This is a genomic window from Burkholderia sp. F1, assembly GCF_050813845.1.
Taxonomy (GTDB): Bacteria; Pseudomonadota; Gammaproteobacteria; order Burkholderiales; family Burkholderiaceae; genus Burkholderia; species Burkholderia ubonensis.
In genome coordinates, this window is record NZ_CP172422.1 from 511,054 (window position 1) to 622,372 (window position 111,319).

Here is a 111,319-nt window from a genome sequence, read left to right on the forward strand (position 1 = left end):
TGCAGAACTGCGCATAGCCGAGACCGCCCTTCGACGCATACAACGCGTCGGGCACGCCGCCCGCCGCGTCGCCGCGCGTCGGCGCTTCGGCGGTCTGCCGGTCGACCGTCAGGTTCGGCAGCGATTGCAGATAGACGCCCACGGCGGTGAGGTCCGCGTCGCTGATGTACTGCGTACTGTGGTGAACGACATCCGTCATGCCGCCGCTGGCGATCGCATAGCGATTCCTGCCGGTCTTGAGGAACGTGACGAAATCCTCGACGGGCCACAGCGCGCGCAGATTGACGGCCCGCCACGACTCGACCGTCGCGCCGGAGAGATAGAGCGGCCCGTTGCCGCCCGACTCGGACATGGCCTTTTCCTGGAACGCGAGGCCGCGCGGCGTATGACAGGCGCCGCAATGCCCCGGGCCCTGGGTCAGGTAGGCGCCGCGATTCCACGTCGCGTCCCTGGCCGGGTTGGGCCGATAGGGCGTGTCGTCGACGAACAGCGCACTCCACAGCGCCAGCCCCCAGCGCTGGTTGAACGGCCATTTGATGCCGAGCGGCCTGTTCTCCTGCCTGACCGGCGCGACGCCCTGTTTCAGGTATGCGAAGAGGGCGCGCATGTCGTCGTCGCTGAACTTCGCGAAGGACGGGTAGGGCATCGCCGGATACAGGTGATGGCCGTCGGCCGCGACGCCCTTGCGCATCGCCCGGTCGAATTGCTCGAACGTATAGCGGCCGATGCCGGTCGCGTCGTCGGGCGTGATGTTGGTCGAATGGACGGCGCCGAACGGCGTGGGCATCGACAGGCCGCCCGCGAGCGGCTGGCCGTTCGGCGCGGTATGGCACGCGACGCAGTCGGCGATGCGCGCGACATACGCGCCCTTGTTCAGCAGCTCGGCATCGCCGGCCTGCTGGGCGGCCGACGCCGTGGCCGGGATGAGGTGCAACAGCGGGTGCAACAGCGCGGCGATTGAGGCGGCCGCTTTCAGGAAGGTCCGGATCCGACTGCTTGTCGATGATTTCATTGCGTGTGGGAAGTTATTGTTTTGCGCGACGATTCATCGTATCCCGGTCGGCCAGGGCATTTTCCTGACGGGAATCAAGAAGCGGCCGATCGGTCATGGAATGCCTGTTCAATCGGCCTCGCGTCGGCGGCGGTGCGAAAGAATGTCGCAGCGCCGGCCGTCGCGCGGGCACTAGAGTCGATGTCGTACCCGCAGAGGCGACGTCGAATCATGGCCAAGAAATTTCCGCTGCATCCCGTTCACCCGGAAAGAATTTGCTGGGGCTGCGACAACTACTGCCCGACCCAGTCGATGCGTTGCGGCAACGGCTCCAGCCGTACCCAGCATCCCGCCGAGCTGCTCGGCGACGACTGGTATCAGTACGGCGACTGGGGCATCGAATGTCCGGACGCGCCCGCCGAGACCGGTTGACGCAGAACCTCGTTTCTTGATCGGCATCAGGGTATGGAAACGGCGGACGGAACATCATTAAAAAGATGCACAAGAAAAGCATCTTGAAGCGGGCGAGATGCCTGGCCGAGCGGAACGGGTGTTCCGCCGCCGCCTGCGCCGACCCGCGCCCCACGATCAACAAGGAGAAAACCGTGTTTTGCTACCAATGCGAACAGACTGACCGGACCGGTGCGCGGCCCGGCTGTGCGTCGGCGAAGGGGAACTGCGGCAAGGACGCGACGACGGCCGACCTGCAGGACCTGCTGGTCCATGCGGTGAAGGGCATCGCGCAGTACGGCGCGCTGGCGCGCGGCATGGGCGAGCCCGACCGCGAGGCCGACCGGTTCGTGCTGTACGCGATGTTCACGACGCTGACCAACGTGAACTTTCATGCGGCGCGCTTCGTTACGCTGCTGCGCGAGGCCGCGCAGATCCGCGATCGGGTGAAGGGCGTGTGCGAGGCGGTTGCGCGGGACACGGGCACAGCCTTGCCGACGCTGTCGGGGCCGGCAACGTGGCAGCCGGCGGCGGAGCTGGCCGGCATGCTGGAGCAGGCAGCGAACGTCGGCATCGAAGCGGGCGCCGACAAGGTCGGCCCGGACGTCATCGGCCTGCGTGCGCTGGTGGTCTACGGCCTGAAGGGCGTGTGCGCGTATGCGCATCATGCGCGGGTGCTCGGCTACGAGAGCGACGAGGTTTACGCGGGCGTGGAGGCGGCGCTCGATTTCCTCGCGCATGATCCGGCCGACGTCGGCGCGCTGCTGGCGAAGGCGCTCGAACTGGGCCAGCTGAACCTGAAGGTGATGGAGCTGCTCGACAGCGCGAACACCGGCCGCTTCGGCGCGCAGCAACCCACCTCGGTGCGCGTGACGCCGGTGGCGGGCAAGGCGATCCTGGTGTCCGGCCATGATCTCGGCGACCTGCATGCGCTGCTCGAGCAGACCGCGGGAACCGGCATCCAGGTCTACACGCACGGCGAAATGCTGCCGGCCCATGCGTACCCGACGCTCAAGGCGTTCCCGCATCTGGCCGGCAACTATGGCGGCGCGTGGCAGGACCAGCAGAGCGACTTCGCGCATTTCCCCGGCCCGATCCTGATGACGTCCAACTGCATCATCGAGCCGTTGCCGCAGTACCGGCAGCGCATTTTCACGACGGGGCCGGTGGGCTGGCCGGGCGTGCGCCATCTCGAGCACCACGATTTCTCGACGCTGATCCAGGCGGCGCGGGCGTTGCCGGGCTTCCCGGCGACGCCGCCGGAAGAGACCATCACGGTCGGCTTCGGCCGTCACGCGGTGCTCGGCGTCGCGGACAAGGTGATCGACGCGGTCAAGGCCGGCCAGATTCGCCACTTCTTCCTGATCGGCGGCTGCGACGGCGCTGCGCCGGGCCGCAACTACTACACGGAATTCGCCGAGCAGGCGCCCGACGATACGGTCGTGATGACGCTCGGCTGCAACAAGTACCGCTTCAACCGGCATGCATTCGGCGACATCGGCGGCATTCCGCGCCTGCTCGACATCGGGCAGTGCAACGACAGCTACTCGGCGATCCGCATCGCGACCGCGCTTGCCGATGCGTTCGAGTGCGGCGTGAACGACTTGCCGCTGTCGCTGGTGATCTCGTGGTTCGAGCAGAAGGCGGCGGCCGTGCTGCTGACGCTGCTCGCGCTCGGCCTGCGCAACATCCGGCTCGGGCCGACGTTGCCGGCGTTCCTCACGCCGGGCGTGCTCGACGTGCTGGTGGAGCAGTTCGGCATCCAGCCGATCGGGGAGGCCGGCGCCGATCTCGCCGCGTCGCTGTCGCGCAAGGCCGCTTGACGCGCGTCGTGAAGGAATCCTTCCGATGACCTATCAGATCGAGATCACGACGCGCGACGGCCAGCCGTTCGGCTTCGCCTGCGAGGACGGGCAGGATCTGCTCACGGCGGCCGCGGAGGCCGGCATCACGCTGCCGTCGCAATGCCGGCGCGGCAGTTGCGGCGCGTGTCATGCCACGGTCGCCGACGGCGACTACGACTTGCGAGAGCACAGCCTCGACGCGCTGCCGGCCGGCCAGCCGCGCGCGATCCTGCTGTGCCGGACGACGCCGCGCAGCGACTTGCGCGTCGTCGCGCCGTACGACCACGCGAAGGTGCTGCTGCAGCCGGTGCCGGTGCGCATCGCGCGGATCGCGGCGCTCGACACGATCGCGGACCAGACGATGCGCGTCGAGCTGCAGGTCGAGCCCGACGACGCGAACGGCTCGGCCGTGGAGTTCGAGGCTGGCCAGTTCGCGGAGCTGGAGGTGCCGGGCAGCGGCGTGCGCCGGCCGTATTCGCTCGCCAACACGAGCAACTGGGAAGGCCGCCTCGAGTTCCTGATCCGCCTGCGGCCGGACGGATGGTTCTCGACCTACCTGCGCGATCGCGCGCAGCCAGGCGATCCGCTGACCGTGCGCGCGCCGATGGGCGGCTTCGGCCTGTTCGCGGAGAGCCTGCGGCCACGCTGGTTCGTCGCGGGCGGCACGGGGCTCGCGCCGATCCTGTCGATGCTGCGCCGGATGGCCGAGTACCAGGAGATGATCGACGCAAGGCTGTTCTTCGGCGTGAACCGGCAAAGCGAACTGTTCATGCTCGACGCGCTGCAGCAGTTGCAGGCTGACCTGCCGCAGTTGAAGGTGGATCTCTGCGTGTGGCATCCGCGCGATGACTGGGCGGGGTTTCGCGGGACGCCGGTGGATGCGTTGAGCGCAGCGCTGGCGGGTGCCGGGGTGCGGCCGGACATCTACGTCTGCGGGCCGCCGGCGCTCGTGCGGGGCGTTCAGGCTGCTGCTGTTGCGGCTGGTGTGCCCGACGCGCAGTTCGCGAGCGAGCGCTTCACGGCGTGAAGCCCGTGTGTGGTAACGGGGGCGTGTGCTGTGTTCGCCCCCCGTTTGACGTATTGGCGGTGCGACAGGAAACCACAGGTACGCTGCTGTTTGTAGATTTACGATGTACTCATGTTCAAGCGGGAGGCAATGCCTGGCCAGGTTGGCGATTCCGAGTGAAGCAGGTCTGTGTTGAAAATCATTATCACGTTCTTGAGGACTCCAAATGTTAAACGTCACCTCCGTTTTGATCAGTCTGGCTCCGATGTGGGCAATTTTGCTTGTCGCGTCCTCGTCGGCCGCGTACCTGGTGTTTTGGCGCAAGGTAATCAAATAAAGGCCGCCGGACATGCTGACTGCACGCTGCGGTTGCAGCGCCCGTTCCGTGTCTCGTTCCCCGAAAACGCTTGATGAACCAATAAGAAACCCTCGCAACCGTTCGGCATGCGAGGGTTTTATCGCGCAGTGCGAATGCTGAATCAGCGCCGCTCGTCCTCGAGATAACTGCGGATCACGTCGGCAAACGACGTATCCCCATTCAACCCGAGCGCTTCCGCACTCCACGTATTCCACCGCCCCGCCCAGTTACCGACGACCTTCTCGACTTGCTGCAGCAGTTGCAGGCCGACCTGCCGCAGTTGAAGGTGGATCTCTGCGTGTGGCATCCGCGCGATGACCGGTCGGGGCTTCGCGGGACGCCGGTGGATGCGTTGAGCGCGGCGCTGGCGCGGGGCGTGCGGCGCCACAGGTCCGAAAGTGCCGATTCGTCCGATCAACATCATCGCGGCTCCATGGCTACGGAGCCGGCGTCCGGAAATGGGGAAATAAAAGTTCCCGCTGCGCCGGGGCGACGCACATAATGCATCACGGTTGCCCGCCAGTGAACGCCGAAGAATTGGGAGAGCCATGATGCGCTTGAGTCGAATTCTCGGACGTATCGCCCTGATCGGCGTGCTGCTGATCGTCGCGACTCACGGCGTGCGAGCGGCAGACGGCGCAACGCTGGCCCAGGCGAGGGCGCGGGGCGTGCTGCGCTGCGGCGTCAGCGAAGGCATCGCGGGGTTTTCGTCGCGCAACGCGTCCGGCGCCTGGACGGGCATCGACGTCGATTTTTGCCGGGCCGTCGCGGCCGCCGTACTGGACGGTCCGGACAAGGTCGAATACGTTCCGCTTCGCGCATCGGAACGCTTCCCTGCGCTGCGCGAGGGCGCGATCGATCTGCTTGCCCGCAACACGACCTGGACCTTGCTCCGCGAGGGTACGCTCGGCGTACAGTTCGCGGGCATTCTGTTCCATGACGGCCAGACGTTCATGGTGAAGGCGCAGGGCGCGCCGCGGACGCTCGCCGACCTCAAGGACGCAACCGTGTGCGTCAAGAAGGATACGACGAGCCAGGACCATCTTCTTGCGTATTCCACGGCGCACGGCCTGAACCTGCGGCCGGTCGTGGTTGCCTCGACCTCCGCAGCAAGCGCCGCATTGTTCTCAGGACGCTGCCGCGCGTGGACGAGCGACGCGTCGCAACTCGCCGCGGCGCGTTTGATCGCCCCTGGCGGCCCGTCGTCCTGGATCGTCATGCCGGAGCGCATTTCCCAGGAGCCACTGGGCCCGGTCGTCCGCGACGATGACCCGAAATGGCTCGTTCTCGTACGCTGGGTCCTGATCGCGCTCGTGCGTGCCGAACAGCTCGGGCTCACGCGGGAAAACGTCGCGTTCCGGTCGCACGAGGCCGCGGTGCGGGCGTCGCTGGTCAGCGACGACGATGTCGACCGTAGCCTCGACGTAGCACCCGGCTGGATGCTGCGCGCCGTGCAGGCGGCCGGCAGCTACGGCGACATGTTCGATCGCAATCTCGGGGCGCGCAGCCCGCTTGGGCTCGAACGCGGGGCGAACCGTCTCTGGACGCAGGGCGGACTGATGTACGCGCCACCCCTACGCTAGGGAGACCCGGCACATGAGCGAATCCCAGATCGTCATCGTGCTCGCCGTCTTTTCGGCAGTCATCCTCGTCATCGCGTTCGATCTCGTCGACATGGCGGTTGCCGCGCTGGTCGGCACCTGTTTGCTGGTCGCGCTCGGCATTCTGACCGCCCAGGACATCGCCGACGCGTTTCGCGGTTCGAGCGGGCCGATGAGCCTGTTGTTCGGGGGAATGGTCGTGGCGCGCATTCTCGGCACCACCGGCGTATTCGATCTGGTCGGCGACTACTATCTGCGTGCGACCGGGGGCAGCGGCCGGCGGTTCCTGCTCCTTCTGATCCTGATCGTGGCGCCGCTGTGCGCGGCGCTGCCGAACGCGACGACGGTCGTTCTGCTCGCACCCGTCATCATTCGTGCCGCACGGGCGCTCGACGTGGACATTGCGCAACCGATGATCCTGACCGCGATCGTCAGCAATTCCGCCGGCTTGCTGACGATCGTCGGTGATCCGGCGACCTATCTCGTCGGCAGTTCAGTCGGCATGACTTTCGAGTTCTATCTGCGCCATGTGAGCGTTGGCGGTCTCGTGGCGATTGCGATCATCGTGCCGCTGTTGCCGCGGCTGATGCCGGGCGTGTGGAATCTGCGACGTGCGTTGCCGCCGGCCGGGACGTCGGCGCGCATCGAGCGGCCGGTCTATGCGAGCCTGACGGTCGCGGTGCTGGCGGCGATGGTGGGCCTCTTCATATTCGGCGAGGATCTGCCCGCGCCGATCGTGCCGCCCGCCGCCGCGCTCATCGCGAGCGCGCTCGCCTTGCTCGTCGGCTATGCGGCGCGCGTCGAGCCGACCGACAGCGTGTTGCGCGACGTGGACTGGAAGACGCTCGTGTTTCTGGCCAGCATCTTCTGCCTCGTTCAGGCGATCGTGAAGACGGGCATGCTCCAGCTCATGGCGTTGCGGCTCCATGACCTGTTGGGCGCCCAGCTCACGCTCGTCGCGTTGATCGTGATCGCGGCGATCGGCATCCTGTCGAGCCTGCTCGCCAACGTTCCCGTGGCCGCGGCGTCGATCGTGATGATCAAGGGCTATCTGGTGGCGGCCGAGGTCGTGCCCGAGACGGCGCTGTCGGCGCATTTCGCGCATTGGCCGAGCGTCGCGATTCCGGTATTCGTCGCGATGATGTTCGGCGCGACGCTCGGCGGCAACGCGACACTGATCGGCGCGTCGGCCAATATCGTGTCGGCGGGCATTTGCGCGCGCCAGGGCGCGCCGGTCACGTTCATGCGATTCCTGCGGATCGGACTGCCGGTGACGCTGTGCCAGCTCGCCGCGTCGGCGCTGTACGTGATCGTGCTTTCGCGATTGATGCGATGAACGGCGTTCCGGCATATCAATGACTTCGATCAAGCCTATCGAAAATATTCGCGTCAGGACGGCGAAGAATGCCGTCGGAACTGGAATCGAATCAGTCGGTATACCTAGAATTTCTTGCGGGTACGCGAGTAATCGCGGCTCACGTCGCTGATTGTCAGACGGCGGGTCGCGCAACGCAGCACCACGCATGAAGCGCGCGAACGCGGTGGAGCATCGCGGCTATCGCGGTCCGTTCCGCGGGCGGACTGCCGGAGCGACTGCGCGCCGCCACGGAGAAAAGCAGTCATGTCTCTCCCTACGCTAGGTACCGAGGTTGTGCTGGCGGCGGCCATGGCGTCGTTCGTGTGGTGGTTACATAACCTGCGCACGCCGCGGCAATCGCCGGTCGGCACGGGCAGCGGCCCGGCAGGCCGGCATTCGCCTCCTCACGCGCGCGAGCGCGGTGCGCCGTTCAGCGTGACGGCGCCGCAATGTGCAGCACCACGGCGGGAATCCCGCGGCGAAGGAATCCTGGCGCATGCGGGCTTGCACATTCCGCCGGCGCTGCGTCGCGCGTCGGACGCGGCAGCCCGCATCCCGTGGTTCGGCAAGCGCTTGAAATCCGATCCGGATCATCGCGAAACGGCAACGCCGATGCGCGATGCGCTCGAACGCGTACCGGTGGCAATCGTCGGTTTCAACGAGCGTGATGAAATCGTTTTTGCGAATGAAAAGGCGAGGGCGCTGTTCGGTTACCACGGCGACGCGTTGACCGGCGCGTCCGGCCGGATGCTGTTTCCCGACTGTCACGCGAGCGTCGAGCGCAACGCGCCGCCACCGGTGCAATCGATGCAATCGGTGGTGGCGAGACGCAGCGACGGAGCGGAATTCCCGGCGGAAGTGACGACGAGCGAGTGCTGCGTCGACGGCGCGCCGATCCGGCTCGCGGTCATCGTCGATCGCAGCGACCGGGTCGAGTTGCAGCGGAACCGGCAGGAGCTCGCGCATCTGACTCGCATCTCCGCGCTCGGCGAGCTGGCGGGTTCGCTCGCGCACGAATTGAACCAGCCGCTGACCGCGATCCTGAGCAACGCGCAGGCCGCGCAGCACTTCCTGGACGCGGATCCGATCAACCTGGCCGAGGTGCGGGAGACCCTGAAGGACATCGTGGCCGACAATTGCCGCGCGGGTGAAATCATCCGAAAAATGCGCGCGCTCGTCCGCAAGGGCGACGTGGATCTGCAGCCGCTCGACGTCGGAGGCGTCGTTCGGGACGTCGTGCTGCTCGTGCATAGCGACGCGATCCTGCGCCGCATCCGGACGACGCTCGACATCGAGGACGCGTTGCCTTCCGTGCGTGGCGACCGGGTGCAGCTGCAGCAGGTCGTGCTCAATCTCCTGCTCAACGGATTCGATGCAGTGCATGACGGGCCTGCCGCGGATCGTGTCGTCACCGTGCGGGTATGGGCCGAGCCCGAAGGCGCGGTGCGCATCTGCGTGTGCGATCGCGGGCGCGGATTGACGGTCGACCAGTTCGACAGGATCTTCAAGCCGTTCTTCACGTCGAAGCCGCACGGGCTGGGATTGGGCCTGTCGATCAGCCGGACGATCGTCGCCGCGCACGGCGGCCGTCTCTGGGCGGAAAACAACGCGGACCGCGGCGCCTCGTTTCACGTCGCGTTGCCGGCAGGGGGCGCCGCGGAACCGAACCGCGCGTGTCGGCAGCCTTGAACGATCCCGCCTCGATCGTCTTCATCGTGGACGACGACCCCTCGGTACGGCGCGCGTTGTCGCGGCTCGTCCGCTCGGCAGGCTACCGGGCCGAGGCGTTCGATTCGGGGCGCGCGTTTCTCGCCGCGGCCGACCTGACGAATTGCCCTGCATGCCTGCTGCTGGATCTCCAGTTGCCGGACGTGAACGGACTCGAATTGCAGCACGAACTCGATGCGGCGCTGCCGATCATTTTCATTACCGGGCACGGCGACATCGGCACGACCGTGGATGCGATGAAGGCTGGCGCGGCCGACTTCCTGCCGAAGCCGGTTTGCGACACGGTTCTGCTTGACGCAATCCGGCGCGCGCTCGAGCGTTCGATGCAGATGGGCCAATGCCGCCGGGAACTCGCGGGCCTCCAGGCGCGCGTCGACCGCCTGACGCCGCGAGAGCGGGAAGTCATGGCGCTCGTCGTGACGGGCCGCCTGAACAAGCAGGTCGCCGACGATCTCGGCATCGCCGAAAAAACCATCAAGATTCACCGCGCGCGCGTGATGGAAAAAATGGAGGCGGCGTCGCTGGCGGACCTCGTGCGTCTCGCCGACAAGCTCGGCATCGGCGCTTCGACATCCGTGCGCCCGGTTCGCTGAGCGCCCGCGCGGCGCATCGGCCGTCACGACGGTGGACCAAAGTCTTATACCGGTTTCGCCCCTCGCCTGATAGCCTCAATCTGCGGGATCGCTGTGATACGGACAACGGCCGAATCCGGAATTCTCACAATGGGTAACGTCAAGCCATTCGTTGCGGTTGTCGACGACGATGAATCGGTGGGCCGGGCGATCAAGCGTCTGTTGCGATCCGTCGGAATCGGCGCGGACACGTTTACGAGCGGCGACGATTTTCTGGACACGCTTGCGTCGATGCCCTCGTACCGCCCGGCTTGCGTGATTCTCGACATACAGATGCCCGGGCTCAACGGACTCGAGGTGCAGCGGCGCCTCGGCGGCACGGGCGTGCCCGTCATCGTGATCACCGCCTACGACGACGTCGCCGTGCGCGAACAGGCACTCGCGGCCGGGGCGATCGCCTATGTGCGCAAGCCGTTCAACGATGCGCTGCTGATCAAGACCGTGTGCGCCGCGCTGGGCATCGCGTCGCCGCCGTGACAGCGTATCCGCGCGCCGGCGCCGCCGGTGTCCGCCGTTGTCCGCCGTTGTCATATGGGACCAAAGTCCCATTGTTCTTGATGCAGGCGGCAACCACACTTGAAACCGACGACGTGCGGCCGATGCCATGGGGAAGGGCGCGGGCTTGCACGATCGCGGGAATTCAACCGGAGTACGCATCATGATCGAATGCATTCGCAAGCTGGCTGTGATCTCGCTGCTGGCCGTGACGGCTGCCTGCTCGACCGGTCAATCGCCGTCCGCATCCGCTACCGGAGGGGCGGATCCCGTTCTCGACCAGGATGCGCAGGCAGCGCTGGCGAATCTGTACGCTGCCACGCCGCAGGCGAAGGACGTCGCGGCGAAGGCCAAGGGCATTCTCGTGTTTCCGAGCGTGGTGAGGGCCGGATTCATCGCCGGCGCTTCGCATGGCACGGGTGAATTGATCGAGGGTGGCAAGGTCACCGGATACTACGCGACGACCTCGGTGACTTACGGTCTTCAGGCGGGTGTCCAGACATACGGCTACGTGATGATGTTCATGTCGGACAAGGCGCTCGACAACCTCAAGACGAGTCCCGGTTTCGAAGTCGGCATGGCGCCGACCGTCGTGATCGGCGATGCGGGCGCCGCCAGGAACCTGACGACGGCCACGCTGCAGTCCGATATCTACGCGTTCATCTTCGATCAGAAGGGCTTGATGGCCGGGATCGGCTTGAGAGGATCGAAGATTACCCGGCTCAATCGATGAAGCAGGCGTCCGTCGCCTGCCGCATGCAGGCGAATGGCGGCCGGGATTGCGATCGAAAGACCGGGTGGAAGCGAGGCCACATATGGAATTCGCGTTGCAGCGATCGAAGCCTGCGCGGCCAGGCAAGCGCGGAGCAGCGCGCAAGCGGCGGTCCGCACCGTTCGCGATGGGTCTCGCCGCATTGACGATTGCCGGCTTCGCGTGCGCGCAGCAGCCGATCTTCTATCCCGCGAAGGGGCAGAGCGCGCAAAAGCAGCAGACCGACACGGCGGAATGCCAGGTGTGGGCAAAACAGACCACGGGCGTCGATCCGGTTGCCCTCGCGCAGCGCGCCGCGTCTCCGTCCGCTCCGCCGCCGCCACAGGGTGGCGTGCTGCGAGGCGCTGCGGGCGGCGCAGCCATGGGGGCCGCGATTGGCGCGATTGCCGGCGATGCCGGCAAGGGCGCGGCGATCGGCGCCATCACCGGCACTGCCGGCGGCGGCATGCGCCGGCTGCGCCGGGAGGAGGCCGCTGCCCGGCAGGAGCAGGCCATGCAGAGCAGCACCGCGAGCCAGCTGTCGACGTTTACGCGCGCCGTGACCGCATGCATGAACGGGCGGGGCTACACGAGCCAATAGTATCGGAGCGAGCGGTGAATTCAGCCATGAACAACCTCGTACGTACCGCATTGGCGGCGACCTTCCTGCTGGATTGTGCAGGCGCATGCGCAGGCGATTTCGATGGAAGCAAGCCGCTGCTGTGCGCGACTGTCGAGGCGCACGCATGCGATCCGGGCCTTCCTTGCGCACGCGCGCTGCCCGCGGACCTCGGTGCGCCGAGGTTCCTGTCCATCGACTTCATCAAGAAGACGATTGCCGGACCCGCGCGGAGCTCGCCGATTCAATTCATGGAGAAAGGCCAGAACCAGATCGCGATGCAGGGCACCGAGCTCGGCTTCGCGTGGACACTCGTGCTCGACACGCGCGACGGGACGATGACGGCGACCCTTGTCAATCGCGAAGACGCCGTGGTGGTGTTCGGAGACTGCACGGCGATGTAGCGTCGGGAATCATCCCATGAAGCGCGTAACCCTCATTTGCTCGATGCCGCTGATCGCGGCCCTCGCGGTCTGCGCGGGATGCAGGAAGCCGGCGGCGATCCCGAAGCTCGGCGCGCCTGAAGTGACGGTCGTGACGGTCGCGCCACGCGATACGCCGGTGGACTTTGAATTCACCGCGCAGACGCAGAGTTCGCACGAGGTCGAGATTCGTGCACGGGTGGACGGATTCCTGGACAAGCGCACCTATGTCGAAGGGCAGATGGTGAAGGTCGGCCAGACCCTGTTCCTGATGGACCACAAGCCGTTCGACGCCGCGCTGCAGACTGCGAAGGGCCAGCTCGCGCAGCAGCAGGCGAGGCTCAACGTCGCGCGGGAAAATCTCGCGCGGGTCAGGCCGCTCGCCGCGCAGAACGCGCTGAGCAAGAAGGACCTGGACGACGCGGTCGGCAACGTGCAGCAGGCCGAAGCCGCGGTGATCGCCGCGCAGGGGCAGGTGCAGACGGCGCAGCTCAACCTCGGCTATACGACGATCAAGTCGCCGATCACCGGCCTGTCGAGTTTCGCCCGGCAGCAGGACGGCAGCTATGTCACGGCCACCGCCGCGGGGCTGCTCACGTACGTGTACCAGCTCGATCCGATGTGGGTGAATTTCAGCATCTCCGAAAACGAGATGCTCAAGCGCCGCGACGAAATTACGAGGGGGAAACTGCGCTTTCCGCCGAACGACGAATTCGTCGTGACACTCGTGCTTGCCGACGGCACCGAGTTTCCGCAACGCGGGCGGATCAACTTCGCGAACCCGGCATTCAGCACCGACACCGGAACCTTTCTGGTGCGCGCCGTGTTCGACAACCCGAAGGGCACGTTGCGGCCCGGGCAGTTCGTGCGCGCGCGCGTGTCCGGCGCGCTGCGGCCCGACGCGGTGCTGGTGCCGCAGCGCGCCGTGCTGCAGGGGGCCAGGAGCCATTACGTATGGGTCGTCGACAAGGAATCGAAGGCGCATCAGCGCGTCGTCGAAGTCGGGGAGTGGCACGGCGACGACTGGTTCATCACCGACGGGCTGAAGGCCGGCGAGCGCGTGGTGGTCGACGGCGCGATACGTGTCGCACCGGATGCGCCGCTGAAGATCGTCCCGGCCGCGCCGCCGTCGGCCGCGAGCGGAGCCGGCGTCGCCGCGGCCCAATGACGGGGCGGTGTCATGAACATCTCCCACTTCTGCATCGACCGGCCGATCTTCGCCTCCGTCATCTCGATCGTCATCACGCTGGGCGGCGCACTGACGATGCTTGCACTGCCGGTGGCCCAGTACCCGGACGTCACGCCGCCGCAGATCACGATTGCGGCGTCCTATCCGGGCGCGAGCGCGGACGTCGTCGCCAACAACGTGGCCGCGCCGATCGAGCAGCAGGTCAACGGCGCGGACAACATGATCTACATGGAATCGTCCAGCTCGTCGACCGGCAACCTGACGATCAACGCGTTCTTCGAGATCGGCACCAACCCGGAACTCGCGCAGGTGGACGTGCAGAACCGCGTGAACCTGGCGCTGCCGCAACTGCCGCAATCGGTTCAGGCGCAGGGCGTGCAGATCCAGAAGAAGTCGTCCGCGTTCATGATGGTCATCGCGATCTATTCGCCGCAGGAGCGCTACGACGCGACCTACATCGCCAATTACGCGAACATCTACGTGCTCGATGCGATCAAGCGCATCGGCGGGGCCAATCAGTCCGCCATCTTCGGCACGCCCGACTATGCGATGCGCGTCTGGCTGAAGCCGGACCGCATGGCGCAACTGGGCATTACCGCGGCCGACGTCCAGCGCGCGGTCGCCAACCAGAACCAGCAGTTCGCGGTCGGGCGGCTCGGCCAGGCGCCGACCGGCGGCGCGGTCGAGCAATCGTTCGCGGTGACGACCCCGGGCCGCCTCGCCGAGCCGGCCGACTTCGACAACATCATCGTCCGGGCCGCGAGCCAGGGCACCGCGATCGTCCGCCTCAAGGACATCGGGCGCGCCGAGCTGGGGCAGAAGGACTATTCGATCCGCAGCCGCTTCCAGGGCAAGCCGGCCACGATCATCGCCGTGTATCAGCAGCCGGGCGCCAACGCGCTCGACGTGTCCAAACAGGTGCGCGCGACGCTCGCGGACATGAAGAAATCGTTTCCCGAGGGGCTCGATTACCGGATCGCGATGGATACGACGGATTTCACGCGCGCGTCGATCAACGACGTCGTGCATACCTTCTTCGAAGCGCTCGTCCTGGTCGTGATCGTCGTGTTCGTGTTCCTGCAAAGCCTGCGCGCCACCATCATCCCGGTGCTGGCCGTGCCGGTGTCGATTCTCGGCACGGCGATGGGCATGGCGCTGCTCGGCTTCTCGATCAACATGCTGACGCTGTTCGGCATGGTGCTCGCGATCGGCATCGTGGTCGACGACGCGATCGTCGTGATCGAGAACGTCGAGCGCAACATGACGGTGCACAAGCTCGACCCGAAGGCGGCCGCGAAGCGCGCGATGGACGAGGTGGCCGGACCGGTGGTGGCGATCGTGCTGGTGCTGTGCGCGGTGTTCGTGCCGGTCGCGTTTCTCGGCGGCATCACGGGGCAGCTCTACAAGCAGTTCGCGATCACGATCGCGATTTCGGTGGTGATCTCGGGTGTCGTCGCGCTGACGTTGTCGCCGGCGCTGGCCGCGCTGCTGCTCACGAGCGCGCACCACGAGAAGAAGGGCTTCTTCCGGTGGTTCGAAAACGTGTTCGCGCGGCTGACGGCCGGCTACACGCGCGCGGTCAGGTTCGTCATCAAGCGCTTCGTGCTCGCGCTCGTGCTGTTCGGCGGCATGATCGCGCTGACGGTCGTGATGTTCCGGGCGATCCCGGGCGCGTTTCTGCCGCCGGAGGATCAAGGCTACCTGCTCGGCGCGATCATCATGCCGGACGCGGCGAGCCTCGACCGCACGAGCGACGTGTCGCAGCGGGTCGCCGACTATTTCATGAAGCAGCCGGCGGCGGACAGCGTGACGACGGTCGACGGCTTCAGCCTGCTCGACAGCCAGAACAAGAACAACGCCGGCACGTTCTTCGTCGGCCTGAAGGGTTTCGACGAGCGCTACAAGTTCGCGAACATCAGGACGCAGAATGCCCGCGCCGTGCTGGTCGATGCCTATGTGAACCTGTCCGCGATCAGGGAGGGGATCGTCGTTCCCGTCAATCCACCGTCGATTCCGGGGCTCGGCACGACCGGCGGCACCGAGGTGTGGGTGCAGAGCAAGGGCGACGCGTCGATCGCGCAACTGGCCGGTGTCGTGCAGGAATTCGTGAACAAGGCAAAAGCGCGGCCGGAGCTGTCGGGCGTGACATCGACCTTCAACGCATCGTCGCAGCAGCTTCTGGTCGATGTGGATCGCGACAAGTCCGAGACGCTCGGCGTGCCGATCCAGGACGTGTACAGCGCGATGCAGACGATGTTCGGCTCGCTCTACGTGTCGCAATTCAACCGGGCGAGCCGGCTCTGGCAGGTCATCCTGCAGGCGGAGCCGTCCTACCGCCTCAAGCCGCAGGACCTGGACCAGATCTACGTGCGCAGCACGAACGGCAGCATGGTGCCGCTCAAGTCCGTGGTGACCTCGAGGTACGTGACGGGCCCCGACCTGATCACGCGGTTCAACAATTTCCCCGCGGTCAAGATCACGGCCAATGCGGCGCCCGGCTACAGCTCGGGCCAGGTCATCGCGGCACTGGACGAGGTGGCCGCGCAGATGCCGCCCGGTTACGACGTCGCGTGGAGCGGCGAGGCCTACGAGGCGCGCAAGTCGGGCGGCACGTCCGGCGTGGTGTTCATCTTCGGCCTCGTGATGGTGTTCCTGATTCTCGCCGCACAGTACGAGAAGTGGTCGCTGCCGTTCGGCGTGCTGATGGCGGTGCCGTTCGCGATGTTCGGCGCGCTGGTCGCGATCCTGCTGCGCGGGCTCAATAACGACGTTTACTTCCAGATCGGGCTGACCATGCTGGTGGCGCTGGCCGCGAAGAACGCGATCCTGATCTTCGAGTTCGCGGTGATCAACCGCGAAGCGGGCGCGTCGCCGTACGACGCGGCGCTCACGGCGTCGGAAGAGCGCTTGCGGCCGATCATCATGACCTCGCTGGCATTCATTCTCGGCGTCGTGCCGCTGGCGATCGCGCTCGGTGCGTCGGCGAACAGCCGTCACTCGATCGGCACGGGCGTCATCGGCGGGATGCTCGGGGCCACGGCGATCGCCGTGTTCTTCATCCCGATGTTCTATTACCTGCTCGAGGCACTGTCGTCGCGCTCGCGCGGCCAGGCCCTGCCGCCTTCGTCGGAGGCCGGGCCCGGGTCGCCGCACACCGCGCCGTCCGCGCCTCTCGAGGACGACTGACATGGGCCGCGCCGCGTTCTGGCGCCTCTGCGCGCCGGTCCTGCTGATGGGCTTGGGCGGCTGCCTGCTCGGCCCGGACTACGTGCGGCCGAAAGTCGACGTGCCGGCGTCGTTCCGGTTCGCGCCCGGCGAGGCCGCGGACGTCGTCAACAGCGCGTGGTGGGAGCAGTTCGAGGACCCGACATTGAATGCGTTGATCGCGACCGCGCTGGCGGAAAACCGCGACGTCAAGGTCGCGTCGGCGCGCGTCGACGAATTCCTCGGTCAGTTCGTCAGCACGCGCTCGGCGTTGTTTCCGCAGGTCGCCGCGGGGCTCGACGCGGAGCGCCAGCGGTCGTCGCGCAGCGGCGCGATTCCGCTGCCGGCGACGGTGCCGTCGGTCTCGAACCAGTTTCAGGCGACCTTGTCCGCAACGTGGGACCTCGATCTGTTCGGCAAGGTCAGGCGTGAAACCGAAGCCGCGCGCGCCAACCTGCGCGCGAGCGAGGAAGCGCGCCGCGCGACGATCCTGACGCTGGTGGCGTCGGTCGCATCGTCCTACATCACGCTGCGCAGCCTCGACCGCCAGCTGGAGATCGCGAAAGCGACGACCGCGAGCCGCGCCGATTCCGTCAGGGTGTTCACCGCGCGCTTCAACGGCGGCGAAGTGTCGCAGATGGAGCTGGCGCAAAGCCAGTCCGAATACGAGGCGACGCTCGCGACGATTTCGCAGCTCGACACGCAGATCGCCCAGCAGGAGCACGCGCTGTCCGTGCTGCTCGGCCGCAATCCCGGCCCGATCATGCGCGGCCGCCCGCTCGCCGAGCTCGAGACGCCGGCGGTGCCTGCCGGGCTGCCGTCGGACCTGCTCGAACGCCGGCCCGACCTGCGACAGGCGGAACAGAATCTGATCGCGCAGAACGCGCTGATCGGCGCGGCCCGCGCGCTGTACTTCCCGTCGATTTCGCTGACCGGGCTGTTCGGCTCGGTCAGCGCGCAATTCTCGAATCTCTTTACCGGGCCCGCGCGCGCGTGGTCGTTTGCCGGATCGGCGACGCTGCCGATCTTCACGGGCGGCAACATCACCGGGCAGGTCCATCAGGCCGACGCGCGTCGGCAGGAAGCGCTTTACGCGTACCAGAAGGCGATCGAGGTCGCGTTCCAGCAGGTCGAGGACGCGCTGGTCGGATTGCAGAAGTCGCGCGAGCAGCTTGCCACGCAGGCCCGGCAGATCGACGCGTTGCGCACGTACGAGCGGCTTGCCCGGCTGCGCTACGAGGGCGGCTATACGAGCTATATCGAAGTGCTCGACGCCGAGCGCACGCTGTTCAATGCGGAGTTGTCGTATACGCAGACACGCGGCGCGACGCTCACGTCGCTCGTCAATCTCTACATGGCCATGGGCGGGGGCTGGGTCGTCACGGCCGAGCGGATGACCGTGCCGCATGCCGCCGGCGATCGGCCCGTGGCCGACGAGGGGGCGCAGTGAACCGCGCCGGCCTGCTTGTCTGCCACGAATGCGACCTGCTCCAGCGCGACGTGCCGGTGGCGCCCGGCTGCGCGCTGCGCTGCCGGCGCTGCCACGCCGAGCTTTACCGCAACCGCCTGGACAGCCTGGAGCGCGCGCTGGCGTTTGCCGCGGCCTCGGGCGTGCTGTTCGTCATTTCCAACCTGTATCCGATCGTCGGCCTGTCGGTCGGCGGGACGCTGGTGGAGACGACGCTCGCCGGCGCCGTGCGGGTGCTGTATGCGGACGGCATATGGCCGCTGGCCGGACTCGTGTTCGCGACCACGATCCTGATGCCGTTCACGCAGATCGCCGGCATGCTCTGGCTGCTGGTGCCGCTGCGGATGAACCGCGTGCCGGCGGGCGCGGCGCTCGTGTTTCGCATCTGCCATCTCGCGGCGCCGTGGGGGATGACGGAAGTGCTGATCCTCGGCCTGCTGGTGGCGCTGGTCAAGCTGGCTCATATCGCGAGCGTCGTGACGGGCGTCGCGCTCTATTCGTTCGGCGCGCTGATGCTGGTGCTCGCCGCCGCCGGCGCTGCGTTCGATGCGCATGAACTGTGGTCGCGGATCGACGCGGCGCGGGGCGGCGGGGGGCGCGGCAGCAGCGTGTCCGTGCCGCGCGGCGCCGTGACCGCCGCCGACTGCGGCCTCGCGCTGTGCCACGACTGCGGGCAGCTCGCGCGCGCGCCGGCGGATGCGCACGACCTGGCCTGTCCGCGCTGCGGCGCGGCGCTGCACGTGCGCAAGCCCGCGAGCGTGTCGCGCACGTGGGCGCTCCTGATCGCCGCGATGGTCCTTTACATCCCCGCGAACGTGTTGCCGGTGATGTACACGAGTTCGCTGTTCGGTGCGCAGAAGGACACCATCCTGAGCGGCGTCGTCTATCTGTGGGTCTCGGGATCGTGGCCGCTCGCGGTCGTGGTGTTCATCGCCAGCATCGCGGTGCCGCTGCTCAAGATCCTCGCGCTCGCGTATCTCGCGTTGACGGTCCAGCTGCATTCACGATGGCTGCCGGAACAGCGCGCCCGCATCTATCGAATGGTCGAATTCGTCGGGCGCTGGTCGATGCTCGACATCTACGTGATCACGATGCTCGTTGCCCTCGTGCAGTTCCAGGCGCTGGCGACGATCAAGGCCGGTCCTGCGGCGATCGCGTTCGGGGCGGTGGTCGTGCTGACGATGTTCGCGGCGACGACATTCGACCCCCGCCTGATCTGGGACACTGGGGAGCAGCATCATGGGTGGCCCCGAGCAGAAGCCTGACACGCCGGACCTTCCGGAAGCCGTCGCCACGACGCGCTCGCGCTGGCGCATGCAGCTCGTCTGGCTCGTGCCGATCGTCGCGGTGCTGATCGGCGGATGGCTGGCGGTGAAGGCCGTCATCGAGCAAGGCCCGACGATCACGATCACCTTCAGGACCGGAGAAGGTCTCGAAGCCGGGAAGACGAAGATCAAGTTCAAGGACGTCGATATCGGGGTCGTCAGGTCGGTGGTGCTGTCCCCCGATCACAAGCGCGTGATGGCGACTGCCGACATCTCCAAGGACGCGACGCCGCTGCTGGTCGACGACACGCGCTTCTGGGTCGTGCGCCCGCGCATTGCCGGCGGCACCGTATCGGGCCTCGGCACGCTGTTGTCCGGCTCGTTCATCGGCGCCGACGTCGGCGATGCGAAGGGCGCGCGCCGCGCGTTCACCGGCCTCGAAGCGCCGCCGGTCTTCACGAGCGACGAGCCGGGTCGCGAGTTCGTGCTGAAGAGCGCGGACATGGGATCGGTCGACGTCGGCGCGCCCGTCTATTTTCGGCGGCTCCAGGTCGGACAGATCGTCACTTACGCGCTCGATCCGGACGGCAAGGGCGTGACGCTGCGGGTGTTCGTCAATGCGCCGTATGACCGGTTCGTGAATGCGGATTCGCGCTTCTGGCACGCGAGCGGCATCGACGTCGCGCTCAGCCCCGACGGCTTGCGGGTCGAAACGCAATCGCTGGTGTCGATCATGATCGGCGGCATCGCGTTCGAGACGCCCGTCGATTCGCTCGATCAGCCGGTTGCGGCGGCTGGTGCGCCGTTCACACTGTTCCACGACCGCGCGGAGGCGATGAGGCGGCACGACCGGATCGTCGAGAAGTACCTGGTGAACTTCACCGAATCGGTGCGCGGCCTGGCGGTCGGGGCGCCGGTCGATTTCCGCGGCGTGACGGTCGGCGAGGTGACGGGCATCTATACGCGCTTCGATCGCGAAACCCGCAAGTTCAGCATTCCGGTCGAATTCAATCTTTATCCGGAGCGATTCACGTCGCGCTACCGGACGGGCGTAAAAGGCGGCCGCCTTTCCCAGCATCCCGAACAACTGGCGAACGTGCTCGTGGAGCACGGGCTGCGCGCGCAGCTGAGGACCGGCAACCTGTTGACCGGGCAACTCTATGTCGCGCTCGATTTCTTTCCGGATGCGGCGAAGGCGACGATCGACTGGGCCGCCAACCCGCCTGAAATACCGGCGATTGCGGGGTCGCTGCAATCGCTGCAGGATTCGGTGACACGCCTGATGGCGAAACTCAACGGCGTTCCGCTCGACAAGATCGGCAGCAACGCGCAACAGACGCTGGCGAGCGCCAACCTGCTGCTCAAGCAGCTCGACACCGTGGTGCCGCAGGCGCGCGATACGCTGGCGTCGGCGCACTCCGCGCTCGATTCGGCGAACAGTGCGCTGCAGCCGGGCTCGGAGCTGCAGCAGAACACCGGCGACGCGATGCGCGAGATTGCCCGCACGGCCGCGGCGTTCCGGACGCTGGCCGATTACCTCGAGCGGCATCCGGAAGCGCTGGTGCGGGGCAAGTCGGAGGGCCGGCCGTGAAACACATCCATTTGCCCGTCGCCGTCGCGCTGCTCGCGGGACTGCTCGGCGGCTGCGGCAGCTCGCCGATAGCCCGCTTCTACACGCTGAGTCCCGACGCGACGCTCACCGGCGACGGCGCCGCCGCGCCGGTTCATGTCGTGGTCAATCCCGTGACCGTGCCGGAACTCGTCGACCGTCCGCAGATCGTCACGCGGGTCGCCGGCAGTCAGGTGTCGCTCGACGAGTTCGCGCGCTGGGCCGAACCGTTGAAGACCGACATTGCCCGCGTCATTGCAGCCGATGTCGGCCGGTTGCTGGGTTCGGCGCGCGTGAACGTGTTCGATACGGGAACGGATGCGGCGCCGGCCTGGCGCGTCCGTGTGGACGTGATGCGCTTCGAGTCGACGCCGGGCGATTCGGTCACGATCGAAGCACTGTGGGCGGTGCGGCCGCCGGGAAAGGCCGCGGCGCTCACGGGCCGTTCCGTCGCACGCGAGCCCGTGCAGGGGCCGGGCTACGACGCGCTCGTCGCCGCGCACGATCGCGCGCTCGGCTCGGTGAGCCGCGATATCGCGGCGGCTATCCGAACGAGCTTGCCTTAGCTGGGCGATTCGACGCGATTAACGCGCTTGCGCTCCCCGCGAATGCGCGATGAACCAATGAAGCGCTTCGCAGAATTCCGAGGACGTCGCTTGCCGACGGCGGATTCAACCGGTCGATGCAACACACCAGACGCTGCATAAGCAGTGGAGGTGTTGCAAATGAAACAGCGACGCGCTCGACTTTCCGATACACGACTACCTCAGGCGTGTGCCCTGTCGTTGGCCCATCGCGACCTCATCGATTACGCGCACCAAAGCGCGCAATGGAATCCGTTGGTCCCCTTGCGCGATGAATCGGGCGGACGCGTCTGTGACGAGAGTTCAACCACCTCATCGGTCATGCGCACGCGTTGCTCCACAAAAGCGGACAAGCAGCGGTTTTGCGGATATCGCAGCATGCACGATCATGTATGCATCATCTCCACCCGCTTCCGGTACGCCAGCGGAGTTTCCCCCATAAGCCGGGTGAATGCGGTAATGAAGGCGGATGCGGAGGCATAGCCAAGGCGTTCGGCGACTTCCTGTACAGGCAGCTTCAGCGAGACCAGGTACTCTTCCGCGAGAGCGGTGATCGTCTCGTTGCGAATGGTGCCAAAGGAGGTCCCCTCTGCGGCGAGTTGGCGACGTAGGGTGCGGCTTGTGGTGCAGAGCAAGGTAGCGACGGCTTCCATGTCGGCGCCGATGTCACGGGCAAGCTGCGCGCGCACTTTGGACGCCACGCCAACATGTGAGCGGTTGCGCATCAGAAGCTGCACGCACTGCTCCTCGCTCAGGCGCCGCACCAGCTCGTTGGCCTGCGGTAGTGGCAACTGCAGCTTGGCACGGTCCAGCACGGCAATGGTGCGCGGGGCGCCGAATCGAGGCGTGACGCCGTAGGCCTCGCGGTAGGGGGCGTCGTCTCGTGGCGGCGGGAAAGCGAACTCGATGCGCCGCAGCGCGTGCAGATCGGCGACCAGTTCACGCTGCACCGTCGCCACTGCGGCCGTGTCGCGCTCGGCGACGAAGCGTCGCAAATCCTCAGGCACCGCCGAGGTATCGACCTCGATGACAGTGTCGATCGGCGTGTCAGTGACCTCGAAGCGCGAAAAGGCGAAAGTGAGGTTGAAGTAGCGCAACGCAACGTCCAGGGCGCCACGTGCGTTGGCGCTGCTGACGATGGCGAAGCCCAGGATTCCGAAGGCGGTGTAGTGATAGCGGCGCCCCGCGTCAATGCCAAGGGCATTGACGCCAGGCAGGCGCTCGACCAGATTGCGGATCACCGCGAGCTCCTGCTCGGCGACAACAACACCGGCGGGGTCGCAGAGGTCGCGCTCGCGCACCCCTGTACCGGCCAGGCACTGCCGCGTCGACAGGCCGTGCGCGGCACCCGTCTCGATCAGCAGCCGCAGGCCGATTACGCTGCGCGGAAAGTCCCAATTCGCCATCGCACGATTTGTCCGAAATTATGGATTTTTTGTCCGCCTCGACTATATATCAGGTGCGCGCCCGACCGCTATCTTTCGCTAGAACAGCGATTTGATATCCAGAATCAACAGGAGGAGACGTGAGCATCGATGCCGATGACGTCGCGGCGCTGCTTTCGGAGGTGGAGGTATTCGCACGGCAGCGGATCGCGCGCGAAGCCGAACGCCCGGAAACACCGATCGACGACATGACTTTGAACATGCTGACGGCAGAGGCTGCCGCACTTGGCATGATTCCCGGCCAAACCGACGACGCCGGCTTTGCACTTTGGGAGCAAGTCGACGAGGCCCCTGCAATGCGCTTTAACCTCGGGCTGTTGCGGATTCTCGGCCAAGCCAATGCTGGCGTGGCCTTCGCTTGGCATCGCCGCGCGCTGGCCCGGGCACTCGGCGCACGCATCGGTGTTTTCGCCGATGCGGGTGCGTCCATCGTTGCGCTTTCGCCAACCGGGCACTACGGCCTCGGCCTGGGCAGTTGCGGCCGCTGGCTCTCCCGCGCCGAGACGGATGCCGATGCAGAGGCCATGCGCGACTGGCTGAATCACGACGAGCATGCCAGCACGGTGATCGCCCCGCCGCAGTGGGACACGCTAGTCTGGCCGGTGTGGCGCGATGGACAGGTGGCCTGGCAGGTGCTTCCGCGATTCGAGGTCGAGGCCCATCGCTGCCGCGCTCAGCACGGCTTCGACGAACTCGCCGCCTATGCTTGCCATGTCGCTCACGAGCAGGCGCAGTCCGAGGCTATCGCACCGGAGCATTCGCGCGAACTTTACGCTTGGGTGCTGAAGGTAGACATGATGGGCTTGCTCGCCATCGGCACGGGCGCTGCGATGCGCTCGCGCCAGCTCGCCGTCGATTACGCGCACATGCGCCGCCAGGGTGGAAAACTGATTGGCGAGCATGCCGCGGTGCAGGCGATGCTCGCCGACATCGACGCCGCAGTGCGACAGGGAGCGTGCGTGTTGGCGCGCTTCGAACGATCGGTGGATGCCATCGATCTGACCGAGGTCGCCGCACTGCGCATGGCCACGCAGCCGTTGTTTTGCCGCGGCGCCAATCAGGCGGTACAGGTGTTCGGCGGCATAGGCTACATGCGCGATGCCGGGCCCGAGAAACTGGTCCGCGATCAAAACATGCTGAAGCTTCAGTGCGGCGGGATCCGCGAAATTCCGCTGTTGCTGGCGGCGCTGAATGGAGGGTTGGCATGAAGCTCGTCAACGCTCATCTGGATGGTCATCTGACGTTCGACCATCCGCTGTCCCCGCAACGCAAGTATCGGGATTTGCCATTACTTGGGCGCCTGCTCTCGGATAGCCCGTTGCGCGACCTGTGGGATACCGATTCCACTCGCCTGCCGCGCGGGCTGGCCAGACTGCGCGGCATGGCGCGCGACTTCGCTGAAACGAACCTGCAGCCCATTTCCGCCGAAATCGATCTCGCGCCGCACCTGCCGCCCGGCGAATGCCATCCCGCGATACACGATCTGCTGGTGAAGGCTGGTCAGCAGGGCTGGATGAGTTATTTCCTGCCGCGGCCGCTGGGCAGCCTGCCGCTGGCGGCGGCAATGCATCCGCCCATCTGGAGCGCCAGCCTGGTGATCGAGGAGTTCGCTCGTGTGTGTGGCGGCTTGATGCTGCTCTTGTCCTCGCACCATCTCGGCTGTATGCCGCTGATCCTCTCCGGCCGCCCCGGGACCATCCTGCGCCACCTTGCGCCGGTCTATCGCAGCAATCTGCGGGGCGATCCGCATCTGGTGGCATTTGCGATTACCGAGCCCCAGGCCGGCTCCGATGTGGAGGAGGGACACGGCGCCGAGGTTTACCGGCCCGGTGTGGTGGCCACGCCCACTTCGGGAGGCTACCTGCTCAACGGCCGCAAGTGTTTCATCAGCGGCGGCGACCTCGCCCGCAGCATGACCGTGTTCGCGGCGCTGCAAGGCGAGGACATGCGCTCCTGGACATGCTTCTATGTCGACGCCGGTAGCCCTGGACTGACGGTGGCGCGCACTGAGCTGAAGATGGGCATGCGCGCTTCCGGGGCCGCCGAGCTGGAATTCAACAACGTGTTCGTCCCGGAGGACCGGGTCATCGGCGGTCTGCGCAACGGTTGGGTGCTGAACCGCGCCACGCTTAACACTTCGCGCATCCCGGTGGCGTCGATGGGTGTGGGCTTCGCGCGCGCCGCCACTGAAACCGCAATCGCGTTCGCGCGCCGCTACCGTCTCGCAGGCAAGCCGCTGATCCACTACCAGGACGTGCAGCTCCAACTGGCGACCATGGTGGCCGAGACCCGCGCCATCCGCAGCCTGGTTTGGCAGGAGGCGCGCCACGCGTGGCGACCGCGCCAACTCCACGCGTCGCTGTGCAAGTTCCACGCGACCGATCGGGCCCAGCGCGTCTGCGAATTGGCGATGGATCTGCTTGCCGACCATGGCGGGCTGCACGAACAGCGAGTCGAGCAAATCTTCCGCGATGTGCGCCTGACCCGCATCTTCGAGGGCACCAACCAGATCAACCGCCTCAGCCTCGTTGAAGACTGGCAGCAACAGCTCCTCGATCCCAACGACACCCATCCCGTCGGAGTGTAAGCATGAACGCCTGGGACACCGATCCCTTCTTCCAGTATCCCCGCAACCCCGTCGACACGTCCGAGGGGGAGGTGCTGATGCCTATCCTGTACTACGATGCGTCGCAGATGATGGCCTTCTTCTGGGCCGATCCCGACGCGGTGACGCCGCTGCTCGCAGACGGCCTCGAAGTCGTGCGCTTTGGCCGCAAGGCCCTGGTGGCCGTCGGATTCTACGAATACCGACGCACTTCCATCGCCTCCTACAACGAGGTCGGCACTGCGGTCGCCTGCGTGCCCCGAGGCACACGGGTGCCGCGCCGGCCGCTGCTGTCCCTGCTCGGCCCGCTGGATAAGGCACGCATCGGCTTCAACGTCATCGACCTACCGGTGACCACTGCTGCAGCTTGCGCGGCTGGCCGCGACATCTGGAGCTATCCGAAATTCGTCACCCGCATCGACTTTTCACTGCGATCGGGACGGTTTGATGGCGCGGTACACGACCCCGTCGGCGGCGAGCCCATTTGCACCCTGTCCGGCAACATCGGTCCGGGCATTCCTGCGCCCTTGATCGATCTGGTCCTGTATTCAGTCCACAAGGGCGACATGCTGCGCACGCTAGTCAATATCCGCGCCAAAGGCCGCATGTGCCTGCCCGGCTCCGTGCGCATGCATATCGGCGCGAGCGGGCATCGGATGGCCGAAAACATGCGGTCTCTGGGGCTGCAGGACGCCAAGCCCGCCTTCATTGCCCACACCGGCGGCCTTCAGCTTCGGCTCAACTCGGGGGCGGTTCTGCCGTGAGTGTTGCGCGCACCACGCTTGTCGCGGGAGCAGCCCCGTAATCGCCGCGAGAGCTTGTTGTTGAGTTGAAGTCCGGAGGCCAAGGCCGATGATGCGACGCATGTCAGCGCCAGTCGAGCGGCCGTTCAGGGCGTGAAGCCGCCCCACGAATGCCCAAGTGGCAGCCCTGACGAATGCCGCTTCATGGCCGAACTCGGACGATCGGTGTTGCACCCGCGCAAACGCGCAATGACCCAATGAAGAACCCCCGCATCCGTTCGCCATGCGAGGGTTCTTTCACGCAATACGACCACCGAATCAGCGCCGCTCGTCCTCGAGATACGCGCGGATCACGTCGGCAAACGACGCATCCCCCTTCAACCCGAGCGCGTCCGCACGCGACGTATCCCACCGCCCCGGCCAGCTGCCGACGATCTTCTCGACGCGCTCGTCCGGCGCGCGACGAATCAGCTTCACGACCTCGTCGCCCGCGACCTCGCGCAGCGCGGCGATCATCTCGTCGACCGTCACCGAAATCCCCGGCAGGTTGATCACGCGCTTGTTGCCGAGCTTTGCGCCGTCGAGCTCGCAACCCGCGACGAGCGCGTCGGTCGCGCCGCGCGGCGACAGCAGCCACAGGCGCGTCGAGCCGGGCACCGGGCACACGCTTTCCTCGCCGTTCAGCGGCTCGCGGATGATGCCGCTCGCGAACGACGACGCGGCCGCGTTCGGCCGCCCCGGCCGCACGCTGATCGTCGGCAGCCGCAGCACGCGGCCGTCGACGAAGCCGCGCCGCGCGTAGTCGCCCAGCAGCAGCTCGGCGATCGCCTTCTCCGCGCCATACGACGATTGCGGGTTCGGCGCGGTGTCGTCCTGCACGACGTCCGGCAGCGCGCCGCCGTACACCGCCACCGAGCTCGTGAACACGACGCGCGGACGATGCCCGCGCGCGCGGCACACTTCGAGCAGCGCGCGCGACGCGTCGAGGTTGATCCGCATCCCGAGGTCGAAGTCGGCTTCCGCCTGGCCGCTGACGATCGCCGCAAGGTGGAAGATCGCGCCCGTCTGCGTGTCGATCGCGCTTTCGAGCACCGCGTGCTCGGCGATGTCGCCGACGATCGACGTCACGCGCGGATCGCCGAAATCACCGCCCTTGACGACGTCGAGCAGCACCAGCTCGGTGATGGGCTGAAGCCGGCCGTCCGCGCCGGTCAGCTCGCCGCGTTCGAGCAGCCTGCGCGCGAGACGCTGGCCGAGAAACCCGGCGCCGCCGGTGATCAGTACCTTCATATGCGTTGTCCTCGTGGAAATGCGGGAATTACAGGTAAGGCTTGATCCAGCCGAGGCCGTTCGACGTGCCGGCCTTCGGGCGATATTCGCAGCCGATCCAGCCGTCGTAGCCGAGCGCATCGATCAGGTCGAACAGGTACGGATAGTTCAGCTCGCCGAGATCCGGCTCGTGCCGCTCCGGCACGCCCGCGATCTGGATGTGCCCGATCCCTGCGAAATCGCGCTTGAGCTTCATCGCGAGGTCGCCTTCGACGATCTGGCAGTGGTAGCAGTCGAACTGCACCTTCAGGTTCGGCGCGCCGACTTCCGCGCAGATCGCATGCGCGTCGTCCTGCCTGCTGATGAAGTAGCCCGGCATGTCGCGCTGGTTGATCGGCTCGATGAGGATCTTGATGCCGTGCGCGAAGGCCGCCTGCGCGGCATGCGCGAGGTTCGCGACATAGGTCGCGCGATGGCGCGCGCGGTCCTGGCCCGGCGCGATCAGCCCGGCCATCACGTGCAGCTTCGTATTGCCGAGCACGCGCGCGTAGTCGAGCGCGGTGTCGATGCTGCGCCGGAACTCGTCCTCGCGGCCCGGCAGCGACGCGATCCCGCGCTCGCCGGCGGCCCAGTCGCCGGGCGGCGCGTTGAACAGCGCCTGCGTGAGGCCGTGCTGGTCGAGGCGTTCACGGATGTCCTCGGCGGCGAAGTCGTACGGGAACAGGTACTCGACCGCCTTGAAGCCGTCGTACGCGGCGGCGGCGAAGCGCTCGAGGAACGCGTGTTCGTTGTACATCATCGAGAGGTTGGCGGCGAAGCGTGGCATGGCAGCAGATCCTGTCAGTGAAGAGGCGGGAGCCAGCGCCCCCGCGTCGGTTAGCGGTTGACCAGTCTGGCCGGCGTGAGCCAGACGGCGATTGCGCCGATCACGAGCATCGATGCCAGCACGTACATGCCGGACGACGTGCTGTGCGTGGCGTCCTTCAGGTAGCCGATCACGTACGGGCTCGCGAAGCCGGCGAGGTTGCCGACCGAGTTGATGATCGCGATGCCGGCCGCGGCCGCGCTGCCCGCGAGGAACGCGGTCGGCAGCGACCAGAACAGCGGCGCGCAGGTCAGCACGCCGCCCGCCGCGATCGACAGGAACACGATCGACACGGCCGTATTGTGCGAGTACGACGCGGCGACCGCAAAGCCCGCCGCGCCCATCAGCGCCGGCACGATCAGGTGCCAGCGACGCTCGCGGCGCTTGTCCGCGCTGTGGCCGAACAGGTTCATCGCGACGATCGCGAACAGGAACGGGATCGCGGACAGCAGGCCGATCTGCAGCGTGTCGGTGATGCCGGTCGACTTGACGAGCGTCGGCATCCAGAACGTCAGCCCGTACTGGCCGGTGACGAACGCGAAGTAGATCAGCGACATCCACCACATGCGCGGGTCGGCGAACACGGCTTTCAGCGAGTGGCCGTGCTGCTGCTCCTGCGGCTGCGCGGCGATCTCGTCCTCGAGCAGTTGCTTCTCGCGGTCGCTCAGCCACTTCGCGCCGCGGATGTTGTTGTCGAGATAGAGGACGGTCGCGATGCCGATCAGGAGCGCCGGCACGGCCTCGATCATGAACATCCACTGCCAGCCGTGGAAGCCGGAGCCGCCGTGGAAGCGCTCCATGATCCAGCCCGACAGCGGGTTGCCGAAGATGCCCGACACCGGAATCGCGGACATGAACACCGCGATGATCTTCGCGCGGCGGTGCGACGGGAACCAGTACGTGAGGTACAGGATCACGCCCGGGTAGAAGCCCGCTTCCGCGAGGCCGAGCAGGAAGCGCAGCACGTAGAACTGCGTGGGCGTCTTCACGAACGCGAACAGCGCCGACAGGATGCCCCACGTGATCATGATCCGCGCGATCCAGATGCGCGCGCCGATCCGGTGCATCAGCAGGTTGCTCGGCAGCTCGAACAGGAAGTAGCCGACGAAGAAGATCCCGGCGCCGAGCCCGAACACGGTCTCGCTGAACGCGAGATCCTGCGACATCTGCAGCTTCGCGAAGCCGACGTTCACGCGGTCGAGATACGCGACCACGTAGCACAGCATCAGGAACGGCACGATGCGCCAGAAGACTTTCTTGTAGGTCAGGTCCAGTTCGGCCGAACGGGCGGCCGCGGTGGGCGAACGGCCTGCGGCCGCGTCGAGAGCTGTCATCGTCGTCTCCAATCCAATGATGGGGGGTGCCGGCGACGCGTACGGCGCCGGTCGTTGGTGTGTGCTGACGGAAAGGCCCGCGCACACGGCGGGCAGGGGTTGCCGGTTACCAGCGCGCGCCGAACACGTGCCTGAGCTCGTCGAGCGCCGCTTCGGACAGCGGTTCGGGTTTCGGCTCGGTCATCAGCCACAGGCGCGCCGTTTCCTCGAGCTCCTCGAGCGCATACGACGCCTGCGAGACCGATGCGCCCCACATCACCGGGCCGAGCCGGTCGAGCAGCACGCCGCGCACGCGGTCGGCGAGCGCGGCGACCTCGGCCGCGACGTCCGGGTCGCCGGGGCGGCGATAGCGGATCAGCGGAATGTGGCCGACCTTCATCACGTAGTACGGCGTGATCGGCGGCAGCACGTCGGTGTCGCGCCACACGCCCGCGAGCGTCAGCGCGACCAGATGCGTCGAATGCGTATGGACGATGCCGTTCGCTTCCGTGTTGCGCGCATAGATGCCGCGATGCAGCGTCAGCGTCTTCGACGGCCTGCCGCCCGACACCGGCTGGCCGTCGAGGCCGACCTTCGCGACGTCGTTCGGGTCGAGCCGGCCGAGGCACGCGTCGGTCGGCGTGATCAGCCAGCCGTCGTCGAGCCGCGCGCTGATGTTGCCCGCGCTGCCGACCGCGTGGCCGCGCGCATACAGGCTCGCGCCGACCACGCAGATTTCCTCGCGCAGTGTTGCCTCGCTGCTCATCGGCCGGCTCCGTCCAGTTGGCGCAGCGCCTTGTCGAAGAAATCGACCGCGCCGAAATTGCCCGACTTCAGCGCGAGGCCGAGCGGTTCCGCGTCGATCGTCGCGGTCGCGGGCACGCCCGGATCGATCTGCGCGCCGATCTGCAGCGACTTCACGTCGAGCGCCTGCACGACCGCGCCGGACGTCTCGCCGCCCGCGACGACGAACTTGCGCACGCCGAGCGCGCGCAGGCCCCGCGCGATCGCGGCGAGCGTGCTTTCGACGAGATGGCCGGCCGCTTCGACGCCGAGCGCCTGCTGGACGGCCTTCACTTCGTCTGGCGTCGCGGTCGCGTAGATCAGCACCGGTTCGGGCAGGTGCGAACGCGCGAACGCGAGCGCCTGCTCGACCACCGGCTCGCCGCGCGCCGCCGCGAGCGGATCGATGCGCAAGCCCGGGCGGTGCGCGCGCCATTCGGCGACCTGCGCGTTGGTCGCCTTCGACGCGCTGCCGGCGAGCACGGTCGAGAACCCGTCGACGCGCGGCAGCGATCCCGCGTTGTCGCGCTCGGGCAGCAGGCCCGCCGTGCGGAAATTGGCCGGCAGGCCGAGCGCGACGCCCGAGCCGCCGGTGACGAGCGGCAGGTCCGCGCACGCTTCGCCGAGCACGTACAGGTCGTGATCCGACAGCGCGTCGGCGATCGCGAAGCGCGCGCCTTCCGCGCGCAGCTGCGCGATCGTCGCGCGCACGGCGGCGGCGCCGAGACCGATCGCGTCGTAGCGGATCAGGCCGACTTTCGACGGCGTCTGCCGCTGCAGCACGCGCACGAGGTTCGCGTCCCGCATCGGCGTGAGCGGATGGTGCTCCATGCCCGACTCGTTCAGCAGCACGTCGCCGACGAACAGATGGCCGCGGAAGATCGTGCGGCCGTTCTCCGGGAACGCCGGGCAGGCGATCGCGAAGCCGCCGCCCGCCGCGTCGAGCAGCGCGTCGGCGACCGGGCCGATGTTGCCCGCGTCGGTCGAGTCGAACGTCGAGCAGTACTTGAAGAAGAACTGGCGGCAGCCCTGCGCGCGCAGCCATTCGAGCGCGGCGAGCGATTGCGCGACGGCGTCGGCCGCGGCAATCGTGCGCGACTTCAGCGCGACGACGATCGCGTCGGCGTCGAGCGCTGCTTCGCGCGTTGCATCGCCGGCGGGCACGCCGATCGTCTGCACGGTGCGCATGCCGCTCTTGACGAGCATGTTCGCGAGATCGGTCGCGCCGGTGAAATCGTCGGCGATGCAGCCGAGCAGGGGGCGGGAAGCGGATGCATTCATGGTCGGGGCCTCGCGCGGATCAACGGGACGGCGGCAGCGTGATGCCGGGGAAGGTCTTGATCACGGCGGAGTCGTCCTCGCCGCCGTGGCCGGCGCTCGACGCGCTCATGAACATCTGGTGCGCGGCGGCCGACAGCGGCAGCGGGAATTTGCTGCGGCGCGCGGTGTCGAGCACGAGGCCGAGGTCCTTCACGAAGATGTCGACCGCGGACAGCGGCGTGTAGTCGCCGTTCAGGATGTGCGGCACGCGGTTCTCGAACATCCACGAGTTGCCGGCGCTGTGCGTGATCACGTCGTACAGCGCGTCGGCGTCGACGCCTTCGCGCAGGCCGAGCGCCATCGCTTCGGCCGCCGCCGCGATGTGCACGCCCGCGAGCAGCTGGTTGATGATCTTCACTTTCGAGCCGACGCCGTGCGCGTCGCCGAGGCGGTAGACCTTGCCGGCGATCGCGGCGAGCACGTCCTCGCACGCGGCGTACGCGGCGGCCGGGCCGGACGTCATCATCGTCATCTCGCCGGACGCCGCGCGCGCGGCGCCGCCGGACACCGGCGCGTCGAGCATCTGCAGCCCGGCCGCCTCGATGCGCCGGCCGAGCGCGATCGCGAACTCGGGCGCGACGGTCGCGCTCGCGATCACGACGCCGCCCGGCTTCATCCGCGCGATCGCGCCGTGCTCGCCGAACAGCACCGTTTCGGACTGCTCCGCATTGACGACGAGCGTAACGACGACGTCGCACTGTGCGCCGAGCTCGGCGGGCGTCGCGCACGCGATGCCGCCTTCGGCCGCGAACGCGTTCAGCACCGGCTCGCGCACGTCGCAGGCGTGCACGCGAAACCCGGCGCGCAGCAGCGAGCGGGCGACGCCCAGGCCCATCGCGCCGAGGCCGATGACTCCAATATTTCGTGACATGGTCAACCTTGATCGGTTCGTGAGGGGAGGGCGGCGCGCCGCCGCGTTCAGCAGATGCCGGCTTCCGCGAGGCGACGGGCCGCGTTGTACATGTGCGTGCGTGCGGCGTTGCGCGCCGCCATCGGGTCGCGCGCGCGGATCGCGTCGGCGATCGCCGCGTGTTCTTCGCGAACCTGCCGCGAGAAATCCTCGCGCGTCGCCTCGTTGCCGCGCGTGACCTTCACGCCCGCTTCGAGGTACTGGTTCAGGAACTGCAGCGTCTTCAGGAAGTACGGATTGCCGGTGACGGCCGCGATCGTGCGGTGGAACGCGACGTCCTCGGCGACGCCGTCTCGCCCTTCGGCCACCGCGTCGTCGATCCTGCGCAGCGCGTCGTCGATGTCGGCCATGTCGTCCGCGGTGTGATGCAGCGCGGCTTCGGCGGCGACTTCCGCCTCGATCGCGCGGCGCACCGCGAGCAGGTGCGGCAGCGAGCTCGCCTCGACCGCTTCCGCGTAGTCGATGCGCAGCGGCCGGATCGCGCCGTGCTGGTTCACGTACACGCCGCTGCCCTGGCGCGGCTCGACGACGCCTTCGTTCTTCAGGCGCGAGATCGCCTCGCGGATCACGGTGCGGCTCACACCGAATTCCTGCGCGAGCACGGCCTCGGTCGGCAGCTTGCCGGTGGCCGCGAAACTGCCGACCTCGATCTGCTTCAGAAGCTGCTGCGCGACGTGATCGCTCATCGCGCGGGCGGGAATTTTCTCGAACATGGTGCTCGTGTTTGTAAGGTGATGTGGTCATCATACAAATTTGAGCGGGCGGCAGCATCCGGAATAACCCTCGATTGCATCCGGCCACGGTCCACGTGAGAACCGCGGCCGGATGCAATCGACGAACCGTTATGCCCGAAATGGTGCCAGGACGCACGCAAGCGTTACCGCGGGCGGCCTCCTGGCGCGCCGGCGCGCGGACGAAAGCCCGCGCGCCGGCCATCGATGGCTCGTCAGGAGCGCTTTTCGAGTTTCACGATGGTCAGCGTGCCGTTGACTTCTTCGACACGCACCTTGACCTTGTCGCCTTCCTTGACCTGCTTGACCATCGAGGCATCCTTCGCCTTGAACGCCATCGTCATCGGCGGCATGCCGACGTTTTCCAGCGCGCCGTGCTTCAACGTGACCATGCCGGTCGCCGCGTCGACCTTCCTGACCTCCGCGTCGGTGAGCGCGTTGTTCGACGACGCCTTCATCGCGGAGGCCTGGGTCGACATGTCCATGCCGGCCATGTCGTTGCCGGCGAATGCGGGCGTGGCGAAAGCGGCTGCGAGGGCGGCAGATGCAACAATCAGCTTTTTCATTGGACTTCTCCAGTCTGGTTGACGGGCACGTTCGTGCCGGAAGGTACTGCGTGGGGAAAATGGACGGCACTGGCCTGTCGTGCGCGACGGCGCTGCAACAGGAACCACGCCGCGGGAATCACGAACATCGACAGAAGCGGCGCGGTCACCATGCCGCCGACCATCGGCGCGGCGATACGCTGCATGACTTCCGACCCGGCGCCGTGTCCGACCATGATCGGAATGAGGCCGGCGAGCACGACGGCCACCGTCATGGCCTTCGGCCGCACGCGCAGCACGGCGCCTTCGCGAATCGCGTCGAACAGCAGCGCCTCGGTGAGCGGCTCGCCATCTTCCAGCCGGCGATCGAGCGCACCTTTCAGGTACAGCAGCATGACCACGCCGAACTCGGCAGCGACGCCCGCGAGCGCGATGAATCCGACCGATGTCGCGACCGACACCGCGTGGCCGAGTGTCCAGACGAGCCAGAATCCGCCGACCAGCGCGAACGGCACGGTCGACATCAGCAGCAGCGCATCGGCGGCCGAGTTGAACGTCAGGAACAACAGCACGAAGATGACGACCAGCGTGACGGGAATGACGGTTCGCAGCCTGGCCGCCGCGCGTTCCAGGTACTCGAACTGGCCCGACCACGCAATCGAGTAGCCGGGCGGCAACTGGACCTGCCGGGCCACGACCTTCTGCATTGCCTTCACGGCGGACTGCAGGTCGGTGTTGCGGATGTCGACGTAGACGTACCCGGAGAGCCGCGCATTCTCGCTGCGAATCATCGGCGGGCCATCCGCGATCGTGACGTGCGCGACGTCGCCGAGCTGGATTTGCGCGCCGCGATCCGTGACGACCGGCAACTGCCGCAGCTTCTCGAGCGAGTCGCGAATTTCGCGCGGGTAGCGGATATTGATGGGGAAGCGCTCGCGGCCGGCAATCACCTCGCCGATGTTCTCGCCGCCCACCGCGGACGACACGACCGACTGGATATCGGCCACCGACAGTCCGTAACGGGCCGCGGCGAGCCGGTCGATGTCCACGTCGATGTAGCGCCCGCCGTTCAGCCGTTCCGCGAGTGCGGACGTCACGCCAGGGACAGCCTTGACGGCCGTTTCGACCTGTGTCGCGATGCGGTCGATTTGCGTCAGGTCCGATCCGGAAATCTTGACGCCCACCGGCGTCTTGATGCCGGTCGACAACATGTCGAGACGATTGCGGATCGGCGGCACCCACACGTTCGAGAGACCGGGCACCTTGACCGTCCGGTCCAGCTCGTCGACCAGCTTCTCCGGCGTCATGCCCGGCCGCCACTGGCTGCGCGGCTTGAACTGAATGGTGGTCTCGAACATCTCGAGCGGCGCCGGATCAGTCGCCGTATCGGCCCGGCCCGACTTGCCGAACACCGTCGCAACCTCGGGCACCGTCTTGATGAGCCGATCGGTTTGCTGCAGCAGCTCGCCCGCCTTCTCGGCGGAAATGCCCGGAAGCGCGGTCGGCATGTACAGCAGGTCGCCCTCGTCGAGCGGTGGCATGAATTCGCCGCCAAGACGCGAAATCGGCACGATCGTGAGCACCAGTGCGGCAACGGCGAGGCCAATCGCCGCCCACGGCCGGCGCAACGTCGCCTCGAGCAGCGGACGATACAGCCGGATCAGCACGCGGTTGATGGGGTTCGCGTTCTCGTGCGGAATCCGGCCGCGGATCAGGTAACCCATCAGGACAGGCACGAGCGTGACCGACAAGCCGGCTGCCGCCGCGATCGTGTAGGTCTTCGTGAACGCCAGCGGAGAGAACAGCTTGCCCTCCTGTCCTTCCAGCGAGAACACCGGAATGAACGACAGCGTGATGATGAGCAGCGAGAAGAACAATGCCGGCCCCACCTCGGCGGCCGACGTCGCGATGAGTTCCCAGCGCTGCGCGGCGGACATCCGTGTGCCGGGAAACCGATGCTCGAACGCTTCCAGGTGCTTGTGCGCGTTCTCGATCATCACGATGGCCGCGTCGATCATCGCGCCGATGGCGATCGCGATGCCGCCGAGCGACATCAGGTTCGCGTTGACGCCCTGGTAGCGCATCACGATGAACGCGGCCAGCACGCCGAGCGGCAACGACAGAATGGCGACGAACGCGCTGCGCAGGTGAAACAGGAACACGGCACAGACGAGCCCGACGATGATGAACTCCTCGACGAGCTTGTCCTTCAGGTTGTCCACCGCGCGTTCGATGAGCTGCGAGCGGTCGTAGGTCGCGACGACTTCGACGCCGGGCGGCAGCGAGCGCTGCAGGCCGGCGAGCTTCGCCTTCACCGCATCGATGGTCTTCAGCGCGTTCTTTCCCGAGCGCATCACGATGACGCCGCCGGCGACCTCGCCCTGGCCGTTCAGCTCCGCGATGCCGCGACGCATCTCGGGGCCGATCTGGATGCGTGCGACGTCGCCCAGCAGCACCGGCGTGCCGGCGTCGTTGGTGCGCAATACGACCTTCCGGAAATCGTCGAGCGAGCGCAGATAGCCGGACGAGCGCACCATGTACTCGGACTCGGCCAGCTCGACGACCGAGCCGCCCGATGCCTGATTCGCCTTGCCGAGCGCATCGGTCACCGCGGCCTGCGTGATGCCGTACGCGCGCAGCTTGTCCGGGTCGAGCACGACCTGGTACTGGCGCACCATGCCGCCGATGCTGGCGACCTCGGAGACGTCCGGCACCGCTTTCAGCTCGAATTTCAGGAACCAGTCGTTCAGCGCGCGCAGTTGTCCGAGGTCATGCTGTCCGGTCCGGTCGACCAGCGCATACTCGTACACCCAGCCCACGCCGGTCGCGTCCGGCCCGAGCGAGACCGTCGCGCCCTGCGGCAGCCGGCTTTGCACCTGGTTCAGGTATTCGAGCACGCGCGAACGCGCCCAATACTGGTCGGTCCTGTCGTCGAACAGCACGTAGACGAACGCATCGCCGAACGACGAGTATGCGCGGATGGTCTTCGCGCCCGGCACGCCGAGCAGCGTCGTCGCGAGCGGGTACGTGACCTGGTCCTCGATGACCTGCGGCGCCTTGCCCGGATACGACGCCTTGATGATGACCTGGGTATCGGACAGGTCGGGCAGTGCGTCGAGCGGCGTCTCGGCGACCGAGTAGAGGCCCCAACCCGTCACGAGCACGGTCGCGAGCAGCACCAGGAAACGGTTGTGGATGGACCAGCGGATGAGCCGGGCAATCATTGCGCGCCTCCGATCGGTTCGACCTTCGTCAACGGGTAGCCGTCGTCCGACTGCCTGAAGACGAAGCGCACCGTTTGTCCGGCCTTGACATCGGAGAAGGCGTCGGGAGCGGGCTTGCTGAACGCCATCGTCATCGCGCCCCAGCCGAGCGCCGGCACGGGTTGATGGGAGAACGTGATATCTGCGGCGGTCACTTTCTCGACCTTGCCGGTGGTCTCGTAGGTCTGCGCGGCAGCGGCCGGCGCGGACGCCGGCGCGGCTGCGCGCGCTCCCGCGCCGCCTTCAAGCCTCGGCAGGACGGACTTCAGGCTCGCTTCGGAATCGATCAGGAACTGGCCGGACGCGACGACGGTGTCGCCGTCGTTCAGGCCGCTCAGCACCTCGGTTTCGTTGCCGATGTCATTGCCCACGGTAACCGTCGCCGGCTGAAGCCGCCCGTCACCGTTCTTCACAAGGACGACCGAGCGCTTGCCGGTGGTGATGACCGCTTCGGAAGGCACCAGCAGTCTCGACACAGCCTTCCGGCCGGCAACGCGCACGCGCATCAGCATGCCCGGCGTCAGCTCGAGCGCGGCGTTGTCGATTTCCAGGCGCGCCTGAAGCGTGCGGCTCGTGGTGCTGATGCCCGGCAGGATCTCGCGGATGTGTCCGGCGAAATGCCGGCTCGGGTCGCCGGCGAACGTCGCATCGACCGTCATGCCGGGCTGCACGTTCAGCGCGAGGGCCTCGGGAATCTCGACGATGAGCCAGAGCTTCGACAGGCCCGCGATCTTCGCGAGCGTCTGGCCGGGCGCGACCATCGCACCGTCGCGAACGTTCAGCTCGGTGACGACACCGGCTTCGGGCGACGTCAGCACGACGTGCGTCCGGGCCTTGCCGGTTCGGTCGAGGCTCGCGATGATGCCGTCCGGAATCGACATCGCGCGCATCCGCGCGCGCGACGCTTCAAGCAGGCTGGCGTCCATCCCGCCGCGCTTGAGCGCGAGGTATTCCTCCTGGGGGGCAAGCCATTCCGGGACGAACAGCGAGGCGACCGGCGCGCCTTTCGCGATGCGCTGCATCGGCGCGTTCGCATACAGCCGGTCGATGTAGCCCGTGACGCGCGACTGCACGACATCCGCGCGCGATTCGTCGAATTGCGTCGTGCCGACGGCGTCGAACCCGCCCGCCGTGTCCTGCCGTCGCACGGTCGCATAGCGAATGCCGAGATTCTGCTGCAGGCCCGGGTCGATCCTGATGCCGGAGGAACCGCCGCCTTCGTCCGCGTAGACGGGCTCCAGTTGCATGTCCATGAAAGGCGACTTGCCGGGCTTGTCGAAATGCTGGTTCGGCACCATGGGATCGTGCCAGTACAGCACCTTCCTGCCGGTCTTGGGATCGATCCTGTCGACCGACGAACCGGCAGCAGTCGGGACTGCCGCGGCGCTGCTCGCCGCGTTGCGCGTCCCCGCGACGTAACCCGCGCCGAGCAGCATCGCGCCGGCGAATAGCGCCGATGCCGCGCGCACCAGTGGTTTCTTGTTCATGTCGTTCTCCTTCACCGAGCGGCGGCCATCGTCGACGGCACGACCTGGTATTCGAGCTGCGCCCAGGTCTGCGACACCTCGCGCTTGAGGTCGAGCACCTGCAGCTGCGCTTCCAGTTGCGCGCGGCGGGCCGCGAACGTGTCCGCGAGCGAGCCGCTACCCGCGCGATAGGCGGCATTCGCGAGTTGCACGCGCTGGTCCGCGGCGGGCAGCAACGACTGGCTCAGATTGGCGATGCGTTCGCGCCCGCTCGCCAGGGTGGCGGATTGCGCGCGGATGTCGGCCTGAACCTGTCGCAGCGCGTCGTCGTACATCAGCCGCGCCTTCGTCGCGAGCTCCGCTTTCTCGGCGACGTCGCGGTTCTGACGGTTTTTCCGGTTCAGGGGCAACGGAATGGTGACGCCGACCGACACCATGTTCGAGTACGCACCGCCACGTTGCTGGTACGCGACCTCCCACGTCCAGTTCGGGCTGCGCTCGCTGTTGGCGACGGCGGTATCGGCTTCGGCCACCGCAATGTCGTCCGCGGCGGCCACGAGCGTCGGCTGCGACAGGCGCAGTTCGTCCGGCGGGAGCGACGACACGAACGACTCGGGCGCCGGCGGTTCGCCAGTCACATCGGAAACGGGAGCGGCCGTCCAGCGTGACAAGCCGATGAGCGCGGTCCGATAAGCCTGTTGCGCCTTGAGCACCTGGTCCTGAGTCTGCGCGAGCATCGCCTGCGCCTGCACCACGTCGGCGGCGCTCGCCTTGGCGCCGCGATACGACGCCTTCGTCGCCGCCAGCTCGTGGCGCATGTGGTCGAGCAGCGCCTGCTGCAGCGCGAGCGCCTTGTTCGCATACACGGCGTTCAGCCAGGCCGTGGCGGTTTGCTGGCGAACGTTGGCGAGTTGCACAAGGTAGCCGGCGCGCTCGCGCCCGACCATCTCGCTGGCCAGCGCGGAACGCAGCCTCCGCTTGTCGCCGGACACCCACTCCTGTTCGATGCCGATACGGCGCATCGTCATGAAGTCCTGGCCGATGGTGAAGCGTTGCGGACCGTTGACCGGCAGATTGTCGATGCCCGCCTTGAGCATCGGGTCCGGCAACTGGCCGGCTTTGACGGCCGCCTCCGAGCTGGCGCGCACCGACGCCTGCGCGGCCTGCATCGATGAAGAGCGATCGGTCGCCGACTGCAGCGCGGCGTCCAGCGTGAATGGCGCCTGCTGGGCGTGAGCGACGCCCGCGACGAGAAGCGCGGCAACAAGCGTGTGCACGCGCCACGGCACACGCCGACGCAGCGGCGTGCCGAAAATGAATGGCATGTTCTAACCCCAAAGGCGAAATCCCATAGGGATTCCACGTCCGGCAAAGGACGAACCTCACCGCATCTGCGGTGAACCTGTCAGCGAGGGATCAGACGAGACGCGGGGGGCGCCATAACCCGTTCGGGTCACGGACCGGGAGAGACTGGATGTAATGGAAGACGACGGGCGTACCGAACACGGCCGGTCGGCTGATGTCGGCCTTGGCGGCCGGATGGTAGAGACTGCCGAACTGGCATTGGGCAGTCACTTTGCAGAACACGCCCTTGGCCTTGGCTTTATCGACGGACGAGGGCTTCATCGATTCGCAGCCCGGCATGTCGGCGGACGCGCTGGCGTCCGCATCCATCGACATCGCTTGCTGCATCGGGCATTCACCGGTCAGGCCGCTGGCCGCCAGCCCGCTGATGGGCAGCACCGCGCAGAGCAGCAACAGGATGAAGGTCCGGAGCAGTTTCATGGCCGGGATTATAGCCTGTAGCCCGGCGCGATCGCGGTGGGTAATTGCACGCCTTTTTGGCGGGGGCCGTGAGACGGGGGCGAGCATCTCCTCCGCGCCCTGGCGGAAGTCGCTTGCCGCCGAAGGGGCGGGCGGCAACTCGACCGCGCATGCTTCATCGTGGCCGGCACGGTCCGAAAATGAGCCGCCAGGCCGTCATGTTCGTCGGGAAAAGGCCGATCGGCACGCGTGTCGAGGCATCGAATCGCGCGCCGGTTTTTTCGTAATCAGGCCGCACCTGGCTAGACCACGAACAGCAGTGTGGCAAACGCCGCGTAGAGCCAGCCGACATGCGTGAGCTGGCGGCTGCGGACCTGCGTCGCACGGAACGACCATTGCAGGAACACGATGGCCAGTGCCGTAATGCACGCGGCGAGAATCGACGGGGTGGCCAGATGCCACGGCGTGAAGAACAGGCCGAACGCCGTGGGGATCGTCGCCTGAATCATCATCGCACCACTGATGTTGGCCAGCGCCAGCCGTTCCTTGCCTTGCCTCACCCAGATCACCGCGTTCATGATTTCCGGCAGTTCGGTCGCGATCGGGCTGAACAGCAACGCGGTGAGTTGCGGGCTCAGTCCGAGCCACGGGCCGACGGCGTCGATCTGACGGACGAACAGATGGGAGGCCGCGAAGATCACCACGAGCGCCCCGATCACCTGCACGGCGACCCAGAGCATTGCCGGATCTGCATCGCGCGGGCGCAGTTTCAGGGGTTCGAGTTCCCCGTGGTCATCGCCGTCGCCGGAGGCGGTCAACTCCTTCCAGCAATACACCGCATACGCAGCGAGAAATGCCAGGCCGAGCACGGGCTTGAAGCTGAACAGGACGAGGCCGAGCCCGATCTTCACGACGAAGATTGCAAGGAACCAGAGCTGGTCGCGACGAAGGCGCTTCGTATCGGCATCGACCGCGCCGGCCCGCACCTTGCCGATGCGGCGCGCGGTGGCCAGCAACGCGACGCCGACAACCGCATACGCGACCGTGCTCAGCGCGAGCGGCCCGCCGATGGCGGCGCCCACGCCGATTTCCTTTTGGGCGGGCGAACTGCCGAATGCGACGGCCACCAGCGTGACGACGCTCTCCGGCAGCGCCGTGCCGAACGCGGCCAGAATGGTGCCGGTCGCCGTCTGCGTCAGATTGAGCTTCCGGCCAAGCCATTCAACGCCATTGACGAACGTTTCGCACGAGAAATAGATGATGCCGGCGGCGGCGACGAGCAGAGCGAAAGTCAGGATCATGACAGTCGCCCCTGAACGAGGATGCGGGGTACGAACGACATGTGTAGTTCTCCACGAGCCGGGCTGCCAAACCAATGACGCAGCCCTTCGCCCGGCTCGGGTGGAAGGGATGCGTCAAAGGTCTCGCCAGGCCGTGGAACGGCTGCCGACGCCATGGCATTGGGTGCCAATCATGTTGACGACGGCGCTTTGCCGGGGGATGGCAAAGCAGACTACTCCCCTAAGACGGGGGCGATTATAGCCGGCTATCGCTTCGATAGGGTGACGGGCGCGAGACGCTTCGGTCTGGTCGTAGCCATCCGAAAATCGTAGCGGCGAACCTGTCCGCATTTTTGCGTGCGAGACGGTCGAACAGCTCGTTGGCCGCACGCGGGCAAGCCGCCGTGACACCGCGCCGATCGCCTACACTGGATCAACCGGACCGGGTCCGGCCATTGCTACCACCAGCGGGGCAAGCCATGTTTGCGAGCCAGCCAGAACGAATGGAATTGCCGGGGCAAGTCGTGCTCGTCCTGCAGGGCGGCGGCGCGTTGGGCGCCTATCAGCTCGGCGTGTTCCAGGCGATGAGCGAGTCCGGCATCGAGCCGGACTGGGTCATCGGCACGTCGATCGGCGCGATCAATGCGGCGCTGATCGTCGGGAATCCGCCCGAGCATCGCTATCGGCGGCTGGCGGAGTTCTGGCGCCGCGTGACCGAACGGACCGACCTGCGCGGGCTGGTCGCGCTGCCGGGCTGGGACAAGCTGTTTGCCGAGATGATGATCATCGGCGGCGGCATCGCGGGGTTCTTCGAGCCGAATCCCGGCTCCTGGCTCGGGCCGATGGCCCGCCTGGGCGTCGATCGCGCGTCCTATTACAGGATCGCGCCGCTGCGCGACACGCTCGTCTCGCTGATCGAACCCGACCTGCTGAACGCGGGCCGGCCGCGCCTGACCGTCGGCGCCGTGAACGCGTGCACGGGCGAGATGCGCTATTTCGACTCGCGCGACCACCACAGCCCGCTGACCGTCGAGCACATCATGGGCTCGGGCGCGCTGCCGCCGGCGTTCCCCGCGGTGCGGATCGACGGCCAGCCGTACTGGGATGGCGGCGTCTATTCCAATACCCCGGTCGAGGTGGTGCTGGACGACACGCCGCGCCGGAGCTCGATCATCTTCTCGGTGCAGATGTGGAACCCGGTCGGCCCCGAGCCGGAGAGCATCTGGCAGGTATCGGAACGGCAGAAGGACATCCAGTACGCGAGCCGCACCGACAGCCATATCGAGCGGCAGCGGCAGATCCACCGCCTGCGCCACGTGATCCGCGAACTGGTCCGGCATGTGCCGGAAGCCGAGCGCGCGACGCCCGAAGTCCGGGCGCTGGCCGCGTGGGGGTGCCAGACCACGATGCGCGTGATCAAGCTCGCCGCGCCGCGGCTCAACGGGGACAACCAGTTCAAGGACATCGACTTCACGCCGGCCGGGATCGCCGCCCGCCGGCGGGCCGGCTACGATGCCGCGATGCGCGCCATTGCGGCGCGCCCGTGGGAGGCGCCGATGGACCCGATCGAGGGATTGAGCGTCTACAGTCCGGACGAAACCGCGACCGGCGAAGCGCGTGTTTGACGCGCGCCGCGCAGCCGCGATCGGGCGCGCCGGGACGGCGATCAAAGCTGGTATGCTGCCCTGAGCGTATCCATGGAGGAGGGCGTCATGGCTTCAAAGCAAGTCTCGAAGAAAAAGTACCTGAAGATCCTCAACAAGCGCCTGCGCGCGCAGCCGGACGCGCCGGCCGGCGCGTCGTTCGTGTTCTACCCGCCGGGCGCGAAGGCGAAGCACGCGACCGGCGTCGTCTCCAGCGAGCCGGGCAGCAAGCGCGAACTGGCGATGATGGCCGCGATCCAGCGCAAGGCGGCCGAGGAGTTCGTCGTGACCGACGCGCGGGCGAAGTAGGCGGGGCGGGCATCGCCCCGGAGCGGACAAGCCTGGCCGACGCTCGGCGGCGCGCACGAGGCGCGGGGACTTTGGTCAATCCGTCGTCCCCGCATAGGCGGCTTTCAGCGCGGCGACGTCGAACTTCGTCATTTGCATCATCACGCCGGCAACGCGCGCGGCCTTGACCGGGTCGGGGTCGGCCATCATCGCGATGAGATCGTCCGGAACGATCTGCCACGAGACGCCGAAGCGGTCTCTCAGCCAGCCGCAGCCGTCGGCCGTGCCGCCTTCGAGCAGCGCGCTCCAGTAGCGGTCGAGCTCTGCCTGGTCGCGACAATTGACCATCAGCGATATCGCGTGGCTGAACGGCTCGGTGCGTTCGTGGCTCATCGCGATGAACGGCTGCCCGAACAGAACGAACTCGACGACCTTGGTGGAGCCGGCGCTCGGCATCGACGTGACCCGACTCACGCGCGAGTCCGGAAAGATGCCCGCATAGAAGGCGGCGGCCTCCTCGGCTTCCGTGGCGTACCAGAGGAAAGGCGTGATCTTCTGAATCGTCATGGCAATTCTCCTGTCAGTGCGGGCCAAATGCCCGGGCAAGCTGCATGCCGCCATTGAGACGACGGAGAGAGGCCACCAAAATTAACACGTCGGGAAGAGAAACTTCACACCTTTTTATCCGCTTCGGGCAAGCGGATATGACCCCGGTTGGTCTGCTGTTCGCGTCCCAAATCAGGTATCCGAAAGGATGCCCAGAGCGCTCTGCATCTGCTCGATCAGTGTCAGCATTTGCGGTCGACTCTCCCCTTTCGCATGGACAAAGTAGTACCGGAGTGGCGAGGCGACTCTTGGTGGCTCACGCGTACGAGGCCGCTACGCTCGAGATAGGCAGCGGCGTGCGCGCCAGCGCCACGCCGAGCCCGGCCTCCGCGGCGGCCAGCACCACCGTGTAGTCCTCGAAACGGCGATCCTGGGCGCGCGGCTTGAGCGGAATGTCCAGCGCATCGAACCACGCGCGCCAGCCGGTCGCATCGCCGTCGGGCGTCAGCCGCATGCCTCGCGCATGGCGTTCGAACAACGTCATGCCGAGCCGGTTCTCCACCGCCGCAACGCGCCGGCTGATCGCGCCGTGCGTGAGTCCGGCGACTTCGGCGGCCGGCTGGAAGAGCTGTGAGTCATTTTCACATCACGACGTTTATCTGTGCGCTGGCTTGGCATCTCGCGACACGGCACCATCGCTGCGTGAACACACTGTCATCGATCCCGTCACGCGACGCACGGCGGCCGCTCGTCGCCGCAGGCGCAGTTGCTTTCACGATGCGGCGGCCTGACGGCGATCGCCGGCGTGGTGTTCGCCACACTGCCCGGGCGCTCGTAATGACGAGCGTCGCTCAAAAGGCTCGCGATAACTCTTCAACAAGGTAAAGAGATAATGACAAAGGTCGGACTGGTAGGTTGGCGTGGCATGGTGGGCTCCATGCTGCTGAAGCGGATGCGCGACGAGGGCGACTTTTCGAAAATCTCGCCGGCGTATTTCAGCACGTCGGCGGCGGGGCGCACGTATCGCGATCCGCTCGGCGTCGAGCACCGTCTGCTCGATGCGAACTCGGTCGAGCAACTCGGCGGGATGGACATCGTCATCACCTGCCAGGGCGGCGACTACACGAGGGCCGTCTATCCGGCGCTGCGCGCTTCGGGCTGGGCCGGCTTCTGGATCGATGCTGCGTCTGCGAAGCGGATGGACGACGATTCGATCATCGTGCTCGATCCGGTCAACCGCGCACAGATCGAGGCCGGCATCGCTTCGGGCGTGCGCAACTACATCGGAGGCAACTGTTCGATCACGCTCACGCTCATCGGTCTGGCGGGACTGTTTCGCTCCGGGCTGGTCGAATGGATGAGCATGATGACCTACCAGGCGGCGTCGGGCGCCGGCGCACGGCACGTGAAGGAATTGCTCGGCCAGATGTCGGCGGTCGCGAAGCATGTCGACGATAGCCTCGCGGATCCGAATACGCCGGTGCTCGATGTGCTGACGAAGGCGCACGCGGCCGCGCGCGCGAGCGATTACCCGACCGAGGCGTTTGGCGTGCCCCTCGCAGGCAGCATCGTTCCATGGATCGACAGCGACCTCGGCAACGGCGTGAGCCGTGAGGAATGGAAGGGCGAGGTCGAGACAAACAAGATCCTCGGGCTGCCGCCGGGCGCGATCCGTGTTGACGGACTCTGCGTGCGCGTCGCCGCGCTGCAAAGCCACTCGGCTGCGATCACGCTGAAGCTGAAGGAGGACTGCGAACTCGACCGTCTTGAAACGCTGATCCGCGACGCGCACGAGTGGGTCGACTTCGTGCCGAACAACAAGCAGGAGACGATCCACCGACTGTCGCCGGCCGCCGTCAGCGGGTCGCTGAAGATCGGTGTGGGCCGACTGCGCCGCCTCAACATCGGGCCGCGGGTATACAGCGTGTTGACCACGGGCGATCAACTGCTATGGGGTGCGGCCGAACCGCTGCGGCGTGCGCTGAACATCATTCTCGACGCGCGGTAGGCTGCCGGCGCACCGGGTTCGGCCCATGCGGCGCGGGGTTGCTTCGGCGACGACGGGACAAACGGAGCCGGCAAGATGCCGGCTCATTCATGGGCACGGGGCTTCAGCGCACACCCGCGAAGCGAATGTCCGGATAGGTCAGTCGCGGCATTCGGCTTTCCAGGAAGGCATGAAGTTCACGAACCTGCGCTGCCTTGCCGGAGTCTTCCGGCGAGATGAGGTAGTACGCATCGCCGGCGTTGACCGCAGTCTTGAACGGTAGCGCGAGCTGTCCCTCATCGATGGCGCTGGCGCAAAGCGCCAGATCGCCAATCGATATCCCGTGGCCGGCGACCGCCGCCGCGATGCCCTGTTCGAGCATGTCGAAGACCTGTCCTCCGCGCGTGATGTCCACATTGAACTCGTGTCCGTTTCCGTTGAGCCAGCGGCGCCAGTCGCGGCGGTCGGGCGACGGGTGGATGAGATCGCACGCTGCCAGATTCGCACGGGCCGCCGGCGCGAGCGCGCGCGAGCAGATCGGGATCAACCATTCATCGAACAGCTTCACGCAGTGCGTGTCTTCGCCGAACTTGCCGGCGCCGAGCAGGATCGCGCAATCGTAGGGTTCGCTGAAAAAGTCGACGGTATCGACATCCATCCATACGCTCGTGATCCGCACCTCGAAGCCGGGTTGCGTCTTGCGAAACGCGGCGAGCGCATCGAGCAGCCAGCGCATGGTGAGCGTGGAAGGCGCCTTGAGCCGCAGCACGTCGCGCTGCGTCTGGAACAGCGTGCACGCTTCCTCGATTTGCCGGAAACCGCGCCTGAGGCCCGACGCGAAGATGCGTCCTTCCGCCGTCACGCTCATCCTGGGCCCCCGCCGGACGAACAGTTTCCGTCCGAAGTACGCCTCGAGTGTCCTGACGTGCTTGCTCACTGCGCTTTGCGTGAGGCTCAGCTCGTCGGCGGCAAGCGTAAACGAGCCGGTGCGCGCCGCACTCTCGAACGCGCGCAATGCGTAAACAGGGGGAAGCGGCTTTGCCTTCACGGAATCAGATGTGAATAAAACTCATGGTTTCAGGCAGGATTTTCCGTTTTTCAGCGGCGGTCCTGACGCGCAATACTACACGCATCTCGCAGCCACGGGCGTTGGGCCGACATGAGTTCGCGCCGGACGGTGGGCGAGCCTGACCATCAAACAACTTTTATTCATGGCGCTCCATTACCCGCTGCTGTTGGCCTATCTTGCCGCGATCGTGCTGCTCATCGCGACGCCCGGACCCGTCGTCATGCTCGTGGTCGGCACGGTTGCCCGGCGCGGCTTCCGTCAGGGCGTCCTGACCGCGATGGGCGCGAATGCCGCAAGCCTCGTCCTGATCGCGCTGGCCATGCTGATGGTGTTCGGCGTGGTGCTCGTCAGCGAGCGCCTGATCAAGTGGCTGCATGTGCTCGGTTGCGTGTTCATTGCAGTCCTGGCAATCCGCACGCTGCATGGCGAATGGCGCGCCCGCCGCATGCGGAGCATCGATGGCGAACCCGAACCGGCGCCTGAATCGCGGCGTCTGCCGGGCGCGGTGCGCGGCTTTCTCGTCGGCATCTCGAATCCGAAGGACCTGCTGTTTTTTGTCGCCTTCTTTCCGCAATTCGTCGGCATCACCCCGGATTCGCGCGCAAGTCTGGCAATCCTGGCTGCGCTGTGGATCGCCGTCGATTTCACGATCCTCACCGGCTACATGGCCGCGGTCAACCATCCGCTGATTCATCGAAAGCAGCGCTGGATCACGGCGTCGTCGGCGGGCGTGCTGCTCGTGATCGCGCTCGCCGGGTTCGTCGGGGGGATTGGGGGCGTGGCGTAGCGTGCGGGAGACCGGTGTCACGCCGCGATCGGCAAAAGGATGACACAATGTTTCCTGTGCGGGAATCAGGACCCGCCCCCCATACCCCTTTTATCGAAAACATCATGTCCAGTACCAACCCGACTTACTCCGAGCAGCTTTTTTCATACGGAACGCTGCAACTCGAACAGGTGCAGCTGGCGACGTTCGGCCGCAAGCTCGACGGTCGTGCGGACGTCATGCCGGGATACGCGATGACGATGGTGAAGATCGACGACCCCGAAGTGGTCGCGACGAGCGGGAAGACCCATCATCCTGTCGTCGCCTACACCGGCCATCCCGGCGACCAGGTGACGGGCACCGTGTTCGCGATCACGCGCGAAGAACTCCAGCACGCGGACGACTATGAAGTCGACGCGTATCGCCGCGATCGGGTCGCGCTCGCGTCGGGCGTCTCGGCCTGGGTGTATGTGGACGCCAATTCGTCGCGCCCGGGATGACGCGCTTCTGCGTCAATTGCTCGAAATCGTCACGTCCCGGCTTCCCCTCCCGGTCACCAGGCAGCCCGACATGAATGCCTCGCCCTGACTGCTGGCCGCGGCATCGTCGAAGCCCCGGCCGAGCGCGTCATGCTTCACCCGCTGCGCGCCCTGTTTGCACGCAAGCGGGCTGGCGTCGAGCCCGTGGGCATGCAGCAACGCGCGATCGGCAACGAGATACGCGAGCAGCGCGACAACGGCGATATGCAAAGCTTTTCTCATCATGGTGTGTCTCCTCGCCGTCCAAGCGTAACGCGCAGACGCGTCGTGCGGCACTTGGGGCTTCCCCTGTAAGCACTGGCTTAATCGGCGGCCCGGCATGCCGCCCGGGAAAGCCGGGCACCGCACGCCGGATCGCGGATGGCCGGCGCTCGCCGATCAGTCCACCTCTTCCTCGACCACGTCCGGCACGGCCGCAGCCTCCCCGCCGCGTTCCCGGTAGGCCGCCGGCGGCACCCCGAACTGCTTGCGGAACTCCCGCCCGAGATGCGACGCGTCCGCGAACCCGCAGCTCGACGCGATGTCGGCGACCGTCCGGTCCGAACTCGTCAGCAGCCACGCGGCCGTGCGCAGCCGCACCTGCTTCGCGAACGCCTGCGGGCTCTTGCCGGTTTCCGCCTTGAACAGCCGTTCGAGCTGGCGCGCCGACAGGTCGAGCTTGCACGCGAGCTCCTCGAGCGGCAGCGCGCGCCCGACGTGCTGTTCCATCAGCAGAATCGCGCGCTTGACCTTCGGGTGCGTCGCCGGTTCGAGGCCCGGCGGATGCGGCTGCGGCGCATTGCCTTTCTGCATCTCGCCGACCAGCAGGATGCGCAGCGCCTTCTGCACGGTCGCGTGGTCGAAGTGGCGCAGCAGGATCGCGGCGGCCACGTCGATCGACGCGCGCCCGCCCGAGCAGGTGATGCGCCGCCGGTCGATCACGAACAGCCGGTCGGCGATCAGCAGGTCGGGGTCGGCGGCCGGGAAGCGCTCGATGAAATCCCAGTAGTGGAACCAGCTCACGCAGGTGCGATGCCCGTCGAGCACGCCCGCGCGCATCAGCGTGAACACGCCGGTGCAGATGCCGACGACCGTCGCGCCGCCGGCGGCCGCGCGGCGGATGAAGTCGAGCGTTTCCGGCCCCGCCTGCGGCCCCGAGTGCAGCAGGCCGCCGACGACGACCACGTAGTCGAACGGCTCGGCATCGTCGAAGGTCTCCCACGGCGTGACCTGGATCCCGCAGCTTGCGCGCACCGGCGCGAGGGTTTCCCCGATCACGCTCCACGCGCAGCGCACCGGCTTGCTGTAGTCGCCGTCGTCGGCGGACAGCCGCAGCATGTCGACGAAACCGGAGAACGCGGTCAGCGTGAAGTTCGGCAGCAGCACGATGCCGAAGCGGATGCGTTTCGGCGCAGGTTCGGCGAGGGGGAAAGCGGGTACGTCGGGTGTCATCGCGGCAAATCTCGTCACGGCTCGCCGGGGCGGCCAGGTCTCACACAGGGTCGGCACGGGCGGCGCGGATGTCCCAGCGTCGCCGATCGATGGCGCGCGGACTTGCGGTTTTCCGTCGCGAACCATCGTCAAAACGCACTTTCGGGCCATGCGGCGCGGCGCTTGGCGGCGTCGTCCCACGCCGATGCCGTTTTTGTTCTATCGGCCGATTTTACGCTTTGGTGTACTGGCGTCCAACGTCACTTCACGTGTGTCCATCCAGAGGAAGCCAGATGAACGTCAGCGTCTTCGACCTGTTCAAGATCGGCATCGGCCCGTCCAGCTCGCACACGGTCGGCCCGATGATCGCCGCTTGCCGCTTCGCGTCGCATATCGAGGATGCCAACCTGCTCGGCTTCGTGCGGCGCGTGCGGGTCGAGCTGTACGGCTCGCTCGGCGCGACCGGCAAGGGGCACGGCACCGACAAGGCGGTGCTGCTCGGCCTCGAAGGCCATCTGCCCGACTCGATCGACCCGGACCTGATCGAGCCGCGCCTCGCGGAGATCCGCGCCGGCAAGTCGCTTTCGCTGCTCGGCAGGCAGGCGGTCCGCTTCGACGAGAAGGAGCACATCGGCTTCTACCGGAAGCTGATGAGCGGCACGAGCATCGTGCATCCGAACGGGATGCGCTTCCAGGCGTTCGACGAGCACGGCCAGCTGCTCGTGGAGAAGGAGTATTACTCGATCGGCGGCGGCTTCGTCGTGAACCGCGACGGCGACCGCGTGAACGGCGTGCGCGCGGCGGCCGAGGTGCCGTATCCGTTCCGCACCGGCGACGACCTGATGCGCCAGTGCCGCGAGCACGGGCTGTCGATCGCCGAGCTGATGCTGCGCAACGAATGCGCGCTGCGGCCCGCCGACGAGGTGCGCGCGGGCCTGCTCGCGATCTGGCGCACGATGGCCGCCTGCGTCGAGCGCGGCTGCAAGGTCGAGGGCGACCTGCCGGGCCCGATGCGCGTGAAGCGCCGCGCGGCCGAGCTGTACGGGCGGCTGCGCGCGCGTTCGGAGGAGTCGCTGCGCGATCCGCTGTCGATGCTCGACTGGGTCAACCTGTACGCGATGGCCGTCAACGAGGAGAACGCGGCGGGCGGGCGCGTCGTCACCGCGCCGACCAACGGCGCGGCCGGCGTGATCCCGGCGGTGCTGCACTACTACGTGAAGTTCGTGCCCGGCTCGAACGAGGCCGGCATCGTCGAATTCCTGCTGACGGCTGCCGCGATCGGGATCATCTACAAGGAAACCGCGTCGATCTCCGGCGCGGAAGTCGGCTGCCAGGGCGAAGTGGGCGTCGCGTGCTCGATGGCCGCGGCCGCGCTCGCCGCGGTGATGGGCGGCACGCCGGACCAGGTCGAGAACGCCGCCGAGATCGGCATGGAGCACAACCTCGGCATGACCTGCGATCCGGTCGGCGGGCTCGTGCAGATCCCGTGCATCGAGCGCAACGCGATGGGCGCGATCAAGGCGCTGAACGCATCGCGGATGGCGCTGAAGGGCAACGGCCAGCACTACGTGTCGCTCGACTCGGTGATCAAGACGATGCGCGAGACCGGCGCCGACATGAAGACGAAATACAAGGAAACGTCACGCGGCGGCCTGGCCGTGAACGTCATCGAATGCTAACGAAGGGTCCATCAAAATGAGCCGCTACTCGATATTCAGCCTGTTCCGCAACGGCCTCTCGTATCACGAGAACTGGGAAAAGCAGTGGAAGAGCCCGGAACCGAAGAAGGAATACGACGTCGTGATCGTCGGCGGCGGCGGGCACGGTCTTGCCACCGCGTACTACCTCGCGAAGGAGCACGGCATCACCAACGTCGCGGTGCTCGAGAAGGGCTGGATCGGCGGCGGCAACACCGCGCGCAACACGACGATCGTCCGCTCGAACTACCTGTGGGACGAGTCGGCCGCGCTGTACGAGAAGGCGATGAAGCTGTGGGAAGGGCTGTCGCAGGACCTGAACTACAACGTGATGTTCAGCCAGCGCGGCGTGATGAACCTCGCGCACACGCTGCAGGACGTGCGCGACACCGAGCGCCGCGTCAATGCGAACCGGCTGAACGGCGTCGACGCGGAGTTCCTGACGCCCGCGCAGATCAAGGAAATCGAGCCGACGATCAACCTGAACAGCCGCTACCCGGTGCTCGGCGCGTCGATCCAGCGGCGCGCGGGCGTCGCGCGTCACGATGCGGTGGCCTGGGGCTTCGCGCGCGGCGCGGACCGCGCGGGCGTCGACATCATCCAGAACTGCCAGGTGACGGGCATCCGCCGCGAAGGCGGCGCGGTGGTCGGCGTCGACACGGTGAAGGGCTTCATCAAGGCGAAGAAGGTCGCGGTGGTCGCGGCCGGCAACACGACGACGATCGCCGACATGGCCGGCATTCGCCTGCCGATCGAAAGCCACCCGCTGCAGGCGCTCGTGTCCGAGCCGATCAAGCCGGTGGTCAACTCGGTGATCATGTCGAACGCGGTGCACGCCTACATCAGCCAGTCCGACAAGGGCGACCTCGTGATCGGCGCGGGCATCGACCAGTACACGGGCTTCGGCCAGCGCGGCAGCTTCCACATCATCGAAGGCACGCTGCAGGCGATCGTCGAGATGTTCCCGGTGTTCTCGCGCGTGCGGATGAACCGCCAGTGGGGCGGCATCGTCGACGTGTCGCCGGACGCCTGCCCGATCATCAGCAAGACCGACGTGAAGGGCCTGTACTTCAACTGCGGCTGGGGCACGGGCGGCTTCAAGGCGACGCCCGGCTCGGGCTGGGTGTTCGCGCACACGATCGCGCGCGACGAGCCGCATCCGCTGAACGCGCCGTTCGCGCTCGAGCGCTTCTACACCGGCCACCTGATCGACGAGCACGGCGCCGCCGCCGTCGCGCACTGATCGACGACCACCACGAGGAGAAGGAAACATGTTGCTGATCGAATGTCCGTGGTGCGGGCCGCGCGCCGAATCCGAGTTCACGTGCGGCGGCGAAGCCGACATCGTGCGCCCGGTCGCCAACGAGAACATGACCGACCGCGAATGGGGCGAATACGTGTTCATGCGCGAGAACAAGCGCGGGCTGCACCGCGAGCAATGGCTGCACACGCAAGGCTGCCGCCGCTGGTTCAAGGTCGAGCGCGATACCGTCACGTACGACATCAAGCGCTACGAAAAATTCGGCGAAGCCGCCGCCAACGCCAAGGAAGAGGGCACGAGCAAATGAGCCAGAAAGACCGTCTCGGCACCGGTGGCCGCATCAATCGCGCGATTCCGCTGACCTTCACGTTCAACGGCCGCACCTATCAGGGCTTCCAGGGCGACACGCTCGCGTCCGCGCTGCTCGCGAACGGCGTGCACTTCGTTGCGCGCAGCTTCAAGTACCACCGTCCGCGCGGGATCGTGACGGCGGACGTCGCGGAACCGAATGCCGTCGTGCAGCTCGAGTCCGGCCCGTACACCGTGCCGAATGCGCGCGCGACCGAGATCGAGCTGTACCAGGGCCTCGTCGCGACGAGCGTGAACGCGGAGCCGTCGCTCGAGCACGACAAGTACGCGATCAACCAGAAGCTGTCGCGCTTCATGCCCGCCGGGTTCTACTACAAGACCTTCATGTGGCCGCGCAACATGTGGCCGAAGTACGAAGAGAAGATCCGTGAGGCGGCCGGCCTCGGCAAGGCGCCCGAGGTGCTCGACGCCGATCGCTACGACAAGTGCTATGCGCACTGCGACGTGCTCGTCGTCGGCGGCGGCCCGTCGGGCCTCGCGGCCGCGCATGCGGCGGCGACGGCCGGCGCGCGCGTGATCCTCGTCGACGACCAGCGCGAGCTCGGCGGCAGCCTGCTGTCGTGCCGTGCGGAAATCGACGGCAAGCCCGCGCTGCAGTGGGTCGAGAAGATCGAGGCCGAGCTGCGCAAGCTGCCCGATGTGACGATCCTGTCGCGCAGCACCGCGTTCGGCTACCAGGACCACAACCTCGTAACGGTCACGCAGCGCCTGACCGATCACCTGCCGGTGTCGATGCGCAAGGGCACCCGCGAGCTGCTGTGGAAGGTCCGCGCGAAGCGCGTGATCCTCGCGACCGGCGCGCACGAGCGGCCGATCGTGTTCGGCAACAACGACCTGCCGGGCGTGATGCTCGCAGGGGCCGTGTCCGCGTACATCCATCGCTTCGGCGTGCTGCCGGGCCGCGACGCGGTCGTGTTCACGAACAACGATCGCGGCTACCAGGCGGCGCTCGACCTGAAGGCGTGCGGCGCGAAGGTGACGGTCGTCGATTCGCGCGCGTCGAGCAACGGCGCGCTGCCCGCGGCGGCGAAGCGCCAGGGCGTGACCGTGATGAGCGGCGCGGTCGTGACGGCCGCATCGGGCAAGTGGCGCGTGGCGTCGGTCGACGTCGCGTCGTACACGAACGGCCAGACGGGCGGCAAGCTGAAGACGCTGCCGTGCGATCTCGTCGCGATGTCGGGCGGCTTCAGCCCGGTGCTGCACCTGTTCGCGCAATCGGGCGGCAAGGCGTGCTGGAGCGACGAGAAAGCCTGCTTCCTGCCGGGCAAGGCTGTCCAGCCCGAGGCGAGCATCGGCGCGGCGGCGGGCGAATTCGGCCTCGCGCGTGCGCTGCGGCTCGCGGTCGACGCGGGCGCGGAAGCGGCGAAGGCCGCCGGCTTCTCCGCCACGCAGCGTCCGGTCGCACCGAAGGTCGCGGAAGCCACGGAAGGCGCGCTGCAGCCGTTGTGGCTCGTCGGCAGCCGCGAGGCCGCCGCGCGCGGGCCGAAGCAGTTCGTCGATTTCCAGAACGACGTGTCGGCCGCCGACATCCTGCTCGCCGCGCGTGAAGGCTTCGAGTCGGTCGAGCACGTGAAGCGCTACACGGCGATGGGCTTCGGCACCGACCAGGGCAAGCTCGGCAACATCAACGGGATGGCGATCCTCGCGCAGGCGCTCGGCAAGTCGATTCCGGAGACGGGCACGACGACGTTCCGCCCGAACTACACGCCCGTGTCGTTCGGCACGTTCGCGGGCCGCGAGACCGGCGATTTCCTCGATCCGATCCGCAAGACCTGCGTGCACGAATGGCACGTCGAGCACGGCGCGATGTTCGAGGACGTCGGCAACTGGAAGCGGCCGTGGTACTTCCCGAAGAACGGCGAGGACCTGCATGCGGCCGTGAAGCGCGAATGCCTCGCGGTGCGCAACAGCGTCGGCATTCTCGATGCGTCGACGCTCGGCAAGATCGACATCCAGGGCCCGGACGCGGTGAAGCTGCTGAACTGGATGTACACGAACCCGTGGAACAAGCTCGAAGTCGGCAAGTGCCGCTACGGGCTGATGCTCGACGAGAACGGGATGGTGTTCGACGACGGCGTGACGGTGCGCCTCGCCGACCAGCACTTCATGATGACGACGACGACCGGCGGCGCGGCGCGCGTGCTCACGTGGCTCGAGCGCTGGCTGCAGACGGAATGGCCGGACATGAAGGTACGGCTGTCGTCGGTGACCGACCACTGGGCGACGTTCGCGGTCGTCGGCCCGAAGAGCCGCAAGGTCGTGCAGAAGGTGTGCCAGGACATCGACTTCGGCAACGAAGCGTTCCCGTTCATGAGCTATCGGAACGGCACGGTCGCGGGCGCGAAGGCGCGCGTGATGCGGATCAGCTTCTCGGGCGAACTGGCCTATGAAGTGAACGTGCCGGCGAACGCGGGCCGCGCGGTGTGGGAAGCGCTGATGGCGGCGGGCGCCGAGTTCGACATCACGCCGTACGGCACCGAGACGATGCACGTGCTGCGCGCGGAGAAGGGCTACATCATCGTCGGTCAGGACACCGACGGGTCGGTCACGCCATACGACCTCGGGATGGGCGGGCTCGTCGCGAAGTCGAAGGACTTCCTCGGCAAGCGTTCGCTCGCGCGTTCGGACACCGCGAAGGAAGGCCGCAAGCAGTTCGTCGGCCTCCTGACCGACGACGAGCAGTTCGTGCTGCCGGAAGGCGCGCAGATCGTCGCGAAGGATACGCACGTGTCGACGACCGAGCCGACGCCGATGATCGGCCATGTGACGTCGAGCTATTACAGCCCGATCCTGAAGCGCTCGATCGCGCTTGCGGTGGTGAAGGGCGGCCTGAACAAGATGGGCGAGAGCGTCGTGATTCCGCTGGCCAACGGCAAGCGCATCACCGCGAAGATCTCGAGCCCGGTTTTCTACGATACCGAAGGGGTGCGCCAGCATGTGGAATGAAACGAGAAACCAGACGCAGGTGGCGGGCGCGGGCGGCGTGCAGCTCGAATCGCCGTTCATCGGCGCGGCCGACCTGCTGAAGACGGAGCAGGCGCGCGCATCGAAGAAGTTCACGCTGCGCGAGCGGCCGTTCCTCGACCTCGTCAACGTGCGCGGCGAGCTGAGCGACCCGGCGTTCGTCGCCGCGTTCGAGCGCGTGGTCGGCTGCCGGCCGCCCGCCGCGCCGAACACGGTTGCGCGCGCCGCCGAGTACGACGTGCTGTGGCTCGGCCCCGACGAATGGCTCGCGCGCTCGAACGGGCCTGTGCAGGCGGGCGTGCTCGAGGCGGCGCTTGCCGAGGCCGTGCAGGGCTCGTATGCGGCGGCGGTCGACGTCGGCAGCGGCTATACGGTCGTCGAGGTCAGCGGCGAGCGCGTGCGCGAGGTGCTGGCGCGCGGCTGCCCGCTCGACCTGCATCCGCGCCAGCTCAAGGCGGGGCAGTGCGCGCAGTCGCATTACTTCAAGGCGGGCGTCGTGCTGGTGCCGACCGGCGACGACACCTTCGAGATCGTCGTGCGCCGCAGCTTCGCCGACTATTTCATCCGCATCATGCTCGACGCGGCCGCGCCGCTCGCATCATGAAGCCGGTCGACGAACCGTTCGTGTCGATCGACGCGCCGCGCCTGCGAGGGCGCGGCTGGAGCGTGTTCGTCGACGAACTGAAGGTGCCGGCGCGGATCGGCATCCATGCGCACGAGCATGACGCGCCGCAGCCGATCGTGATCGATGCGCAGCTCGGCTATCGCTGCGAGCCGAGCGAGGCGGGGGAGTGGATCGATTACGACGGGTATTGCGCGCGGGTGGCGGCGTTTCTCGCGCACAAGCCGCATACGCGGCTGCTCGAGACGCTGGTCGCCGAGATCGCGGTGCTGTCGTTTCGCGAATGGCCTGCGCTGGAGACGCTGACGCTTTACGTCCACAAGCCGAAGATCCGGCCGGGGACGAAACGCGTCGGCGTGTCGCTCGACTGGGCGCGGGGGGATTATCTGCGGTGGACGGGGCGGGTTTGAGCCTTGCCGATAGTCCGGCGCCGAAGCGGGAGAGGCTGCTGCAAGGTGCTTTCCGGAAGGAATGAACGCTCTGGCTTGCAGATGATCCGTGCGTGCAGCGTTCAGGGCCGGTAGGCAATGGCCTCGATTTCAATCTTCGACCCGACCATGTTGGTCGCTTGCAACGTCGATCGCGCCGGCTTGTTGCCGGGGAAGAACTCCGCGTAGACACGATTGAATGCTGCGAAGTCGCGAGCGTCTTCAAGCCAGACGGTGGTTTTCACGACGTCGTCGAGCGTGCAGCCCGCGAGCGCGAGTACGCGAGCGACGTTCTTCAAGGTCTGACGCGTCTGCGCGTCGATCCCGTCCGCGACGATGCTTCCGTCTTCGTTTCTTGCTACCTGACCGGATACGAACACCAGATCGCCGGCGCGGGTCGCCAGCGAGCGCGGCAGGTTTCGGGTGACCGGATTGCGCTCCGCAAAGTACTCGATGGCCATGTGCGTCTCCTTCGATCGGCCCGGCGCCTGCGACGGCCGCCGATCACCCAGCGTATCGCATTTTCGCCCGATCGGCGCCGGCGTCCTACTTCCCCGCCTTGCGTCGCGCCATGTACCCGAGATACGCAACGATCCGATCGATCTCCCGATCGCTCAGCTGATCCGGCGAGAACGCCGGCATGGCCCGCCCGGGCCAGTCCCGAACCGAAGCCGGATTGCGAATGTAGCGGTGCAGCGCGGCGGGCTGGAAGTAATCGACCGGATTCATCGGCGCATTGAGGTCGGGGCCGGTGTCCGCACTGCCCGCGCCGTCGAGTCGATGGCATGCGAAACATTGCGTGATGAACAGGCTCTGGCCCGCGCGGGCCGGATCGGTTGCCGGCAGCGTGGGATCGACGGCAAGGGCCGGCCAGCGCGCGACGGGCGATTGTTGCATCGCGAGACGCACGATCTGGAAAGGCCACTGCTCGTTGCGCACGGACGACGCGTCCTTGCCGACCCAGATCAGGTAGAACGGCCCGGCGCTGACCGGCTTGCCCGGCAGCTTCGGCCACGGGTGCGCGGGGTCCTCCACCGCGAGCCATGCAACGGCGCGCGCGGCGTCGCGATTGCGCGCGAGGTCCATCGGCAGTTGCGCGGCGAAGCCGTCGGCCGCGCGCGTTTCGAGCACGCTGTCCGAAGGCAGCGCCGCGCCGTCGAGCAGGCTGGCCAGCGGCACCGCGCGGAAGGTCATCGGCCTGCCGTAGGCGACATCGCGCGGCACATGGATCTCCGTCGCATCCGGGCGCGCCAGCAACGCCTGCGAGGTGAGCGTGCGGGTCTTGCCGTCCGTCGTGAGTTCGAGCGTGGACTGGGCGGCCGCATGACGTCCGATCACGCAGATCGTCAGCAGCAGGAGCGAAAACATCGCGCGTTTCAGCATGCGTTCTCCGTTGATTGTCGTTTTTACGGCGGCGGGGACAGGCGTGCCGCAACCGTTGGGGTGATCGGTCGACAGTTTATCCGGTGGGACGAAGCTGCACGATAATCGGAATCGGCGCTACGATCCGGTAAAACGACTCGGGTTCGCCAGTCCACCGACCGGAAGAGCAAGCAGCCGCTCGATCAAATGGACGATGCCGGGTTGGCGAATGCGGGCATGACGAAGCGGGGGGAAGGTGCGGAAAAATAATGAAGAGATCGTTCTCTCCGGGGATGAGGCGCTATCCGCGCTTGCCGAAATCGAATATTTGCTGATTTCCCTGAGAAATATCGGGCGGCACTACCATGCCGATCGGAACGAGTCCGGCGACGCGAATTTGACGTACTCGCTGGAGACGACGAGATTCATCGATGAAAGCGGGGTAACCCGGAGACTGGCAAAGCTGAGGGAGATGCTATCCGCGAAGTTCGATCACTCGCTGGGCGACGATGACATGGATGACATCGAGCGTGCCGTGGTGGATCTCAAGGTCTGGGAGAAGCCGGGAGATTGATCTTCAATGGATCTCTCACCGCGAATCCCGCACGGACACCGCCCGAACGTCCGACGCCGGCGCGCTCACCGGCATCATGCCGGTGGTCGCATCGTCGCGCGGCTCGAGCACGAACCGGAACGACTCGACGCGTTGCAGCACCTTCGACGCATACGCGTGCGAGCCGCCGTAGCTCTTCAGCGCTGCGCCGATGTCGCCGCCGGCGGCCTTCACGTAGCCGGACAGGATCGCCGAGCCCGCATTGACGTTCGTGTTCGGCTCGGTCAGGTCCTTCACGTTCCGCAGCAGCCCGCGGTGCGCGCTGGGCACGACCTGCATCAGCCCGGTCGCGCCGCCCGAGCCGCGCGCCTTTTCCTGGAAGCGCGATTCGATCGAGATGATCGCGTAGACGAGCGCCGGCGGCAGCGCGTATTTCGTCGCGGTGGCGTTCACGATGTCCGCGAGCTTCGCGGCCTTTTCCCTGGCGACGCCGAACTTCTTCGTCAGGTAGGAGGTGATGCGGCGGTTTTCCTCGTTCGGCTGGTTGGCGGCGAGCGGCGCGGAAGCGTCGGACGCGGCAGCGGCGGGCGCGGACGCCGGTTGCGCGGGCAACGGTTGCGCAGGCATCTGCTGTGCCGACGCGTATTGCGCACTGCCGAGCAAGAATACGATCAGCCAGGGAAACCGTCGCATGGTCAGGGTGGTGGAATCGGGAGGCGCACAGTATATCGGCCAATTGTCGCGACCGTCCGCAAACCGCGCGTGGATGAAAGCCGGATGTAGGCTGTTGCCCGGACACGTATCGGAGTCCGTGTGAAGCGCGTGCTTCACGGCGCGCCCCGACTACGCGCGCCGACCCATCATCCCGGCGATCGCGCCGATCGCATCGCTGACCAGCACCGCCAGCAGCCCGACGATCATCCCGCCCTGCAGCACGAACGCGGTGTTCGCGGTCTGCAGGCCGGCGATGATCACGTCGCCGAGCCCGCGCGCGGCGACCGTCGAGCCGATCGTCGCGGTGCCCAGGTTGATGACGACCGCGAGGCGGATGCCGTTGACGATCACCGGAAACGCGAGCGGCAGCTCCACCGACGCCAGCTGCTGCCAGCCGCTCATGCCCATCCCGCGCGCGGCGTCGACGACGTCGCGCGGCACGTCCTCGATGCCCGCGATCGTGCTCTCGAAAATCGGCAGGAGCCCGTACAGCACGAGCGCGATCAGCACCGGCTTCAGGCCGAAGCCGATCGCGGGCACCGCGAGCGCGAGCACGGCCACCGGCGGGAACGTCTGGCCGATGTTGACGACGCTGCGCGCGACCGGCAGGAAATCCGCGCCCCACGGCCGCGTCACCGCGATGCCCGCGGCGATCGCGAGCAGCGTGCCGATCAGGCTCGACGCGGCGACCGTGCCGAGATGCGCGAGCGTGAGGTCGAGCAGGCTCGCGCGATCGTAGATGACGGGCGCGCCGTTGTCCGCGAACGGCGCGAACAGCGCGTGCAGCCAGGCCGGCCGGAACAGCAGCACGAGCAGCAGCGCGAGCGCGGCCGCGCGTGCGACGGCGGGCACGAGTTTGCGCGGAGCGATTGCCGCAGGCCGCATCGTCATCCGGGCCGCCTCGCGTGCGCGCGGATCGCGTCGAGCGTGATGCGGCGCGCGCCGCTGCCGTCCCGCGGGCCGAGGCCGGTTCCGGCCGCGTGCGGGGACGGGTTCCCGTGGTCGTCGTCCGCGACCGGCAGCGCATCGACGCCGCGCCACAGCAGTTCCGAGATCGCGTCGCGCAGCGTGCGGGTCGCGGCGATCGGCGGACCGTCCGCGAAGCCGGGCTCGGCCACGTCGCCGACCGGCGTCAGCGCGAGCAGGCGCAGCGGCCGGTCGACGCCCGCGACGAGCTGCTCGACGACGCCCGCCGCCGGCTGGCCGAGGATCTCGGCGGGCGGCGCGACCTGCAGCAGCCGGCCGCCGTCCATCACCGCGATCGTGTCGCCGAGCTTCAGCGCTTCCTCGATGTCGTGCGTGACGAGCACGACCGTGATGCCGAGCCGCCGCTGCAGCGCGAGCAGGTCGTCCTGCGCCTTGCCGCGGATGATCGGATCGAGCGCGCCGAACGGCTCGTCCATCAGCAGCATCGCCGGCTCGGCCGCGAGCGCGCGCGCGACGCCGACGCGCTGCTGCTGGCCGCCCGACAGCTCGTGCGGCAGCTTGTCCGCGAATTCGTCGGGCGCGAGATTGAAGAGCGCGAGCAGTTCGCGCACGCGCGCGTCGATGCGCGCGGCGTCCCAGCCAAGCAGGCGCGGCACGGTTGCGATGTTGCGCGCGACGCTCCAGTGCGGAAACAGCCCGTGGCCCTGGATCACGTAGCCGATGCGCCGCCGCAGCTGCTCGGGCGGCACGCTCGCCGTATCGACGCCGTCGATGCGAACCGCGCCCGTGCTCGGCGCGATCAGCCGGTTGATCATCCGCAGCAGCGTCGACTTGCCGCTGCCCGACGCGCCGACGAGCGCGGTGATCGTGCCGCGCCGCATCGTCAGCGACACGTCGTCGACGGCGACGAGGTCGCCGAAGCGCTTGCCGAGGCGTTCGATCTCGATCATGCGGTGCGTCCCCTCGCGAGCGCGGTCGCGGCTTCGAACACGACGCCGGCGATCAGCGCGAGCACGATCGTCGGGATCGCGCCGAGCAGCACGAGATCGGCGGCCGATTGCCCGATGCCCTGGAAGATGAAGGTGCCGAAGCCGCCGCCGCCGATCAGCGCGGCGACCGCGGTCAGGCCGATGTTCTGCACGAGCACGATGCGCACGCCGCTCAGGATCACCGGCAGCGCGAGCACGAGGTCGACCTGCAGCAGACGCTGCGCGGCCGTCATGCCCATCGCGCGCGCCGCTTCCGTCACCTGCGCCGGCACCTGCGCGAGCCCGACCGCGACGCTCGACGCGATCGGCAGCAGCGAATACAGGAACAGCGCGAGCACGGCCGGCGCGACGCCGATCCCGCGCACGCCGAGCGCGGCCGCGAGCGGCACGTGCGCGGCGAGCATGCCGAGCGGCGCCATCATCAGCCCGTACATCGCGATGCTCGGCACCGTCTGCACGACGTTGAGGACCGGCAGCAGCGCCGCGCGCACGGCCGCGACGCGCGCGCACGCGATGCCGAGCGGCAGCCCCGCGACGAAGGCGGCCGCGACCGAGCCGCCGGCCAGCGCGACGTGCCGCACGGCCTCGCGCCAGAAATCGTCGCCGCGCACCGCGTATTCGCGCATCACGGACAGGCCGTCCCACCAGCCGGTCGACAGCGGCAGCGCGAGCGCCGCGGCGGCGACGGCCAGCGCGGCGAGCCGCCGCCACGGCCCGAACGCGAGCCGCGCGAGCGCATCGGCGACCAGCACGGCCCACGCGAACAGCAGCAGCCAGATGCCGGCGGCCGGCGACACGCGCGCGAGCGCGTCGTCGGGCGCGACCAGATGCGCCGCGGCCGCGCCGGCCGCGTAGCCGAGCGTCGCGAGCAGGCCGCAGCCCGCGGCGAGGCGCGATGCGGGCCGGCTCGTCGTCATCGCCCACAGCGCGGCCGCGATCCACAGCGCGGCGAGCGCGGCGGCCTGCGCGGCCGGCAGCGCGCCGGACACCGGCAATCCGGCGCCCGCCGCGATCCGGTTCGGCCGCAGCACGACGAACGGCGCGAACAGCACCGCGCCGATCGTCAGCGCGCCGACGAGGACGCCGACCTTGTCGATCGCGATGCGGCGCGCGCGGACCGCCGCGCGTGCCGTCATTTGACGAAGCCCTTCGCTTTCAGGTATTGCGCGGCGACGCCCGCGGCCGGCTCGCCGTTGATCTGGATGCGGCTGTTGAGCGTCTGCAGCGTCTTCAGGTCGAGGCTCGCGAACACCGGCTTCAGGTAGTCGGCGATCTGCGGATGCGCCTTCAGCACCGTTTCGCGAATCACCGGCGCAGGCGCGTAGACGGGCTGCACGTGCTTGTCGTCGTCGAGCACCGCGAGGCCGCTCGCCGCGATCCCGCCGTCGGTGCCGTAGACCATCGCCGCATTCACGCCGTCGGTCTGGTTCGCGGCGGCCTTGATGGTCGCCGCCGTGTCGCCGCCGGACAGCACGACGAGCTGGTCCGGCTTCAGCTTGAAGCCGTACGCCTTCTCGAACGACGGCAGCGCGGACGCGCTGTTCACGAATTCGGCCGACGCCGCGAGCTTCACCTTGCCGCCGCCGGCGACCCACTTGCCGAAATCGGAGAACGTCTTCAGGCGCTGCGCCTGAGCGAGCGGCGCGAGCAGCGCGACGCCCCACGTATTGTTGGCGGGCGACGGCGTCAGCCAGACGAGGTGGTTGGCCGCGTAGTCGAGCTTCTTCGCGGCGTCGTAGCCTTGGCTCGCGTTCTTCCACAGCGGGTCGTCGGCCTTGTTGAAGAAGAACGCGGCATTGCCGGTGTACTCGGGATAGATGTCGATCTCGCCGCTGACGAGCGCCTTGCGCACGATCGGCGTCGCGCCGAGCGCGATCCTTTCGGTGACGGGAATGCCGTGCGCCTTCAGCACCTGGGCGATCAGGTTGCCGAGCAGGTTGCCTTCGGTATCGATCTTCGACGACACCACGACGGCGTCGGCGGCGTGCACGGCGGGCGCCGCAAGGGCGGCGGCGACGGCGAGGCCCAGTATCCGGGCGGGCAGGGCATGCTTCATTGGGCCAACTCCTGCGAATGACAAGAAAGGGACGTACGCCGAAACTTACTTGACCGGGCCTGCTTTGGCAAACCGCGCGCCCCGTTGCGCGTGCGGGTTATCCCGGGCGCGGCCCGACGTCTTGCTATACACTGCCACGCATCCCTGCCGATGCGGAATTCCATCATGAAGCCCGAGCTGCTGGTCCTGATCACGTTGCGCGACGACGCGCGCCGCGAGATCGCCGCGTCGTTCGACGTGCACGATGCGCCGACCGGCGACGCGCGCGAACGCGCGATCGCGGAACACGGCGGCGCGATCCGCGCGGTGCTGACCAACGGCAGCACGGGCCTGACCGCCGCCGAGATCCACCGGATGCCCGCGCTGACCCTGGTCGGCTCGCTCGGCGCGGGTTACGAGCACATCGACGTCGCGCATGCGAAGGCGCGCGGCGTGGTGGTCGTGACCGGCGCGGGCACCAACGACGACTGCGTCGCCGATCACGCGTTCGCGCTGCTGCTGGCGGCCGTGCGCAGGATCGTGCGGCTCGACGGCGCGACCCGCGCGGGCATCTGGCGCGACGCGTTGCCGATGCCGCCGAACGTTTCCGGCAGGATGCTCGGCATCGTCGGGCTCGGCCGGATCGGCGAGAAGATCGCGCGCCGCGCGGCCGGCTTCGATCTCGAGATCGGCTATCACAACCGCACGCCGAAGGACGGCGCGCCGTATCGCTATTTCGACCGGCTCGATGCGCTGGCGCGCTGGGCGGACTTCCTGGTCGTCACGACGCCGGGCGGCGCGCTCACCCGGCACCTGATCGGCCGCGACGTGCTCGACGCGCTCGGCCCGCACGGCTTTCTCGTCAACGTGTCGCGCGGCAGCGTCGTCGATACCGCTGCTTTGGCGGACGCGCTGCGCGAAGGCCGGCTCGCGGGCGCGGGGCTCGACGTGTACGAAGGCGAGCCCGATCCGCCGCGCGCGCTGGTCGGGCTCGACAACGTCGTGCTGACGCCGCACATGGGCGGCCGGTCGCCCGACGCGTTCGATCGCTCGGTGCGGCAGTTTCTCGACAACGCGGCGCGGCATTTCGCCGGCGAGCCCGTGCTGACGCCGCTCTGAGCGCGCTGCGCGGGCCACGTTTTTTCGTCACCGAAGGATCCACGATGTCCACGTATTTCGCAGAAGTCGAATGGCAGGCAGGACCGGACGAGAAGTTCACCGACAACCGCTACAGCCGCCGGCACGAATGGCGTTTCGACGGCGGCGTGACGGTGCCCGCGTCGAGCTCGCCGCATGTGGTGCGGGCGCCGTTCTCGGACCCCGCCGCGGTCGATCCCGAGGAAGCGTACGTCGCGGCGCTGTCGAGCTGTCACATGCTGTGGTTCCTGTCCATCGCCGCGCAGCGGCGCTTCGTCGTCACGCGCTACCGCGACGCGGCGGAGGGCACGATGGCGAAGAACGACGCGGGCAAGGAGGTGGTGACGCGCGTCGTGCTGAAGCCGCTCGTGACGTTCGGCGGCGAGCGCGCGCCGACGGACGACGAGGTGAAGGCGCTGCATCATGCCGCGCACGACGAATGCTTTCTCGCGAACTCGGTGCGGACGGTGATCGATATCGAAGGGACGTGGGAGCATCACGGCGCGCGTTGAGTGCGCGACCGCTCCCGCATGAACGGAAGCGGCCGGCTCGCCGCGCGGCGCACCGAATGCGTCATTCGTGCTTCGGAGAGGGCAGCGTTTCGAAGTCCGAATGCAGGCTCGCCATCGCGCGCGTGCTGACTTGCGGGTCCGGGTCGTCCAGCGCCGTCTGGAGATCGCGCGCGGGCCCGACGGTCATCGAAGCCGCGGCGTTGAGCGCCGAGCCGAACGCAGTGACCGCGCCGTCGCGGAGTTCGCCGCGCCGAACATGTTCGACCGCGTCAGCGCCGAACGACCGGCTTTCGGTCATGTGCGCGCCGGTGTGCGTCTGCGTGCCCTGGGAGATGCCGTGGAGATTGCCCAGCACGCTGTCGTGCGAGCGCTGCGTGATGCCGAGCGCGTTGTCCTGCAGCACCGAGCTGACGCCATGCACGGCCGCCGAATAGTAGGTTGCGCTCGGTTGCGCCATATAGGCGGCCGCCTGCTCCGTCACGTCCTCGCGGCGGCCAAGCGGCGTCGATTGACCGCCGCGATTCTGCAGCGCGCCCAGCGGCCCGCCGACCGGCGGTCGAGTATGCGGCTGCGGGGTCGGCTGCGATTCGCTGCTCGACGAGGACGTGGTGGAGGGAGTGTGCAGCGGCGTGGTGCTGCCGCCGGTGATTTTGTTGCCGGACATGGTCGGTACCTTCGATCAGGAGGAGGAAAGGGCGTCGGGCACGACAGCGCTCGACACGGGGATGATGCGCGTCGCAGCGGGTTGCGATGGCCGGGTGCGCGAAGCGAGCGGCGCTAACGCGAAACATCGGACGCGTGCATCGTTCGCTCATCGCCGCTGCAGCACCGTGCGCAGCGCCGTCACGTCATCGGGCGCGCGTTCGCCCGACGCCGCCTGCTCCGCATGCTTCCGGCCCGCGTCCGTCGCACGGGCGCGCGACGTCGTCGCATCGGTCGCGAGACCCATCTCGATGCGCCGCACGATCAGGCTTTCGATCGCGACGCGCGCCTCGCCGTCGCGCATGCCGAGATCGCACAGCAGGTTGTGCGCGTCGACGAGGTCGGCATCGTTGCCGATCGCGTCGCGCAGCGCGCGCTTCTTCTGCGACGTCGACGCGTTCTTCACATGAATGCCCGCGAAAAACGCATGCAGCTTCGCAGGGCCGTCACCGGCGAAGCGATCGATGCTGCAGTTGACGATCGTCAACGCGTGTTCGGCCGTCAGTTCGGCCATCTCGTTCTTGTTCTCCGTCGATTTCTTCTCGTTGACCCAGCGCCCCGGAAAAACCTTGCCGAAGCGCTTGTGATTGGCCTCGAGCCGGCCGTTGTCGTCCAGCCCCGCATGAATGGCCTGAATCACTTCGTTGGGCGTCTCGTCGTCGATGACGTCCGCATCGAACGTCATGCGGTTGCGCAGTGCATTGTGGGCGATCTCGCGCGCCTTGTCGTCGCGCATCCGCTGCTTCAGGCCGCGCACGCCCTTGGCGATGTCGAGCGCGTTCAGCAGCGCGAGCGCGAAGCCCGCCTGTTTCGCCCCGACGGCGGCCGCGCTCGCCGGCGCGGCCGCGAGCCCGTGCGTGCCGGCGATCAGCGCCGCGCCCGACGCGATGCCGAGCGTGTTGCGTACGAGCTCGCAGGCGGCGCGGTTCATCCGCTTGCCGGCGACTTCGTGGCGGATGTACATCGTCAGCAGCACGTCCTTCGCATGCGCGCTTTCCGTCGCGAGCTGCGGATCGACGTTCTTCGCGAGCTTCATCACCTTGTCGAGGTGGTAGTCGAGCTTGCCGTTGCGATCGCGCGCGAGGATCAGCCGGTCGAGTCGACGCACATGGCTGTCGTTGGCCGCTGCGAGGAACACAGAGACGTCGCGGTCGCGCATCGCGGACAACTGCCGGTCGTAGCGCCGGCGCTTGCGCCACGACGCGAACAGCGCATGGCCGTTCATGCCGGCGCCGGCCGTCTCGTGCGCGAGGCCCGACGCGAGCCCGCCGATCGCGAGGCCGGTTGCGACGTCGCCGTGCCGGCCGGCGGCGGTGGCGTTGAACAGCGACGCGAGCGGGCGGATGCCGTTCGTCTCGGCGAACGTGAAGCCCGGCTTGCCGCGGTCGTAGGCCTGGCCGGGCTGGCGCTCGGGGTGCGGCACGTGGAATGCGTCCGTGGCCGGCGGCGGCGGTTCGGTCTGCCGAGTCGCGGCCGGTGCCGCCGGCGGCGGTGGGGAAGGCGGATCGGCCGGTTCGATGGCATCCGCCGCGGCGAGCGAGCCGCTGCCTGTCGGCGGCGGATTACCGTTCGTCTCGCCGTGCAGGCCCGATGCGCCTTCGTGCGGCCGAGCATGCGCAGGCTGGCCGATGTTGCTGTCGAACGGCAGCGGCGGCAACCGGGGAGGTTCGTCGCTGCGGGGCTGATGTGCCGTTTCGCGCGCGCTGCGCAACGGGCCGCGCGAGAACACGCCGAGCGAGCGTCTCGGCCCTGAACCCGACGGGCTCGACGATTGGGCCGACACGTTTCGCTCCGGATCGGTGACGGTTGGCGACTGCGATGAACGCTGGATCGAATTCAACATGACGACGTGCCTCCTTCCTGAAAGGATTGATGTTGGCAAACATGACACGAGCGAGGATGCGCGCCATGCGCGCGCTTTCCGTTCGACGGCAGGCGACGCCGGTCGTACTTTCTTCCGCCGCTATCGTCCGGCAAGCTGCCTCACCTGCTGCGCGAGTCCCGCCAGCGAAATCTGCCCGCGCATCTCGCTCACGAAGCTCCCCGCCAGCACCGCGACGATCAGCACCGCGATCGCGCCCTTGAGCGGCTGGCTGACCGACATCAGGTCGAGCTTCTGCGCCGATCGCGAGACGAACGCGAGGCCCAGGTCGACGAGCAGCAGCATCGCCATCATCGGCGTCGCGATCCGCGCGACCATGTTCATCAGCATGTCGATCCGCGCTTGCGCGAACAGCTCGAGCAGCGGCGCGGGAACCGGATCGAACGAGCCGAGCGGCCACCACGCATACGATTCGTACAGCGCGCCGAGCAGGAACGTCATGCCGCCCAGCATCCAGAACGACGCGATCGTCAGTTGCCCGAACAGTGTCGCCATCAGCGAAGTCTGCGTGCCCGAACTCGGGTTCTGCATCTGCACGTTGTTGAAGCCCGCGAGGTCGTCGACGTAGGTGCCGATCGCCTCGGCCGCCCAGAACACGGTCGACGCCGCGATGCCGAGCACGAGCCCGATCACGGCTTCCTTCGCGCACGTGATCACGAGAAACGCGCCGTGAAGCTGCGGCATCAGCGCCTGCTGCCCGCCGGCGACGAACAGGCACCAGACGGCGGCCGCGCCGCTGCGCATCGGGCCTTTCATCACGTTGTCGGCGGTCGCGGGCAGGATCGTCATGATCACGAGCAGCCGCTCGCTCGACAGCGCGAGCAGCACGATGAAGCTGATGAATTCGTCGCCCAGGTGCTGCAGCGGAAAGATGTCGTAGGTCGTCATGCGTCTGTCTCGTTGGAAGCCCGCGCGGCCGCGAGCCGGCGTGCGAGCACGCCTTCCTCGATCTCCTCGTCCTGCCCGTCCTCGGCGGCCGCCTCGGCCGCGCGCGCGAGCCGGCGGATCCGCTCGCGCACGACGTCGATCTGCGCGTCGTTGCGCGCGATCCGGCGCGCGCTCGCCGCGAGCTGGTCGAGCTTTGCCTGCAACGCCGCGCGCAGCCGCGCGCACTGCGCGCTCGCGAGCGCGTGCTCGTCGAGCAGCGCGTCGCGATAGCGGCGGCACGCCGTGTAATCGCCGATCAGGAACGGCGCGTGGCCGGCCGCCATCGCGTCGACGCGCGCCGCATAGCGATTCGCGGCATCGAGCTTCGCGTGCGCGTGCGCTTCGCCCTGCGCGAGCTCGGCCGCCGCCGCGTCGCGTTCGGCGCGCAGCGCGCCCTGCTCCGCGCGCAGCTTCGCGCCGCGCTGCTCGCGCCGCGCGAGCAGCGTCTCGAAGGCGCGCTGCTTGCGGCTCTTCACTGGACGAGCGCGTGCAGCGCGGCGAGCGTCGCGTCGGGCGGCGAGTACTCGTCGGTGCGCTGGTTGAGGAATGCGCGGATCCGGTCGATCTTCGCGACCGCCTCGTCGGCCGCCGGATCGCTGCCTGCCTGGTATTCGCCGAGCTGCAGCAGCGTCTCGATCTCGCGGTGCTTCGCGAGCAGCTGGCGCAGCCGGCCGGCCGCGCCGACGTGCTCGCGCGTCGCGACCTGCGGCATGATCCGCGACAGGCTGCCGAGCACGTCGATCGCCGGATACTGGTTGCGCGCGGCGATCTCGCGCGACAGGATGATGTGGCCGTCGAGAATGCCGCGCACCTCTTCGGCGATCGGGTCGCTGCCGGAATCGTCTTCGGCGAGCACGGTGTAGAGCGCGGTGATCGAGCCCTGCTCGCCCATCCCGGTGCGCTCGAGCAGGCGCGGCAGCTCGGCGAACACGGAAGGCGGGAAGCCGCGCCGCGCGGGCGGCTCGCCGGCCGCAAGGCCGATCTCGCGGCCGGCGCGCGCGAAGCGCGTCAGCGAATCCATCATCAGCAGCACGCGCTTGCCCTGGTCGCGGAAATACTCGGCGATCGCGGTGGCGGCGTACGCGGCCTTCGCGCGCTCGATCGACGAGCGGTCGGACGTCGCGCACACGACGACCGAGCGCGCCATGCCGTCCTCGCCCATGATCAGCTCGACGAACTCGCGCACTTCACGGCCGCGCTCGCCGATCAGCGCGATCACGTTGACGTCGCACGACGCGCCGCGCGCGAACATCCCGAGCAGCGTGCTCTTGCCGACGCCGGCGGGCGCGAAGATCCCCATCCGCTGGCCCTCGCCGAGCGTGATCAGGCCGTCGACGATCCGCACGCCGGTCGCGAGCGATGCGTCGACCATCCGCCGCGACATCGGGTTCGGCGGCGGCGCGAGCACGGGACGCAGCCCGTCGTAGTCGAGCGGGCCGCGCCCGTCGATCGGCTCGCCGAAGCTGTCGATCACGCGCCCGAGGATGCCGTTGCCGACCTTCACCGACAGCGGCCGCCGCAAGCCGATCACGCGCGTGCCGCGATTGATCTCGCCGAGCGTGCCGAACGGCGACAGCAGCGCGACGTTGCGGGTGAAGCCGACCACTTCCGCATGCTGGAGCAGCGCGCCCGACGCGCTGCGCAGCTCGCACAGCTCGCCGAGCGTCGCTTCGAGGCCGACGACGCGCACGAGCGTGCCGATCACCTCGAGCACCTTGCCGGTCATGCCGACGGCGGGTTCGATCGCGAGCCGCGCGGCCATCGCGTCGGCGACGCGGGACAGGTCGGTCAGCGCGTTCATGGGCGGCTCGCGTCGTCGAGCGCGCGGGCGAGCGCCGCGCGGATCGCGTTCAGCTGCGTGTCGAGGCTCGCGTCGACGGTGCCGAAATCGGATTCGCACACGCAGGTGCCGCGCGCGACGCGCGGCTCGACCACGACGTCGACGGGCACGTTGCGCCCCTGCCTGCGCCACGCGTCGGCGAGCAGCCCGAACTGCTCGCGCGCGGCGTCGTAATCGGCGTCGCACACGCGCACCGTCAGATAGCTCGCGCCGGCGACGACGCGCTCGACCGTCTCCGCCGCGCGCGCGAACAGCCCGCGCGCGTCCTCCGCGCGCACCATCTGCTGGACGGCCGCGGCGACGAGCTCCGCGAGCCGCTCGCGCATCCGGTCGCGCACGCGCCGCTCCTGCTCGAACGAATCGGCCGCCTGCGCATGCCAGTCGGCGATCGCCTGCGCGCGGCCCGCGTCGTAGCCGCGCGCGTACGCGCTGTCGTGCTCGCGCTGCGCGGCGTCGACGAGCGCGTCGGCCTGCGTGCGCGCGTCGGCGGCGATCCGCTCGGCGTCGTCGCGGGCCGCGCGCAGCACGGCGTCGCGTTCCGCCACGAGCGCGTCGAGCGCGACGTCGAGCGCCTGAACCGTCTCGTACGCGTCACGGCGCAGCACGCCGTGCGGCGCGTCGATGCAGAGATCGTCGGCGAGCGGAATCCGCCGGTTCTTCAGCCAAAAAGCCATGACCACTCCGGAAACAGCGATGGCAGGCGCGCGAGCAGCGTCGCGCCGTCCGCGTCCGCCGCCGCGCGATCGATCCACGGCGCGCGCGCGGCGTCGCGCGGCAGCGCGAGGCGCACGATGCGCATCGGTCCCGCCGGCGACCAGGCCCGCTCGCGCTCGAACAGGCACCAGCCTTCCCATGCGAGGTCGTCGCTGGAGCGTTGCGCGAGCGGCACGGGCGGCTCGCGGCGATCGAGATCGCGCGCGCGCGGCGCATCGGGCAGCGCCGAGAGTGCGGCGAGCGCGCGGCAGCCGTCGGCGCCGACCCAGCCGGCGAGCCGCATGCGGCTCGCGCGGTCGATCCAGTGGCGCAGCTCGGTGCGCCGGAACAGCAATGCGCGCACGCGCAACAGCCGCAGCGTGTCGGCCACGGGCAGCGCGGCAAGCCGGTCCGCGCGCGCATCGAAGCCGTCGAGCGACGGCGACGCGGCCCCGAGCGTGCGCAACAGCCGCAGCGAGCACGCGGCGCGCAGCGCGGGCGCATGGTCATGCATCGTCGCGACGAGCGGCGCGAGCGCGCCGTGCCAGCTCGCGTGAACCCAGTCGGCCGCGCATCGCGCGTTCGCGTCGTAGCCGGCGAGCCACGCGGCCCGCGTCGAGACGCTGGCGACGCTCGCGGCCGGCGCGCCGCCGCTCATCGCGCGCCAGCCTGCCGAGGCGCGGCCGCGGCGTTCGCGCCGCCGCCATTGCCGCCGCGCAGCCGCGCGGCGAGGCCGCCCGCGCCGGCGCTGCCGTGCTTGCGCGCGCGCCACCACAGCACGCCGCCGCCGGCCGCGAGCACGACGCACACGAAGAGGGCGATCAGCACGCCGACGAGCGTCGCGCCGCCCGACTTCTGCGCGGGGGGCTGCGCGGCCGACACGAGGTCGACCGGATCGGCGGCGACCGACGTGACGCTCACTTCGTCGTAGGTCAGCCCTTCGACGCTATGGACGACGAGGTTCTTGATCTGCGGCGTGAGCGTCGCGAGGTTCGCGTTCGGCCGGTACTTGATGAACACCGACGCCGACGACGGCTTCGCGACCTGCGCGAGCGGATCGTTGTTCGGCAGCACGATGTGCACGCGCGCGACGACGACGCCGTCGATCTTCGACAGCGTGTCCGACAGCTCCTGCGACACGCCGTAGATGAACCGCACGCGCTCCTCGGTCGGCGTCGACACGAGGCCGTCCTTCTTGAAGAGCGCGCCGAGATCGTCGTAGCGCGTCGCGGGCAGCCCGCGCGCGCGCAGCACTTCCATCGCCTTGACGATCTGCTTGTCGTCGACGGCGAGCGTCCACGTCTTGCCGCCGTCGGGCGTCTTCTTCTGCGCGTCGACGCCGTTCTGCAGCAGCGCGGCCATCATCTCGTTGCAGTCGCGCTCGGCGAGGCCGCCGTACAGCTCCTGCTGGCAGCCGGCGACGAGCACGGCGCCCGCGAGCAGCGCGGCGAGCCGGGCCGTGCGACGGCGGCCGGCGGCGGAGGTCGGGAGACGGAGTCGGTCCATGATCATTGGTTCTTCATCAGCGAGCCGATCGCGTCCTTCGTCGACGTGACGACGCCCATCTTCGCCTGCAGGTCGATCTGCATCGCGGTCGCCTCGGCCGACGCCTGGATCGACGCCGCGAACATCTCGTTCATCGACAGGTCGTTCGCGTGCTGGCTCAGGTACGCGGCGTTGTCGAGCACCTGCTTGATCGCGGCGTCCGACGTCTCGACGAGCTTCGACACCGCGCTTGCTTCGTGCGCATGCGCGACGGGCGGCGTCGGCGTCGCGTTCGACATCAGCGCCTGGAAGCGGCCGGCGACGTCGGGCGGGACGCTGGATGCCGCAGCGGCCGTTGCGCCGGCCGGCGCGGCCGCCGCGTCGGAGAACGCGACGTCGAGCGCGCGGGTCAGGTCGATCGGGGAAAGCGGGGCGTTCATGCGGGTCTCCTCGTCAAAGACGCAGATATTGCTGATGCGCGAACGCGGCCTGCGCATCGAAGCCGCCCTCCGGGTTCGCGGGCGGCCCGTTGACCCCATCGGCCGCGTCGCCGTTCGCCGCCGCGGCCGATTCGGGCAGCTCCCAGACGCCCGTGCGTTCCGCGTGCTCCTTCGCGAGCAGCACGTCGTGCTGCCGCTCGAGCGCGCGCACGAGCGCGACCGCCTGCGCGGGGCTGCCGGCCGCGAGCACCTCGTCGGCGGCGATCCGCCATTCAGGATCGCGCTTCAACTGCAGCGCGAACGCGAGCAGCGCCTTGCCGTAGATCGTGTTCGTCTTGCCGTTCGCGATCTCCGCGAACACGCGCACGGCGTCGTCGAAGTTGCCGAGCGCGACGTGCAGCATGCCGTCGAACATGTCGGCGGCGGGCAGTTGCGGCGCGAGCACGCGCAGCGCGTCGATCAGCAGGCCGATGTCGTAGGGATCGGCGGCCGGGCCGTCGAGCGCGCCGCCGAGCGCGAGGCTCGCGGCGTCGATCAGTTCGTTCAGCGCCGCTTGGCTGCATCGCAGATAGGTCGGCCGGGATTCGTCCATGGTGTGCGCTCCGTGGCGCCGCGCGAGCGGCGCATGTCGTTGAGGGAAAGGCGTATGGAGCGCAAGGTAGCAGCGCGCCGCGGCCGCCCGGCCGCCGATGCGAAGCGCGCGCGTGCGGCGCGAAGCGTCATGCGCGCTTCGCGCCCGACGGCGCGGCTTCGGGTCGGCGCGTGCCTGCGGGGCCGCGCGCCGCTAACGTACGCGCCATGTCCTACTCTCGACAGGAACGGCGGCGATGGCCGAAGAGAAAACCGAAGAGCCCTCCGAGAAGAAGCTGAAGAAGGTGCGTGAGAAGGGCCAGGTCGCAAAGAGCAAGGACGTCGCGGACGCGGTGACGCTGGCGGCCGCCGTCGGCGTGATGACGGCCGGCGAATCGATGCTGACGGGCGGCCTGTCGCGCGCGATCCGCACCGCGCTCGACTTCGTGCAGGGCGAGCGCACGCCGCAGGCGACGCTCGCCGCGCTGCACGATCTCGCCGCGAGCGCCGCGCTGACGATGCTGCCGTTCGTCGTCGCCGCGATCGTCGCGGGCATCGTGTCGCAGGCGCCTCAGGCGGGCTTCATGATCACGCTCGAGCCCGTGATGCCGAAGTTCGGCGCGATCAATCCGATGGCGGGCATCAAGCGGATCTTCTCGCTGAAGTCGCTGCTCGAGCTCCTGAAGATGATCATCAAGGCGGTCGTGCTCGCGTGCGTGATCTGGAAGATGATGACGTCGCTGTTTCCGCTCGTCGTCGCGAGCGTGTACGAGCCGACGCCGCAGCTGTCGCGCGTGCTGTGGACCGTGCTGATGAAGCTGCTCGGCGTCGTCTTGCTGGTCGTCGTGGTGTTCGCGGCGGCCGACTACAAGATCGCGCGCGTGATGTTCATCCGCGACAACCGGATGACGAAGGAAGAGACGAAGCGCGAGCACAAGGAGAGCGAAGGCGATCCGCACACCAAGGGCGAGCGCCGCCGGCTCGCGCGCGAGATCGCGACGAGCGCGCCGCCGCGGCAGAAGGTCGGGCAGGCGAACGTGCTCGTCGTCAACCCGACGCACTACGCGGTCGCGATCCGCTACGCGCCCGACGAGCATCCGCTGCCGCGGGTGATCGAGAAGGCCGTCGACGACGGCGCGCTCGCGCTGCGCCGCCACGCGCATGCGCTCGGCGTGCCGATCGTCGGCAACCCGCCCGTCGCGCGCGCGCTGTACCGCGTCGAACGCGACGCGGCGATTCCCGAAGAACTGTTCGAAACGGTGGCCGCGATCCTGCGCTGGGTCGAATCGGTCGCGGGCGCCCGCGCCGATGCCGCCGCCGTTCCCTCCGCGAGGTCGTCATGACGCTGAAAACCCTCAAGTTTCCCGCCGGCGGCGAGGTTGGCATCACGGTGCTGGTCGTCGCGATCGTGTCGCTGATGATCCTGCCGCTGCCGCCCGAGGTGATCGACGTGCTGCTCGGCATCAACATCGCGATCAGCGTCACGCTGCTGATGGTGACGATGTACGTCGGCAGCATCGTGTCGCTGTCGGTGTTTCCGTCGATCCTGCTGTTCACGACGCTGTACCGGCTGTCGCTGAACATCGCGTCGACGAAGTCGATCCTGCTGCACGCGAACGCGGGCGACATCATCGAGAGCTTCGGCGAGCTGGTCGTCGGCGGCAATCTCGTGGTCGGCCTCGTCGTGTTCCTGATCATCACGATCGTGCAGTTCATCGTGATCGCGAAGGGCTCGGAGCGCGTCGCCGAAGTCGGCGCGCGCTTCACGCTCGACGCGATGCCCGGCAAGCAGATGAGCATCGACGCGGACCTGCGCGCGAACATCCTGACGCCCGACGAGGCGCGCCGCAAGCGCGCGACGCTCGCGAAGGAGAGCCAGCTCCACGGCGGGATGGACGGCGCGATGAAGTTCGTGAAGGGCGACGCGATCGCGGGGCTCATCATCACGCTCGTCAACATCGTCGCGGGGATCGCGATCGGCGTGATGTACCACGGGATGACGGCGGGGGAAGCCGCTAACCGCTTCTCGATCCTGTCGGTCGGCGACGCGATGGTGTCGCAGATTCCGTCGCTGCTGATCTCGGTCGCGGCGGGCGTGATGATCACGCGCGTCGCCGACGATCACGACGAAGGCGAAGGCACGTCGCTCGGCGCCGAGATCGCGAAGCAGCTGGGCGGCAGCCATCGCGCGCTGTATTTCGCGGCGGTGCTGCTGGTCGGCTTCGCCGCGGTGCCGGGCTTTCCGGCGGCGCTGTTCGTGCTGCTGTCGGCGATGCTCGCGTTCGCCGGCTACCGGCTGCAGAAGGGCGCGCGCCGCACGGCCGCGCGCGGCGAGCCGGTGATCGCGCTGCAGCGCGCGGGCGCGAAGAGCAGCACGCCGTCGATCCTGCCGCGCGCGCCGCTGTTCACGTGCGCGATCGGCGTGCGGGTGTCGCCCGATCTCGTCGCGCGGCTCGCGCCCGCCGCGCTCGATCGCGCGTTCGACGAGGAGCGCGCGAAGCTGCAGGAGGAGCAGGGGCTGCCGTTTCCCGGCATCACGCTGTGGACGAGCGACGCGCTGCCCGCAGCGACGTGCGAGATCCTGATGCGCGACGTGCCGCAGGCGCGGCTCGAACTGCCCGCCGACCAGACGATGCTGCCCGACGCGGCGTCGGACCCGGCGCTCGCCGGCCGCTGCACGAAGCGCGGGCCCGCGGGCGGCCTCGCCGAGAGCTACTGGATCGACGACAAGGCGGTGCCGGCCGGCGCGCGCGCGTGGCATGCCGAGCAGGTGATCGCGCACGAGACGATCGCGCTGCTGAGGCGCAACGCGCACCTGTTCCTCGGCATCCAGGAGACGCAGTGGATACTCGACCAGCTCGGCATCGACTATCCGGGGCTCGTCGCCGAGGTGCAGAAGGCGCTGCCGACGCAGCGGATCGCCGACGTGCTGCGCCGGCTGCTCGAGGAGCACATCCCGATCCGCAACGCGCGCGACATCATGGAGAGCCTCGTCGCGTGGGGGCCGAAGGAGAAGGACATGCTGATGCTCGCCGAATACGTGCGCGGCGACCTGTCGCGCTATCTCGCGTATCGGGCGTCACGCGGCACGCGGCAGCTGCCGGCCGTGCTGCTCGATCTGCCGGTCGAGCAGCACATCCGGCAGTCGATCAAGCAGACGCCCGCCGGCAACTTTCTCGCGCTGCCGCCCGAGCAGGTCCGCTATCTCGTCGACAGCGTCGCGTCGTTCGTCGGCGAGACGCCGCGCGACGACGTCGCGCTCGTCACGTCGATGGACGTGCGCCGCTACACGCGGCGGATGGTCGAGGCGCGGCTCGGCTGGCTGCCCGTGTACTCGTACCAGGAGCTCGGCGACCAGGTCGAATTGCAGCCGGTCGGCCGCGTGACGATGCCGACGGCGGCCCACGCATGAGCGCCGCCGACCTGAGGCCCGTGCGGATCATCGCGGGCGAGCCGGTGGCCGAAACGGGCGGCGCGTCGGCGGCGCGCGCGGCCCGGCGCGGCTTCGACTACGCGCAATTGATGCGGCGCTCCCGCGTCGCGCCCGCCGGCGAGCGCGCAGCGGCCGATGACGAGCGGCGACGCGACGCGTCGCTGCCGTGGCGCGACGGCGCGCTGCCGTCGTTCGAGCGCGATCCGTCCGCGCTGCCGGATGCGGTCGGGCGCGAAGCGATGGCGCGCGCGTGCGCGGGCTCCGATGCGTTCGTCAACCAGGTGTTCGCGCAGCGCGAGCGGATGGTGCGCGTCGCCGAGGCGCTCGCGACCGAGATCGCCGCGCTGTGCGGCGACGACGCAGCGGGCCAGTGGGAGATCAGCCTGCCGCTCGACGCCGCGCTGCTGCCGGACACGGTGCTGCATCTCGTTCTTTCGCGTTTCGACCTGCGGCTTCGGTTCGAGACGCCGGACGCGGCGACGCGGCACTTACTCTGCACCCATGGCGCGACGCTGCATGCGCGACTCGACACGCTGCTCGCGCATCACGGCGCGCCGCGCACGATCGAGATCGACGTCGGCTGAGCAGCACGCGCAACCGAACCCGCAACCGAACCCGACCATCCGCGACGATGGATACCGAGCCGATCGAACTGGAACCCGACACCGCCGCGCCGCGCGGCATCGACGCCGCACTGCCGCTGCCCGCGTGCAGCGCATTCGACGCGGCGCTTGCACGCATCGTCGCCGATGCGCGGCTCGCCGCCTGGCTCGCGCGCTTCCCGACGCTGTCCGACTGGCGCGCGGCGACGGACGAGCGGCCGCGCTTCGAGCGCCCCGGCGTGCTCGAGCTCCGACTGCACGGCGCGACCGCGCGCGTCGCGATCGACCTCGCGGCGTTTCCGGCGCTCGACGTCGTCGCGGCGCCTGCGCTCGACGCGCGCGGCGATGCCGGCGTGTCGCTGCGCACGGCGCTCGCGTCGGCGCTGCTGGCGCCGCTCGTCGCCGCGTTCGCGGCGGCGGGGCTCGACGACGTGACGATCGGCGGGCTGCGCGCCGCGCCACCGGCGGCGCTCGACGCGACGCGCTGCGTGCTGTCGTTCGCGCTCGACGGCGCGCCGCTGCGCTGCGCGCTGCTCGACGCGCCGACGCCGTGGCTCGACGCGCTCACGGCGCGCTTGCGCGGCGAGCGGCTGCCCGACGCGGCGGGCCTGCTTGCGCGCGTGCGCCTGCCCGGCCGCGTGCGGCTCGGCTCGCGCAGGCTGCCGCTCGCGGTGCTGCGCAGCCTGCGGCCGGGCGACGTGCTGCTGGACCTGGCGCCGGCCGCGCTCGGCGCCGCGCAGGCGGGGCCGCTGCACGCATGGTGGGGCGCGCGTCGCGCGACGCAATGGCATGCAACCGTTCTGATCGAGGGAACCACGATGACGATGATCGAAACACCAGACACCGCCGACGATCTCGACGAGCCGATCGTCGCGGGCGACCTGCCGGCCGATTCGCCAGCTGATTCGCCGAACGACGGCGCGCCGCCGGCCGTGCCCGAGCCTGCCGATCTCGGCGACGTCGACCTGCCCGTGCACGTCGAGATCGACACGCTGTCGCTGTCGATCGCCGAGCTGGCCGCGCTGCGGCCGGGCTACGTGCTCGAGCTGCCGCTCGCCGCGCGCGACGTGCCGGTGCGGCTCGTCGCGTACGGCCAGGCGATCGGCGGCGGCCGGCTCGTCGCGGTGGGCGCGCATCTCGGCGTGCGGATCGACCGGATGGCGGGCGACGATGGTTCAGTTTAACGACATCACCGGCCTGCTGATCGCCGTGCTCGTGATGAGCATGGTGCCGTTCATCGCGATGGTGGTCACGTCGTACGCGAAGATCGTCGTCGTGCTCGGCCTGCTGCGCAACGCGCTCGGCGTGCAGCAGGTGCCGCCGAACATGGTGCTGAACGGCATCGCGATCCTCGTGTCGCTGTACATCATGGCGCCGATCGGCTTCGCCGCGCAGCAGCAGCTGCAGGGGCAGGCGCTGTCGCCGCAGCCGACGCAGGCGATGCTGCAGGCGTTCGGCGCGGCGAAGGAGCCGTTCCGCCAGTTCCTCGCCGCGCACTCGCGCGAGCGCGAGAAGCGCTTCTTCCTGCGCTCGGCGTCGGTGATCTGGCCGAAGGCCGCGGCCGCGCAACTGCGCGACGACGACCTGATCGTGCTCGCGCCCGCGTTCACGCTCGCGCAGATGACCGACGCGTTCCGCATCGGCTTCATCCTCTACATCGCGTTCATCATCGTCGATCTCGTGATCGCGAACGTGCTGATGTCGATGGGGATGAACCAGGTGCAGCCGACCAACGTCGCGATCCCGTTCAAGCTGATGCTGTTCGTCGTGATGGACGGCTGGTCGACGCTCGTGCACGGGCTCGTGCTGACCTATTCCTGATTTCCGATTCCCCATTTCGAGGAGGCTCGCCCGATGGAAACCGACGACCTGATCCGGCTCACGTCGCAAGGCATGATGCTGTGTCTCTACATCTCGCTGCCCGTCGTGCTCGTCGCGGCCGCATCCGGGCTCGCGATCTCGTTCCTGCAGGCGATCACGTCGCTGCAGGAGCAGAGCATCTCGTACGGCGTGAAGCTCGTCGCGGTGACGGTGACCGTCGCGATCGCCGGACCGTGGGCGGCCGCCGAGATCCTGCATTTCGCGCAGCAACTCCTCTCCGCGGCGGTGCCGTCATGAGCCGCATCACGCGCGCGATCGCGCAGACCATCCATGCCGCAAAGCCCGATCCGCGGCGGCGCCGGCCGGTGCGCGCGCGCACCGCGGCGACCTACGGCAAGTACGGCACGCGCTTCACGTATTCGAACGGCTATCAGGCGAATGCGGCCGCCGCGCGCAACCAGATGCTCGCGAAGCTGAAGCCGCGCCCGAAGACGGCCGCGGCGGGCTCGCGCCGGCGGCGCCGCGCCGAGAGCCAGGAGGAATCGTTCGACGGCGGGGATGAAGCGGCGGTGTCGCACGCGCACGTCGCGCCGCACGACGAGCACGACCGGCATTCGGGCCGGCAGGGCGGCGGCGGGCAGCAGCGCGACCAGGACGAACGCGACGACGAGCCGGCCGGCGTAACCGCGCTGCCGCGCGTGCGCGCGCGGCCCACGGCCGCGCCCGCGCCGGCGCAGCGCGCGCTGCGCGACATCGCGCATACCCTCGCGGACGCGGCGCAGCGCGAGCAGGCGCTGCGCCACCTGTGGGCCGACACGCTGCTCCAGCTCGGCCGGCGCGTCGACGCGGAGCCGGCCGCGCGCATCACGCCCGCGCTGCTGAATCACAACGCGGACCTGCTCGCGGCCCGCTTGCGTTCCGGCCCGTGGGCGCCGATCGGCTGGAGCGGCGTGAAGCAGGTGCTGCTCGACGCGACGCAAAGCGCGCACACAGCGCCGCGCGACGCATCGGCCGCGCGAAGCGAGCGCGCGAGCACGCACTATCTGTTGCTGCCGCTCCTCGTGTTCAACGCGGAGCGTCCGTCGACGAACGCGCAGCTCGCACGCGCGATCGCGAGCGTCGGGACGTTGCGCGGCGGCGTGTCGGTCGCATCGCGGCCACGATCGTGAGCGTCGCGGCGCGCGCGACGCTTCGCAAGCGCGACGGAGAATTCGCATGACGAACGAACCGCGAGGCCGCGACGAACTATTCTGGCTGCATGGACGAACGAAGCGGCGAGCCGATTGCGATCGACTCGATCGATGCCGATGAAACCCACGACGCAACGATAGGGAGCAACCGATGAAGCTGCTGCGGATCCTGACCGGCCTGCACGCCGGCGTGGAAATCGCGCTCGGCGCCGGCGAGCACCGGATCGGCGCGGGCGACGACGCGGCGATTCGCATTACCGACTGGCGCGACGGCGACCTGCTGCTGTCGATCGACGCACAGGGCGCAACGCGTGCGCAGCGCGCGGCGCCGGTGCCGACCGAGACGGCCGCCGATCCGTTCGACGCGGACGGCTCGCCGCTGCTGATGCAGGACTTCGTGCCGGTGCCGTTCGGCGAGACCGCGTTGTGCGTCGGACCCGCGGACGGCGCGTGGCCGAGCGATCTCGAGCTGCTCGCGACGTTGTGGGCGCCGCCGCCCGGCGCGGACGCGGCGCGGCGCGGCGCGCAGCGCAAGCTCGCCGCGTGCGCGGCGGCAGGCGGCGCGCTCGTCGCCGGCCTGCTCGCGATGGGCGCGATGCTCGCGAGCGCGCATCCGAATGCGCCGCCCCCGGTCGAGCACGCCGACGCGCTCGCGACGCGCATTGGCGCGGAGCTCCAGCGCGCCGGCTACGCGGAGCTGCATGCGGCGCCGCGCGGCGCGATGGTCGCCGTCACCGGGATGGTGGCGACGCCCGCCGACGACCTCGCCACGCGCAAGCTGCTCGACCGGCTCGCCGCGCGCCGCGTCGAGCGCCAGTACGACGTCGCGCAGGACGACGCGCAGAGCATCGGCGAATCGCTCGGCGCATCGGGCACATCGGGCGCGACGGTCGCGTATGCGGGGCAGGGGCGCTTTCGGGTGTCGGGCGTCGTGCCGGACCTCGCGCAGTTGCGCAAGGCGGTCGAGCGCGTGCGCGCGGATGTCGGGCCGAACGTGCGCGCGATCGAAGTCGATGCGCGCCAGTCCGGCGACGCGCCGGTGCCCGTCGCGTACTCGGGGATGCTCGAGATCGGCGACGTGCGCTACATCGAGACGCCGGACGGCGTGAAGCACGTGTTTGCGGGCGCGCCGGCCGACGGCGCGCCGGACCTCAACTGACTGGACTCAACTGACGGGAGAAGCGGCATGTACGAAGCATTGGAACGGGCAGCGGACGTATGCGGGCCGCTCGAGCAGGCGCTCGCGGCGCCCGACGCGGCCGTGCGGATCGGCGCGCTGCGCCAGGCGCTCGGCGAGACGGCCGAGCGGGTGAGCGCGGCCACCGTGCAGGCGGCGAGCGACTACGACCGCGATGCGATGCAGAAGATCTATCGCGGGCTGCTCGCGGCGCAGCGGATCGTCGCGACGCTGCACGACGCGAACGCGGCGGCCGCCTGACGGCCACGGTTTCGCCGCGCGGCGTGCGGCGGCGGGAGGCATGGCGCGAGCCGTGCCCGACGAGGCCACACGCCGCGCGGCATAAAAGCGGCGAGCCGCGATACGAAGCGGCGCGCCGGATCTTTGTCACCGCGTGAACGAATCACGCACTTTCTGGAGAGCAATCATGGGAGCAATTCTCGGCTCGATGCTGGGCGGCATGACCAAGGACACGATGGAGGGCATCGCGTTTTCGAAGGCAACGACCAAGCTGCAGATGCTGCAGGAAACGACGAAAGCCGAAAACGAACTGAAGAAGCAAGCAACGAAGCTGGTGACGGAAGGCGCGAAGCCGGCGCAGTAAGCCGGTTTTCGCCCGCATCGGTTTGGGCGGCCGGCGCGCGAGCGCCGGCTGTATTTTTTGGGACGCCGGATACCCGGGTGGAGCGGTCATGAGTTGGGAACGTTATGCACAGGTCGTCGCGGAGGTCTGCGCGGTCGTCGGTCTGCCGGACGTCGATTACGTGCTCGAGACGCGCACGATCGACGTCGAGGGCTTCGACGTGCGCATCGAGTACTTCGACGAGGATCCGGAGTCGATGTACGTGAACTTCCATTACGGGATCGTCAGCGCGGGCCGCACGCTCGCGGTGTACCGGCTGCTGCTCGAGGCGAACCTGCTGATCTACGCGCAGGACCAGGCGCAGCTCGGGATCGACGCGGACTCGGGCAGCATCGTGCTGCTGATGCGGCTGCCGCTCACGCCCGACGTGACGGGCGAGACGCTCGCCGATCTGTTCGCGCACTACGCGGAGCACGGCCGCTACTGGCGGCAGAACATCATCGAATCGGGCGACGAGATGTTCACCGGGATCGCGTCCGGCGAATATTTCTGGCTGAGGGTGTAGCGGCGCGCAACGGGCGGGCCCGACGGGCGAGCCAATCGTAACGGAACGTCACAAACTGCTGCGCGGATCCGGCGCGAACGAGACGATAGCGGCACGCATCCACGCGCTGCGCCCCGCGACGAGCGGCGGCGCGACGCGCGGATCGAGCCCGAACCCTTCGTATTCGAACCCGCTTGCCGAGAGGATCCGCGATGTTTTCGACACTCTATTTTGCCGCCGCCGCCACGCTCGCCAACCCGTCGTCGACCGACGCCTACGCCGCGCGCGTGCTCGACGGCCGCTTCGCCGAAGCGGCCGCGCTCGTCGCCGCGCGCTGCGACGCCGAGCCGGGCGACCCGGCCGCCGACGTGCGCGACGTCCACGCGTATGCCGACATTCAGCTCGTGCTCGGCCGCTTCGAGGAAGCCGAGGAGACGTTCCGCCGCGCGCAGAAGCTGCTGCGCGAATCGCGCGACCAGACGCGCGTGATGACCTGCCGCAACGCAAGCTGGCAGGCGTTCTTCCAGAACCGTTTCGGCGTCGCGCAGGCGGGCTTCCGGCGGATTGCCGACGACCGCGCGGCGAGCGCCGGGCAGAAGCTCGAGAGCCTCGTCGGCGAATGCGTCGTCATGCATCATCTGGGCCGCGCCGAGGACGCGATGGCGGCGCTCGACGTGCTCGACGCGGCCGCCCGCGACGCCGATCCGCGCTGGCTCCAGCTCACGGGCGCGCTGCGCGCGGACTTGCTGCTGCAATACGGGATCGGCCGCGCCGACGCGCTCGGCGACCACGTCTACTGGCGCTCCACGCTGGCCGACCTGCCGCTGTCGGCGTTCGCGGAAGCGGGCGCGCCGGCGGCAGGCGCCGACGCGCTGCCGCTGCTGCGGATGCGCGTCGACTACATGCGGCAGGTGCGTGCGCTCGCGGCCGGCGACCACGCGGCGCTCGCGCGGATCGATGCGCACGTGAGCTGGTGCGCGAAGGCGGGCCTCGTCGACTACCAGCGCAGCGTGCGCCTCGAGGTCGCGCTCGCGGCGCTGGCGGGCCACGCGCCGAATGTCGCCGACACGATGATCGCGCCGTATCGCGACGCGGCCGGACGCTGCGGCTCGCACGTGCGCTGGACACTCGACTATCTGTATTGCGCGGCGAAGGTGCGCGAGCAGCAGGGGCGGATTCGCGAATCGTCGACGCTGTATGCGCGCTATGCGCTCGCGTCGGTGCGGCACGTGCGCTCGGACGGCGCGGCGCTTGCGCCCGCGCTCGCGATCGCGCGCTGCGGCACGCACGCGGCCGCGCCGAGCGACGACGTCAGCGCGCGACTGCCCGGCAAGTACCGGCGCGCGTATCGCTACCTGATGGAGCGGCTCGACCGGCGCGACCTGTCGGTGCGCGAGATCGCCGCGCACATCGACGTGACCGAGCGCGCATTGCAGGCGGCGTTCAAGACCTATCTCGGGCTGTCGCCGAGCGAGCTGATCCGGCGGCAACGGATGGAGCGGATTCGCGGCGAGCTGCTGTCCGACGCGCCGCGCGCGGCGAGCGTGCTCGAGATCGCGAGCCGCTGGGGCATCCAGCATCGATCGACGCTCGTCAACGGTTATCGGCGGATGTTCGACGAGGCGCCGTCGCAGACGTTCGAGCGTTGAGCACGCGGGCGGCGACGCATCGCGCGTCGCCGCACCGCTTCGATATCGGGTGCGCGCGTTACGACGACACCGCCTTCTTGATCAAGTCGAGCAGCTTCATCCGGAAGCTGTTGAGCATCTCGGCCGCCGCGAGCAACTGGTTCTGGAAACCGATGATGCGCTGCATCCCGATCATCTGCTTCGTCTCGTGCTCGATCTGCTGGATGCTCGGCATGCCGGCCGCTGCGAACGTCTGCGCGCCATGCTGCGTGCCATGGGTTCCGTGCGGTGCGTGCGCGACGCCGAGCGGCGCCGGCGGCACATGGGCGGATTGCGTTGCCGGCGGCGCCTCGCTCAGGTCGATGAGATGGCCTTCCTGCGCGTGGGCCGAATGCAGCACGGTCGGTTGCAGAACCGGCTGATGCGCGACCGCCTGCAGTTCGTCGGGCGTCGCTTCGAGCAACGACGGTGGCGTACCGGCCGGCCTGGTCGTCGGCGGCGGATCGCTCAGGTCGATGAGATTGCCTTCGTGCGAAGGCGCCGAATGAAGCACGGTCGGCTGCAGAACCGGGAGATGCGCGACCGCCTGCAATTCGGCAGGCGTCGCTTCGAGCAGCGACGGTTGCGTATCGGCGGGCTTCGGCGGCGAATGGGTTTGGGACGCAATCGAACGGGCAGCCGCCGGTGCTGGCGACGGCTGGCCGGACGACGCGACGCCGTGCTTGCTCGACAAGCGCGCCCGTTGCAGCGGATTACCCGAAGACGTCAGCCCTGCCGGCTTGGCGCGGATGGCGTTGCGCCGCTTGAGCGTGACCGTGGTATTCGCGCCGCCCGCCAGGCCGGCGCGGTCGGCTTGACCCACGTTCGTGGTGGTCGGTGCGGACCGAGAGTCGATTCGAGGCACGATGCGGCTCCTGAAGAATGCGTGTGCCGCATGTCCCGTCGAGCGACGGGCAGGGGCGGCGCACGGCGGCACTGTACGCGGACCCGCGCGCCGCGATCGGCCGCGGCGCGAAGCGATGCACCCGCGCGCGAACGTCGCCGCGGCGGCGCGGCGCGCACGATCGCCGCACGATCGCAATTCGCGCCCGTCGCCGCGTCTTCGCGCGCGTGCGGCGCGCTCGCACGCCGGCCCCGACAATCGACGCATCCTTTCCCTGAACCGGAGCCACCGATGAACGCCATCCGTCCGCCCGAGCTGATCGAAACCGATCGCCTTCACCTGCGCCCGCTCGCCGCCTCCGACGCCCCCGAAGCCTTCGACGCGCTGTTCGGCGATCCGGCGACGACGCTCGACCTGCCGTGGCCCACGCATCGCAGCGTCGACGAGACCCGCGCGTGCATCGGCCGTCTTGCCGACGGTTGGCGCAGCGGCGCGTTCTTCAGTTGGGGATTGTTCGAGAAGCGCGACGGCCGCTTGATCGGCACGCTGGAGCTGCACGGCCGTTTGCCGCGCATGGAGATCGGGCTCGTGACGAGCTTCGCGCCGGGGCGGGTGCGCACGCGTGCGTGGTCGGAGATGCTGCGCAGGTTCCTCGGCTGGCTGATCGCGCAGCCGGGCGTGTACCGGGTCGAGGCGTTCTGCTCGGTGACGGGCCGCGCCGCGCCGTTCATGCCGAAGCTCGGCTTCGTTCGCGAGGGCGTCGTGCGGAACTACGAGGCGCGGCCGAATCGGGGAATGAGCGCGGGCGACAGCTACCTGTTCGCGATCACGAAGGCGCCGCAGCCGCTGGGCGAGGTCGTGGCGGCGCATGACGCGCAGGCGCCGGAGAAGCAGGCGGCGTGAACGGGCGGGTGGTGGTTTGAACGGGCACGCTTGAACGGAGCATGACCGGGAACATCCGCGCGCGCGCGTTCGCGCCGTGCGTCGCCGATCTCGAACGATCCTGCCCGTTTCGACGCATCCGCTTCACCCCATTCCGCTCGCATGCACATGCCGCGCCCACTGATATCGGTCGAGCCGCAGCAGTTGCGAGATGCGCGCGGCGACGTCGTCGTCGTCGTGCATGCCGACGGCGTCCGCGCGCTCGTTCACCTTCAGGAACCGGCCGACGAGCACCGTCGACGCCCGATCCCCCGACAGCACCACGGTCTGCGCGTAACGCCGCCAGTCGTCGTCCTGCAGCGCGTACAGGCACCAGCTCTGCAGCGCCGCGCACAGCGGCGTGCCGCGCTGCTGGTCTTCGAGCGTGCGCAGGATGTGCAGCGCGCCGATCCAGTCGCGCCGGCTGATCCGCAGCCGCACGTCGCACAGGTCGACCGCGGCGTTGCGCGGCTGCAAGATGCGCAGCGCGAGCAGCAGTTCGTCGAGGTCCGCGTGCGCGTTCGCGCGCAGCCCGGCCGAGAAGGCCGAGAGCAGCGCGCGCAAGGCGGCCTTGTTGCACGGTTTGATCGCCATGTCGGTGCGGTGCGTCGAGTAGAGATGATCCGTCGACGATGATCGCCGTCACGCGCGCGAGAGCGGGCGGCGTGTGCGAAGCGGCGTCATGCGCGGCGAAGCGGGGCGCGTCGCGCGGCGGCGGCGCGCGCTCCGCGTCCGGTCGTTTCGGCCGCCGCGACGTTGCTTCGCGCGCTTCGCCGCACGCGTGCGCGTGCTGCCTAAGCTTGTCGTCGAACCGCGGGCACACGAAGGCCGCGCGCGTTCCTTTCCCTTTCCCTCAATCGATTCACATTCATAGCGAGACGGTCATGAGCGTTAACGGCATTTCGAACCATGCTCTCAATCCGACGCAGTACCAGTCGTCGAAGCCGACGGGCAGCCGCGATCAGAAGATCGAGGAGCTGCTCCACGAAATCGAGGAGCTGCTGATGCAGGACGATTCGGGCGGCGGCGACGACACGAACGTCGGCGACGATTCGTCCGGCAACACGCCGACGGGCAGCAACACGCCGACGGGCGGCAACACGCCGACGGGCGGCAACACGCCGACGGGCGGCCACACGCCGGCCGGCGGCAACAGCCCGGCGAACCACACGACGACGAGCGGCAAGCCCGGCGAGGACATGCGCGACGTGAAGCTGAACACGAAGGCGGGCGGCGAGGCGCTGCACCTGAAGATGGACTCGCAGGGCAACCTGTACAACGGCAGCGGCAATTCGGTCGGCGTCGTGGACAAGGACGGCACCGTGAAGCTGAACTCGGGCGCGACGAAGGAGCTGATTCGCCTCGAGACGGGGGGCGTCTTCGGCCGGAACGCGAACGTCGGCAAGCAAGGCGCGGGCGGCAACATGGAGTTCACGTCGGACGAAGTGACGGTGAGCGCGGGCGACATCAACCAGAAGGCCGACTTCTGACCGCGCGGGCGACGCGGCGCGGCGGCACTGGACAAGCGCCTTTGAATCGGGTCACACTGCGCGCTCGCGCCGCCGCGTCGCGGCCCGTCCAATCTTTCTCGGACCGCGACGTCCACCGGAGCAGAACTTGAGCGTGCCGCAACGGGCCGATGCCCGGATCTTCGAGGTGATGCAGGCCCGGCAGGCCTGGGGCACGCTTGCGCTCGACCGTGACGGCGGGATCGTCGCGGCCACCGAGCGCGCGCACGCGCTGCTCGGCCGCACGCTGCCGGCCGGGCTGCCGCTCGCCGCCGTGCTCGGCGACGCGGCGCATGCGGCGCTCGCGGATCCCGCCGCGCTGTTCGACACGCTCGAACAAGGATTCGAATTCGAAACCGACGATGCGATCCTGTGGCTCACGCTGCAGCCGGTCGAGCACGATCCGGTGCTCGCGGCGACGGTCACGGTCGCCGACGTCACGCCGCTGCGCCGCGCGCTCGACGAGCGCGTCGCGTCGCTGCGCTTTCTTGCGCACGACCTGCGTTCGCCGCAGAATTCGATTCTCGCGCTGACCCAGCTGCACGACGCCGATCCCGACGCGTTCGCCGCCTGCGGCGGCCTCGAACGGATCGAGCAGCTCGCGCGGCACGCGTTGCTGCTCGGCCAGGACTACCTCGTCGCGTCGGCGGCGGACGATCTCCGGCAGCGCCATTTCGTGCGCTTCGACCTGCGCAAGATGCTGCGCGAGCTCGTGCCGAAGCTCGAGGTGGGCGCCGTCTATCGCGGCGTCGCGTTGCAGCTCTGGCTCGACGACGCCGCGCCGCTGTGGTTGCGCGGCGCGCGCGTGTTCGTCGCCCGCGCGCTGCAGAACCTGATCGACAACGCGGTGCAGGCGTCGCGGCAGGGCGCGCGCGTCGAGATCCGGCTGCACGTGCGCGACGCGCACGCGGAACTGACGATCCGCGACTGGGCGGGCGGCCTGCCCGGTCTCGCGACGGACGCCCGGATGACGGATTTCGCGCCGCTCGCCAAGCGCGGCTCGATGGGCTTCGGCCTTGGGCTGCAACTCGCCGCGCAGGTGGTGGCCGCGCATGCGGGCGCGCTGTACGCCGAATCGAATCGCGGCGTCGGCACGACGTTCGTGATGCGTCTGCCGATGGTCGCGCCTGCGGCCGGCGCGGCGCCGCCGGCCGTGCCGGAAGGCATCGCGCGCTGGCGCGCAAGCGTCGCGCCGGACGGCTGAGCGCGCGCGTTCTCCTTTAATTCGCTTGACGATCCCTGATTTCACGATGTCCGAACCGAACATGCAGCGCACCGTGCAGCAGCCCAAGCAGATCGTCGTCGTCGAGGACGATCCGGTGCAGCGCACGCTGCTCGTCACCTGGCTGAAGGCCGAAGGCTACCGCGTCGAGGCGTTCGACGACGGGCTCGACGCGCGCCGCTTCCTCGGCGACAGCTGGGCCGACCTGCTGCTGCTCGACTGGGACCTGCCCGGGATGACCGGCGAGCGGCTGCTCGCATGGGTGCGCGGCCGCGCCCGCTCGATCGTCCCGGTGATCTTCCAGACCGTGCATTCGGACGAAGAGGACATCGTGAAGATACTCGACGCCGGCGCGGACGATTTCCTCGTCAAGCCGCTCGAAAAGCAGACGCTGCTCGCGCGCGTGCGCGCGCTGCTGCGGCGCTTCGCGGCGCTGTCGGTCGACAGCGGGCGCATGCAGCTCGGCGGCTACGTGCTGGCGCGCGCGACGCTGACCGTGTCCGGCGACAGCGCGTCGCACGCGTTCAGCGCGAAGGAATTCGACATTCTCTGGCACCTGGCCGAGCACCCCGGCGCCGTCGTGCAGCGGCAGGACCTGCTGCGGCTCGTGTGGGGCGCGGACGCGTCCGCGCAGACCCGCACGGTCGACATGTACGTGAGCCGGCTGCGCAGCCGGCTGAAGGCGGCGGGCATCGGCTGGACCGTGCATGCGGCATACGCGACCGGCTATCGCCTGAACCTGGGCGCGGACGCGGAACCGGCGGATCGCGCATCGTGACGCCGCGCGCGGCCGCGTCGGCCGCGGCCGTGGCGCTCGCGCTCGCGAGCCAGGCGCCGGCGCTGCACGCGGTGCCGCTCGCGTGGCCGCTCGCGCGCTTCGACTACCGCGTCGGGCCGGTGAGCGCCGCCGGCGCACTGAGTGAGTTGAGCCGCCGCTCGGGCGTCGCCATCGACGTCGACCCACACGCGCCGTGCCGGCTCGACGTGCGCGAAGCACTGCCGCCGCAGCGCTTCGTCGATTGGGTCGCGCGCACCTGCGGGCTCGCGTCGTACTACGACGGCGCGGTGCTGCAGCTCGTCGCGCCCGCTGCGTTCGAGCGCGCGGCGGTGCGGCTCAATTACGCGACGCCCGCCGAGCTGCGCGCGACGCTCGCGCGGCAGCGGATCGTCGACGCGCGCTGGCGGCCCGGCTACGACGACGCGGCGCGGATCGTGCGGGTTGCCGGCCCGCCGCGCTACGTCGCGCTCGTGCTTTCCGCCGCGCGCGTGCTCGACGAGGCCGCGCAGGCGCGGGTGCGGACCGAGACGCGCGCATTCCGGCTGCGCACGCGCACGGCGGCCGATCGTGTCGTGCGCGGCGACGGGGGCGATGCGTCGCTGCCGGGACTGGCGACGCGGCTGCGCCGCCGGCTCGAGCAGGATGGCGTCGCGCCGCGCGCGGCGCCGGGCGTGCGCGAATTCACCGCGTCGCTGCCGATCGTCGACGCGGACGCACGCTCGAACACCGTGCTGATCCGCGACGTGCCCGCACGGCTGGCGCGCGACGCGCGCCTCGTCGCGCAGCTCGATACGCTGCCGGTGTCGCTACGGGTCGACGTGTTCGGCGCGACGCTCGCGCCCGCGCGGCTCGACGCGCTGGGGCTGAGGTGGCGCGACGACGCACCGGCGTCCGGATCATCCGAACCTGCTGGCGCATCCGCCCCGCGCGTCGCGATCGCGCCCGCGCCGGACGGCTGCGCGACAACGCGCGCGCGCGTCGCCGAACTCGCCGCGCACGGTGATGCGTCGATCGACGCCGACGGTTCGACGCTGACGCTCCCCGACGGCAGCGCGGATGTCGGCCGACTGCGGCAGGCGTTCGTCGCGTCGGGCGACGGCGATGCGCGCTCGCTCGACGCGCAGCGCAATGGCTTCGCGATGCGGGTCACGCCGCGCGAGACCGCGCAGGCGGGCCGCTACGCGCTCGACATGCGGATCGTCGAACGCTGGGCGGCGGGTGGATCTTCGTCGCGCGAAACCGTGTCCGGCGTGACGCTCGCGGCGGGGGAATGCGCGGCGCTCGCGCTGCCGCTTGCCGCCGGGCGGGGGAGCAGCGGCTCGTGCTGGTGACGCCGCGCGTGGCGCTCGCCGATCCGGCGCGCTTGCCGCCGGCATCGCCGAACGCCGGCCGGCCCGAAACAGCGAAGCCCGCGACACGGCCGCGCGCGCCGTCACGCGCGCATCCGCCGGCGCCGCCGGACGGCCTCGGCCTCAGGACGCAGACGCGCCTGCTCGGCAATTGATGCAAAGTCGGCTCATTATTAAACGGCGATCGAGCCCGATTTTAGCGCGCGACGGCAAACGCATTTTGAAATTAATGCGGCAAGTCAATTAACGCACGATTTGGCCTGTTTATATTGTTTTTTTCCGGTTTTAGATCGGCGACTAAAAATGCCGGATCGGGTGCGCGCGCGGCTAATGGTTAACTAACGGTTAACAATGGACTGCATCATTTCATTCAACTCGATCCGGTTGTAAGTCGCTCGTAGCGCATCCTTCGGCGTGATCCGGTTGCGGGCCGCGAGCGCGGCGAGATCGTCGTTCAGCGAGCGCGACATGTTGTCCTCGCGGCGCCGCAGGAACTCGTTGACGAGGTGCAGCTTCGTCGGATCCGCGATCAGCTTGGCGACCTGGTTGTTGTTGTTGAACAGCAGCTCGCTCGCGAGCACGAGGCTTTCGCCGTCCGCGCTCGGCACGAGGCTCTGGCAGACGATGCCGATCAGCGATTCGGCGAGCGCGACCGCGTGCCGGTCGCGCTGCTCGACCGGAAAGAACGACAGCAGCTTGTTGAGCGCGCTGACCGCGCTGCCCGTGTGCATCGTCGCGAGCACGAGGTGCCCGGATTCGCCCGCCTGCAGCAGCGTGTCGGCCGTCTGCGCGTCGCGCACCTCGCCGACCATCACGACGTCCGGCTTCTGCCGCAGCGCCTCGCGCAGCCCGTGCGGGAAATTCGGCGTATCGGTCGGCACTTCGCGCTGCGAGATGATCGACTGGCGGCGCTCCAGATAGTATTCGATCGGCTCCTCGATCGTGACGATATGCGTGTTGCGCGTCGCGTTGACGTGCTCGAGCAGCGACGCGATCGTCGTCGTCTTGCCCGAGCCCGTCGGGCCGGTGACGAGGATGATGCCCTTCGTGTTGTCGAGCATCGAGCGCACGTAGACGGGCAGGCCGAGCTCCTCGAGGGGCAGCGGCTTGAGCGGCAGGCGGCGCATCGAGATCACGATCTTGCGGCCGCCGCCCGCGCGATATACGTGGCAGCGCAGCCGGCAGCGCGTGAGGACGAACGGGCGGTCGAGCGTGCCTTGACGCAGCGCGCTCTCCCAGTGCTCGTCGATCGCGTCGAGCAGCGGCCGCATGTCGTCGACGAGCACCGGCTCGTCGCTCGTCTCGACCCAGCCGCGCGGCGTCTTGATCGTGATGGGGCGGTCCTGTTCGATGTGGATGTCGGTGAACATCTGCTTCAGGTCGATCAGGCCGAGGACTTCACCCGCGAGATCGCGCAGCGGGGCGGCGGCGGCATGCTGGTTCATCTTGGCGATTCGAATGATTGAAAAGGGCGGCGCAATGCGCGCGGTGACTGGAAAATTGAATGGTCTATTTAATTTTGCATGCCAACTAGCTTTTGTCAAACTGTTCGGGGTATATTTGCCGCGCAATAATCAATTCAATAATGCGACTGCATGCGTAGACCTATTATGTAAAGCCGAGGTAATCCCGGATTCGGAAAGCCATTTCCGGCCGCGCAGGCGGTCCGAGGCGTCGGATGCGGCCTCCGGGATCGACACTCGGCAAAGCGCGGGGCCAGCGGCGCACAGCAGTCGAGTAACGAGGACATTCATGATGCACGGCGCCACGGTCGCCGCGGCCGCGTTCATCGCGATCGCGCTTTCTGCAACCGACTGCGCGGCGAGCGGCCCGCCCGCCGGCACCGATCCGGCGCCGGCCGGCCCGTTTGCCGAGCGCTTCGATCACGCGCCGCTGACGGCGCAGCGCGGCGACGTCTTTCGCGCGCCGGCGTCGGGGTCGGCCGGGGCCGCGCCGGGCGCGCAGGCGCTGCCCGCGGCGGCGATAGCGACGATGGCGGCCGCCGCCGCGCCGGTCCCGGCCGCATCCAGCTGGGACGTGCGCGCATCCGACGGCACGATTCGCGGCGTGCTGACGCGCTGGGCGCGCACGGCGGGCTGGCAGCTCGTCTGGGATGCGCCGGTCGATTTCAGCATCGACGCGCAGGCGACGCTGCGCGGCTCGTTCGAAGATGCGCTGCAAGCGCTCGTCGCGAGTCTCGGCCGCACGTCGACGCCGATCCAGGCGATTCTCTATCAAGGCAATCACGTGTTGCGCGTCGTCGCGCAAGGAGCGGGCTGATGCGCGTCTTTCTCGTCATTTCGTTACTCGCCGCGCTGTCGGGCGGCTGCACCGGGCTGCGCGGCGGCATCGAGCGGGACACGCAACGCGATTCGAACGAATCCGGCGCGATCTTGAAGCGCGTATCCGACGGAGACAACAGCGTGCACGCGCTCTCGCCCGTCGTCGTGAACGACGGGTTGTGGGTGTCGGCGGGCGCCGTCAAGCTGCAGCACGGCGAGCAGCTGCCGTCGCTGTTCGACGAGCCGGCGTCGTTTGATCGCCCGGTCTCTTCGTTGTCCGAATTCGCGCAGCAGGTCACGCGGCTCGCGCAGGTGCCGACGCAAGTCGCCGCGAGCGCGCAGCAGGCGGCCGCGCGTTCGCAGAACGGCGGCGCGGAGGGCGCCGCGCGCAGCGCGCCCGTGTTCCTCGACGCGGCGGGCGGGCGCTCGGTGCCGCCGCTGCCGCCCGGCATGCCGGGCGGCGCGTCGTCCGGCGGCGGCAAGGCGGGCGGCGGCGGTGCGGGCGCGGACGCCGGCGGCACGTCGTTCGCGCCGGTGCGGATCGTGTATGCGGGCGGCACGCTGCGCGGCCTGCTCGACGCGGCGTGCGCGCGCTTCGGCGTCTTCTGGAAATACGAGCAGGGGACGATCCGCTTCTTCTTCACCGATACCCGCACGTTCCAGGTCAACGCGATTCCCGGCGATTCGTCGCTGAACGCGTCGGTGGTGAGCGGCGCGACGAGCGACGGCACGTCGGGCGGCTCGCAGTCCGGCGGCTCGGGCGGGGGCGGCGGCGCGAACGGCGGGAATTCCGGCACGAGCGGCCTTACCGCGAACAACACGGCGAACACCGCGGTGAATTCGCAGCTGTCGGTGTTCAACGGCCTGCAGAGCGCGATCCAGTCGATGCTGTCGCGCTACGGCAACTCGGTGTCGTCGCCGGCCACCGGCTCGATCTCGGTGACGGATACGCCCGACGTGCTCGAGCGCGTCGCCGAGTTCATGACGCAGCAGAACCGCTCGCTGTCGCGGCAGGTGCTGCTCAACGTGACCGTGCTCAGCGTGTCGCTGAAGGCGGGCGACGCGTACGGGATCGACTGGAGCCTCGTCTACAAGACGATGTCGGCGAGTTTCGGCGTCACCAATCCGTTCACGCCGGTCTCGCTGACGTCACCCGCCGATTTGTCCGCGACCGTGCTCAGCCCGACGAGCCGCTTCAACGGCACGAAGCTGCTGATTCGCGCGCTGTCGCAGCAGGGCACGGTGCGGCGCAAGACGTCGGCGTCGGTCACGACGCTCAACAACCAGCCGGTGCCCGTGCAGGTCGCGACGCAGACGGGCTACCTCGCGTCGGTGTCGACGACCAACACCGCGAACGTCGGTTCGTCGACGGCGCTCACGCCGGGCACCGTGACGACCGGCTTCAACATGACGCTGCTGCCGCACGTGCTCGACGACGGCACCGTGATGCTGCAGTTCTCGACGAATATCTCGTCGCTGATCGAGCTGAAGAACGTGACGAGCAGCGAGGAAAAGGGCGCGACGCGAATCCAGACGCCCAACGTGGACATGCGCAACTTCCTGCAGCGGGTCGCGATGAAGTCGGGCGAGACGCTCGTCATCAGCGGCTACGAAGGCACGAACGATTCGCTCGACGAGCGCGGCGTCGGCACGCCGAAGATGATCGCGCTCGGCGGCGGCTACGAGGCGCAACGCGCGCGCGAGGTGATCGTGATCCTGATCACGCCCGTCACGCAGCGCGGCGGCGCGTGACGGAGCCGGCGATGAGCGCGCAAGTGATTCAAATCGGCCGTCAGCGCTTCATCGGCGGCCTGTTCTGGCAATCGCTGTCGCGGCGCAACGAGCTGCGCGCCGAAGCGGTCGAGCTCGCGAAGAAGCTGAAGTTCGACCTGATGGTGCTGCGGATCGATCGCGGCGTCGCGGCGGCGGGCTATGCGAACACGCGCGACGGCTTCGCGCCCGGGCATCTGTCGCTCGGCGCGATGGTGTCGCGCGCGATCGCGCTCGAAGGCGCGTTCTACAACGGCCGCCGGCAGCCCGCGCCGAACTGGCTCGGCGCGTTCGCGCTGCCGGACGGACGCTGGGCGTACTTCGCGGTGCGCGATCACGCGTTCATGCCGAACGGCGACTGGGTCGGCAGCCGCGAGGAAGCGCTGGACAAGCTGCACACCGATTACGCGTGGGGCGGCTGGAACGTCGTGATCGGCGAGCCGGAGCTCGAGAGGCAGGGCTTCCAGAATTTTCAGCCGAAGCGGCTCGACGATCTGCTGCCGCGCCGCGGCGGCCGGCCGCGCACCGAGCGCTGGTGGGCGCTGCGGCCCGTCGAGCGGCGCCTGTCGGCGCGCACCGCGCTGATCGCCGCGACGGTCGTGTGCGTCGCGGCCGGCAGCGCGCTCGCGTATTGGCATCATCGCGCGAAGGTCGAGGCCGACGAGCGCGAGGCGGCGCTCGAGCGCGTGCGGGCGGAGCTCGCCGCGCGCCAGGTGACAAGCGCGCCCATCGTGCATCCGTGGGCGACGCTGCCCGACGCGGTCGGGTTCGCGCGCGCATGCGCGACGGGCTTCGGCCGGCTCGCGCCGGGCGGCTGGCGGCTCGAGCGCTACGAATGCACGCCGGGCACCGCGCACTTCGCGTGGGCGCGCAACGGCTCGAACGTGCGCTACCTGCTCGCCGTGGAGCCCGGCGCCACGGTCGACACCGACGGCGAGCGCGCGACGCTCGACGTGCCGCTCGCCGCGCCGACGGCGGGCGACACGCCGCTCGTCGACGATTCGGCTGTCAGGACACAACTTCTGTCGCGTCTCCAATGGCTCGACACGGCCGCTAAACTCGACCGGCTGCTTCCCGATCAGGCATCGGGCGCCCCGCTCGCGAATCTCGCGCAGCAGGCGGCCGCCGCGGCCGGGTGGCGCGCGTACCGGCTGAACGCGACCCTCGGCGGCATCGCGCCGCCCGAGTTCGTGCGCGCGATCGACGTGCCGGGGCTGCGCGTGCAGCGCATCGCTTACCAGAACAATCAGTGGACTCTCGAAGGAGTGCTCTATGCGAAATAGTCGCGTTCGATCGGTGTGCTTGCTTGGCCTGGCGCTGCTCGCCGGCGTCGCGCGCGCGGCGGGGCCCGCGTCGCCCGACGACGGCGCCGCGACCGCCGCGCGGCTCACGCAGCTGCAAAGCGAGACGGTGCTGCTGCAGGCGCAGCTGAAGAAGCTCGAGACACAGCAGCAGGTCATCGAGCGTGCTGCGCAGCTCGCGCGTGCGCTCGGCGGCGGCGCGCCGGCTGCCGGGCAATTCACGGTGACGTCGATCGAAGGCGTCGGCAAGCGCATGTTCGCGACGCTGCGGATGAACGGCGGCGCCGAATTCGAGGTACAGCGCGGCGACGCGCTGCCGGACGGCGGGCGCGTCGTCGCGATCGAGCCGCGCGCGGTCGTCGTGTCGAATCGCGGGCGCACGGTCCGGCTGTCGACGGCGTCGCCTTCCTATGCGGTCAATCCGCCGCTGCCGTCCGACGCGGCCGCACCGCTGGCGCCGCTGCCTGCACTGCCGGCGAGCGGATCATGAACCAGGGCGCGCAACGACCCGACCCGGCGTTCGCGCGCGCGACGCCGTCCGCCGGCGCGGACGCCGCGCAGCCGCGCGGCCCGCGCGCCGTCAGCGAAGCGGGCGACTTTGCCGCGAGCGTCGAGGAGCGCAAGTTCGTCTGCCTGTTCGACGACGGGCGCCTGCTGATCGCCGAAGGCCACGAGATGAACCCGTTCGTGCTGTCGTATCGCGCGCGGCTCGACCGGATGGGCCGGCCGTACCGGCTGACGCCCGCGACGCTGATGCAGGTGCGCGAGGCGTACCGGCAGCATGTGGCGGGCGGCGGCGAGCGGCTCGATCACACGGTGATGCAGGTGCTCGCGAAGGAGCTGATCGGCCGCGCGTGCCGCGAGCGCGCGTCGGACATCCATCTGCGCGTGCGCCGCTTCAGCACCGAGGTCTACTTCCGGATCCACAACGAGCTCGTGCGCGTGAACGAGCACACGCGCGAGCACGGCGAGCGGCTGCTCGCGACGCTGTACGGCGCGATGACGACGGTGTCGGACAACAGCTACCGGCCGAACGAGCGGCAGGACGCGAGCATCGGCGACCGCGACAAGCTGCCGGACGACCTGTACGGCGTGCGGATCGCGACGACGCCGACCAACGAAGGCAGCCTGATGGTGCTGCGGCTGCTCTACAACGATGCGGGCGACGCGTCCGATCTCGCGGCGCTCGGCTTCGCGCCCGAGCACGTCGCGGCGTTCCGCACGCTGCGCGCGCAGCCGCACGGGATGAACATCATCAGCGGGCCGACGGGCTCCGGCAAGTCGACGACGCTGCAGCGGATGCTCGCCGCGCAGATCGACGAATCGCGCGGCAGCCTGCACGTGATCACGGTCGAGGACCCGATCGAATATCCGATCGGCGGCGCGGTGCAGACGCCGGTGGCGAACGCGCCGACCGAGGAGGCGCGCGCGCTCGCGTTCGCGGCGGCGATCACGAACGCGATGCGGCTCGACCCGGACACGATCATGATCGGCGAGATCCGCGACCGCGCGTCCGGGCAGACGGCGCTGCGCGCGTCGATGACGGGCCACCAGGTGTGGACGACGGTGCACGCGAACAGCGCGCTCGCGATCGCCGACCGCCTGATCGATCTCGGCCTGCACGCGCGGATGGTCACCGATCACACGGTGGTCTCCGGGCTGATCAGCCAGCGTCTCGTGAAGCTGCTGTGCCCGCATTGCAAGCTGCGGCTCGTCGATCATCCGGACCGCATCGAGCCGGGCCTGTTCGCGCGGCTGCGGCTCGCGCTCGACAGCCGGATGCACGACGTATGCATTTCGGGCGACGGCTGCGCGCACTGCCGCACGGTCGGCACGATCGGCCGCACGGTCGTCGCCGAGGTGATCCTGCCCGATGCGCGGCTGTTCGAGTTCCTGCGCGACGGCGACAAGGCCGGCGCGCTCGAGTACTGGACCCGCACGCTCGGCGGGACGACGCTCGCCGAGCACGCGCTGCGCAAGGTCGCGGCGGGGCTCGTCGATCCGCGCGGCGTCGAGCGCGTCGTCGGCACGCTCGCGCCGGTGTCGGGCGAAGCGCGGCAGCAGCTGTCGCTCGTCGGATTCAGCTATGGCACTTGAGCTGAACCGCCGCTGGGCGAGGCTGTGCCTGACTGCCGACGAGCGGCTGCGCGTCTACCGGAAGATCGCGAAGATGCTCGGCAACGGGCTGCCGCTCCTCAAGGTGCTCGAGGAGCTCGAATGGCGCGCGTCGCGCGAGGGCCGCAAGCCGCGCGAGCCGCTCGCGATCGTGCTGTCCGACTGGCGTCTCGCCGTGCAGAACGGCCGGATGCTGTCCGAGGCGATGGAAGCGTGGGTGCCCGCGACCGAGCAGATGATCGTCGCGGCCGGCGAGCAGGCGGGGCGCATCGAGGATGCGCTCGCGTCGGTGGCCGACATCGTGCAGTCGGGCCGCAAGATCCGCCGCGCGGTGACGGGCGGCGTCGCGTATCCGGTCGGGCTCGTCGTGATGGTGATCGGCTATCTGTACCTGTTCGGCACGCACGTGATCCCGAAATTCGCGCTGATCGCCGATCCGACGCACTGGCACGGCGCCGCGCGCTCGCTGTACTTGATGTCGCTGTTCGTGCAGGGCTGGATGCTCGTCGTCATCGCGTTCCTGGTGGCGGCGCTCGCCGCGCTCGCGTGGTCGCTGCCGCGCTGGCGTGGCCCGCTGCGCATCTACGCGGACCGCGTGCCGCCTTATTCGATCTATCGGCTCGTCACCGGCAGCGGCTTCCTGATCGCGTTCTCGGCGCTGCAGGCATCGGGCGTGACGGTCGAGAAGGCGCTGCTCAAGATCGGCGCGGTTGCCGGGCCGTGGCTGCGCGAGCGGATCGACGACACGCTGGACGGCGTGAAGTCGGGCCTCAACGCCGGCGAGGCGCTGCACAACACCGGCTATCAGTTTCCGTCGCGCGAGATCGTCGAGGATCTGTGCATCTACGCCGAATTCGGCGGCTTCGACGCGGCGCTCAAGATGCTCGCCGACGAGTGGCTCGAAGAGGGCGTCGCGCGGATTGCCGCGCAGATGCGCGTGCTGAACGGCATCGCGGTCGTCGTGCTCGCGATGCTGATCGGCTGGCTCGTGACGGGCTTTTTCGGAATCCAGCAGGAAATCGCCGCGATGACGCGCGCGATGCATTGACGTCGCGCAATTTCAATTCAGGAGAAGACAACATGAAACCACTCGCCAGCCATCCCGCCTATCGACACCAGCCGGCGTTCTGCCGGCGCCACCGCAAGCAGCGCGGCGCGTCGCTGCTCGAAAGCATCGCGTATCTCGGCGTCGCCGCGATCGTGATCGTCGGCGCGATCGCGCTGCTCGGGTCGGCGTTTTCGAGTGCGAATACGAACCGGCTTGCCGAGGAGCTGAATGCGATTCAGACGGGGACCAAGAAGCTTTATATGGGGCAGGTGAACAATTACGGGAGCGAGTCGCTGAATTCGAATCTCGTGGCGGCGAAGGTGTTTCCGGGCACGCTGCCGACCGACAGCAAGGATGCAGTATCGAATGCGTGGGGCGGATCCGTCTCGGTGAAGGGGAGCGGACAGACCTTCACGGTCACGTACACGAAGGTGCCGCGAGACGTCTGCATCAACACGCTGACGGCCGGCGGAAACTGGCAATCGGCGAAGGTCGGCAATACGTCCGAAGTCAAATATCCGGTCTCGCCGACCGAAGCGACGAAGGCATGCACTGACGACGCCACTGTTACCTGGACGTCGAACTGACGCAGTCAGGACTATCTCGATAACGCTCCCGTTGCCATGTACGCACTCGCGATCACGCTGATCCTCGCTTCGCTGGCGGCCGTCTACGCGACGCTCGACGACGGCGCGGCTTCCGCGTTGCCGCCGCCGCAAGCGGCGCAGGCGCTTGCCGACAACCTTGCGATCTACCGCCTGGCGACGCTCGACTACGCGCGCCTGCATCCGGGGACGCGCGGCGCGGTGTCGAACGAGCAAATGAAGTTTCCCTCGTGGTATCCGGGCGCGAACGCGCTGTGGCGCAACTACATTGCTGGCGGCACGGTCGTCACCTATGCGGCCGCACGGCCGCCCGTGAACATCTCGGGCGAGATCGCGGCGCTCTCGGACGGCTCGCTGCTCGCGGGCGTTGCCTATCGCGGCGCGGTCGTGCGGGCGGGCTATGCGCGCAACGATCTTCCTTCGAACGGCGTGCCGCTGCCCGCCGGGCTGAAGATCGCGAACGGCCTTCCGGTGTGGATGGGGCAAGCGTACTGATGCATATCAAGTCTTCCCGCCGCCGCGCGCGCGGCTTCGCGCTGATCGAGATGCTCGGCGCGCTCGCGATCGCCGCGCTGATGCTGGCCGGCATCGCGGTGATGATGGATACGTCGCTCGACGACGTGCGTGCGCAGCAGGCCGCGCAATACCAGGCGCAGGTGACGGCCGCGGCGACGCGCGCGTTGAAGCGCGATTACGACGCGTGGATGAAACGGACCGCCGCGAAGCAGCCGGTCGTGATGACGCTCGCCGAATTGCAGGCGAGCGGCGACTTGTCGACCGCGCTGCAGTCGCGCAACGCCTATGGCCAGAACACCTGCGTACTGGTCAAGCAGACCGCGAGCGGGGTCGGCCTCGACGCGCTCGTCGTGACGGCGGGCGGCGAGGCGATCGGCGACGTGGACCTGGGTCCGATCGCCGCGGGGTCCGGTCCGGGCGGCGGCTCGATCAGTTCGCGCTTTCCGACGGAGGCGCGCGGCGCGTACAACGCGTGGCGGATGCCGCTCGCCACGTTCATGGGCGGCGCCGCGACGAAGTGCGATCCGAACGACGCCGCGCCGCCGAACGCCGGTCACCTTGCGAATGAAATCTTCTTCAACGGCCCGGGCCAGCAGGTCAACAGTGACTATCTGTACCGCATCGGCATCGGCGGCCATCCGGAGGTGAACGCGATGCAGGTGCCGATCTGGCTGACGCATACGTTCGAAGATGGCAAGCCGGACGCGGAAAACTGCGGAGCGGCTGGCAGCTATGCGAACGGGAAGCTCGGCGCCGACGCGGCCGGCAAGCTGCTGAGCTGCAAGAACGGCGTATGGCGCGGCGCAGGCGGTCACTGGAAGGACCCTGTCGACTGTCCCGACAAACTGCCTACCGATGCGTCGAACGAGCAAGGCGATGTGCGCCTCACGCTCGACACGTTCCGCGCGTATGCGTGGACGGGTAACGCTTGGAAGGCGCTCGCGGTGGATCGCAATGACAACCTGATCGTGCCCGGCGTCGTCTCCGCGAAGCAGTACGAAATCACCGGCCGCGTCGTCGTCAACACGCCATGCGCGCCCGATGATAAGCGGACGGACGCCGGCCTCATATCGATGGGCCAGGACGGACAAGTGCTGTCTTGCCAGGACGGCAAATGGCTCCCGCAGTCAGGAATCAAGATCGGCAGCACCGACATCGATTGCCGGATCCTGATGGCGACGCCAGGCGCGACCGATTTCTCGCAATGTTCGTTCACCTACACCGGAAGATATCCGAACGGATCGTTCATCACCTACGAATCGGACGGCACGTACACGTACACGATCGAACGGCAGGTGAAGCTCGACAACAATGGGCTGATCGCGGTGAGCGCGTACATGCACATGGCCTATTCGACGTGCGACCAGAAGGGACGGGAAGGACAGATGCGTCTCGTCGCCGAGGTCATCGACGTCAGGAGCGGCAAGGCGATCGCTCACAACGAGGCACAGTCGTCGAAGCTGAAGGAAGACGCCGCGACCATCAACGTCACGCTGAACGTGGCCGCCGAGCCGCGCAGCGGATACACGGTCAGGCTTTCGAGCAAATGGGCGACGTACGACGGCTACGCGAAGACGCCGTGGACGTCCACCTATTGCAGCGGCGGCCAGACCTTCCTCCAGACGCCGCTCGCAACCGGCTGGACCATCAATTCGTTCTATTGAGCGGATCTTCGCCGCGCGCGGCCGCCGTCGCGCGCGGCTGCGGTTTACTGCACGGGTCTCCCATTCGCGGCGCGCGCCTGTCCTGTCGACGGTCGCGCGCCCCCACCGGACGGACCCATGAAGGCCAAGATTCCCGTTTTGCTGTCCCTGCTGTGCTCGCTCGCGAGCCTTTCCGTCGACGCTGCGCCGATCCGCTGGCGCAGCACCGAAATCCAGTACGCGGCGGAAGGCAAGGACGTGAAGGACGTGCTGCGCGATCTCGCCGCGAGCCAGAACATCGCGGCGAACGTCGCGCCCGGCGTGGGCGGCGCCGTCAGCGGCAAGATGAAGATGTCGCCGCAGCGCTTCCTCGACACGCTCTCCGCATCGTTCGGCTTCGTCTGGTACTACGACGGCACCGTGCTGTACGTCACGCCCGCGAGCGACATGAAGAGCACCCTCGTCAAGCTCGACCACGCGAACACGGGCGACCTGCGCGACCTGCTCGAGCAGATGAAGATCGCCGACCCGCGCTATCCGGTCACCTACAACGCGCAGCAGCGCACCGCGCTCGTCGCGGGGCCGCCGCGCTACGTCGAGCTCGTGACGAGCGTCGCCGCGCGGCTCGACGAGAATTCCGCGCGCACGGGCGGCACGCAGATCCGCGTGTTCTCGCTGAAGCACGCGTGGGCCGCCGATCGCGACGTGAACGTCGACGGCACGACCGTGACGATGCCGGGCGTCGCATCGCTGCTGAACCGGATGTATCACCCGGGCGACGGCAAGCACACGTCGCAGACGACGGTCGGCAAGCCGATCAGCCGCGCCGCGCCGATGATGGACCTCGGCGGCGGGCGCAGCGGCATGCCGCCGTTGCCGCCGCTGCCGCCGTACATGCAGGGCGCGCAGTCGGGCGAAGGCGCGGGCATGCAGGGCGGCGGCCAAGGGGGCGATCCGCGTCCGAGCGGCATGCTCGCCGCGGCGATCGCGAATTCGGGCGCGGCGCGTTCCCCCGGCGGCGGCGTGCTCGATGCGCCGGGCGGCGCGAGCGGCGTGCCCGTGGGCGCGGGCGACGCGACCGACCTGCCGGTGATCCAGGCCGATCCGCGCACGAACTCGATTCTCGTGCGCGACGCGCCCGAGCACATGGCGCAGTATCCGGACCTGATCGCGCTGCTCGACGTGAAGCCGCGCCTGATCGAGATCGAGGCGCGCATCATCCAGATCGACGAAGGCGCGCTCAAGCAGCTCGGCGTCGACTGGCGCGCGCACAACAGCCATTTCGACCTGCAGACGGGCACGGGGCTCACGTCGCAGAATTCGTATGCGAACGGCGCGCTGAATCCGACCTTCGGCTCGATCTCGCTGTCCGGCAACGACTCGGTCAGCGTGCCGGCAAGCCCGCTCGGCCTGTCGCTGACGGCCGTGCTCGGCGACGCGGGCCGCTATCTGCTCACGCGGATCAACGCGCTCGAATCGTCGAACCAGGCGCGCACCGACGCGAGCCCGAAAGTCACGACGCTCGACAACGTCGAGGCGGTGATGGACCACAAGAGGCAGTTTTTCGTGCGCGTCGCGGGCTATACGTCGGCCGACCTGTACAGCATCTCCACGGGCGTGTCGCTGCGCGTGCTGCCGATGGTCGTCGAGGAGGGCGGGCGCACGCAGATCAAGCTCGACGTGCGGATCGTCGACGGCGAGCTGTCGCAGCAGACGGTCGACAACATTCCGGTGATCGTGTCGACCGAAATCAACACGCAGGCGTTCATCGAGCAGGGGCAGGCGCTGCTGATCGCAGGCTACAAGGTGGATGCGCGCTCGAACATGCAGTCGGGGGTGCCGGTGCTGTCGAAGCTGCCGCTGGTCGGCGCGCTGTTCCGCTCGACCGACAAGCAGGACAGCCACAGCGAGCGGCTCTTTCTCGTGACGCCCAGGGTGATCGAGCCTTGAGCGGATGTCGATCGGCCGGCGTATGCGACCGCCGGCCGGGTGTTCATCAAGTTTCCGTCATTGCGGCTTGCGATAACGGATTCCGTCGACCTTCGTGCTGACGCGCGTGCCGGCGCGGCCTTCGGCGATCGCGACGATGTCCGCGAGCGAGCCGATCACGGCGTCCTGCCCGGTCTCGCGCGCAAACTCGATCGCCGCCTGGACCTTCGGCCCCATCGAGCCGGCCGCGAAGCCCAGCCGCTCGAGCTCGTCCGGATGCGCGGCCTCGATCAGCGACTGCGTCGGCTTGCCCCAGTCGATGTACGCGCCGTCGACGTCGGTTGCAATCACGAGCAAATCCGCGTGCAGTTCGCGCCCGAGCAGCGCCGAGCACAGATCCTTGTCGATCACCGCCTCGACGCCCGCGAGCTTGCCGTTCGCGTCGTAGCGCGTCGGAATGCCGCCGCCGCCCGCGCAGATCACGATCGAGCCTTTCTCGAGCAGCCACTTGATCGGCCGGATCTCGAAGATGCGCCGCGGCCGCGGGCTCGGCACCACGCGGCGGAACTTGTCGCCGTCCGGCGCGATGCTCCAGCCTTTCTCGTGCGCGAGCCGTTCGGCCTCTTCGCGCACGTAGACGGGGCCGATCGGCTTGGTCGGATGATCGAACGCCGGATCGGCCGGATCGACCTCGACCTGCGTGAGCAGCGTCGCGAACGGTACGTCGGACGGCAGCAGATTGCCCATTTCCTGTTCGATCAGGTAGCCGATCATCCCTTCCGTCTGCGCGCCGAGCACGTCGAGCGGGTAGGGGGCGACTGCGGTGTAGGCCGCGCCCTGCAGCGCGAGCAGGCCGACCTGCGGCCCGTTGCCGTGCGCGATCACGAGCTCGTTGCCGGGCGCGATCTGCGCGATCTGCGCGACCGCGACCTTCACGTTCTCGCGCTGCTGGGTCTCGGTCATCGGCTGATTGCGCTGCAGGAGCGCATTGCCGCCCAATGCGATGACGATACGCATCGTGTTTCTCCTTGAAGGTGCGCACGGCGCGCCATGGCACGCCGCGCGCGTGGACGCGTCAGATGTCGCCGAGCGTCGACACGAGGACTGCCTTGATCGTGTGCATGCGGTTTTCCGCCTGCTCGAACGCGATGCAGCGCGGGGATTCGAACACCTCGTCGGTGACTTCGATGCCGTCCTTCAGATGCGGATAGCGCTCGGCGATCTGCTTGCCGACCTTCGTCTCGCAGTTGTGGAACGCGGGCAGGCAGTGCATGAAGCGCGTGCGCGGATTGCCGGTCGATTCGATCAGCTTGCGGTTCACCTGGTACGGCAACAGCGCCTTGATCCGCTCGTCCCACGCCTCGACCGGCTCGCCCATCGACACCCACACGTCCGTGTGGATGAAGTCGACGCCCTTGACCGCTTCGAGCGGGTCTTCGGTCAGCGTGATCCGCGCGCCGCTTTCGGCCGCGAACGCCTCGCACTGCGCGACGAGCTCGGCGGACGGCCAGAGCGACTTCGGCGCGCCGATCCGCACGTCCATCCCGAGCTTCGCGCCGATCAGGAGCAGCGAATTGCCCATGTTGTTGCGCGCGTCGCCGAGATACGCGTAGCTGATGTCGTGCAGCGGCTTGTCGCTGTTTTCGCGCATCGTCAGCACGTCGGCGAGCATCTGCGTCGGGTGGTATTCGTCGGTGAGGCCGTTGAACACGGGCACGCCCGCATGTTGCGCGAGCTCCTCGACGATCTCCTGGCTGAAGCCGCGGTATTCGATCGCGTCGTACATCCGGCCGAGCACGCGCGCGGTGTCCTTCATGCTTTCCTTGTGGCCGATCTGCGACGACGTCGGGTCGATGTACGTGACGTTCGCGCCCTGGTCGTATGCGGCGACCTCGAACGCGCAGCGCGTGCGGGTGGACGTCTTTTCGAAAATGAGCGCGATGTTCTTGCGCACGAGATGCGGCTGCTCGGTGCCGCTGTACTTCGCGCGCTTCAGGTCGCGCGCGAGATCGAGCAGGTAGCGCAGTTCGCGGGTGTTATGGTGAATCAGGCTCAGCAGATTGCGATTGTGCAGGTTGAAGCTCATCTGGTTTCTCCAGGGTTTGTCGGGGTGGGCGCGGCGTCGTGGCGCCGCGCTGCTGGTGTCAGTAGTCGATCGGATCGCGCAGGACCGGGCAGGTCATGCAGTGGCCGCCGCCGCGGCCGCGCCCGAGCTCGCTCGAGCTGATCGTGATCACTTCGATGCCCGCCTTGCGCAGCAGCGTGTTCGTGTACGTGTTGCGGTCGTAGCCGATGACGACGCCCGGCTCGACGCACACCATGTTGTTGCCGTCGTCCCATTGCTCGCGCTCGGCCGCGAAATCGTTGCCGCCGGTTTCGACGACGCGCAGCGCATTGAGCCCGAGCGCCTGCGCGACGACGTCGACGAACGGCTGGTCCTCGCGCACGATGTCGATGCCGCCATGCGCGTCGTCGCCGGGGCGCAGCGTGAACGGAACGATCCGATTCACCACTTCCGGGAAAATCGTCACGAGGTCGCGGTCGCAGAAGCTGAACACGGTGTCGAGGTGCATCGCCGCGCGCGAGTTCGGCATGCCGGCCACGATCACGCGCTCGGCCGCGCCCTTCGCGAACAGCGACTGCGCGAGCTGGCCGATGGCCTGGTGCGACGTGCGCTCGCCCATCCCGACGAGCACGACGCCGCGGCCGATCGGCATCACGTCGCCGCCTTCGAGCGTCGCCATCCCGTGATCCCGGTCGGGATCGCCGTACCAGATGTCGAACTGCGCGTCGGCAAATGCCGGATGGAACTTGTAGATCGCGGTGACGAGCAGCGTTTCCTGCCGGCGCGCGGGCCAGTGCATCGGGTTCAGCGTGACGCCGCCGTAGATCCAGCACGACGTGTCGCGCGTGAACATCATGTTCGGCAGCGGCGGCAGCACGAACGACGACTTGCCGAGATAGTCGCGGAACAGCGTGAGCACCTTCGAGCCCTCGGCGCCCGGGATGTCGCTCGCCGCGACGCCGCCGATCAGGAACTCGGCGAGCGTGCGCGGCTCGAGGCTTTCGAGCCATGCGCGCACCTCGCCGACGAGGCCCATGCCGACGCTGTCCGGCGTGAGCTTGCGATCGAGGATCCACTTCAGCGCGGCCGGGTTCTTGACGGTCTCGGTCAGCAGGTTGTGCATCTCCAGCACTTCGACGCCGCGCTCGCGCATCTTCGACACGAAGTCGAAGTGATCGCGCTTCGCCTGGTTCACCCACATCACGTCGTCGAACAGCAGGTCGTCGCAGTTGCTCGGCGTGAGGCGCTGATGCGCGACCCCGGGCGAGCACACGAGCACCTTGCGCAGTTTGCCGGCTTCGGAATGGACACCGACTTGAGGAATGGCGTTGTTCATATTGGTTACCTTTTCGATCAAAGGGTGAGGAGCCCGCTATGGAGCGCGTAGGCCGCGGCGAGCGCGGCGGCGGCCACCACCGCGAAGATCAGCTTTTCGACGGTGGTGAAGACCGGCTTGCCGAGCTCGCGCTTCGCCTTCGCGAAGAACAGCGCGCCCGGCGCGTAGAGGAGTGCGGACAGCAGCAGGTACTTGACGCCGCCCGCGTACAGCAGCCACACCGCGTAGAGCACGGCGAGCGCGGCGACGAAGCCGTCCTTGCGGCGCTGGCGCGGATCGCTTTCATAGGTTTCGCCGCGCACGACGAGCAGCAGCGCGTAAGCGGCCGACCAGAAGTACGGGATCAGGATCATCGACGTCGCGAGATAGATCAGCGACAGATAGGTGCCTTGCGAGAACAGCGTGATCAGCAGGAACACCTGGACCATCGCGTTGGTGAGCCAGAGCGCGTTCGCCGGCACGTGGTTCGCGTTCTCCTTGCGCAGGAACGCGGGCATCGTGTGGTCCTTCGCGGCCGAGAACAGGATTTCCGCGCAGAGCAGCACCCACGACAGCAGCGCGCCGGCGAGCGACACGACGAGGCCGACGCTGATGAGGATCGCGCCCCAGTGGCCGACGACATGCTCGAGCACGGCCGCCATCGACGGGTTCTGCAGCTTCGCGAGCTCCGGCTGCGTCATGACGCCGAGCGACAGCACGTTGACGAGCACCAGCACGAGCAGCACGCCGACGAAGCCGATCACGGTCGCGCGGCCGACGTCGCTGCGCTTTTCCGCGCGCGCCGAGAAGATGCTCGCGCCTTCGATGCCGATGAACACCCAGACGGTGACGAGCATCATGCTGCGCACCTGGTTCATCACCGAGCCGAGCGACGGATGCGCGCGGCCCCAGATGTCGGTGCGGAACACGTCGAGCTTGAACGCGAACAGGCAGATCAGGATGAACAGCGCGAGCGGGACGATCTTCGCGACGGTCGTGACCAGGTTGATGAACGCCGCTTCCTTGATCCCGCGCAGCACGAGGAAGTGCACGGCCCACAGCAGCACCGATGCGCCCGCGATCGCGGCGGGGGTGTTGCCTTCGCCGAACACCGGGAAGAAGTAGCCGAGCGTCGAGAACAGCAGCACGAAGTAGCCGACGTTGCCGATCCACGCGCTGAGCCAGTAGCCCCACGCCGACGAAAAGCCCATGTAATCGCCGAAGCCGGCCTGCGCGTACGCGTAGACGCCGCCGTCGAGCTGGGGCTTGCGGTTCGCGAGCGTCTGGAACACGAACGCGAGCGTGAGCATGCCGATCGCGGTGATCGCCCAGCCGATCAGGATCGCGCCGGCCTCCGCGTTGGCGGCCATGTTTTGCGGCAGCGAGAAGATGCCGCCGCCGATCATCGACCCGACCACGAGCGCGGTCAGCGCGCCGAGCCGGAGCTTGTGCGTGGCGGCTTTCGCCGCGACGTCTTCGTTTTGAGTTATTTCAGCCATGATGCTTCCTCTCGTTCGCGTCCGTGCAGGATCGCGGCGTGCGCGCGGCCATCGCGCTGCCGCCGGGATGGCGGGGCGCGGCGTGGTGTGGCGTTGTGCCGCTTGCATGCGCGGTCCGGCGGAACGCGCGTTGTTGGAAAGTCGAAGATGCGTGCCCGGTTCGGGCGCTATCGGCGGAGCGTCGTCATCGGTGCGCTCCCTGCGGGTTGCGTCCGGGCTTCGCGTTGACGCCGCGCCTCGGCGGCATCGCTGCTGTCCCAGAACGAAAAGAGCCAGACGCCCAGCCGGCGCCGCTTCCAGTACATGCCGTGCAGGCGGCGACGGATTTCCGCGAGTGCGCTCCAGTTCGCGCCTTCGATGTCGATCAGCGCCCCGGGTCGCAGGCCGGATCGGCCGATGAATTGAATGTCCGTGAACTGCTTGCCGGTGTACTTGAGTAGAAAATCCTGAAGCTCTTCTTTTGTCACTTCAGGCTGGAGATTTTCGACAAAGATTCTCATGGCCCTTCCTGCCTTTTTGTTCAATTTCGCTCTCGATCGCTTGTGACGATCGAATTTGCACACGCTCAGGAATCGAGCCGTTTTCCCGATTCCCGCGTGTGAAGCGAGCCGATCAAATCCACACACGGAATTCATCAAACTTCGTGTTTGAATTTACTTTCGTTGATTCAATTGTTCCTGATGGCTTACTAAGTTGAAACAATTTAAGTGGCACTTTATGTCTTGGATCAAAGATCGCGGACGGGGGTAAACGGCGTCGGGCGGGGGTAGCGCGAGGGGGCGGGCGACGCAACGGGCAATGCGACGCAACGCCGCGGGCGAGGTGGCCGGGCCGGGTTCCGACGACCGCATCGCCCGCGCGGCTTCGTCGTGTCAGATATCGAAATACAGATAGAACTCCCAAGGATGCGGACGCAGCCTGACCGGATCGATCTCGTGCTTGCGCTTGTAATCGATCCAGGTCCGGATCACGTCGTCGCTGAACACGTCGCCCTTGCGCAGGAACGCGTGGTCGGCTTCGAGCGCCCGCAGCGCGGCATCGAGCGAATCCGGCACTTGCCGGATGTTGCGCGCTTCTTCCGGCGACAGGTCGTAGATGTTCCGGTCGAGCGGATCGCCGGGATCGATCCGGTTCTCGATGCCGTCGAGTCCGGCCATCAGCATCGCCGCGAACGCGAGGTACGCGTTGGCGGACGGGTCGGGGCAGCGGAACTCGACGCGCCGCGCACTCGGCGAATCCGAGTACATCGGGATGCGCGCGGCGGCCGACCGGTTGCGCTGCGACATCGCGAGGTTCACCGGCGCTTCGTAGCCCGGCACCAGCCGCTTGTACGAATTCGTCGTGGGCGCGCAGAACGCCA

105 protein-coding genes, 5 pseudogenes and 1 riboswitch (2 of these 111 running past the window's edge) are annotated in these 111,319 nt (G+C 68.3%); of the genes and pseudogenes, 62 read left to right on the plus strand and 48 right to left on the minus strand.

Annotation, left to right across the window (positions count from 1 at the left end):
• Positions 1-1,012 carry the 5' end (the start) of a c-type cytochrome gene (locus ACFIMZ_RS21300; protein ID WP_431824303.1) on the minus strand. Its footprint begins 1,067 nt before the window's first position, so only the first 1,012 of its 2,079 coding nucleotides appear in the window; it begins with the start codon at positions 1,010-1,012; the stop codon falls past the left edge of the window.
• A gap of 210 nt (positions 1,013-1,222) precedes the next feature.
• On the opposite strand from ACFIMZ_RS21300, the gene ACFIMZ_RS21305 reads away from it, so the two are divergent.
• From ACFIMZ_RS21305 to ACFIMZ_RS21315, 3 genes are all read left to right on the plus strand, one after another.
• The gene (locus ACFIMZ_RS21305; protein ID WP_010089345.1) at positions 1,223-1,423 is read left to right on the plus strand and encodes a DUF3079 domain-containing protein; all 201 of its coding nucleotides are present in this window, start codon (positions 1,223-1,225) and stop codon (positions 1,421-1,423) included.
• A gap of 173 nt (positions 1,424-1,596) precedes the next feature.
• Positions 1,597-3,264 (plus strand): hydroxylamine reductase, encoded by a 1,668-nt coding sequence (gene hcp / locus ACFIMZ_RS21310; RefSeq protein ID WP_431824304.1) that lies wholly within the window; start codon positions 1,597-1,599, stop codon positions 3,262-3,264.
• Positions 3,265-3,289: 25 nt separating this feature from the next.
• Entirely contained in the window at positions 3,290-4,312 is a 1,023-nt protein-coding gene (locus ACFIMZ_RS21315) for a 2Fe-2S iron-sulfur cluster binding domain-containing protein (RefSeq protein ID WP_431824305.1), read from the plus strand.
• A 458-nt stretch (positions 4,313-4,770) separates the two neighbouring features.
• Here the strand turns inward: ACFIMZ_RS21315 and ACFIMZ_RS21320 are convergent.
• Positions 4,771-4,902, minus strand: a pseudogene (locus tag ACFIMZ_RS21320) (D-erythronate dehydrogenase); the annotation flags it as partial.
• Between the two features lie 295 nt (positions 4,903-5,197).
• Here ACFIMZ_RS21320 and ACFIMZ_RS21325 point away from each other — a divergent pair.
• The 14 genes from ACFIMZ_RS21325 (at position 5,198) to ACFIMZ_RS21390 (ending at position 21,555) form a co-directional block, all read left to right on the plus strand.
• Positions 5,198-6,232, plus strand: a complete 1,035-nt coding sequence (locus ACFIMZ_RS21325) for an amino acid ABC transporter substrate-binding protein (protein ID WP_431824306.1) — start codon at positions 5,198-5,200, stop codon at positions 6,230-6,232.
• A gap of 13 nt (positions 6,233-6,245) precedes the next feature.
• Positions 6,246-7,586 (plus strand): SLC13 family permease, encoded by a 1,341-nt coding sequence (locus ACFIMZ_RS21330; RefSeq protein WP_431824307.1) that lies wholly within the window; start codon positions 6,246-6,248, stop codon positions 7,584-7,586.
• A gap of 285 nt (positions 7,587-7,871) precedes the next feature.
• Positions 7,872-9,296 (plus strand): PAS domain-containing sensor histidine kinase, encoded by a 1,425-nt coding sequence (locus ACFIMZ_RS21335; RefSeq protein WP_431824308.1) that lies wholly within the window; start codon positions 7,872-7,874, stop codon positions 9,294-9,296.
• Positions 9,293-9,928 carry a response regulator transcription factor gene (locus tag ACFIMZ_RS21340; RefSeq protein WP_431825329.1) on the plus strand — a complete coding sequence of 212 codons (636 nt, stop codon included), beginning with the start codon at positions 9,293-9,295 and terminating at the stop codon, positions 9,926-9,928. Before ACFIMZ_RS21335 ends, ACFIMZ_RS21340 begins: the two co-directional genes overlap by 4 nt.
• 129 nt (positions 9,929-10,057) lie before the next feature.
• Positions 10,058-10,444 (plus strand): response regulator transcription factor, encoded by a 387-nt coding sequence (locus tag ACFIMZ_RS21345; protein WP_431824309.1) that lies wholly within the window; start codon positions 10,058-10,060, stop codon positions 10,442-10,444.
• A 181-nt stretch (positions 10,445-10,625) separates the two neighbouring features.
• On the plus strand, positions 10,626-11,195 hold the full coding sequence (locus ACFIMZ_RS21350; protein ID WP_431824310.1) for a YSC84-related protein: 570 nt from the start codon (positions 10,626-10,628) through the stop codon (positions 11,193-11,195).
• Between the two features lie 166 nt (positions 11,196-11,361).
• Positions 11,362-11,814: a glycine zipper family protein gene (locus tag ACFIMZ_RS21355; protein WP_431825330.1), complete on the plus strand. Its 453-nt coding sequence runs from the start codon at positions 11,362-11,364 to the stop codon at positions 11,812-11,814.
• A gap of 26 nt (positions 11,815-11,840) precedes the next feature.
• The gene (locus ACFIMZ_RS21360; protein ID WP_431824311.1) at positions 11,841-12,236 is read left to right on the plus strand and encodes a hypothetical protein; all 396 of its coding nucleotides are present in this window, start codon (positions 11,841-11,843) and stop codon (positions 12,234-12,236) included.
• Positions 12,237-12,252: 16 nt separating this feature from the next.
• Positions 12,253-13,422, plus strand: a complete 1,170-nt coding sequence (locus ACFIMZ_RS21365; protein WP_431824312.1) for an efflux RND transporter periplasmic adaptor subunit — start codon at positions 12,253-12,255, stop codon at positions 13,420-13,422.
• 12 nt (positions 13,423-13,434) lie between these two features.
• Entirely contained in the window at positions 13,435-16,629 is a 3,195-nt protein-coding gene (locus tag ACFIMZ_RS21370; protein ID WP_431824313.1) for an efflux RND transporter permease subunit, read from the plus strand.
• 1 nt (position 16,630) lies between these two features.
• Entirely contained in the window at positions 16,631-18,097 is a 1,467-nt protein-coding gene (locus tag ACFIMZ_RS21375) for an efflux transporter outer membrane subunit (RefSeq protein ID WP_431824314.1), read from the plus strand.
• Positions 18,094-19,380 carry a paraquat-inducible protein A gene (locus ACFIMZ_RS21380; RefSeq protein ID WP_431824315.1) on the plus strand — a complete coding sequence of 429 codons (1,287 nt, stop codon included), beginning with the start codon at positions 18,094-18,096 and terminating at the stop codon, positions 19,378-19,380. Before ACFIMZ_RS21375 ends, ACFIMZ_RS21380 begins: the two co-directional genes overlap by 4 nt.
• Positions 19,355-20,971 (plus strand): intermembrane transport protein PqiB, encoded by a 1,617-nt coding sequence (locus ACFIMZ_RS21385; protein ID WP_431824316.1) that lies wholly within the window; start codon positions 19,355-19,357, stop codon positions 20,969-20,971. Before ACFIMZ_RS21380 ends, ACFIMZ_RS21385 begins: the two co-directional genes overlap by 26 nt.
• A complete protein-coding gene (locus ACFIMZ_RS21390; RefSeq protein ID WP_431824317.1) occupies positions 20,968-21,555 on the plus strand; it encodes a PqiC family protein in 588 nt (195 codons plus the stop codon). The genes ACFIMZ_RS21385 and ACFIMZ_RS21390 overlap by 4 nt, the downstream gene beginning before the upstream one ends.
• Positions 21,556-21,959: 404 nt before the next feature.
• Here ACFIMZ_RS21390 and ACFIMZ_RS21395 read toward each other — a convergent pair whose 3' ends face one another.
• On the minus strand, positions 21,960-22,979 hold the full coding sequence (locus tag ACFIMZ_RS21395; protein ID WP_431824318.1) for an AraC family transcriptional regulator: 1,020 nt from the start codon (positions 22,977-22,979) through the stop codon (positions 21,960-21,962).
• Between the two features lie 119 nt (positions 22,980-23,098).
• On the opposite strand from ACFIMZ_RS21395, the gene ACFIMZ_RS21400 reads away from it, so the two are divergent.
• Genes ACFIMZ_RS21400 through ACFIMZ_RS21410 form a run of 3 tightly spaced genes read left to right on the plus strand, consistent with a single transcriptional unit; the run spans position 23,099 to position 26,387 of the window.
• Positions 23,099-24,226: an acyl-CoA dehydrogenase family protein gene (locus ACFIMZ_RS21400; RefSeq protein WP_431824319.1), complete on the plus strand. Its 1,128-nt coding sequence runs from the start codon at positions 23,099-23,101 to the stop codon at positions 24,224-24,226.
• Positions 24,223-25,605: an acyl-CoA dehydrogenase family protein gene (locus ACFIMZ_RS21405; protein WP_431824320.1), complete on the plus strand. Its 1,383-nt coding sequence runs from the start codon at positions 24,223-24,225 to the stop codon at positions 25,603-25,605. Before ACFIMZ_RS21400 ends, ACFIMZ_RS21405 begins: the two co-directional genes overlap by 4 nt.
• Positions 25,606-25,607: 2 nt before the next feature.
• Complete coding sequence (locus tag ACFIMZ_RS21410) at positions 25,608-26,387, plus strand: acetoacetate decarboxylase family protein (protein WP_431824321.1); 780 nt, start codon at positions 25,608-25,610, stop codon at positions 26,385-26,387.
• 297 nt (positions 26,388-26,684) lie between these two features.
• On the opposite strand, the gene denD is transcribed toward ACFIMZ_RS21410, so the two are convergent.
• From denD to ACFIMZ_RS21475, 13 genes are all read right to left on the minus strand, one after another.
• Positions 26,685-27,656: a D-erythronate dehydrogenase gene (gene denD / locus ACFIMZ_RS21415; RefSeq protein ID WP_431824322.1), complete on the minus strand. Its 972-nt coding sequence runs from the start codon at positions 27,654-27,656 to the stop codon at positions 26,685-26,687.
• 28 nt (positions 27,657-27,684) lie between these two features.
• On the minus strand, positions 27,685-28,461 hold the full coding sequence (otnI, locus tag ACFIMZ_RS21420; RefSeq protein WP_431824323.1) for a 2-oxo-tetronate isomerase: 777 nt from the start codon (positions 28,459-28,461) through the stop codon (positions 27,685-27,687).
• A 50-nt stretch (positions 28,462-28,511) separates the two neighbouring features.
• Entirely contained in the window at positions 28,512-29,834 is a 1,323-nt protein-coding gene (locus tag ACFIMZ_RS21425; RefSeq protein WP_431824324.1) for an MFS transporter, read from the minus strand.
• Between the two features lie 106 nt (positions 29,835-29,940).
• On the minus strand, positions 29,941-30,579 hold the full coding sequence (locus ACFIMZ_RS21430; RefSeq protein ID WP_431824325.1) for an aldolase: 639 nt from the start codon (positions 30,577-30,579) through the stop codon (positions 29,941-29,943).
• Positions 30,576-31,877 (minus strand): 3-oxo-tetronate kinase, encoded by a 1,302-nt coding sequence (otnK, locus tag ACFIMZ_RS21435; protein ID WP_431824326.1) that lies wholly within the window; start codon positions 31,875-31,877, stop codon positions 30,576-30,578. The genes ACFIMZ_RS21430 and otnK overlap by 4 nt, the downstream gene beginning before the upstream one ends.
• Before the next feature lie 19 nt (positions 31,878-31,896).
• The gene (ltnD, locus tag ACFIMZ_RS21440; RefSeq protein ID WP_431824327.1) at positions 31,897-32,787 is read right to left on the minus strand and encodes an L-threonate dehydrogenase; all 891 of its coding nucleotides are present in this window, start codon (positions 32,785-32,787) and stop codon (positions 31,897-31,899) included.
• Positions 32,788-32,834: 47 nt separating this feature from the next.
• On the minus strand, positions 32,835-33,539 hold the full coding sequence (locus tag ACFIMZ_RS21445; protein ID WP_431824328.1) for a FadR/GntR family transcriptional regulator: 705 nt from the start codon (positions 33,537-33,539) through the stop codon (positions 32,835-32,837).
• A 233-nt stretch (positions 33,540-33,772) separates the two neighbouring features.
• Positions 33,773-34,123, minus strand: coding sequence for a copper-binding protein (locus ACFIMZ_RS21450; protein ID WP_431824329.1), 351 nt, complete (start codon positions 34,121-34,123; stop codon positions 33,773-33,775).
• The gene (locus ACFIMZ_RS21455) at positions 34,120-37,326 is read right to left on the minus strand and encodes an efflux RND transporter permease subunit (RefSeq protein ID WP_431824330.1); all 3,207 of its coding nucleotides are present in this window, start codon (positions 37,324-37,326) and stop codon (positions 34,120-34,122) included. The genes ACFIMZ_RS21450 and ACFIMZ_RS21455 overlap by 4 nt, the downstream gene beginning before the upstream one ends.
• The gene (locus ACFIMZ_RS21460) at positions 37,323-38,852 is read right to left on the minus strand and encodes an efflux RND transporter periplasmic adaptor subunit (RefSeq protein WP_431824331.1); all 1,530 of its coding nucleotides are present in this window, start codon (positions 38,850-38,852) and stop codon (positions 37,323-37,325) included. The genes ACFIMZ_RS21455 and ACFIMZ_RS21460 overlap by 4 nt, the downstream gene beginning before the upstream one ends.
• 11 nt (positions 38,853-38,863) lie before the next feature.
• The gene (locus ACFIMZ_RS21465; protein WP_431824332.1) at positions 38,864-40,156 is read right to left on the minus strand and encodes a TolC family protein; all 1,293 of its coding nucleotides are present in this window, start codon (positions 40,154-40,156) and stop codon (positions 38,864-38,866) included.
• A 91-nt stretch (positions 40,157-40,247) separates the two neighbouring features.
• Complete coding sequence (locus tag ACFIMZ_RS21470; RefSeq protein ID WP_431824333.1) at positions 40,248-40,616, minus strand: hypothetical protein; 369 nt, start codon at positions 40,614-40,616, stop codon at positions 40,248-40,250.
• A 281-nt stretch (positions 40,617-40,897) separates the two neighbouring features.
• Positions 40,898-41,896, minus strand: coding sequence for a sodium:calcium antiporter (locus ACFIMZ_RS21475; RefSeq protein WP_431825331.1), 999 nt, complete (start codon positions 41,894-41,896; stop codon positions 40,898-40,900).
• Positions 41,897-41,951: 55 nt separating this feature from the next.
• A riboswitch (yybP-ykoY riboswitch) is annotated at positions 41,952-42,129 on the minus strand.
• 225 nt (positions 42,130-42,354) lie between these two features.
• Here ACFIMZ_RS21475 and ACFIMZ_RS21480 point away from each other — a divergent pair.
• Positions 42,355-43,500: a patatin-like phospholipase family protein gene (locus ACFIMZ_RS21480; RefSeq protein WP_431824334.1), complete on the plus strand. Its 1,146-nt coding sequence runs from the start codon at positions 42,355-42,357 to the stop codon at positions 43,498-43,500.
• Positions 43,501-43,587: 87 nt separating this feature from the next.
• Positions 43,588-43,827: a hypothetical protein gene (locus ACFIMZ_RS21485; protein WP_431824335.1), complete on the plus strand. Its 240-nt coding sequence runs from the start codon at positions 43,588-43,590 to the stop codon at positions 43,825-43,827.
• Positions 43,828-43,902: 75 nt separating this feature from the next.
• On the opposite strand, the gene ACFIMZ_RS21490 is transcribed toward ACFIMZ_RS21485, so the two are convergent.
• Positions 43,903-44,373 carry a VOC family protein gene (locus ACFIMZ_RS21490; RefSeq protein ID WP_431824336.1) on the minus strand — a complete coding sequence of 157 codons (471 nt, stop codon included), beginning with the start codon at positions 44,371-44,373 and terminating at the stop codon, positions 43,903-43,905.
• A gap of 171 nt (positions 44,374-44,544) precedes the next feature.
• A pseudogene (locus ACFIMZ_RS21495) lies at positions 44,545-44,935 on the minus strand (LysR family transcriptional regulator); the annotation flags it as partial.
• 309 nt (positions 44,936-45,244) lie between these two features.
• On the opposite strand from ACFIMZ_RS21495, the gene asd reads away from it, so the two are divergent.
• On the plus strand, positions 45,245-46,360 hold the full coding sequence (gene asd / locus ACFIMZ_RS21500) for an aspartate-semialdehyde dehydrogenase (RefSeq protein WP_431824337.1): 1,116 nt from the start codon (positions 45,245-45,247) through the stop codon (positions 46,358-46,360).
• A 103-nt stretch (positions 46,361-46,463) separates the two neighbouring features.
• Here asd and ACFIMZ_RS21505 read toward each other — a convergent pair whose 3' ends face one another.
• Entirely contained in the window at positions 46,464-47,387 is a 924-nt protein-coding gene (locus tag ACFIMZ_RS21505) for a LysR substrate-binding domain-containing protein (protein WP_431824338.1), read from the minus strand.
• A gap of 163 nt (positions 47,388-47,550) precedes the next feature.
• Between ACFIMZ_RS21505 and ACFIMZ_RS21510 the strand changes: the two genes are divergently transcribed.
• Together ACFIMZ_RS21510 and ACFIMZ_RS21515 are read left to right on the plus strand one after the other, a co-directional pair.
• Positions 47,551-48,195: a LysE family translocator gene (locus ACFIMZ_RS21510; RefSeq protein ID WP_431824339.1), complete on the plus strand. Its 645-nt coding sequence runs from the start codon at positions 47,551-47,553 to the stop codon at positions 48,193-48,195.
• A 104-nt stretch (positions 48,196-48,299) separates the two neighbouring features.
• The gene (locus tag ACFIMZ_RS21515) at positions 48,300-48,674 is read left to right on the plus strand and encodes a gamma-glutamylcyclotransferase family protein (RefSeq protein ID WP_431824340.1); all 375 of its coding nucleotides are present in this window, start codon (positions 48,300-48,302) and stop codon (positions 48,672-48,674) included.
• A gap of 12 nt (positions 48,675-48,686) precedes the next feature.
• Here ACFIMZ_RS21515 and ACFIMZ_RS21520 read toward each other — a convergent pair whose 3' ends face one another.
• Positions 48,687-48,935, minus strand: coding sequence for an adhesin (locus ACFIMZ_RS21520; RefSeq protein ID WP_431825332.1), 249 nt, complete (start codon positions 48,933-48,935; stop codon positions 48,687-48,689).
• Positions 48,936-49,091: 156 nt separating this feature from the next.
• Entirely contained in the window at positions 49,092-50,144 is a 1,053-nt protein-coding gene (locus ACFIMZ_RS21525) for a GlxA family transcriptional regulator (protein WP_431824341.1), read from the minus strand.
• A gap of 272 nt (positions 50,145-50,416) precedes the next feature.
• On the opposite strand from ACFIMZ_RS21525, the gene ACFIMZ_RS21530 reads away from it, so the two are divergent.
• The 6 genes from ACFIMZ_RS21530 to ACFIMZ_RS21555 are packed head-to-tail and all read left to right on the plus strand — an operon-like array spanning position 50,417 to position 57,446.
• The gene (locus ACFIMZ_RS21530; RefSeq protein ID WP_431824342.1) at positions 50,417-51,802 is read left to right on the plus strand and encodes an L-serine ammonia-lyase; all 1,386 of its coding nucleotides are present in this window, start codon (positions 50,417-50,419) and stop codon (positions 51,800-51,802) included.
• 16 nt (positions 51,803-51,818) lie between these two features.
• Positions 51,819-53,063 (plus strand): sarcosine oxidase subunit beta family protein, encoded by a 1,245-nt coding sequence (locus tag ACFIMZ_RS21535; RefSeq protein WP_431824343.1) that lies wholly within the window; start codon positions 51,819-51,821, stop codon positions 53,061-53,063.
• Positions 53,064-53,091: 28 nt separating this feature from the next.
• A complete protein-coding gene (locus tag ACFIMZ_RS21540) occupies positions 53,092-53,388 on the plus strand; it encodes a sarcosine oxidase subunit delta (RefSeq protein ID WP_431824344.1) in 297 nt (98 codons plus the stop codon).
• Complete coding sequence (locus tag ACFIMZ_RS21545) at positions 53,385-56,396, plus strand: sarcosine oxidase subunit alpha family protein (protein ID WP_431824345.1); 3,012 nt, start codon at positions 53,385-53,387, stop codon at positions 56,394-56,396. The genes ACFIMZ_RS21540 and ACFIMZ_RS21545 overlap by 4 nt, the downstream gene beginning before the upstream one ends.
• Positions 56,386-57,018 (plus strand): sarcosine oxidase subunit gamma, encoded by a 633-nt coding sequence (locus ACFIMZ_RS21550; protein WP_431824346.1) that lies wholly within the window; start codon positions 56,386-56,388, stop codon positions 57,016-57,018. Before ACFIMZ_RS21545 ends, ACFIMZ_RS21550 begins: the two co-directional genes overlap by 11 nt.
• Positions 57,015-57,446 carry a dihydroneopterin aldolase gene (locus tag ACFIMZ_RS21555; RefSeq protein ID WP_431824347.1) on the plus strand — a complete coding sequence of 144 codons (432 nt, stop codon included), beginning with the start codon at positions 57,015-57,017 and terminating at the stop codon, positions 57,444-57,446. Before ACFIMZ_RS21550 ends, ACFIMZ_RS21555 begins: the two co-directional genes overlap by 4 nt.
• A gap of 101 nt (positions 57,447-57,547) precedes the next feature.
• Here the strand turns inward: ACFIMZ_RS21555 and ACFIMZ_RS21560 are convergent, their stop codons facing one another.
• Both ACFIMZ_RS21560 and ACFIMZ_RS21565 read right to left on the minus strand, forming a co-directional pair.
• Positions 57,548-57,925 carry a RidA family protein gene (locus ACFIMZ_RS21560; RefSeq protein ID WP_431824348.1) on the minus strand — a complete coding sequence of 126 codons (378 nt, stop codon included), beginning with the start codon at positions 57,923-57,925 and terminating at the stop codon, positions 57,548-57,550.
• 85 nt (positions 57,926-58,010) lie between these two features.
• Complete coding sequence (locus ACFIMZ_RS21565; protein ID WP_431824349.1) at positions 58,011-58,847, minus strand: c-type cytochrome; 837 nt, start codon at positions 58,845-58,847, stop codon at positions 58,011-58,013.
• A 235-nt stretch (positions 58,848-59,082) separates the two neighbouring features.
• On the opposite strand from ACFIMZ_RS21565, the gene ACFIMZ_RS21570 reads away from it, so the two are divergent.
• Positions 59,083-59,400, plus strand: a complete 318-nt coding sequence (locus tag ACFIMZ_RS21570; protein ID WP_431824350.1) for a hypothetical protein — start codon at positions 59,083-59,085, stop codon at positions 59,398-59,400.
• A gap of 15 nt (positions 59,401-59,415) precedes the next feature.
• On the opposite strand, the gene ACFIMZ_RS21575 is transcribed toward ACFIMZ_RS21570, so the two are convergent.
• The 5 genes from ACFIMZ_RS21575 to osmF all read right to left on the minus strand — a co-directional run bounded on the left by ACFIMZ_RS21575 (position 59,416) and on the right by osmF (position 64,065).
• A complete protein-coding gene (locus ACFIMZ_RS21575) occupies positions 59,416-60,072 on the minus strand; it encodes a lytic transglycosylase domain-containing protein (protein ID WP_431824351.1) in 657 nt (218 codons plus the stop codon).
• A gap of 150 nt (positions 60,073-60,222) precedes the next feature.
• Positions 60,223-60,984, minus strand: a complete 762-nt coding sequence (locus ACFIMZ_RS21580) for an ABC transporter permease (RefSeq protein WP_431824352.1) — start codon at positions 60,982-60,984, stop codon at positions 60,223-60,225.
• Entirely contained in the window at positions 60,981-61,970 is a 990-nt protein-coding gene (locus tag ACFIMZ_RS21585) for an ABC transporter ATP-binding protein (protein WP_431824353.1), read from the minus strand. The genes ACFIMZ_RS21580 and ACFIMZ_RS21585 overlap by 4 nt, the downstream gene beginning before the upstream one ends.
• On the minus strand, positions 61,967-63,145 hold the full coding sequence (locus ACFIMZ_RS21590; protein WP_431824354.1) for an ABC transporter permease: 1,179 nt from the start codon (positions 63,143-63,145) through the stop codon (positions 61,967-61,969). The genes ACFIMZ_RS21585 and ACFIMZ_RS21590 overlap by 4 nt, the downstream gene beginning before the upstream one ends.
• On the minus strand, positions 63,142-64,065 hold the full coding sequence (osmF, locus tag ACFIMZ_RS21595) for a glycine betaine ABC transporter substrate-binding protein OsmF (RefSeq protein WP_431824355.1): 924 nt from the start codon (positions 64,063-64,065) through the stop codon (positions 63,142-63,144). Before osmF ends, ACFIMZ_RS21590 begins: the two co-directional genes overlap by 4 nt.
• Positions 64,066-64,230: 165 nt before the next feature.
• Between osmF and ACFIMZ_RS21600 the strand changes: the two genes are divergently transcribed.
• Both ACFIMZ_RS21600 and ACFIMZ_RS21605 read left to right on the plus strand, forming a co-directional pair.
• Complete coding sequence (locus ACFIMZ_RS21600; protein ID WP_431824356.1) at positions 64,231-65,163, plus strand: 2-hydroxyacid dehydrogenase; 933 nt, start codon at positions 64,231-64,233, stop codon at positions 65,161-65,163.
• 44 nt (positions 65,164-65,207) lie between these two features.
• Positions 65,208-65,693 (plus strand): OsmC family protein, encoded by a 486-nt coding sequence (locus ACFIMZ_RS21605; protein ID WP_431824357.1) that lies wholly within the window; start codon positions 65,208-65,210, stop codon positions 65,691-65,693.
• A 61-nt stretch (positions 65,694-65,754) separates the two neighbouring features.
• Here ACFIMZ_RS21605 and ACFIMZ_RS21610 read toward each other — a convergent pair whose 3' ends face one another.
• The 10 genes and pseudogenes from ACFIMZ_RS21610 to ACFIMZ_RS21655 all read right to left on the minus strand — a co-directional run bounded on the left by ACFIMZ_RS21610 (position 65,755) and on the right by ACFIMZ_RS21655 (position 74,254).
• Positions 65,755-66,357, minus strand: coding sequence for a hypothetical protein (locus ACFIMZ_RS21610; RefSeq protein WP_431824358.1), 603 nt, complete (start codon positions 66,355-66,357; stop codon positions 65,755-65,757).
• 147 nt (positions 66,358-66,504) lie between these two features.
• Positions 66,505-68,238 (minus strand): hypothetical protein, encoded by a 1,734-nt coding sequence (locus ACFIMZ_RS21615; RefSeq protein ID WP_431824359.1) that lies wholly within the window; start codon positions 68,236-68,238, stop codon positions 66,505-66,507.
• Positions 68,239-68,367: 129 nt separating this feature from the next.
• Positions 68,368-69,165: pseudogene (gene sctT, locus ACFIMZ_RS21620) on the minus strand (type III secretion system export apparatus subunit SctT); the annotation flags it as partial.
• Positions 69,162-69,680, minus strand: coding sequence for a type III secretion protein HrpB7 (locus ACFIMZ_RS21625; protein ID WP_431824360.1), 519 nt, complete (start codon positions 69,678-69,680; stop codon positions 69,162-69,164). The pseudogene sctT and the gene ACFIMZ_RS21625, both read right to left, overlap by 4 nt.
• Positions 69,677-71,005, minus strand: coding sequence for a type III secretion system ATPase SctN (gene sctN / locus ACFIMZ_RS21630; protein WP_431824361.1), 1,329 nt, complete (start codon positions 71,003-71,005; stop codon positions 69,677-69,679). The genes ACFIMZ_RS21625 and sctN overlap by 4 nt, the downstream gene beginning before the upstream one ends.
• Positions 71,002-71,718, minus strand: coding sequence for a type III secretion system stator protein SctL (gene sctL, locus ACFIMZ_RS21635; protein ID WP_431824362.1), 717 nt, complete (start codon positions 71,716-71,718; stop codon positions 71,002-71,004). The genes sctN and sctL overlap by 4 nt, the downstream gene beginning before the upstream one ends.
• Positions 71,703-72,395, minus strand: a complete 693-nt coding sequence (locus ACFIMZ_RS21640) for a type III secretion protein HrpB4 (protein WP_431824363.1) — start codon at positions 72,393-72,395, stop codon at positions 71,703-71,705. The genes sctL and ACFIMZ_RS21640 overlap by 16 nt, the downstream gene beginning before the upstream one ends.
• Positions 72,392-73,249 (minus strand): type III secretion system inner membrane ring lipoprotein SctJ, encoded by an 858-nt coding sequence (gene sctJ, locus ACFIMZ_RS21645; protein ID WP_431824364.1) that lies wholly within the window; start codon positions 73,247-73,249, stop codon positions 72,392-72,394. Before sctJ ends, ACFIMZ_RS21640 begins: the two co-directional genes overlap by 4 nt.
• Positions 73,246-73,662: a type III secretion protein HrpB2 gene (locus ACFIMZ_RS21650; protein ID WP_431824365.1), complete on the minus strand. Its 417-nt coding sequence runs from the start codon at positions 73,660-73,662 to the stop codon at positions 73,246-73,248. The genes sctJ and ACFIMZ_RS21650 overlap by 4 nt, the downstream gene beginning before the upstream one ends.
• Before the next feature lie 13 nt (positions 73,663-73,675).
• Positions 73,676-74,254, minus strand: a complete 579-nt coding sequence (locus tag ACFIMZ_RS21655) for an HrpB1 family type III secretion system apparatus protein (RefSeq protein ID WP_431824366.1) — start codon at positions 74,252-74,254, stop codon at positions 73,676-73,678.
• Between the two features lie 235 nt (positions 74,255-74,489).
• On the opposite strand from ACFIMZ_RS21655, the gene sctU reads away from it, so the two are divergent.
• From sctU to ACFIMZ_RS21710, 11 genes are all read left to right on the plus strand, one after another.
• Entirely contained in the window at positions 74,490-75,575 is a 1,086-nt protein-coding gene (gene sctU, locus ACFIMZ_RS21660) for a type III secretion system export apparatus subunit SctU (RefSeq protein ID WP_431824367.1), read from the plus strand.
• Positions 75,572-77,644: a type III secretion system export apparatus subunit SctV gene (sctV, locus tag ACFIMZ_RS21665; RefSeq protein ID WP_431824368.1), complete on the plus strand. Its 2,073-nt coding sequence runs from the start codon at positions 75,572-75,574 to the stop codon at positions 77,642-77,644. The genes sctU and sctV overlap by 4 nt, the downstream gene beginning before the upstream one ends.
• Complete coding sequence (gene sctP / locus ACFIMZ_RS21670) at positions 77,641-78,249, plus strand: type III secretion system protein SctP (protein ID WP_431824369.1); 609 nt, start codon at positions 77,641-77,643, stop codon at positions 78,247-78,249. Before sctV ends, sctP begins: the two co-directional genes overlap by 4 nt.
• A gap of 47 nt (positions 78,250-78,296) precedes the next feature.
• Positions 78,297-79,451 carry a type III secretion system cytoplasmic ring protein SctQ gene (gene sctQ / locus ACFIMZ_RS21675; protein ID WP_431824370.1) on the plus strand — a complete coding sequence of 385 codons (1,155 nt, stop codon included), beginning with the start codon at positions 78,297-78,299 and terminating at the stop codon, positions 79,449-79,451.
• On the plus strand, positions 79,438-80,088 hold the full coding sequence (sctR, locus tag ACFIMZ_RS21680) for a type III secretion system export apparatus subunit SctR (RefSeq protein WP_010089250.1): 651 nt from the start codon (positions 79,438-79,440) through the stop codon (positions 80,086-80,088). Before sctQ ends, sctR begins: the two co-directional genes overlap by 14 nt.
• A 33-nt stretch (positions 80,089-80,121) precedes the next feature.
• On the plus strand, positions 80,122-80,385 hold the full coding sequence (gene sctS / locus ACFIMZ_RS21685; RefSeq protein WP_010089251.1) for a type III secretion system export apparatus subunit SctS: 264 nt from the start codon (positions 80,122-80,124) through the stop codon (positions 80,383-80,385).
• A complete protein-coding gene (locus ACFIMZ_RS21690; protein ID WP_431824371.1) occupies positions 80,382-81,257 on the plus strand; it encodes a type III secretion system protein in 876 nt (291 codons plus the stop codon). The genes sctS and ACFIMZ_RS21690 overlap by 4 nt, the downstream gene beginning before the upstream one ends.
• Before the next feature lie 172 nt (positions 81,258-81,429).
• Positions 81,430-82,437, plus strand: a complete 1,008-nt coding sequence (gene hrpD5 / locus ACFIMZ_RS21695) for an HrpD5 family protein (protein ID WP_431824372.1) — start codon at positions 81,430-81,432, stop codon at positions 82,435-82,437.
• 27 nt (positions 82,438-82,464) lie between these two features.
• Positions 82,465-82,716: a type III secretion protein gene (locus ACFIMZ_RS21700; RefSeq protein ID WP_431824373.1), complete on the plus strand. Its 252-nt coding sequence runs from the start codon at positions 82,465-82,467 to the stop codon at positions 82,714-82,716.
• A 166-nt stretch (positions 82,717-82,882) separates the two neighbouring features.
• On the plus strand, positions 82,883-83,059 hold the full coding sequence (locus ACFIMZ_RS21705; protein ID WP_431824374.1) for a hypothetical protein: 177 nt from the start codon (positions 82,883-82,885) through the stop codon (positions 83,057-83,059).
• A gap of 88 nt (positions 83,060-83,147) precedes the next feature.
• Positions 83,148-83,603: a CesT family type III secretion system chaperone gene (locus ACFIMZ_RS21710; RefSeq protein WP_431824375.1), complete on the plus strand. Its 456-nt coding sequence runs from the start codon at positions 83,148-83,150 to the stop codon at positions 83,601-83,603.
• Positions 83,604-83,651: 48 nt separating this feature from the next.
• On the opposite strand, the gene ACFIMZ_RS21715 is transcribed toward ACFIMZ_RS21710, so the two are convergent.
• Positions 83,652-83,807: a hypothetical protein gene (locus ACFIMZ_RS21715; RefSeq protein ID WP_431824376.1), complete on the minus strand. Its 156-nt coding sequence runs from the start codon at positions 83,805-83,807 to the stop codon at positions 83,652-83,654.
• On the opposite strand from ACFIMZ_RS21715, the gene ACFIMZ_RS21720 reads away from it, so the two are divergent.
• Positions 83,795-85,231: a helix-turn-helix domain-containing protein gene (locus ACFIMZ_RS21720; RefSeq protein WP_431824377.1), complete on the plus strand. Its 1,437-nt coding sequence runs from the start codon at positions 83,795-83,797 to the stop codon at positions 85,229-85,231. The two genes, ACFIMZ_RS21715 and ACFIMZ_RS21720, sit on opposite strands and share 13 nt — an antisense overlap.
• A gap of 58 nt (positions 85,232-85,289) precedes the next feature.
• On the opposite strand, the gene ACFIMZ_RS21725 is transcribed toward ACFIMZ_RS21720, so the two are convergent.
• Positions 85,290-86,114 (minus strand): hypothetical protein, encoded by an 825-nt coding sequence (locus tag ACFIMZ_RS21725; RefSeq protein WP_431824378.1) that lies wholly within the window; start codon positions 86,112-86,114, stop codon positions 85,290-85,292.
• A 270-nt stretch (positions 86,115-86,384) separates the two neighbouring features.
• Between ACFIMZ_RS21725 and ACFIMZ_RS21730 the strand changes: the two genes are divergently transcribed.
• Positions 86,385-86,996 (plus strand): GNAT family N-acetyltransferase, encoded by a 612-nt coding sequence (locus ACFIMZ_RS21730; RefSeq protein WP_431824379.1) that lies wholly within the window; start codon positions 86,385-86,387, stop codon positions 86,994-86,996.
• 123 nt (positions 86,997-87,119) lie between these two features.
• Here ACFIMZ_RS21730 and ACFIMZ_RS21735 read toward each other — a convergent pair whose 3' ends face one another.
• Positions 87,120-87,608, minus strand: coding sequence for an HrpB1 family type III secretion system apparatus protein (locus tag ACFIMZ_RS21735; protein ID WP_431824380.1), 489 nt, complete (start codon positions 87,606-87,608; stop codon positions 87,120-87,122).
• Between the two features lie 290 nt (positions 87,609-87,898).
• Between ACFIMZ_RS21735 and ACFIMZ_RS21740 the strand changes: the two genes are divergently transcribed.
• The 4 genes and pseudogenes from ACFIMZ_RS21740 to ACFIMZ_RS21755 all read left to right on the plus strand — a co-directional run bounded on the left by ACFIMZ_RS21740 (position 87,899) and on the right by ACFIMZ_RS21755 (position 92,026).
• Complete coding sequence (locus tag ACFIMZ_RS21740) at positions 87,899-88,504, plus strand: hypothetical protein (protein ID WP_431824381.1); 606 nt, start codon at positions 87,899-87,901, stop codon at positions 88,502-88,504.
• Positions 88,505-88,637: 133 nt separating this feature from the next.
• The gene (locus ACFIMZ_RS21745) at positions 88,638-89,726 is read left to right on the plus strand and encodes a sensor histidine kinase (protein WP_431825333.1); all 1,089 of its coding nucleotides are present in this window, start codon (positions 88,638-88,640) and stop codon (positions 89,724-89,726) included.
• A gap of 46 nt (positions 89,727-89,772) precedes the next feature.
• Positions 89,773-90,522 (plus strand): response regulator transcription factor, encoded by a 750-nt coding sequence (locus ACFIMZ_RS21750; protein ID WP_431824382.1) that lies wholly within the window; start codon positions 89,773-89,775, stop codon positions 90,520-90,522.
• Positions 90,519-92,026, plus strand: a pseudogene (locus tag ACFIMZ_RS21755) (secretion protein). The gene ACFIMZ_RS21750 and the pseudogene ACFIMZ_RS21755 overlap by 4 nt, the downstream one beginning before the upstream one ends.
• A 183-nt stretch (positions 92,027-92,209) precedes the next feature.
• Here the strand turns inward: ACFIMZ_RS21755 and ACFIMZ_RS21760 are convergent.
• Complete coding sequence (locus ACFIMZ_RS21760) at positions 92,210-93,316, minus strand: type IV pilus twitching motility protein PilT (protein WP_431824383.1); 1,107 nt, start codon at positions 93,314-93,316, stop codon at positions 92,210-92,212.
• 36 nt (positions 93,317-93,352) lie between these two features.
• Between ACFIMZ_RS21760 and ACFIMZ_RS21765 the strand changes: the two are divergent.
• From ACFIMZ_RS21765 to sctC, 11 genes and pseudogenes are all read left to right on the plus strand, one after another.
• Positions 93,353-93,445, plus strand: a pseudogene (locus ACFIMZ_RS21765) (helicase); the annotation flags it as partial.
• Between the two features lie 178 nt (positions 93,446-93,623).
• The gene (locus ACFIMZ_RS21770) at positions 93,624-94,151 is read left to right on the plus strand and encodes a toxin co-regulated pilus biosynthesis Q family protein (RefSeq protein ID WP_431824384.1); all 528 of its coding nucleotides are present in this window, start codon (positions 93,624-93,626) and stop codon (positions 94,149-94,151) included.
• Positions 94,151-95,905 (plus strand): PilN family type IVB pilus formation outer membrane protein, encoded by a 1,755-nt coding sequence (locus tag ACFIMZ_RS21775; protein ID WP_431824385.1) that lies wholly within the window; start codon positions 94,151-94,153, stop codon positions 95,903-95,905. The genes ACFIMZ_RS21770 and ACFIMZ_RS21775 overlap by 1 nt, the downstream gene beginning before the upstream one ends.
• Before the next feature lie 11 nt (positions 95,906-95,916).
• Positions 95,917-97,206 carry a type 4b pilus protein PilO2 gene (pilO2, locus tag ACFIMZ_RS21780; RefSeq protein ID WP_431824386.1) on the plus strand — a complete coding sequence of 430 codons (1,290 nt, stop codon included), beginning with the start codon at positions 95,917-95,919 and terminating at the stop codon, positions 97,204-97,206.
• Positions 97,207-97,219: 13 nt separating this feature from the next.
• Positions 97,220-97,714 (plus strand): type IV pilus biogenesis protein PilP, encoded by a 495-nt coding sequence (gene pilP / locus ACFIMZ_RS21785; protein WP_431825334.1) that lies wholly within the window; start codon positions 97,220-97,222, stop codon positions 97,712-97,714.
• Positions 97,711-99,321, plus strand: a complete 1,611-nt coding sequence (locus ACFIMZ_RS21790; RefSeq protein ID WP_431824387.1) for a GspE/PulE family protein — start codon at positions 97,711-97,713, stop codon at positions 99,319-99,321. Before pilP ends, ACFIMZ_RS21790 begins: the two co-directional genes overlap by 4 nt.
• Positions 99,311-100,387, plus strand: coding sequence for a type II secretion system F family protein (locus tag ACFIMZ_RS21795; protein ID WP_431824388.1), 1,077 nt, complete (start codon positions 99,311-99,313; stop codon positions 100,385-100,387). Before ACFIMZ_RS21790 ends, ACFIMZ_RS21795 begins: the two co-directional genes overlap by 11 nt.
• 32 nt (positions 100,388-100,419) lie before the next feature.
• Positions 100,420-100,974, plus strand: a complete 555-nt coding sequence (locus tag ACFIMZ_RS21800) for a type 4 pilus major pilin (protein ID WP_431824389.1) — start codon at positions 100,420-100,422, stop codon at positions 100,972-100,974.
• 36 nt (positions 100,975-101,010) lie between these two features.
• A complete protein-coding gene (gene pilM, locus ACFIMZ_RS21805; protein WP_431824390.1) occupies positions 101,011-101,487 on the plus strand; it encodes a type IV pilus biogenesis protein PilM in 477 nt (158 codons plus the stop codon).
• The gene (gene pilV / locus ACFIMZ_RS21810; RefSeq protein ID WP_431824391.1) at positions 101,487-103,172 is read left to right on the plus strand and encodes a shufflon system plasmid conjugative transfer pilus tip adhesin PilV; all 1,686 of its coding nucleotides are present in this window, start codon (positions 101,487-101,489) and stop codon (positions 103,170-103,172) included. The genes pilM and pilV overlap by 1 nt, the downstream gene beginning before the upstream one ends.
• A 117-nt stretch (positions 103,173-103,289) precedes the next feature.
• Positions 103,290-105,101, plus strand: a complete 1,812-nt coding sequence (sctC, locus tag ACFIMZ_RS21815; RefSeq protein ID WP_431824392.1) for a type III secretion system outer membrane ring subunit SctC — start codon at positions 103,290-103,292, stop codon at positions 105,099-105,101.
• Positions 105,102-105,158: 57 nt separating this feature from the next.
• On the opposite strand, the gene arcC is transcribed toward sctC, so the two are convergent.
• The 6 genes from arcC to glnA form a co-directional block, all read right to left on the minus strand.
• Complete coding sequence (gene arcC, locus ACFIMZ_RS21820; RefSeq protein WP_431824393.1) at positions 105,159-106,097, minus strand: carbamate kinase; 939 nt, start codon at positions 106,095-106,097, stop codon at positions 105,159-105,161.
• 58 nt (positions 106,098-106,155) lie between these two features.
• Positions 106,156-107,166 (minus strand): ornithine carbamoyltransferase, encoded by a 1,011-nt coding sequence (locus tag ACFIMZ_RS21825; protein WP_431824394.1) that lies wholly within the window; start codon positions 107,164-107,166, stop codon positions 106,156-106,158.
• A 58-nt stretch (positions 107,167-107,224) separates the two neighbouring features.
• Positions 107,225-108,481 carry an arginine deiminase gene (gene arcA, locus ACFIMZ_RS21830; RefSeq protein ID WP_431824395.1) on the minus strand — a complete coding sequence of 419 codons (1,257 nt, stop codon included), beginning with the start codon at positions 108,479-108,481 and terminating at the stop codon, positions 107,225-107,227.
• A gap of 17 nt (positions 108,482-108,498) precedes the next feature.
• Positions 108,499-109,959 (minus strand): arginine-ornithine antiporter, encoded by a 1,461-nt coding sequence (gene arcD, locus ACFIMZ_RS21835; RefSeq protein WP_431824396.1) that lies wholly within the window; start codon positions 109,957-109,959, stop codon positions 108,499-108,501.
• A gap of 167 nt (positions 109,960-110,126) precedes the next feature.
• Positions 110,127-110,459 (minus strand): RNA recognition motif domain-containing protein, encoded by a 333-nt coding sequence (locus tag ACFIMZ_RS21840; RefSeq protein WP_431824397.1) that lies wholly within the window; start codon positions 110,457-110,459, stop codon positions 110,127-110,129.
• Between the two features lie 372 nt (positions 110,460-110,831).
• Positions 110,832-111,319, minus strand: partial view of a type I glutamate--ammonia ligase gene (glnA, locus tag ACFIMZ_RS21845; RefSeq protein ID WP_431824398.1) — the final stretch only. 1,018 nt of this gene lie beyond the right edge of the window; only the last 488 of its 1,506 coding nucleotides appear in the window; the start codon falls outside the window, past its right edge; the stop codon is at positions 110,832-110,834.

What these genes read in the sequence shown, in the direction of transcription:
- ACFIMZ_RS21305 (WP_010089345.1), top strand. Translation starts at nt 1,223, where the DNA reads ATGGCCAAGAAATTTCCGCTGCATCCCGTTCACCCGGAAAGAATTTGC.
- ACFIMZ_RS21315 (WP_431824305.1), top strand. Translation starts at nt 3,290, where the DNA reads ATGACCTATCAGATCGAGATCACGACGCGCGACGGCCAGCCGTTCGGC.
- ACFIMZ_RS21325 (WP_431824306.1), top strand. Translation starts at nt 5,198, where the DNA reads ATGATGCGCTTGAGTCGAATTCTCGGACGTATCGCCCTGATCGGCGTG.
- ACFIMZ_RS21330 (WP_431824307.1), top strand. Translation starts at nt 6,246, where the DNA reads ATGAGCGAATCCCAGATCGTCATCGTGCTCGCCGTCTTTTCGGCAGTC.
- ACFIMZ_RS21335 (WP_431824308.1), top strand. Translation starts at nt 7,872, where the DNA reads ATGTCTCTCCCTACGCTAGGTACCGAGGTTGTGCTGGCGGCGGCCATG.
- ACFIMZ_RS21345 (WP_431824309.1), top strand. Translation starts at nt 10,058, where the DNA reads ATGGGTAACGTCAAGCCATTCGTTGCGGTTGTCGACGACGATGAATCG.
- ACFIMZ_RS21350 (WP_431824310.1), top strand. Translation starts at nt 10,626, where the DNA reads ATGATCGAATGCATTCGCAAGCTGGCTGTGATCTCGCTGCTGGCCGTG.
- ACFIMZ_RS21355 (WP_431825330.1), top strand. Translation starts at nt 11,362, where the DNA reads ATGGGTCTCGCCGCATTGACGATTGCCGGCTTCGCGTGCGCGCAGCAG.
- ACFIMZ_RS21360 (WP_431824311.1), top strand. Translation starts at nt 11,841, where the DNA reads ATGAACAACCTCGTACGTACCGCATTGGCGGCGACCTTCCTGCTGGAT.
- ACFIMZ_RS21365 (WP_431824312.1), top strand. Translation starts at nt 12,253, where the DNA reads ATGAAGCGCGTAACCCTCATTTGCTCGATGCCGCTGATCGCGGCCCTC.
- ACFIMZ_RS21370 (WP_431824313.1), top strand. Translation starts at nt 13,435, where the DNA reads ATGAACATCTCCCACTTCTGCATCGACCGGCCGATCTTCGCCTCCGTC.
- ACFIMZ_RS21375 (WP_431824314.1), top strand. Translation starts at nt 16,631, where the DNA reads ATGGGCCGCGCCGCGTTCTGGCGCCTCTGCGCGCCGGTCCTGCTGATG.
- ACFIMZ_RS21385 (WP_431824316.1), top strand. Translation starts at nt 19,355, where the DNA reads ATGGGTGGCCCCGAGCAGAAGCCTGACACGCCGGACCTTCCGGAAGCC.
- ACFIMZ_RS21395 (WP_431824318.1), bottom strand. Translation starts at nt 22,979, where the DNA reads ATGGCGAATTGGGACTTTCCGCGCAGCGTAATCGGCCTGCGGCTGCTG.
- ACFIMZ_RS21405 (WP_431824320.1), top strand. Translation starts at nt 24,223, where the DNA reads ATGAAGCTCGTCAACGCTCATCTGGATGGTCATCTGACGTTCGACCAT.
- ACFIMZ_RS21410 (WP_431824321.1), top strand. Translation starts at nt 25,608, where the DNA reads ATGAACGCCTGGGACACCGATCCCTTCTTCCAGTATCCCCGCAACCCC.
- denD (WP_431824322.1), bottom strand. Translation starts at nt 27,656, where the DNA reads ATGAAGGTACTGATCACCGGCGGCGCCGGGTTTCTCGGCCAGCGTCTC.
- otnI (WP_431824323.1), bottom strand. Translation starts at nt 28,461, where the DNA reads ATGCCACGCTTCGCCGCCAACCTCTCGATGATGTACAACGAACACGCG.
- ACFIMZ_RS21425 (WP_431824324.1), bottom strand. Translation starts at nt 29,834, where the DNA reads ATGACAGCTCTCGACGCGGCCGCAGGCCGTTCGCCCACCGCGGCCGCC.
- ACFIMZ_RS21430 (WP_431824325.1), bottom strand. Translation starts at nt 30,579, where the DNA reads ATGAGCAGCGAGGCAACACTGCGCGAGGAAATCTGCGTGGTCGGCGCG.
- otnK (WP_431824326.1), bottom strand. Translation starts at nt 31,877, where the DNA reads ATGAATGCATCCGCTTCCCGCCCCCTGCTCGGCTGCATCGCCGACGAT.
- ltnD (WP_431824327.1), bottom strand. Translation starts at nt 32,787, where the DNA reads ATGTCACGAAATATTGGAGTCATCGGCCTCGGCGCGATGGGCCTGGGC.
- ACFIMZ_RS21445 (WP_431824328.1), bottom strand. Translation starts at nt 33,539, where the DNA reads ATGTTCGAGAAAATTCCCGCCCGCGCGATGAGCGATCACGTCGCGCAG.
- ACFIMZ_RS21450 (WP_431824329.1), bottom strand. Translation starts at nt 34,123, where the DNA reads ATGAAAAAGCTGATTGTTGCATCTGCCGCCCTCGCAGCCGCTTTCGCC.
- ACFIMZ_RS21455 (WP_431824330.1), bottom strand. Translation starts at nt 37,326, where the DNA reads ATGATTGCCCGGCTCATCCGCTGGTCCATCCACAACCGTTTCCTGGTG.
- ACFIMZ_RS21460 (WP_431824331.1), bottom strand. Translation starts at nt 38,852, where the DNA reads ATGAACAAGAAACCACTGGTGCGCGCGGCATCGGCGCTATTCGCCGGC.
- ACFIMZ_RS21465 (WP_431824332.1), bottom strand. Translation starts at nt 40,156, where the DNA reads ATGCCATTCATTTTCGGCACGCCGCTGCGTCGGCGTGTGCCGTGGCGC.
- ACFIMZ_RS21470 (WP_431824333.1), bottom strand. Translation starts at nt 40,616, where the DNA reads ATGAAACTGCTCCGGACCTTCATCCTGTTGCTGCTCTGCGCGGTGCTG.
- ACFIMZ_RS21475 (WP_431825331.1), bottom strand. Translation starts at nt 41,896, where the DNA reads ATGATCCTGACTTTCGCTCTGCTCGTCGCCGCCGCCGGCATCATCTAT.
- ACFIMZ_RS21480 (WP_431824334.1), top strand. Translation starts at nt 42,355, where the DNA reads ATGTTTGCGAGCCAGCCAGAACGAATGGAATTGCCGGGGCAAGTCGTG.
- ACFIMZ_RS21485 (WP_431824335.1), top strand. Translation starts at nt 43,588, where the DNA reads ATGGCTTCAAAGCAAGTCTCGAAGAAAAAGTACCTGAAGATCCTCAAC.
- ACFIMZ_RS21490 (WP_431824336.1), bottom strand. Translation starts at nt 44,373, where the DNA reads ATGACGATTCAGAAGATCACGCCTTTCCTCTGGTACGCCACGGAAGCC.
- asd (WP_431824337.1), top strand. Translation starts at nt 45,245, where the DNA reads ATGACAAAGGTCGGACTGGTAGGTTGGCGTGGCATGGTGGGCTCCATG.
- ACFIMZ_RS21510 (WP_431824339.1), top strand. Translation starts at nt 47,551, where the DNA reads ATGGCGCTCCATTACCCGCTGCTGTTGGCCTATCTTGCCGCGATCGTG.
- ACFIMZ_RS21515 (WP_431824340.1), top strand. Translation starts at nt 48,300, where the DNA reads ATGTCCAGTACCAACCCGACTTACTCCGAGCAGCTTTTTTCATACGGA.
- ACFIMZ_RS21520 (WP_431825332.1), bottom strand. Translation starts at nt 48,935, where the DNA reads ATGAGAAAAGCTTTGCATATCGCCGTTGTCGCGCTGCTCGCGTATCTC.
- ACFIMZ_RS21525 (WP_431824341.1), bottom strand. Translation starts at nt 50,144, where the DNA reads ATGACACCCGACGTACCCGCTTTCCCCCTCGCCGAACCTGCGCCGAAA.
- ACFIMZ_RS21530 (WP_431824342.1), top strand. Translation starts at nt 50,417, where the DNA reads ATGAACGTCAGCGTCTTCGACCTGTTCAAGATCGGCATCGGCCCGTCC.
- ACFIMZ_RS21535 (WP_431824343.1), top strand. Translation starts at nt 51,819, where the DNA reads ATGAGCCGCTACTCGATATTCAGCCTGTTCCGCAACGGCCTCTCGTAT.
- ACFIMZ_RS21540 (WP_431824344.1), top strand. Translation starts at nt 53,092, where the DNA reads ATGTTGCTGATCGAATGTCCGTGGTGCGGGCCGCGCGCCGAATCCGAG.
- ACFIMZ_RS21545 (WP_431824345.1), top strand. Translation starts at nt 53,385, where the DNA reads ATGAGCCAGAAAGACCGTCTCGGCACCGGTGGCCGCATCAATCGCGCG.
- ACFIMZ_RS21550 (WP_431824346.1), top strand. Translation starts at nt 56,386, where the DNA reads ATGTGGAATGAAACGAGAAACCAGACGCAGGTGGCGGGCGCGGGCGGC.
- ACFIMZ_RS21555 (WP_431824347.1), top strand. Translation starts at nt 57,015, where the DNA reads ATGAAGCCGGTCGACGAACCGTTCGTGTCGATCGACGCGCCGCGCCTG.
- ACFIMZ_RS21560 (WP_431824348.1), bottom strand. Translation starts at nt 57,925, where the DNA reads ATGGCCATCGAGTACTTTGCGGAGCGCAATCCGGTCACCCGAAACCTG.
- ACFIMZ_RS21565 (WP_431824349.1), bottom strand. Translation starts at nt 58,847, where the DNA reads ATGCTGAAACGCGCGATGTTTTCGCTCCTGCTGCTGACGATCTGCGTG.
- ACFIMZ_RS21575 (WP_431824351.1), bottom strand. Translation starts at nt 60,072, where the DNA reads ATGCGACGGTTTCCCTGGCTGATCGTATTCTTGCTCGGCAGTGCGCAA.
- ACFIMZ_RS21580 (WP_431824352.1), bottom strand. Translation starts at nt 60,984, where the DNA reads ATGACGATGCGGCCTGCGGCAATCGCTCCGCGCAAACTCGTGCCCGCC.
- ACFIMZ_RS21585 (WP_431824353.1), bottom strand. Translation starts at nt 61,970, where the DNA reads ATGATCGAGATCGAACGCCTCGGCAAGCGCTTCGGCGACCTCGTCGCC.
- ACFIMZ_RS21590 (WP_431824354.1), bottom strand. Translation starts at nt 63,145, where the DNA reads ATGACGGCACGCGCGGCGGTCCGCGCGCGCCGCATCGCGATCGACAAG.
- osmF (WP_431824355.1), bottom strand. Translation starts at nt 64,065, where the DNA reads ATGAAGCATGCCCTGCCCGCCCGGATACTGGGCCTCGCCGTCGCCGCC.
- ACFIMZ_RS21600 (WP_431824356.1), top strand. Translation starts at nt 64,231, where the DNA reads ATGAAGCCCGAGCTGCTGGTCCTGATCACGTTGCGCGACGACGCGCGC.
- ACFIMZ_RS21605 (WP_431824357.1), top strand. Translation starts at nt 65,208, where the DNA reads ATGTCCACGTATTTCGCAGAAGTCGAATGGCAGGCAGGACCGGACGAG.
- ACFIMZ_RS21610 (WP_431824358.1), bottom strand. Translation starts at nt 66,357, where the DNA reads ATGTCCGGCAACAAAATCACCGGCGGCAGCACCACGCCGCTGCACACT.
- ACFIMZ_RS21615 (WP_431824359.1), bottom strand. Translation starts at nt 68,238, where the DNA reads ATGTTGAATTCGATCCAGCGTTCATCGCAGTCGCCAACCGTCACCGAT.
- sctN (WP_431824361.1), bottom strand. Translation starts at nt 71,005, where the DNA reads ATGAACGCGCTGACCGACCTGTCCCGCGTCGCCGACGCGATGGCCGCG.
- sctL (WP_431824362.1), bottom strand. Translation starts at nt 71,718, where the DNA reads ATGGCTTTTTGGCTGAAGAACCGGCGGATTCCGCTCGCCGACGATCTC.
- ACFIMZ_RS21640 (WP_431824363.1), bottom strand. Translation starts at nt 72,395, where the DNA reads ATGAGCGGCGGCGCGCCGGCCGCGAGCGTCGCCAGCGTCTCGACGCGG.
- sctJ (WP_431824364.1), bottom strand. Translation starts at nt 73,249, where the DNA reads ATGATCATGGACCGACTCCGTCTCCCGACCTCCGCCGCCGGCCGCCGT.
- ACFIMZ_RS21650 (WP_431824365.1), bottom strand. Translation starts at nt 73,662, where the DNA reads ATGAACGCCCCGCTTTCCCCGATCGACCTGACCCGCGCGCTCGACGTC.
- ACFIMZ_RS21655 (WP_431824366.1), bottom strand. Translation starts at nt 74,254, where the DNA reads ATGGACGAATCCCGGCCGACCTATCTGCGATGCAGCCAAGCGGCGCTG.
- sctU (WP_431824367.1), top strand. Translation starts at nt 74,490, where the DNA reads ATGGCCGAAGAGAAAACCGAAGAGCCCTCCGAGAAGAAGCTGAAGAAG.
- sctV (WP_431824368.1), top strand. Translation starts at nt 75,572, where the DNA reads ATGACGCTGAAAACCCTCAAGTTTCCCGCCGGCGGCGAGGTTGGCATC.
- sctP (WP_431824369.1), top strand. Translation starts at nt 77,641, where the DNA reads ATGAGCGCCGCCGACCTGAGGCCCGTGCGGATCATCGCGGGCGAGCCG.
- sctQ (WP_431824370.1), top strand. Translation starts at nt 78,297, where the DNA reads ATGGATACCGAGCCGATCGAACTGGAACCCGACACCGCCGCGCCGCGC.
- sctR (WP_010089250.1), top strand. Translation starts at nt 79,438, where the DNA reads ATGGTTCAGTTTAACGACATCACCGGCCTGCTGATCGCCGTGCTCGTG.
- sctS (WP_010089251.1), top strand. Translation starts at nt 80,122, where the DNA reads ATGGAAACCGACGACCTGATCCGGCTCACGTCGCAAGGCATGATGCTG.
- ACFIMZ_RS21690 (WP_431824371.1), top strand. Translation starts at nt 80,382, where the DNA reads ATGAGCCGCATCACGCGCGCGATCGCGCAGACCATCCATGCCGCAAAG.
- hrpD5 (WP_431824372.1), top strand. Translation starts at nt 81,430, where the DNA reads ATGAAGCTGCTGCGGATCCTGACCGGCCTGCACGCCGGCGTGGAAATC.
- ACFIMZ_RS21700 (WP_431824373.1), top strand. Translation starts at nt 82,465, where the DNA reads ATGTACGAAGCATTGGAACGGGCAGCGGACGTATGCGGGCCGCTCGAG.
- ACFIMZ_RS21705 (WP_431824374.1), top strand. Translation starts at nt 82,883, where the DNA reads ATGGGAGCAATTCTCGGCTCGATGCTGGGCGGCATGACCAAGGACACG.
- ACFIMZ_RS21710 (WP_431824375.1), top strand. Translation starts at nt 83,148, where the DNA reads ATGAGTTGGGAACGTTATGCACAGGTCGTCGCGGAGGTCTGCGCGGTC.
- ACFIMZ_RS21720 (WP_431824377.1), top strand. Translation starts at nt 83,795, where the DNA reads ATGTTTTCGACACTCTATTTTGCCGCCGCCGCCACGCTCGCCAACCCG.
- ACFIMZ_RS21730 (WP_431824379.1), top strand. Translation starts at nt 86,385, where the DNA reads ATGAACGCCATCCGTCCGCCCGAGCTGATCGAAACCGATCGCCTTCAC.
- ACFIMZ_RS21735 (WP_431824380.1), bottom strand. Translation starts at nt 87,608, where the DNA reads ATGGCGATCAAACCGTGCAACAAGGCCGCCTTGCGCGCGCTGCTCTCG.
- ACFIMZ_RS21740 (WP_431824381.1), top strand. Translation starts at nt 87,899, where the DNA reads ATGAGCGTTAACGGCATTTCGAACCATGCTCTCAATCCGACGCAGTAC.
- ACFIMZ_RS21750 (WP_431824382.1), top strand. Translation starts at nt 89,773, where the DNA reads ATGTCCGAACCGAACATGCAGCGCACCGTGCAGCAGCCCAAGCAGATC.
- ACFIMZ_RS21760 (WP_431824383.1), bottom strand. Translation starts at nt 93,316, where the DNA reads ATGAACCAGCATGCCGCCGCCGCCCCGCTGCGCGATCTCGCGGGTGAA.
- ACFIMZ_RS21770 (WP_431824384.1), top strand. Translation starts at nt 93,624, where the DNA reads ATGATGCACGGCGCCACGGTCGCCGCGGCCGCGTTCATCGCGATCGCG.
- ACFIMZ_RS21775 (WP_431824385.1), top strand. Translation starts at nt 94,151, where the DNA reads ATGCGCGTCTTTCTCGTCATTTCGTTACTCGCCGCGCTGTCGGGCGGC.
- pilO2 (WP_431824386.1), top strand. Translation starts at nt 95,917, where the DNA reads ATGAGCGCGCAAGTGATTCAAATCGGCCGTCAGCGCTTCATCGGCGGC.
- ACFIMZ_RS21790 (WP_431824387.1), top strand. Translation starts at nt 97,711, where the DNA reads ATGAACCAGGGCGCGCAACGACCCGACCCGGCGTTCGCGCGCGCGACG.
- ACFIMZ_RS21795 (WP_431824388.1), top strand. Translation starts at nt 99,311, where the DNA reads ATGGCACTTGAGCTGAACCGCCGCTGGGCGAGGCTGTGCCTGACTGCC.
- ACFIMZ_RS21800 (WP_431824389.1), top strand. Translation starts at nt 100,420, where the DNA reads ATGAAACCACTCGCCAGCCATCCCGCCTATCGACACCAGCCGGCGTTC.
- pilM (WP_431824390.1), top strand. Translation starts at nt 101,011, where the DNA reads ATGTACGCACTCGCGATCACGCTGATCCTCGCTTCGCTGGCGGCCGTC.
- pilV (WP_431824391.1), top strand. Translation starts at nt 101,487, where the DNA reads ATGCATATCAAGTCTTCCCGCCGCCGCGCGCGCGGCTTCGCGCTGATC.
- sctC (WP_431824392.1), top strand. Translation starts at nt 103,290, where the DNA reads ATGAAGGCCAAGATTCCCGTTTTGCTGTCCCTGCTGTGCTCGCTCGCG.
- arcC (WP_431824393.1), bottom strand. Translation starts at nt 106,097, where the DNA reads ATGCGTATCGTCATCGCATTGGGCGGCAATGCGCTCCTGCAGCGCAAT.
- ACFIMZ_RS21825 (WP_431824394.1), bottom strand. Translation starts at nt 107,166, where the DNA reads ATGAGCTTCAACCTGCACAATCGCAATCTGCTGAGCCTGATTCACCAT.
- arcA (WP_431824395.1), bottom strand. Translation starts at nt 108,481, where the DNA reads ATGAACAACGCCATTCCTCAAGTCGGTGTCCATTCCGAAGCCGGCAAA.
- arcD (WP_431824396.1), bottom strand. Translation starts at nt 109,959, where the DNA reads ATGGCTGAAATAACTCAAAACGAAGACGTCGCGGCGAAAGCCGCCACG.
- ACFIMZ_RS21840 (WP_431824397.1), bottom strand. Translation starts at nt 110,459, where the DNA reads ATGAGAATCTTTGTCGAAAATCTCCAGCCTGAAGTGACAAAAGAAGAG.